At 58.9% G+C, this 115,343-nt stretch carries 105 protein-coding genes, 1 tRNA gene and 1 pseudogene (1 of these 107 running past the window's edge); 36 read left to right on the forward strand and 71 right to left on the reverse strand.

Annotated features, from left to right (window positions below; translation table 11 throughout):
* Positions 1-67: 67 nt before the first annotated feature.
* Genes KJA79_RS18700 through KJA79_RS18710 form a run of 3 tightly spaced genes read right to left on the reverse strand, consistent with a single transcriptional unit; the run spans position 68 to position 1,689 of the window.
* Positions 68-937 carry a hypothetical protein gene (locus tag KJA79_RS18700; protein ID WP_213043607.1) on the reverse strand — a complete coding sequence of 290 codons (870 nt, stop codon included), beginning with the start codon at positions 935-937 and terminating at the stop codon, positions 68-70.
* Positions 938-973: 36 nt separating this feature from the next.
* Entirely contained in the window at positions 974-1,405 is a 432-nt protein-coding gene (locus KJA79_RS18705) for a putative toxin-antitoxin system toxin component, PIN family (RefSeq protein WP_213043608.1), read from the reverse strand.
* Positions 1,402-1,689: a type II toxin-antitoxin system Phd/YefM family antitoxin gene (locus KJA79_RS18710; protein ID WP_213043609.1), complete on the reverse strand. Its 288-nt coding sequence runs from the start codon at positions 1,687-1,689 to the stop codon at positions 1,402-1,404. Before KJA79_RS18710 ends, KJA79_RS18705 begins: the two co-directional genes overlap by 4 nt.
* A gap of 293 nt (positions 1,690-1,982) precedes the next feature.
* Between KJA79_RS18710 and KJA79_RS18715 the strand changes: the two genes are divergently transcribed.
* From KJA79_RS18715 to KJA79_RS18780, 14 genes are all read left to right on the forward strand, one after another.
* Complete coding sequence (locus tag KJA79_RS18715; protein ID WP_213043610.1) at positions 1,983-4,235, forward strand: adenosylcobalamin-dependent ribonucleoside-diphosphate reductase; 2,253 nt, start codon at positions 1,983-1,985, stop codon at positions 4,233-4,235.
* Between the two features lie 30 nt (positions 4,236-4,265).
* A complete protein-coding gene (locus KJA79_RS18720; protein ID WP_213043611.1) occupies positions 4,266-4,871 on the forward strand; it encodes a hypothetical protein in 606 nt (201 codons plus the stop codon).
* Between the two features lie 48 nt (positions 4,872-4,919).
* Positions 4,920-6,446, forward strand: a complete 1,527-nt coding sequence (locus KJA79_RS18725; RefSeq protein WP_213043613.1) for an AAA family ATPase — start codon at positions 4,920-4,922, stop codon at positions 6,444-6,446.
* Positions 6,447-6,481: 35 nt separating this feature from the next.
* A complete protein-coding gene (locus KJA79_RS18730; protein WP_213043615.1) occupies positions 6,482-6,796 on the forward strand; it encodes a hypothetical protein in 315 nt (104 codons plus the stop codon).
* Positions 6,797-6,820: 24 nt separating this feature from the next.
* Positions 6,821-7,042 carry a hypothetical protein gene (locus tag KJA79_RS18735; RefSeq protein WP_213043616.1) on the forward strand — a complete coding sequence of 74 codons (222 nt, stop codon included), beginning with the start codon at positions 6,821-6,823 and terminating at the stop codon, positions 7,040-7,042.
* A gap of 8 nt (positions 7,043-7,050) precedes the next feature.
* On the forward strand, positions 7,051-7,956 hold the full coding sequence (locus KJA79_RS18740; protein ID WP_213043617.1) for a hypothetical protein: 906 nt from the start codon (positions 7,051-7,053) through the stop codon (positions 7,954-7,956).
* A gap of 100 nt (positions 7,957-8,056) precedes the next feature.
* Positions 8,057-9,079, forward strand: coding sequence for a CHC2 zinc finger domain-containing protein (locus tag KJA79_RS18745; protein ID WP_213043618.1), 1,023 nt, complete (start codon positions 8,057-8,059; stop codon positions 9,077-9,079).
* Between the two features lie 42 nt (positions 9,080-9,121).
* Positions 9,122-11,242, forward strand: coding sequence for a helicase-related protein (locus tag KJA79_RS18750; protein ID WP_213043619.1), 2,121 nt, complete (start codon positions 9,122-9,124; stop codon positions 11,240-11,242).
* 34 nt (positions 11,243-11,276) lie between these two features.
* Positions 11,277-11,870 (forward strand): hypothetical protein, encoded by a 594-nt coding sequence (locus KJA79_RS18755; protein WP_213043620.1) that lies wholly within the window; start codon positions 11,277-11,279, stop codon positions 11,868-11,870.
* Between the two features lie 49 nt (positions 11,871-11,919).
* Positions 11,920-13,008: a DUF6094 domain-containing protein gene (locus KJA79_RS18760; protein WP_213043621.1), complete on the forward strand. Its 1,089-nt coding sequence runs from the start codon at positions 11,920-11,922 to the stop codon at positions 13,006-13,008.
* A complete protein-coding gene (locus KJA79_RS18765; RefSeq protein ID WP_213043622.1) occupies positions 13,005-13,787 on the forward strand; it encodes a hypothetical protein in 783 nt (260 codons plus the stop codon). Before KJA79_RS18760 ends, KJA79_RS18765 begins: the two co-directional genes overlap by 4 nt.
* Before the next feature lie 69 nt (positions 13,788-13,856).
* Positions 13,857-14,990 (forward strand): DNA polymerase III subunit beta, encoded by a 1,134-nt coding sequence (dnaN, locus tag KJA79_RS18770; protein WP_213043623.1) that lies wholly within the window; start codon positions 13,857-13,859, stop codon positions 14,988-14,990.
* 644 nt (positions 14,991-15,634) lie between these two features.
* Positions 15,635-15,964, forward strand: coding sequence for a helix-turn-helix domain-containing protein (locus KJA79_RS18775; protein WP_213043624.1), 330 nt, complete (start codon positions 15,635-15,637; stop codon positions 15,962-15,964).
* 27 nt (positions 15,965-15,991) lie between these two features.
* A complete protein-coding gene (locus KJA79_RS18780; protein ID WP_213043625.1) occupies positions 15,992-17,170 on the forward strand; it encodes a tyrosine-type recombinase/integrase in 1,179 nt (392 codons plus the stop codon).
* Between the two features lie 721 nt (positions 17,171-17,891).
* Here KJA79_RS18780 and KJA79_RS23400 read toward each other — a convergent pair.
* The 22 genes and pseudogenes from KJA79_RS23400 to KJA79_RS18890 all read right to left on the reverse strand — a co-directional run bounded on the left by KJA79_RS23400 (position 17,892) and on the right by KJA79_RS18890 (position 37,187).
* Positions 17,892-18,242 carry an energy transducer TonB family protein gene (locus tag KJA79_RS23400; protein ID WP_425518125.1) on the reverse strand — a complete coding sequence of 117 codons (351 nt, stop codon included), beginning with the start codon at positions 18,240-18,242 and terminating at the stop codon, positions 17,892-17,894.
* On the reverse strand, positions 18,142-19,008 hold the full coding sequence (locus tag KJA79_RS18790; RefSeq protein ID WP_213043627.1) for a hypothetical protein: 867 nt from the start codon (positions 19,006-19,008) through the stop codon (positions 18,142-18,144). Before KJA79_RS18790 ends, KJA79_RS23400 begins: the two co-directional genes overlap by 101 nt.
* 22 nt (positions 19,009-19,030) lie before the next feature.
* Entirely contained in the window at positions 19,031-19,726 is a 696-nt protein-coding gene (locus tag KJA79_RS18795) for a HoxN/HupN/NixA family nickel/cobalt transporter (protein WP_213043628.1), read from the reverse strand.
* A complete protein-coding gene (gene hypB, locus KJA79_RS18800) occupies positions 19,720-20,550 on the reverse strand; it encodes a hydrogenase nickel incorporation protein HypB (RefSeq protein ID WP_213043629.1) in 831 nt (276 codons plus the stop codon). Before hypB ends, KJA79_RS18795 begins: the two co-directional genes overlap by 7 nt.
* Entirely contained in the window at positions 20,550-20,879 is a 330-nt protein-coding gene (gene hypA, locus KJA79_RS18805) for a hydrogenase maturation nickel metallochaperone HypA (RefSeq protein ID WP_213043630.1), read from the reverse strand. The genes hypB and hypA overlap by 1 nt, the downstream gene beginning before the upstream one ends.
* Entirely contained in the window at positions 20,867-21,433 is a 567-nt protein-coding gene (locus KJA79_RS18810; RefSeq protein WP_213043631.1) for a hypothetical protein, read from the reverse strand. The genes hypA and KJA79_RS18810 overlap by 13 nt, the downstream gene beginning before the upstream one ends.
* A 15-nt stretch (positions 21,434-21,448) precedes the next feature.
* Positions 21,449-22,474, reverse strand: a complete 1,026-nt coding sequence (gene hypE, locus KJA79_RS18815; protein WP_213043866.1) for a hydrogenase expression/formation protein HypE — start codon at positions 22,472-22,474, stop codon at positions 21,449-21,451.
* A gap of 100 nt (positions 22,475-22,574) precedes the next feature.
* Positions 22,575-23,720 carry a hydrogenase formation protein HypD gene (gene hypD, locus KJA79_RS18820; protein ID WP_213043632.1) on the reverse strand — a complete coding sequence of 382 codons (1,146 nt, stop codon included), beginning with the start codon at positions 23,718-23,720 and terminating at the stop codon, positions 22,575-22,577.
* The gene (locus KJA79_RS18825) at positions 23,717-24,406 is read right to left on the reverse strand and encodes a D-sedoheptulose-7-phosphate isomerase (protein ID WP_213043633.1); all 690 of its coding nucleotides are present in this window, start codon (positions 24,404-24,406) and stop codon (positions 23,717-23,719) included. The genes hypD and KJA79_RS18825 overlap by 4 nt, the downstream gene beginning before the upstream one ends.
* A 7-nt stretch (positions 24,407-24,413) precedes the next feature.
* The gene (locus tag KJA79_RS18830) at positions 24,414-24,695 is read right to left on the reverse strand and encodes a HypC/HybG/HupF family hydrogenase formation chaperone (protein WP_213043634.1); all 282 of its coding nucleotides are present in this window, start codon (positions 24,693-24,695) and stop codon (positions 24,414-24,416) included.
* 7 nt (positions 24,696-24,702) lie between these two features.
* Complete coding sequence (gene hypF, locus KJA79_RS18835) at positions 24,703-27,105, reverse strand: carbamoyltransferase HypF (RefSeq protein ID WP_213043635.1); 2,403 nt, start codon at positions 27,103-27,105, stop codon at positions 24,703-24,705.
* Complete coding sequence (locus KJA79_RS18840; RefSeq protein ID WP_213043636.1) at positions 27,102-28,316, reverse strand: NHL repeat-containing protein; 1,215 nt, start codon at positions 28,314-28,316, stop codon at positions 27,102-27,104. The genes hypF and KJA79_RS18840 overlap by 4 nt, the downstream gene beginning before the upstream one ends.
* 5 nt (positions 28,317-28,321) lie before the next feature.
* The gene (locus KJA79_RS18845) at positions 28,322-29,206 is read right to left on the reverse strand and encodes a NifU family protein (RefSeq protein ID WP_213043637.1); all 885 of its coding nucleotides are present in this window, start codon (positions 29,204-29,206) and stop codon (positions 28,322-28,324) included.
* A 5-nt stretch (positions 29,207-29,211) separates the two neighbouring features.
* Entirely contained in the window at positions 29,212-29,436 is a 225-nt protein-coding gene (locus KJA79_RS18850) for a hypothetical protein (protein WP_213043638.1), read from the reverse strand.
* Positions 29,437-29,448: 12 nt separating this feature from the next.
* A complete protein-coding gene (locus tag KJA79_RS18855) occupies positions 29,449-29,670 on the reverse strand; it encodes a hypothetical protein (RefSeq protein WP_213043639.1) in 222 nt (73 codons plus the stop codon).
* Between the two features lie 46 nt (positions 29,671-29,716).
* Positions 29,717-30,727: a tetratricopeptide repeat protein gene (locus KJA79_RS18860; protein ID WP_213043640.1), complete on the reverse strand. Its 1,011-nt coding sequence runs from the start codon at positions 30,725-30,727 to the stop codon at positions 29,717-29,719.
* A 639-nt stretch (positions 30,728-31,366) separates the two neighbouring features.
* Positions 31,367-31,819: pseudogene (locus KJA79_RS23215) on the reverse strand (hydrogenase maturation protease); the annotation flags it as partial.
* A 2-nt stretch (positions 31,820-31,821) separates the two neighbouring features.
* Positions 31,822-32,151: a hypothetical protein gene (locus KJA79_RS18870; protein WP_213043642.1), complete on the reverse strand. Its 330-nt coding sequence runs from the start codon at positions 32,149-32,151 to the stop codon at positions 31,822-31,824.
* 27 nt (positions 32,152-32,178) lie between these two features.
* Positions 32,179-32,493: a hypothetical protein gene (locus KJA79_RS18875; protein ID WP_213043643.1), complete on the reverse strand. Its 315-nt coding sequence runs from the start codon at positions 32,491-32,493 to the stop codon at positions 32,179-32,181.
* Positions 32,494-32,603: 110 nt separating this feature from the next.
* Positions 32,604-34,199 carry a nickel-dependent hydrogenase large subunit gene (locus KJA79_RS18880; protein WP_213043644.1) on the reverse strand — a complete coding sequence of 532 codons (1,596 nt, stop codon included), beginning with the start codon at positions 34,197-34,199 and terminating at the stop codon, positions 32,604-32,606.
* A gap of 43 nt (positions 34,200-34,242) precedes the next feature.
* Entirely contained in the window at positions 34,243-35,205 is a 963-nt protein-coding gene (locus KJA79_RS18885; protein ID WP_213043645.1) for an NADH-quinone oxidoreductase subunit B family protein, read from the reverse strand.
* A 494-nt stretch (positions 35,206-35,699) separates the two neighbouring features.
* Entirely contained in the window at positions 35,700-37,187 is a 1,488-nt protein-coding gene (locus KJA79_RS18890) for a sigma-54-dependent transcriptional regulator (RefSeq protein ID WP_213043646.1), read from the reverse strand.
* A 514-nt stretch (positions 37,188-37,701) separates the two neighbouring features.
* Here KJA79_RS18890 and KJA79_RS18895 point away from each other — a divergent pair.
* Positions 37,702-37,777, forward strand: a tRNA-Met gene (locus KJA79_RS18895).
* A gap of 246 nt (positions 37,778-38,023) precedes the next feature.
* On the opposite strand, the gene KJA79_RS18900 is transcribed toward KJA79_RS18895, so the two are convergent.
* The 4 genes from KJA79_RS18900 to KJA79_RS18915 form a co-directional block, all read right to left on the reverse strand.
* On the reverse strand, positions 38,024-38,275 hold the full coding sequence (locus KJA79_RS18900) for a hypothetical protein (protein WP_213043647.1): 252 nt from the start codon (positions 38,273-38,275) through the stop codon (positions 38,024-38,026).
* Positions 38,276-38,286: 11 nt separating this feature from the next.
* Positions 38,287-38,838, reverse strand: coding sequence for a transcriptional repressor LexA (gene lexA / locus KJA79_RS18905; protein WP_213043648.1), 552 nt, complete (start codon positions 38,836-38,838; stop codon positions 38,287-38,289).
* A 395-nt stretch (positions 38,839-39,233) separates the two neighbouring features.
* A complete protein-coding gene (locus KJA79_RS18910) occupies positions 39,234-40,385 on the reverse strand; it encodes a type III PLP-dependent enzyme (protein WP_213043649.1) in 1,152 nt (383 codons plus the stop codon).
* A gap of 80 nt (positions 40,386-40,465) precedes the next feature.
* Positions 40,466-41,926, reverse strand: a complete 1,461-nt coding sequence (locus tag KJA79_RS18915) for a saccharopine dehydrogenase C-terminal domain-containing protein (protein ID WP_213043650.1) — start codon at positions 41,924-41,926, stop codon at positions 40,466-40,468.
* A gap of 1,260 nt (positions 41,927-43,186) precedes the next feature.
* Between KJA79_RS18915 and KJA79_RS18920 the strand changes: the two genes are divergently transcribed.
* On the forward strand, positions 43,187-43,339 hold the full coding sequence (locus KJA79_RS18920; RefSeq protein WP_213043651.1) for a hypothetical protein: 153 nt from the start codon (positions 43,187-43,189) through the stop codon (positions 43,337-43,339).
* Here the strand turns inward: KJA79_RS18920 and KJA79_RS18925 are convergent.
* The 9 genes from KJA79_RS18925 to KJA79_RS18965 form a co-directional block, all read right to left on the reverse strand.
* Positions 43,336-44,430: an ABC transporter ATP-binding protein gene (locus KJA79_RS18925; protein WP_213043652.1), complete on the reverse strand. Its 1,095-nt coding sequence runs from the start codon at positions 44,428-44,430 to the stop codon at positions 43,336-43,338. The two genes, KJA79_RS18920 and KJA79_RS18925, sit on opposite strands and share 4 nt — an antisense overlap.
* Entirely contained in the window at positions 44,415-45,089 is a 675-nt protein-coding gene (modB, locus tag KJA79_RS18930) for a molybdate ABC transporter permease subunit (protein ID WP_213043653.1), read from the reverse strand. The genes KJA79_RS18925 and modB overlap by 16 nt, the downstream gene beginning before the upstream one ends.
* A gap of 83 nt (positions 45,090-45,172) precedes the next feature.
* Positions 45,173-45,376 (reverse strand): TOBE domain-containing protein, encoded by a 204-nt coding sequence (locus KJA79_RS18935; protein ID WP_213043654.1) that lies wholly within the window; start codon positions 45,374-45,376, stop codon positions 45,173-45,175.
* A 13-nt stretch (positions 45,377-45,389) separates the two neighbouring features.
* Complete coding sequence (locus tag KJA79_RS18940; protein WP_213043655.1) at positions 45,390-45,767, reverse strand: hypothetical protein; 378 nt, start codon at positions 45,765-45,767, stop codon at positions 45,390-45,392.
* Complete coding sequence (gene modA / locus KJA79_RS18945; protein WP_213043656.1) at positions 45,745-46,503, reverse strand: molybdate ABC transporter substrate-binding protein; 759 nt, start codon at positions 46,501-46,503, stop codon at positions 45,745-45,747. Before modA (KJA79_RS18945) ends, KJA79_RS18940 begins: the two co-directional genes overlap by 23 nt.
* 273 nt (positions 46,504-46,776) lie before the next feature.
* Positions 46,777-48,507 (reverse strand): porin, encoded by a 1,731-nt coding sequence (locus KJA79_RS18950; protein WP_213043657.1) that lies wholly within the window; start codon positions 48,505-48,507, stop codon positions 46,777-46,779.
* 61 nt (positions 48,508-48,568) lie between these two features.
* Positions 48,569-49,240 carry a hypothetical protein gene (locus tag KJA79_RS18955; protein WP_213043658.1) on the reverse strand — a complete coding sequence of 224 codons (672 nt, stop codon included), beginning with the start codon at positions 49,238-49,240 and terminating at the stop codon, positions 48,569-48,571.
* An 80-nt stretch (positions 49,241-49,320) separates the two neighbouring features.
* The gene (modA, locus tag KJA79_RS18960) at positions 49,321-50,175 is read right to left on the reverse strand and encodes a molybdate ABC transporter substrate-binding protein (protein WP_213043659.1); all 855 of its coding nucleotides are present in this window, start codon (positions 50,173-50,175) and stop codon (positions 49,321-49,323) included.
* Between the two features lie 29 nt (positions 50,176-50,204).
* On the reverse strand, positions 50,205-51,398 hold the full coding sequence (locus KJA79_RS18965) for a substrate-binding domain-containing protein (protein WP_213043660.1): 1,194 nt from the start codon (positions 51,396-51,398) through the stop codon (positions 50,205-50,207).
* A gap of 346 nt (positions 51,399-51,744) precedes the next feature.
* On the opposite strand from KJA79_RS18965, the gene KJA79_RS18970 reads away from it, so the two are divergent.
* The 8 genes from KJA79_RS18970 (at position 51,745) to KJA79_RS19005 (ending at position 60,140) form a co-directional block, all read left to right on the forward strand.
* Complete coding sequence (locus tag KJA79_RS18970; protein ID WP_213043661.1) at positions 51,745-53,382, forward strand: hypothetical protein; 1,638 nt, start codon at positions 51,745-51,747, stop codon at positions 53,380-53,382.
* A 39-nt stretch (positions 53,383-53,421) separates the two neighbouring features.
* Complete coding sequence (gene modA / locus KJA79_RS18975; protein WP_213043662.1) at positions 53,422-54,243, forward strand: molybdate ABC transporter substrate-binding protein; 822 nt, start codon at positions 53,422-53,424, stop codon at positions 54,241-54,243.
* Complete coding sequence (locus KJA79_RS18980; RefSeq protein WP_213043663.1) at positions 54,240-54,974, forward strand: hypothetical protein; 735 nt, start codon at positions 54,240-54,242, stop codon at positions 54,972-54,974. Before modA (KJA79_RS18975) ends, KJA79_RS18980 begins: the two co-directional genes overlap by 4 nt.
* A 26-nt stretch (positions 54,975-55,000) precedes the next feature.
* Positions 55,001-55,306: a DUF2325 domain-containing protein gene (locus KJA79_RS18985; protein ID WP_213043664.1), complete on the forward strand. Its 306-nt coding sequence runs from the start codon at positions 55,001-55,003 to the stop codon at positions 55,304-55,306.
* Between the two features lie 48 nt (positions 55,307-55,354).
* Positions 55,355-56,383 (forward strand): sulfate ABC transporter substrate-binding protein, encoded by a 1,029-nt coding sequence (locus KJA79_RS18990; protein WP_213043665.1) that lies wholly within the window; start codon positions 55,355-55,357, stop codon positions 56,381-56,383.
* A gap of 96 nt (positions 56,384-56,479) precedes the next feature.
* Positions 56,480-58,075, forward strand: a complete 1,596-nt coding sequence (locus KJA79_RS18995) for a sensor histidine kinase (RefSeq protein WP_213043666.1) — start codon at positions 56,480-56,482, stop codon at positions 58,073-58,075.
* Positions 58,076-58,079: 4 nt separating this feature from the next.
* Positions 58,080-59,438: a sigma-54-dependent transcriptional regulator gene (locus KJA79_RS19000; RefSeq protein WP_213043667.1), complete on the forward strand. Its 1,359-nt coding sequence runs from the start codon at positions 58,080-58,082 to the stop codon at positions 59,436-59,438.
* Between the two features lie 114 nt (positions 59,439-59,552).
* A complete protein-coding gene (locus KJA79_RS19005) occupies positions 59,553-60,140 on the forward strand; it encodes a pyridoxamine 5'-phosphate oxidase family protein (RefSeq protein WP_213043668.1) in 588 nt (195 codons plus the stop codon).
* Between the two features lie 40 nt (positions 60,141-60,180).
* Here the strand turns inward: KJA79_RS19005 and KJA79_RS19010 are convergent, their stop codons facing one another.
* The gene (locus KJA79_RS19010; protein WP_213043669.1) at positions 60,181-62,574 is read right to left on the reverse strand and encodes a Tex family protein; all 2,394 of its coding nucleotides are present in this window, start codon (positions 62,572-62,574) and stop codon (positions 60,181-60,183) included.
* 311 nt (positions 62,575-62,885) lie between these two features.
* On the opposite strand from KJA79_RS19010, the gene KJA79_RS19015 reads away from it, so the two are divergent.
* Entirely contained in the window at positions 62,886-64,769 is a 1,884-nt protein-coding gene (locus KJA79_RS19015) for a potassium transporter Kup (protein ID WP_213043670.1), read from the forward strand.
* A gap of 71 nt (positions 64,770-64,840) precedes the next feature.
* Here the strand turns inward: KJA79_RS19015 and trmL are convergent, their stop codons facing one another.
* The 5 genes from trmL to KJA79_RS19040 all read right to left on the reverse strand — a co-directional run bounded on the left by trmL (position 64,841) and on the right by KJA79_RS19040 (position 69,593).
* Positions 64,841-65,305 (reverse strand): tRNA (uridine(34)/cytosine(34)/5-carboxymethylaminomethyluridine(34)-2'-O)-methyltransferase TrmL, encoded by a 465-nt coding sequence (gene trmL, locus KJA79_RS19020; RefSeq protein ID WP_213043671.1) that lies wholly within the window; start codon positions 65,303-65,305, stop codon positions 64,841-64,843.
* A 98-nt stretch (positions 65,306-65,403) separates the two neighbouring features.
* Positions 65,404-65,859, reverse strand: a complete 456-nt coding sequence (locus KJA79_RS19025) for a ferritin-like domain-containing protein (protein ID WP_213043867.1) — start codon at positions 65,857-65,859, stop codon at positions 65,404-65,406.
* 216 nt (positions 65,860-66,075) lie between these two features.
* Positions 66,076-67,167 carry a redox-regulated ATPase YchF gene (gene ychF / locus KJA79_RS19030; protein WP_213043672.1) on the reverse strand — a complete coding sequence of 364 codons (1,092 nt, stop codon included), beginning with the start codon at positions 67,165-67,167 and terminating at the stop codon, positions 66,076-66,078.
* 353 nt (positions 67,168-67,520) lie between these two features.
* A complete protein-coding gene (locus tag KJA79_RS19035; RefSeq protein WP_213043673.1) occupies positions 67,521-68,582 on the reverse strand; it encodes a family 20 glycosylhydrolase in 1,062 nt (353 codons plus the stop codon).
* A 411-nt stretch (positions 68,583-68,993) separates the two neighbouring features.
* Entirely contained in the window at positions 68,994-69,593 is a 600-nt protein-coding gene (locus tag KJA79_RS19040) for a hypothetical protein (protein WP_213043674.1), read from the reverse strand.
* Between the two features lie 278 nt (positions 69,594-69,871).
* On the opposite strand from KJA79_RS19040, the gene KJA79_RS19045 reads away from it, so the two are divergent.
* Entirely contained in the window at positions 69,872-70,546 is a 675-nt protein-coding gene (locus KJA79_RS19045; RefSeq protein WP_213043675.1) for a hypothetical protein, read from the forward strand.
* Between the two features lie 28 nt (positions 70,547-70,574).
* Here KJA79_RS19045 and KJA79_RS19050 read toward each other — a convergent pair whose 3' ends face one another.
* Both KJA79_RS19050 and galE read right to left on the reverse strand, forming a co-directional pair.
* A complete protein-coding gene (locus KJA79_RS19050; protein ID WP_213043676.1) occupies positions 70,575-71,792 on the reverse strand; it encodes a V-type ATP synthase subunit E family protein in 1,218 nt (405 codons plus the stop codon).
* 77 nt (positions 71,793-71,869) lie between these two features.
* Entirely contained in the window at positions 71,870-72,889 is a 1,020-nt protein-coding gene (galE, locus tag KJA79_RS19055) for a UDP-glucose 4-epimerase GalE (protein ID WP_213043677.1), read from the reverse strand.
* Positions 72,890-73,054: 165 nt separating this feature from the next.
* On the opposite strand from galE, the gene KJA79_RS19060 reads away from it, so the two are divergent.
* The 3 genes from KJA79_RS19060 (at position 73,055) to KJA79_RS19070 (ending at position 77,615) form a co-directional block, all read left to right on the forward strand.
* Positions 73,055-73,915: a DnaJ domain-containing protein gene (locus KJA79_RS19060; protein ID WP_213043678.1), complete on the forward strand. Its 861-nt coding sequence runs from the start codon at positions 73,055-73,057 to the stop codon at positions 73,913-73,915.
* Positions 73,916-74,014: 99 nt separating this feature from the next.
* A complete protein-coding gene (locus tag KJA79_RS19065; protein WP_213043679.1) occupies positions 74,015-75,577 on the forward strand; it encodes an AAA family ATPase in 1,563 nt (520 codons plus the stop codon).
* A 253-nt stretch (positions 75,578-75,830) separates the two neighbouring features.
* Positions 75,831-77,615 carry a tetratricopeptide repeat protein gene (locus KJA79_RS19070; protein ID WP_213043680.1) on the forward strand — a complete coding sequence of 595 codons (1,785 nt, stop codon included), beginning with the start codon at positions 75,831-75,833 and terminating at the stop codon, positions 77,613-77,615.
* A gap of 221 nt (positions 77,616-77,836) precedes the next feature.
* On the opposite strand, the gene KJA79_RS19075 is transcribed toward KJA79_RS19070, so the two are convergent.
* Entirely contained in the window at positions 77,837-78,799 is a 963-nt protein-coding gene (locus tag KJA79_RS19075) for an aldose 1-epimerase (protein ID WP_213043681.1), read from the reverse strand.
* Between the two features lie 50 nt (positions 78,800-78,849).
* Positions 78,850-80,115: a diphosphate--fructose-6-phosphate 1-phosphotransferase gene (gene pfp / locus KJA79_RS19080; protein ID WP_213043682.1), complete on the reverse strand. Its 1,266-nt coding sequence runs from the start codon at positions 80,113-80,115 to the stop codon at positions 78,850-78,852.
* A gap of 228 nt (positions 80,116-80,343) precedes the next feature.
* Between pfp and KJA79_RS19085 the strand changes: the two genes are divergently transcribed.
* On the forward strand, positions 80,344-80,724 hold the full coding sequence (locus KJA79_RS19085) for a response regulator (protein WP_213043683.1): 381 nt from the start codon (positions 80,344-80,346) through the stop codon (positions 80,722-80,724).
* 60 nt (positions 80,725-80,784) lie between these two features.
* On the opposite strand, the gene KJA79_RS19090 is transcribed toward KJA79_RS19085, so the two are convergent.
* From KJA79_RS19090 to KJA79_RS19140, 11 genes are all read right to left on the reverse strand, one after another.
* A complete protein-coding gene (locus tag KJA79_RS19090; protein ID WP_213043684.1) occupies positions 80,785-83,973 on the reverse strand; it encodes a PAS domain S-box protein in 3,189 nt (1,062 codons plus the stop codon).
* 227 nt (positions 83,974-84,200) lie between these two features.
* Entirely contained in the window at positions 84,201-84,581 is a 381-nt protein-coding gene (locus tag KJA79_RS19095; RefSeq protein ID WP_213043685.1) for a PilZ domain-containing protein, read from the reverse strand.
* Positions 84,582-84,668: 87 nt separating this feature from the next.
* Entirely contained in the window at positions 84,669-86,837 is a 2,169-nt protein-coding gene (locus tag KJA79_RS19100; protein WP_213043686.1) for a hypothetical protein, read from the reverse strand.
* 72 nt (positions 86,838-86,909) lie between these two features.
* Positions 86,910-87,236: a hypothetical protein gene (locus tag KJA79_RS19105; protein WP_213043687.1), complete on the reverse strand. Its 327-nt coding sequence runs from the start codon at positions 87,234-87,236 to the stop codon at positions 86,910-86,912.
* Between the two features lie 112 nt (positions 87,237-87,348).
* Complete coding sequence (locus KJA79_RS19110; protein WP_213043688.1) at positions 87,349-88,311, reverse strand: dienelactone hydrolase family protein; 963 nt, start codon at positions 88,309-88,311, stop codon at positions 87,349-87,351.
* Between the two features lie 17 nt (positions 88,312-88,328).
* A complete protein-coding gene (locus KJA79_RS19115; protein WP_213043689.1) occupies positions 88,329-89,243 on the reverse strand; it encodes an alpha/beta hydrolase in 915 nt (304 codons plus the stop codon).
* The gene (locus KJA79_RS19120; protein WP_213043690.1) at positions 89,240-90,016 is read right to left on the reverse strand and encodes a hypothetical protein; all 777 of its coding nucleotides are present in this window, start codon (positions 90,014-90,016) and stop codon (positions 89,240-89,242) included. Before KJA79_RS19120 ends, KJA79_RS19115 begins: the two co-directional genes overlap by 4 nt.
* Before the next feature lie 45 nt (positions 90,017-90,061).
* Positions 90,062-94,129: a hypothetical protein gene (locus KJA79_RS19125; RefSeq protein WP_213043691.1), complete on the reverse strand. Its 4,068-nt coding sequence runs from the start codon at positions 94,127-94,129 to the stop codon at positions 90,062-90,064.
* Positions 94,126-94,779 carry a hypothetical protein gene (locus tag KJA79_RS19130; protein ID WP_213043692.1) on the reverse strand — a complete coding sequence of 218 codons (654 nt, stop codon included), beginning with the start codon at positions 94,777-94,779 and terminating at the stop codon, positions 94,126-94,128. The genes KJA79_RS19125 and KJA79_RS19130 overlap by 4 nt, the downstream gene beginning before the upstream one ends.
* A 483-nt stretch (positions 94,780-95,262) precedes the next feature.
* Positions 95,263-96,525, reverse strand: coding sequence for an MFS transporter (locus KJA79_RS19135; RefSeq protein ID WP_213043693.1), 1,263 nt, complete (start codon positions 96,523-96,525; stop codon positions 95,263-95,265).
* Positions 96,526-96,685: 160 nt separating this feature from the next.
* Entirely contained in the window at positions 96,686-97,948 is a 1,263-nt protein-coding gene (locus tag KJA79_RS19140) for an MFS transporter (protein WP_213043694.1), read from the reverse strand.
* A 229-nt stretch (positions 97,949-98,177) separates the two neighbouring features.
* On the opposite strand from KJA79_RS19140, the gene KJA79_RS19145 reads away from it, so the two are divergent.
* The 5 genes from KJA79_RS19145 to KJA79_RS19165 all read left to right on the forward strand — a co-directional run bounded on the left by KJA79_RS19145 (position 98,178) and on the right by KJA79_RS19165 (position 105,189).
* Positions 98,178-98,552, forward strand: coding sequence for a CZB domain-containing protein (locus KJA79_RS19145; RefSeq protein WP_213043695.1), 375 nt, complete (start codon positions 98,178-98,180; stop codon positions 98,550-98,552).
* A 214-nt stretch (positions 98,553-98,766) separates the two neighbouring features.
* On the forward strand, positions 98,767-99,192 hold the full coding sequence (locus KJA79_RS19150) for a response regulator (protein WP_213043696.1): 426 nt from the start codon (positions 98,767-98,769) through the stop codon (positions 99,190-99,192).
* Positions 99,186-102,455, forward strand: coding sequence for an efflux RND transporter permease subunit (locus tag KJA79_RS19155; RefSeq protein ID WP_213043697.1), 3,270 nt, complete (start codon positions 99,186-99,188; stop codon positions 102,453-102,455). The genes KJA79_RS19150 and KJA79_RS19155 overlap by 7 nt, the downstream gene beginning before the upstream one ends.
* Entirely contained in the window at positions 102,455-103,753 is a 1,299-nt protein-coding gene (locus KJA79_RS19160) for an efflux RND transporter periplasmic adaptor subunit (protein WP_213043698.1), read from the forward strand. The genes KJA79_RS19155 and KJA79_RS19160 overlap by 1 nt, the downstream gene beginning before the upstream one ends.
* Positions 103,750-105,189 (forward strand): TolC family protein, encoded by a 1,440-nt coding sequence (locus KJA79_RS19165; RefSeq protein WP_213043699.1) that lies wholly within the window; start codon positions 103,750-103,752, stop codon positions 105,187-105,189. Before KJA79_RS19160 ends, KJA79_RS19165 begins: the two co-directional genes overlap by 4 nt.
* A gap of 138 nt (positions 105,190-105,327) precedes the next feature.
* Here KJA79_RS19165 and KJA79_RS19170 read toward each other — a convergent pair whose 3' ends face one another.
* From KJA79_RS19170 to KJA79_RS19220, 11 genes are all read right to left on the reverse strand, one after another.
* Positions 105,328-106,017, reverse strand: a complete 690-nt coding sequence (locus KJA79_RS19170; RefSeq protein ID WP_213043700.1) for a hypothetical protein — start codon at positions 106,015-106,017, stop codon at positions 105,328-105,330.
* A gap of 48 nt (positions 106,018-106,065) precedes the next feature.
* Positions 106,066-106,575, reverse strand: coding sequence for a peptidylprolyl isomerase (locus KJA79_RS19175; protein ID WP_213043701.1), 510 nt, complete (start codon positions 106,573-106,575; stop codon positions 106,066-106,068).
* 18 nt (positions 106,576-106,593) lie between these two features.
* Positions 106,594-107,670: a ligand-binding sensor domain-containing protein gene (locus tag KJA79_RS19180; protein ID WP_213043702.1), complete on the reverse strand. Its 1,077-nt coding sequence runs from the start codon at positions 107,668-107,670 to the stop codon at positions 106,594-106,596.
* 34 nt (positions 107,671-107,704) lie between these two features.
* The gene (tatC, locus tag KJA79_RS19185) at positions 107,705-108,475 is read right to left on the reverse strand and encodes a twin-arginine translocase subunit TatC (RefSeq protein WP_213043703.1); all 771 of its coding nucleotides are present in this window, start codon (positions 108,473-108,475) and stop codon (positions 107,705-107,707) included.
* A gap of 99 nt (positions 108,476-108,574) precedes the next feature.
* Entirely contained in the window at positions 108,575-108,790 is a 216-nt protein-coding gene (locus tag KJA79_RS19190; protein WP_213043704.1) for an HP1242/YdcH family protein, read from the reverse strand.
* A gap of 72 nt (positions 108,791-108,862) precedes the next feature.
* Positions 108,863-109,363 carry a ribosomal protein S18-alanine N-acetyltransferase gene (rimI, locus tag KJA79_RS19195; protein ID WP_213043705.1) on the reverse strand — a complete coding sequence of 167 codons (501 nt, stop codon included), beginning with the start codon at positions 109,361-109,363 and terminating at the stop codon, positions 108,863-108,865.
* A gap of 27 nt (positions 109,364-109,390) precedes the next feature.
* The gene (tsaB, locus tag KJA79_RS19200; RefSeq protein ID WP_213043706.1) at positions 109,391-110,212 is read right to left on the reverse strand and encodes a tRNA (adenosine(37)-N6)-threonylcarbamoyltransferase complex dimerization subunit type 1 TsaB; all 822 of its coding nucleotides are present in this window, start codon (positions 110,210-110,212) and stop codon (positions 109,391-109,393) included.
* Positions 110,209-111,057, reverse strand: a complete 849-nt coding sequence (locus KJA79_RS19205; protein WP_213043707.1) for a LolA-like protein — start codon at positions 111,055-111,057, stop codon at positions 110,209-110,211. The genes tsaB and KJA79_RS19205 overlap by 4 nt, the downstream gene beginning before the upstream one ends.
* A 17-nt stretch (positions 111,058-111,074) precedes the next feature.
* Positions 111,075-112,436, reverse strand: a complete 1,362-nt coding sequence (gene radA, locus KJA79_RS19210; protein WP_213043708.1) for a DNA repair protein RadA — start codon at positions 112,434-112,436, stop codon at positions 111,075-111,077.
* Positions 112,437-112,588: 152 nt separating this feature from the next.
* The gene (locus KJA79_RS19215) at positions 112,589-113,407 is read right to left on the reverse strand and encodes a TrmH family RNA methyltransferase (RefSeq protein WP_213043709.1); all 819 of its coding nucleotides are present in this window, start codon (positions 113,405-113,407) and stop codon (positions 112,589-112,591) included.
* Positions 113,408-113,473: 66 nt separating this feature from the next.
* Positions 113,474-113,815 (reverse strand): hypothetical protein, encoded by a 342-nt coding sequence (locus KJA79_RS19220; RefSeq protein WP_213043710.1) that lies wholly within the window; start codon positions 113,813-113,815, stop codon positions 113,474-113,476.
* A gap of 176 nt (positions 113,816-113,991) precedes the next feature.
* On the opposite strand from KJA79_RS19220, the gene KJA79_RS19225 reads away from it, so the two are divergent.
* The gene (locus KJA79_RS19225) at positions 113,992-114,462 is read left to right on the forward strand and encodes a helix-turn-helix domain-containing protein (RefSeq protein ID WP_213043711.1); all 471 of its coding nucleotides are present in this window, start codon (positions 113,992-113,994) and stop codon (positions 114,460-114,462) included.
* Positions 114,463-114,497: 35 nt separating this feature from the next.
* On the opposite strand, the gene KJA79_RS19230 is transcribed toward KJA79_RS19225, so the two are convergent.
* A protein-coding gene (locus tag KJA79_RS19230) for an OPT family oligopeptide transporter (RefSeq protein ID WP_213043712.1) crosses the window boundary here: on the reverse strand, positions 114,498-115,343 show its end. Its footprint extends 1,158 nt past the window's final position; only the last 846 of its 2,004 coding nucleotides appear in the window; its start codon lies off the right edge, out of view; its stop codon occupies positions 114,498-114,500.

The raw sequence follows: 115,343 nt of genomic DNA on the forward strand, positions 1-115,343 counted from the left end.
GAATAAATCAGACCTTCCCTAGACAGGGTGCAGAAGATCAGCGGCGATGAGACCGCCATGTTTTCCTTCACTCGTATGGTGAAGCATTGTTCCCCATACACTTAAAGATGGCAGGAAAAACTTGGTACGCACAGCGCTCGGGCGTGTGCAGGAGGTAAACCTCCCGAAAGGTGGCAGACAGGTTTGGAAAATCTAGGCTCAGCCAATGTCCGGCAAGTTGAGCCATGTCTTCTAGTGTTGTATCACTATCCTGATAAGGAGAGTTATAGAGGATCGCTTCGTCGTAATGAAGCAGAAGCCGAGCATCGACGCCTTGTAATCCACCGTAGCGACCTGCCTTTTTCGCAACAATCTTGCGAAGAGCCTCAACCGCTGTGAGGGGGTTATACGCACCTCCCCATCCTTCCATTTCAATCCATCGTTGGTGAGGCCTATCTTGCGCCCCTCTGGGCATAAGCAGAAAACTGTGCAAGTATCTCTCCAGTCTCGGATACTTTGTAAAGTCTCTGCAGAGTTGCCCTTGAGGCGATTGCAGTAGGGGCTGTGCCGTCCAGTCCGAATCCGTTTTCTGAATGAGGTGCTGGAGTTCAGATTTAAGCGCGTCTGCCTCAGACTTTTGGAATCGCTCGGCGTCATCCCTTGGCAAGATCAGGCATAGTCTAAAGTTCACTGTTGTATTCGGAATTCTTGAGATGACCCTCCTGAGTTCTGTTTCAAGGCGTTCTTTCTTCCGCGCCACTCGCATCTGGTCTTCATCAAGCCATCCACCCAGTTGCCATTCGACAACGCTGTCATCACGCATTATTGTCTTAACGTCCGCGAAGCCATCCTTAGGATACTCCTCGTCTTTCATTTGTAGCGACAGCGAAAAATGCGCTTCGCGGAAAGCGGAAAATACGAACTTATGTTTTTCGATTTGCGGATCGATGTGATTCATGGGAGTCAGTAGGCGGCCGAGACGACTATGAGCCTCTCAACCTGGGCGAGGCTTCCCCCGAAGGCTCTTCCGGTAGAAGTCGAGAAACTCACGGGGAGTCAATATCTGAGAGCCTTGTCGGGCCCCAGGGGGGAAGTGCTTCACGTTTCCAGTAATCAGGCACCGGACACGGCCGGCCAGGGCGACTTCCAGGAAGGGTTCGTCATTCGGGTCCGGCAAGCGAGCCGGGAGTGGATCACCCGCCGCAACGGTTCCCGTCGCTTTCAATTGATCCAGGAACGCGTCGACATGCTCCCTGCCGAATGAAAACTTCGGGCGCCGGAGAACCTCCACGTACTCTGCCATGATTCGGGCGTCATAGGCTACGGTCAGGGTCCCAGAGGCAATCATGCGGACGATTTCACCAGGTGGGCCAAAGGGGGACAAGAGGCCGGCCACGAGCACATTCGTGTCGACGACGACGATCACCGCCGCCGGGTCTTCCGAGTCGACGCGATCTCAGCATTAATCTCTTCCAGAGACAGCTTGTCGGTTCCGGCGGCAATAGATTGAGACTGCATCACTTCAACCGCGGCGACGGCGCGGGCCCGCCGGAGCGCGACCAGCGAGCTTTCTAGTGTTTCCTCGGACACGGCTGAAAGGATCGCAATCGGTTTCCCGTTCGACGTGAGAACCAGATCCTTGTCACGTGAGAGTTTCGACCACACCTCGCTCGGCCGCCCTCGCAGTTCTCGCACGGTAATGAACTTCATGGCCTAACCTCCAATGTGAGTGACAAAATGGTACACAACTGAGGTCCAATTGTCAATCATCCTACCCTTTGCGATCGGATTTTCCAACCCGAATGGCAAGAGGCGCGACACCTCCTCCGTTCGGGCAAGCCGCTCCCCAATTGTTTTGTTTGACCCAGAAGGCGGCTCTGGCACCCGTCCTGACTCATGGTTTTTTGCAACATTCGCAGGCTCCCAAACCCGGGAAGTAATTCTCAATTGAGGCGTTGCACGTTTAAAGGTGCGACAACCTCCGACTCATTGAAGGTTGACTGATGACGAACAACCTGACCGATCCGATCCCACCCTCCACCATGGAGTACATTCCGCTATCGGACAACGCTCTCACCGTCCTCCGAGAACGGTACCTGGCCAAGGATGACCAGGGAAACATCGTCGAAACCGTGGACCAACTCTGGGCACGGGTCGCCCGTGAAATCGCCGTGGTCGAGACCCTGTACGAGGCGACACATGAAGAAGTGGCATCCATCGAGGAGCAGTTCCGCCGGATGCTCGCCTCTCGAACCTTCCTGCCCAATTCCCCCACCTTGATGAACGCCGGCCGGCCGGGCGCGCACAAGCAGTACTCCGCCTGTTTCGTGATCCCCATCGAGGATGACATGCAGTCGATCGGGGATGCCGTGACTGCGGCCTTGTTGATCCACAAAAGTGGCGGAGGCACCGGGTTTTCGTTCTCCAATTTGCGTCCGAAGGGCGATCGTGTGAGGAGCTCAGGCGGCGTGGCATCCGGCCCGGTCTCCTTCATGAAGATCATTGACGGCGCCACCGAACAGGTACGCCAGGGCGGAACCCGCAGGGGCGCGAACATGGGGATTCTCCATGTCCAGCACCCCGATATCCTGGACTTCGTGAGGTGCAAGACGCACGACGGCCAGATCCGGAACTTCAACATCAGCGTGGCCGCTACCGACGAGTTCATGACCGCGGTCAAGGAGGACAGGCTCTACGCCCTGATCAACCCCCGCACGATGCAGCCCATCAAACACATCTCCGCACGGCTGGTCTTCGATCGCATCGTCGAGGAAGCCTGGAAGACCGGCGATCCCGGGCTCTTCTTCATCGACCGCGCGAACCGGGCCTGTCCGATTCCAAACATGGGCGAAATCGTCTCGACCAATCCCTGCGGTGAGATCCCTCTGCATGGCTTCGATGCCTGCACGCTTGGCTCCATCGACTTAGCCAAGCATCTTCGGATCCTGCCCGGCCATGATCAGTACGAGCTCGACTGGGAGCGTCTCGACCAGACCATCCGGCTCGCGGTTCGATTCCTGGACAACATCATCGATGCCAACGACCATCCGCTCCCCCAGATCAACGCCATGACGCGGCAGACCCGCCGCATCGGCCTCGGGATCATGGGATATGCACGGCTGTTGATGATGTTGGGCCTTCCCTACGGCAGCGAAGAAGCCATACGCTTGACCGAGCGGCTCGCGCGCCAGATGAAGGCCATGGCGTGGCGCGCGTCAGAGCAGCTGGCCCACACCCGAGGCGTGTATCCCGCGTGGAAGGGAAGCAAGCATGAACAGGAAGGGAAAAAGGTGCGCCACAGCTACGTGACGACCGTGGCACCGACTGGATCGATCAGCATGATTGCCGACACCAGCGCCGGCTGTGAGCCCGAGTTCGCGCTGGTCTGGTTCAAGCAGGTCCTCGAAGGCAGGAAGCTCCCTTACCTGTGCGACCTCTTCGAAGCGACGGCCAGGCGTGAAGGCTGGTGGCATGACGATCTCATCGACAAGATCGTGGCCAATCATGGGTCTTGCCGGGGCCTCACGGACGTGCCCGCCCACTGGCAACAGGTCTTTACCGTAGCCCACGATCTCATCCCTGAGCAGCATGTCCGGGTCCAGGCTGCCTGGCAGCGGTTCAGCGACACGGCGGTCAGCAAGACCATCAACCTGCCCGCCACGGCAACCGTTGAAGACGTCCGCCACGCGTACTTGCTCGCCTGGGAACTCGATTGCAGCGGGATCACCGTCTACCGCGATGGGAGCCGCAACAGCCAGGTGCTCAATCTGGGCAAGGCGGACCGCAATGGGAGCCTTCCCATGAAAGGAACAAGGGCGGAAGACGCGGACCTCCCTATTGCCCACCCCTTCGAGCTGCCGGATGTCCTGGACGCGAAGCGGGTGCAGGTGAAGACGACGGATGGTCATGTGTACGTCACGATCTCGACTCTCAAGACCAGACCGCTCGAGGTCTTCATCCACACGCCCGTCGAAGCCAGCAACGCTGAAATCTACGAATCCTTCGCACGGGTCCTCTCCATCTCCTTGCGATCGGGTGTGCCTGTGGAGGCCTTGCTCGAACAACTGGAAAAGGCCAACCAACGGTACGGATCGGTTGCCAGTATCCCGGCCGCCATCATCCGAGCACTCCGCATGAGCCAGCTGATCAAAGAGAACGGCGAGGGACTCCCTCCCTGCCCACAATGCAGCCAGGGCACCATTCAGCAGGAGAATTGTTTGCTCTGCCGGCACTGCGGCTGGACGAAGTGCAGTTGACGGTCACAATCCTACGGAGAAGAATCGGCCATGCCTCCCCAGTCGCTTCCACCATCCGTCCCGCTCAACGCGGCTGCCGTGACCCCGAGGACGGATCAGAACGTCGGGCTTCAGGTCGGATGGACCGTGGTCTACCGCGATGCCAAAGACCGACTGCAGGACGGCAGGATCATCGAGATCCTCGACCCGAGCGCAGCCGGCCGCGTCAATCTGGATTCCGGGGTCACCCTCCCCATTGCCAAGATCACCGCCGTCAAGGCCGTCGATAAAGCCGGCCACTGCCTCGCCGCCTGGACCGTCAACCCGCACGGCTACGATGGCACCAGGTCCGCCACTCTCCCGGTGCTCACCGGTCCGGACCGGTGGCTCAAACGGTTCCGCCGCTTGGCCGAACTCACTTCCGGAATCACCGGCGACGATCCGCGCTTCTCTTCCATCATGCAACTCCTTAACCAATGCGACGAGGCCTATGTGCATGGCCAGGACGACGCGTTCATTCAGTCCGCGCGCCAGGTCGCCGCACTCGTCAACGCTCCCGTCTCCAGACAAACCGCTTCCACCGAATCCGGCTCGCCCGCTCCCTCCCAAAGAGCCGCACAGCGACCATCAGGTTCATCTGATCCTTCCCCTACGTAACCATCTCCTCTTTCATCCTCGCAACGAGCCATCACGAAGGAGAGTGCGATGCAGACTTCCATGCCTGATCTGGTGGCGCAGTTCGTGCGCGCCCGCAGGGTTTCGGTTCCGCTCCTCGCCATCACCACACCCGATCCTGCCGCCACGATCGGTCTGGTCCGGACCTACGGGTTGCGGAGTCCTGGATCCGATCAGGAAGACCCCGTCTTCTCCTGGGACGTCAGCCGCGGGCTCATGCCCGTCAACAGCGGAGCCGAGAAAGCCCAGGCGACGTTGCTGGACAGTGCGAAGTCCAACGTCACGATGAATCCCTCGGAAACCCTCAAGCTTCTCGCAAATGTGCCTCCGAAAAGCGTCGTCTTCTTTCACAACGCCCACCGCTTCATCCGCAATGAGTTCGTCTCCCAAGGCATCTGGAATTTGCGCGACCTCTTCAAGAGCAAACCGGCGACCCTCGTCTTGCTGGCTCCGGCGATCGACGTCCCCGCAGAACTTTTCCATGATCTGCTGGTCCTGGAAGAAACCCTGCCGGGGCGGGAGCAACTGGCCGCGATCATCAAGGACCAATGCGTACAGGCACAAATCGACACTCCTGCCGAGGACGCAATGGCTCAGGCCGTCTCCGCGCTGCAGGGGCTCGCGGCCTTTCCGGCCGAACAGGTCGTGGCCCTGTCGCTCAGCAAACGGACTGGCATCAACCTGGAACGCCTGTGGGAACGGAAACGGCAGATGATCAACGCCACCCCGGGGCTCTCCGTGTGGGGCGGGAACGAACGGTTCCACGACATCGGCGGCGTGCAAGCGGCCAAAGACTTCCTCGCGAAACTCTTCAAGGGCAATGATCCGCCGAAAGCCGTCGTCTTCCTTGATGAAATCGAGAAGATGTTCAGCGGCTCCCTGTCCTCCAATCAGGACTCGTCGGGCGTCACCGTTTCCATGCTGGGGACCTTGCTCACCTATATGCAGGATCACAAGGCGAGAGGCATCATCTTCGTCGGCCCGCCGGGGACGTGCAAATCCATGGTGGCCAAAGCCAGCGGCACGGAAGCCGGGGTGCCCGCGATTTGCTTCGACCTCGGCGCGATGAAAGCGTCGCTCGTCGGTCAATCGGAAGGCCAGCTGCGCCAGGCGCTCGGCGTCGTCAGCGCCGTGGCCGATGACAATGTCCTGTTCATCGCCACCAGCAACAACGTCAGCGCGCTCCCGCCGGAGCTGCTCCGCCGCTTCAAGTACGGCGTCATGTTCTTCGATCTGCCTTCGGCAGCCGAGCGCGAAGCCATCTGGGCCATCTATCGGAAACAGTTCCAGATCCCTCCAGAGATGGCTCAGCCGCCAGATCAAGGCTGGACCGGCGACGAGATCCGGACCTGTTGCGAGCTGAGTTGGCAACTCGGTTGCTCCCTGGAAGAAGCGAGCGCCTACATCATCCCCGTCTCCATCCGCGCCGCGGACCAGCTCAAAGAGCTGCGGTCGCAAGCCAACTACCGGTACCTCTCCGCCAGCTATCCCGGCCCCTATCTCATGGACAAGGCCGAGGCCGCTCAGGGACCGAGCCCCCGCATGTACGCGGCCTAGGTGACTCTCTTTCTATTTTTCTTAACGAGGCCTCCATGCCCTGCTGGATGACTGCCACCACCACGGTCGAACTCAAGGCTGCCGATCACACGCTCCTCAAGCAAGCCGCTGAACGCCTCGGCTGGACAGTGTTCCTTGAGGGAGAATCCCTTCGCATCCAGACACCCGACGGGATCACGCTTTTCGTGTCCGCCCGCTCAGTCGTGATTCCACGCGGCCAGGAAGAACTGGTCCAGACGCTGCAACGATCCTACGCCCACCAGATTCTCGCAACGGTGGCCTCCCAATTCGGCTGGACCGTCGAGTCCACCGACACGTCGGAATCCACCTTCGTCCTCAGCAAGTTTTAATCGCTCGATGGAAAGGAGCCGGTCATGCACAGGCCCGACGCCATTCGCGTGCACATCGCGCCGGACGGCACCCTGACAGTTACCACGGACGACATCAGCATGCCCAATCACCGAGAGGCTGACGAGTTACTCAACTTGTTGAACCAGCTCGCGGGCGGCCAGACCGAAGTCATCGAGCGGCCCGAACGGCTCCTCCACGGCCAGCACCAGGACCACTCGCATGTCCACCGTTCACATCACGCATGAGGTTCTCCATGGACACTCCACAAGCCACTCTCTCCGCACTCTGGAAGAACGCGGTCTGCCTCGTCCTCACCTTGCGGAAGCTCGGCATCAAGCGGACCGTCCGCCAGGATGTGCTCGCGGTCGAGACCGACCGCGCCCTGGTCAAGGTGACCAAGGCGATTCTGGCCTGTCCTGAATACAAGGAAATTACGAAACTGGATGCGCAGATCCGCAAGCGACTCTCCAGCTATACGCTGCCGTCCTCCCTCCGGCCGGGCATCTACCTCGTCCCCAATGCGCTCCTCGAAGACGTCGACGAGCTGATCACGAACTTCAAAGAGAAACGAGAGAGTTTGATCGACTATTTTGTCCAGGTCTACCCCCAGCGCAGAGAAGAAGCCCAGCTCAAGTTGGCCGAGCTCTACAATCCAGCCGATTACCCGGACGTCGACACGGTCAAGGCCGGCTTTCTCTTCGAATGCCAATACCTGACGTTCGACCTTCCCGGAACCCTGAGTGCTCTCAGCGAGCGGCTGCTGACGCGTGAGACCGACAACGTCTCGCAAAAAGTCAGGCAGATGCTTGAGGAAGCCAAGACCACCTTGCGCGAGGCGATGGCCGAGTTGGTCGATCACCTGATGGAGCGACTCACGCCCAGTGCCAACGGCAAGACCAAAACCTTCAAGGCCAGCACGGTGACCAACCTGATGGACTTCCTGAACCGGTTCGATGCGCGCAATCTCAGCCAGGATCTGGACCTGCAGAAGCTCGTCGATCAGGCCAAGGGCCTCCTCTCGGGGATGGAGCCGGCGCGCATCCGCACGGACGAATCCGTCGCCACGGTCGTTCGCGAAGGGATGCGAGCGATCAAGTCCCAGCTGGATGCGCTGATGGTCGAAAAGCCGTCGCGTGTCTACGCGCTGGAGGATGAATAGGAGAAAGGTGCCGAATCACACAATCCGACGGCGTCTTCGCAGTAATACCCTCCCTGCCGGCACCTCCATCACAGGATTACGCAAAGGATCACGACCCATCATGAAGCTCTCGCCTGACGATATCCGGCGGGCCCGTTCCGTCAATCTCATCGAGATCCTCATCGAACTGGGCCACAAGCCCGTGTCCCGCCGCCCGGATCATGCGCTCTTCCACTCTCCCTTGCGCGACGACCGCCACCCGTCGTTTTCCGTCTCCCGTGTCAACGGCGCCTGGGTCTGGTATGACTTTGGCCCGGGCACGCACGGCGATGGCATCGAGTTCATCCAACAGACATTCCAGCTCACGTTCCCCGAAGCGGTGTGCAAGCTGCTCGGTTATCCCATCTCCTTCGGCCCTACTCCCAGGCGAACCCGGAAGGATTCGAACCAAGATCAGCGGCAGCGGATCGAGCTGGCGCGGCAGGCCTACCACAGCGCCAAGGCCAGCATGACACCTGAGAAGGAAGCAGAGCTCCGGCAGTATTTTCTCTCTCGGCAGGTCCCGTACTATCCCCACGTCGGAGCGGTCTGGATGGCCCGCGGCGAGGCCAAGACCCCATACATCGGCATCCCGCTTCCCGGCCCCAATGTCCACTTCATGCATGGAGTGGAATGCCGGGCGCTCCATGACGTGCCGAACGAACTCCTGCGCGCCACGATCGGCATCAAGTCTCCCTGGATCATGAAGCGCGGGGACGCCGCAGTCCTCGTCACCGAAAGTATCCTCGACTGCTTGGCCGGTGATGCGCTGTTCGGCCCCACATTCACGCTCTGTGCCCTGAACGGGATCGCCAACGTCGGCAAACTTCCGGAGTACCTGACTCGCCTCAAGGCCAAGATCGTCTATCTCGCGCTGGACAATGACCCCGAGCCCGACAAGGGTCCGAAAGCCCAGCAAGAGGCGATCGTGTTACTCACGAGACTGGGAATGCATGTGGTGGAAGTCCGAGTCCACCATCAGGCAGGCGTCAAGGACCTCCACAAGCTCCTGCTTCACGCCCCGACCCGCATCTCGCTGTTCCGCCTCACCGAGAGCGGCATTCACCACCAGCCCACGTCAAGCGCTCCATCCCTCTGTTCGTAACAGCACAGGCATCGCTCAATCTTGATCTCGCAAGGAGACGCCATGGACACGCGCCAGGTTCCGATCACGACGTTTATCGAGACCTTCAGCGCCAGCCTGTGTGAATCGGCCGCCTCACAGCTCAGGCCCATCTTCAGACCCGAGCACCGGATCACGGCGCAGCCCATCCTGAATCAACTCAAGGAACCGCTCTGGCCTCCGCAAGCGGATGTCGCCGCGGCCGCGGCCCTGGTGCTGCAACAGCATCGCGGCGCGTTGATCGTCGGAGAGATGGCGACCGGCAAGACCCGCACTGCGGTTGGCGCCTGTCTCATCCACGGCTCCCGACGCGTGCTGGTGATGGCGCCGCCCCATCTTCTCCGCAAGTGGGAGAGAGAAATCACACGCATTCTGCCGGACGCCCCGGTCCACCAGCTGAAGTCGCTCAGCAGCATCGATCGCATCGCTCGGACCCCGCTGCCCAATCATCTCCCCCTCTTTGCGATCATCTCCCGTGAAAAGGCCAAGCTGTCGTACGCCACGAAACCAGCCCTGGTCCACCGACGCTGGAAGGGTGAGCACGGATCGGTTGACCTCTTTTGCTGTCCCCACTGTGGGGACCAGGTTCGGGACGCTGACGAGACACCCCTCACCCCGGAGACCTTGCCGGCGAAATCGAAATGCCGCGCCTGTGGCTCTCCCCTGTACGACTTTGATCCGAACGGGCCACGCCGGTACGCCTTGGCCGATTACATCTGCAAGCAGCACCCGACCTTGTTCGATACGTTCGTGGTTGATGAGATCCACGAGCTGAAGGGCAAGGCCACGGCGCAAGGTATCGCCTTTGCGAATCTCATGAACGTCACGGACCGGGTCATTGGATTGACGGGTACGCTTTCGAACGGACGCAGCACGTCGGTCTTCTACCTCCTCTGGCGCCTCATTCCCGGCCTCAAGTCGTCGTACAGTTTCCATGATGAATCCCGTTGGGTCGATGTCTACGGCATCCGCGAGACCCGCACCACGTGCATCGATGCCGACCAGGTGGTCGAGCACGGAACCCAGTCGAAACGGAAAGTCTACGTGACCGTCGTGGAACGGCCGGGGATCTCGCCCCGGCTGATCCCGCACCTGGTCGACAAGGCCTGCTTCCTCCGGATGGAAGACCTGGATCTCGCGCTCCCTCCCTATGAGGAACGTGTCGACACGTGCGAACTCGAAGGCCCACTCAAGGCCCAGTACGAGCAACTCTTCAAAGCGGCCAAACCGCTGATCCGGGAGGCCAGGAAATCCCGCGACGGGCACCTGCTGTCAACGGTCGTTCAGGCACTGGTGGCCTACCCGGACCGTTGTACAACGGAGGAACGAATCACCAACAAGTTTGGAGAGGTCAAGTTCACCCTTCCGCCGTTACCTGAGCCGATCCGATATCCGAAAGAACGCCTGCTCCTGCAACACATCGAAGACAACGTGAACCGGCATCGCCGGGTCCTCGTGTACTGCACCCATACGGGGACCCGCGACATCACGCTCCGCCTGCATCAGATTCTGAAGCAAGCAGGGTTTCGCACGGCCGTGCTCACGGCTTCGGTCCAAGCCGAACGCCGTGAGGAATGGATTGAGGACCGGGTGAAGGCCGGCCTTGATGTGCTGATCTGCAATCCTCGGCTGGTGCAGACCGGCCTCGATCTCCTGGATTTTCCCAGCCTGCGATTCTTCGAGTCAGACTACAACATCCTGACCGTCCGGCAAGCCGCGCGCCGTTCCTGGCGGCCGGGACAACAGCACCCGGTCGACGTGCGACCGCTCATCTATGCCGGCACGGCCCAGGAACAGGCCTGGTCCCTCATCGCCAGCGGGATCAAGGCCAGCCTCTACACCGAGGGAGACATTACCAGTCACGCGATGGCGGCCTTCAATCAAGAGGACGACATCACCATTGGCCTGATCAGATTCATTCTCGACCAGAATCCTCAGCTCCTGAGCGCGGAACAAGCCTTCCGCGACCTCGCGCGCGCCTACAAGGACCAGCGGGAAGTCATTGGCGAGTCGTCACCTCAGCCCCCAGTACATCTCCTGGCCGCCTCCGCGGCAGGAGACCAAGCTTTCACGATTCCGACAGCCGAGCCGGCTCCCGTGGTGCTCCCAGAGCTCTCGCAGCAACTCGGTCTCTTCGCCGTCTGACCCATCCTACCTTGCCATGCATCCGGAGGCCCGCATGACACACGACCGGTCACACCCGATGGATGATGACCCGAAGATGCTCCGCGTCAATGGCTTCGACGCCCTGATCGAATCCTATGCCTACGAGGACCAGCAGCCCGCCCTCTCCCTGCGAGTGCTCTCGCTCATCGCGCGAGAGTCGAGCATGCGAACGATCCGTGCCAACATGAGCCTCGGCCATCAGGTCAACATCGAGGGTGTCGGACTCCTCTCCTGGCCGACGCCCTCCGACCTGGAGATCCAGTCCTATCACCGGCGGCTCCCCTCAGGACTCATCTCCTCCCTCTGGATCCCCAAGACCGCCACGGCCTATGGGATCGAGCCCAACCAGCCCGCGTATCTGATCAGCCCTCACGGCACCGCCCCCACGACTCCGTCCGGCTTCATCCCGCTGCTCGACCGGCTGCTGCCATTCCCGGTTCTCGCTGCCTGGGCGGAGGCCCTCTGGGAATTCGGGCTGGAGGCCGAATGGATCATCCCCCTGATCGGGCACAGGCTGCATGTCTGGGAGGTCCATCCTCCGCGTCGCGTCGTGCAGGACTTCATCACGACCCAGCTGCAAGCCCGCGCGTTACCAGTTCCAGCCTGAGCCGAGCCGGGGGAGCCATCTTCCACCATTCACACGAGAGCCACGGACCATGAGAACGATCGCCAGAGCAAAAGCGGGATTCTATCCGACGCCGGAACCGGTCACCCGCGCCATCGCCGAGCTAATTCAGAACCCCTCCGGCCATTCCGGCCGGCTCTGTGATCCATGTTGCGGGCTCGGAGAACCAGCACGCGCCTTGGCCCAATCGCTGAGACTGGTCAGTTTCGGGATCGAGCTCGACAGAGACCGATTCCGGGAGTCGAAGACCATCCTCAACGAGACGCTCCGCTCCGACGCCTTCGCCACCACCATCCAGAAGCAGAGCATGTCCCTCGTGTTCCTCAATCCTCCGTATGATGATTTGGGAAAACGCCAGCGCAGCGAACCCGCGTGGCTCCGCCTGCTCACCCCCGCCTTGCAACCGGGAGGCATTCTCGTGTTCATCATCCCCGAGCCGCGGTTGACGAAGGAACTGCGCCGCTATCTCGCCACCCACTATCGACAGGTTGCGTTCTTCAGGTTCCCTCATCCGGAGTACCTCGCCTTCCGCCAGGTCGTCATCCTCGGGGTGAAAAGCACCTCGCCCTTGCGCGATCGCAGACGCATCGATGCTCTCGCGCAGGAGGAGATTGACTACCAATCCTTCGAGGGCCGCCTTACCCCGGTCTATGCCATCGCACCCCAACTGATTCCAGAATCGATCGAGTTTCGCAGCCACTGGGTCTCGCCCGAAGACCAGCTCGCCGAGGCCGCCGCACATGGAATCTGGCGAGATCCTCGCATCCACGATGCGCTCGACTTGCCCGTCACAGGGCCCTGTACTCCCCTCATGCCGCTCAGGAAAGGGCATCTCGCGAGAATGATCGCGGCAGGCATGTTGAACAACCAGACGATCGCGACCGGGTCCACTCGCTGGATCATTAAAGGCTTCACCGACAAGACCACGAAACAACTGCCGCCCGAGGAGGAATACTTCGACACGCCAAAGAGACACGAGACTCGGACGGTGACACGGGTCATCGAGATGTTCGTCCCCCAGATCCAGGCCTGGGACATCACGGAAGGCCCCACCTACGGCCAGCACGTCATCGTCAATTGCGTCGATCATCACGGAGAGGTCGCACCCGAGACACCATGACATCCAGTCACGAGCCATCCACCAGCCAAGATCTCCAGCCGCACACGCCGGCTCGCCGCAGGGCCAAGCGAGCCGAGAAATCAGAGCGATCCTGCAAGGACTGCCGCAAACCGTTCCTGGGCACGGCGGCGGCCCAGTACGGTCCGTGCTGTCGCTGGAAACAGCGAGGGCAGATCAGAAAGAAATACGAGTGGACAGCAGACCGAGATCAGCTGCTCCGTACTCGGTACGATGGCACCAGGAAAGGACGCGCGGCTGACATCGCCGCTATGCTTGGATGGCCCACATGGGTGATCAAGCGCCGCGCCGCCGAGCTCGGACTCACCTATCACAGGGATCCGAAGACTTGGACCAAGGAAGAGGAAGCATTTCTCCTCGAGCACGTGGGCAGCCGCCTCCTCCCCTGGCTTGCCAGGAAACTGCAACGATCCGTCACATCCGTGAAAATGAAATGCCGCCACATGCAGCTGAGCCTGCGGTACCGAGAAGGCTATACGCTGCGCGAGTTGGAGCTGTGTTTCGGCTGCGATCACCGAGTGATCGAAGGATGGGTGCGCGAGGAGAAGCTTCACATCCGACGACGGGGAACCGAGCGCGCCCACGACGCCTGGTACGTGACCGATTCGGATCTGCTCCGGTTCATCACCGAACATCCCCTCGCCTTCCCACTCCGCAAGGTGGACCAGTTCTGGTTCATGGATCTCGTGACCAGTGGCGGGCTTGTCCGAAAGGCCCTGCAGGCTGCCTCACAGGATGATGCTGATCAACCTGCCGCCTGACCTCTCGAGTTCTTTGGCTGGTCATTCCAGGACATCACTCACGTCTTCTCAGACTCTGTGGAGGTTGTTATGAAATTCACGTGCACCCGCAGCATCCTGCTGAGCGCCATCCGGAATCTGCTGAGCCTCACCTCGAACAGATCCACCCTCCCGATCCTCGCCAATGCCCTCCTGGAGGCCACGCCCACGGGCCTCACGGTCCTGGGCACTGACATCGAAACCGGGTTCCAAGGCTCCTATGACGTCACCGTGCAGAAACCCGGGCGCGTCACCGTCAACGCCCGTGCCCTCTGCGATGTGATCAAGGAACTCGGTCCCGAGCATCCCATCACCTGGCAGGCTGATGAGAAACACGTGATCAAGCTCGTGTCGGGAAACAGCCGCTTCACGCTCCATGGCATGTCCGCAGACGACTATCCACAGCTCCCTGCCTTTGACGAGCCTGCTCAGTTCAGCATCCCCAGCACCGCTCTCCTCACCTGTCTGCAACAAGTTCTCCCGGCTGTTCCCGATCAGGACCAGCGGTTCGTCCTGCAGTCCGTGCTCATCACCATCAGTACACAGCCTACGCAGGAATCACCCGCGATCGAACTCGTCGGAACGGACGGGCACCGCTTGGTCATCGCTGAATCAGATGCCGGCACCTGGACCACCTCGGCACCCCAGCCGCTCATCGCCCTTATTCCCAAGAAAGCTGCTCAGTTGCTGGCCGCATTGCTCGCTCAGGAAGATACGTTGGATGTTCCCATCGCTATTTCCAAGGAGCTCTTTTGCGTGACCGTCAAGAACGTCATCCTGACGAGCCGGCTCATCGAAGGGACTTATCCCAATTACCAGCAGGTCATCCCCGTCCTGAACGGCGCGCGTATGGAGATCGACCGTGAGATCTTCGAAGAGGCGCTCCATCGTGTGGCCGTGATTTCTCGCGACCAAACTCAAGCCGTGCGTCTGGCTCTGACACCTGACACGCTCACCATCCACGCCCAGAGTGCAGACGTGGGGGAAGGAACGGAAAGTATCCCGGCGGTCGTCGCCGGCAAGGAATTCAAAACCGGCTTCAACGCCCGCTACCTGCTGGATGCGCTCCGGACATGCCCAGGCAAGCGCCTTCAACTGCATATGAAGGAACCGGTCAGTCCCTGCCTCATCGTGAGCCCTGACAGCCATAATCGCTGGAAGCACGTGATCATGCCAGTCCGCTAATAACTATGGAGGCGATGATGCGCGGTCTGGCTCCGTCACCAAACACAGTCTCATGGGGGTGGACTTCATACCGGCGGGCCGGCTGGCTCAATCAGCAAGGCCAGCGGCTGTATGTCGTTCACTTTCAAAGCATCAAGGGTCAAAACGGCTACACCAGGATGACGCTTCACGTCTGGGCTCGCCGGCCGGTGTTGGCCCTCCGGGCTCTGTGCAAGGAGAAGAAAAGCGAGGAAGAACTTCTTCGGTACGACTGGGCCGCCATCGATTAGTCCTCCCGCAGCATGTCGCCCCAGGCCTCCTCTGATCGTCGTCGTGTCTGTCTTAAGTGGCGATCGGTATCAGTGAAGGCAACACCACTCCTCTCCAACACTGGCCCCACCCCATTCTGCCCATCCAGTAATACTCAAAGAAAGGTCCTGTCACATCGATAGGCGGGGGCTACCCCCTTCGCTGCCTGCGATACATCTGAAAAGGACCATTCTCTACCAGTAAAACTTGCATGGGGCCCCACGCTTGCTCGATGGTCCGGGACAAGGGCACCAGCTCCTGCGTGGGCTCTCTAGAGGTCTACTGTTACGGGCATAACGACTACCGGGGAGCTACTGACACACTCCGTTCCAGGCTCTCTAAAGGTTAGAGGTCATATGAAAATGCGATCACTTCGAGGGGAAGCACTCACCACGACCAGTGCGAATGCCCAGCAGGCCGCAGACCAGTACATGACCGTACAGCAACTGGCGCAACGCCTGCGGGTCACTCCGGACTACCTGTACAGCGACGTGCTCGGTCAACCCGACGGGATACCTGGAATCAGACTAGGGAAAGGGCGCCGTCCTCGGTGGCGCATCCATCCGAGCGATGTCGCGCAGTGGGAAGAGCGCCAGCGAAGGACCTATGATTCACCGCCGCCGTTAACGGCCAGCGCCAAGAAAGTACGTTCTGTTCCAAGACAAGTTGATTCCAAGGCTAGCTGATCGAGCTAAATCAGTTGAAGGGGATCCATGGGGAAAAGATCGGGAGGCGGCACGGTCACACGCATCGGGGAGAAGCGGTATCTTATTAAGTGGCACCAGGGCCGTGGCCGGCCCAATATCCGCAAGGTCATTCATGGCACGCGGGAGACAGCAGGCCGTGTGCTCCAGACATTGCACGAACGCTACTATGGGGGCCTCTTTGGCTGGCCGCAGCAAATGGAGACCAAGGTCAGAGAGCTGACCCAGCTCGTCGTTTCTGATTACAAGGCAAATAGCTACAAGTCCCTCAAGAATGCAGAACAGCTTCATGCCTTCTGGAGCGCTTTCGCGGGGAATATGCTCGCCGAGACAGTGAGCGCAACGGACCTTCGCAATTGGGCAACCGAGTGGCGCGAGAACGGATTGAGTCCGGCGCGTGTCAATAGACGGATGTCCTTCTTGCTTCGCGCGTACCGCTTGGGGCTTGCGGGGAAGCCGCCGCTCGTGACCTCGGTCCCACAGTGGACCAAATTGAAAGAGTCACCCCCGCGCTCTGGTTACCGCTCGTGGCAGGAATTTGTGAAGGTTAGAGCCTTGCTGCCGCCGCACGCTCGCATCCCGGTCACGATTGAGTATTGGCTGGGGACGCGCGAAGGTGAGACCATGAATCTCGAATGGCCTCAGGTATACTTCGATCATCAGAAGCGGAACGTCGAGATCCGGCTTGCGTCAGAGACTACGAAGACGGAAGAAGAACGAGTCGCTGTGATGGGCGGGGACCTTTACGATGTCCTCGCCGCATGGTATAAGCACACTTCGGACCTGTATCCGGATTGCCGGTGGGTCTGTCACCTTAGCGGGAAAAAACTGGCTTCCATCAAGAGTTCATGGCGAACCGCCTGCGTCAAAGCTGGACTCGGGCGATTTGAAAATCCTAAGGGGCGTTTTGTTGGAAACCGGCGCTATCGTGGGGCGTTAATCCACGACTTCCGTCGAACAGCAGTCAGTAACATGGAGGATGCCGGGGTGCCAAGAAAGGTCGCGATGGCAATCAGTGGTCACAAGACCGATTCCGTCTACCGTCGGTACCACATCGTGAAGAGATCTGACCTCATTGAAGCCGGGCGCAGGCTCCAGGAACACCACGACCGGAAGCACGGTCACGGTGAACAGTTGGTGAACAGTTCTGGGTCGGAGCGCTCGGCTGACAAGACCAAAGCCCCTTAGAAATCAATGACGTGGCGGTGTAGCTCAGTTGGTAGAGCAGCGGACTCATAAGAGGCCTCTCGCTTCTCCCCTTCACGTGCAAAATGCCACGTTCCTCAATAGTATCTCGCGGCGCCCAGTACGCTTCCCCGTCTAGCAACATCAGACCTTGTCCCGTCCAAACCGACCAGTTCCGGCCTCCTGGTGAACATCTGGTGAACACTTCGCAATGGCTCGGGAACTTCGCATGGGATTTGGTATGTGACCAGACCAGTCTTGGAGATTTGCCACCACTTTCAATCGGAAGTCAGGCAGAGGGCTCTAACGCTCAATCAGCTGGCTATACGAACAATGGATGACTGATAGGCAAGCAACTGGAACCAGGATCCTACGTTAGATCATGAATGATGGTGATCGTGGGCGCCATGGTCACCATGATGGTCATGGTCATGATCTTCCGCTTTTCCATGGGAATGGTCATGGGCATGCAGATGAACATGCTTGTGGGAGTGACTGAGTGATGACCCGTGGGTATGAGAGTGACTGTGCTCATGCTTATGTTGATGCGAACCCTTCATGGTATTTCCCCTTTCTTGTCAGGACCGAAACGATACGCCCACAACGGTTACCAAAATCTGGGAGTGACCAACTACTCTCTGGCTCACTATAGCACATTACAACTCGCGCAACCTCTCGCATCTTTATCTGTAGTCTCGCATCCACCAGGCGCCAATCGCTCATCTCAGTCCGACGAGAGGCTATAGCTGATAGGGATACGGACAACCACTTGGGGTCGACTCAAGGCGTAGTCTAACGGAATGGGAAAGGCCAGCTGCACCAGGCGCAGAGCCTCCTGATCGAGACGATCCTCTCCGGAACTTCGTTCTATTTTCAGCTCACCAAGATCACCGCCTTCAAGAATGACCACTCGCAGCAATACTTTCTTTCCTCCCGAAACATCCAGAAGGGGGCGCGACTGACGCTTAAGCTGTTCAAGTCTCTTGAACAGAGTGCTCTGCAACCACCCATAGTCGCGTGCGACCGGTCGAGCGGTGGGCGTTCCCGAAGATAGATCCTGGACCTGAGCAGGCAAAGAGGCCAGTTGGTTGGTTGGTTATGGCTCGTCCGGAAGCTATTTCAGCTCCAGCCGGCTCTTGCGGCTGATGACCATAATGTTGGATTGGTTCCGCACTTGTCGAGGATTCCCGAGGTGCTTGCTCCGTCATTTCCTCTCTGACCGGGGAGGGAGTAGCAGAAACGATCGGAGGTGATGACGATGCACTCACAAGCGTCGCCTGCTCGACGGCCTTAGGACGTTCCTCATTAGCCTGGCTTGCCGGCAGAGCAGGCTGCTCAGGAAGAGAATATGCGTTTTCCTCCCACTCCATCAACTGCTCCCTCCTCTGTAGCGGGAGAGCCTTTTCGGCCGTTACTGGGATAGGTTTGCTTTCTTGTGTTATGGACGGACTGGGGCCCGCGAGTTGCTCCTGTACGAGAATCGGTTGAATTCTTTCCGATGTTGCCGTCAGCTGTGATTGTGCTGACTTAGTCACCTCTGAAACTGTTACGTCCGGCATGCCTTGGTCCGTTGGAGTATGGGACAATGAATTCGAAGCAGAGAGGAGATCCGGCTGGCTTTCGGCTGCACTCGGACTATCCACCGGAATACTGTCGGTCGCTCTGGCAGAAAGGCTGACGAGCGCCACCTCCCAGTGAAACGGGTCGGCTACAGGAATGAGCGTGATGCGCCTGATGAACTCGGCAGAAGCACTGAGGACAGCGAGATGGAACAACAATGAGCAAAGCCAGGCGTAGGCGTGAATCCTCAGGTGAACATGGTCAGGCAGGAAGCTATCCATGAGATGGAATCCTTCGTCTCCATCAGCCTAGGAATTCCGACCCCTGGGTGTACAGCATGCTGGCTCCGAGAAATACGCTGATGCCTCCGATGGCAATCTGAATTCCGTCATACGCCCATGCGAAGGATTGCGCTGATCGACGGAGTGGAATCGCAATAGCCAGAGACAGCGTGGCCATGCCAAGAATCGAGCCGAGACCAAAAAGAATGATGTAGGTCCAGGCGAGCGCAATGGATGTGGCGGCATGGAGCGTGAGGAGAATAAGAGCCGCTGAGCCTGCCATCCCGTGCGTCACGCCGACGAGTAATGCACGGTACGGAATGTGATGCGCGCGCTGATGTTGGACACGATCCGATTCGTTCCGATGCGCGTGGATGTGTATATGGGACTTCCCTGCTTCATGTTCATGGATATGAATGTGGATCCGATCCCGCCTGATCCTCCGCCACACATCAAGACCCAATCCAATCAGCATCACACCGACGGCCATCTCCAATGCCAAGGCCACGCGCTCGGGAACCATGCTGTTCAGGGACAGCACGACTGAACAGAAGAGAAAGAGCGTCAGGGCATGCCCAATGCCCCAGGCGATCCCCTGTCTGACCGTTTCACCGACCGAATGACTGCGACTCGCCAAGGCTGCGACTGCCGCCGCATGATCCGCTTCGAACGCATGGCGCAACCCTAACAGAAAGCCGAGGCCCAAGAGCGTCAGCATGCAGGTGCCCCTTCCAGCGCTTGTACTTGCGCGCGAAGCCAGTCATACCAGCTCTGCATGCCCTCTCCTGAGATCGCGGATACCAGAAAGACTTCCAGATGGGGATTGACCGACTTCGCGTACTCGACGCAGCGCGTGATATCAAATGAGAGATGCGGCAGAAGATCGATCTTGTTCAACAGCATCACGTCTGCAGCCCGGAACATATGGGGATACTTCAGCGGCTTGTCCTCCCCTTCTGTCACAGAGAGCACGACCACCTTTGCCTGCTCCCCCAGATCGAAGAGTGCAGGACACACCAGGTTTCCGACGTTCTCGATCATCACGATGGAATACGGCGCCGGAGCCAACTGCTCTAATCCCCGGGCCACCATGTCCGCTTCGAGATGACAACCGGCCCCGGTGTTGATTTGCACGACTCGACAGCCGGTGCTCCGGATTCGTTCTGCATCGTTCACGGTCGCCTGATCGCCTTCGATGACCTGGATAGGCAGTTCGTGTCTCAACGCGCGGATCGTCTGCTCCAATAACGTCGTTTTCCCGGAACCGGGCGAACTGACCAGATTCAGTGCCACGACGTGCCGTCCCTGCAACCAGCCGCGGTTGCGTTCAGCCAGGCGATCGTTCTTCGCGAGCACCGCTTCCTGGAGCACGATGGTTTGTCCGTCCACGTGCACATGGTCTCCATGACGATCGTGATGATGGTCATGATCGTGGTCGTGTCCATGACTCCCTGCGTCAGATCGAAGCTTGATTGTCTGCCCCGTCATTACATCGGTCAGCCGCGGCGCGGCATCATCCGAACACCCGCATGTGGTACACATTAGGCTGTCACCATTTGTTTGATGTTTAGTTCTTCACCGGACAGTCGTACCAGATTTGAGGAACCGCAGGAGCAACGGGCTACCAGATGGCGCAGTTCCACGTCGCGTCCGCAATCGCGACATTGACCGTGCCCCGGCACCTCGATGACTTCGAGTTGCGCCCCTTCCAAGAGTGTTCCTTTGGCGACCACATCGAAACAAAATCGGATGGCATCGGGTATCACGGGGCTCAATTGTCCAATCTCCAGCGTGACTTGCGTGACTTTCGCCCCACGCGCCCGCTCATTGACGATCGCGACGATGTTCCGGGTAATGCTCAATTCGTGCATGCGAGAACGGTGGCTCCTGTCGGCTGCATCGTGTCAGTGACGCGGAAGAGCGTATCGAGTGGTTCCCGCCATACCTGATCCGTCAGCTGCGCTTTCATGTGCTCAAACTGGCCTCGATCGCTCGCGCGTTCCATTGAGGTATCGATCCGATCAACGAGGATAAAGAAGTCCTCCGGCACAAACCCTTCACGCAGCTGGACAGACACCGTTTTCAACCTTTTGGAGATCCACCAAGCGAACTGCATCCCGTTGTGGCATTGTCCAGCTTGTTCTGGTTGAGTCAGATAGTATCGACCACGACTGACACATCCGGTGACATACTCCACTGCGTCCCTCACGCCCGGGCCAGGGTGGGCACTGGTCACCGTCAGCTCTCGGCGCTCCCACAGTGTGGGGTGCGAAAAGTGTCGTCCAGCCCGTTGTAAGGCGCGAAACGCGACCGCGGCACCCCATGTCGCATCCCCTCGATGAAACCGAAGCAAGCCGTCGTAGTCCAGCCGTTGGAGTTGCCCGTCATCAAGGATGTCGAGCGATCGGACCTCACCAGTGAGCATGGGCGGTTTCCTTAGTTAGCAAATCCGCGGCAACTGATCGCCAATGAGCGTATCCACCACGCGCGTCCCGCCAAAGGCCGTCGCCATGACGACCGCGCCATTCGGGGTTTCTTTCACTTCTCCGATAATCGCGCTGTCCCGACCAGCCGGATGAGTGCGCATCGCTTCCACGATGGGATCGGCCTGTTCCCGCGGGACGATCGCGACCAACTTTCCCTCGTTGGCCAGATACAGAGGATCCAACCCAAGGATTTCGCAGGCGCCTCGCACCGTTTCGTGGACGGGGATCGCCGCCTCCGACAGATGAATGCCGACGTTAGACGACGCAGCGAATTCGTTCAGGACGGTTGCAATGCCGCCCCGCGTGGCGTCCCTCAGACAATGGATATCCGGGCAGACTCTCACCATCTCTTGCACCAGTTCGTGGAGGGGCTGCGTGTCGCTCTCCACCGATGACTCCAGGGCAAGCTCGTTCCGAGCCAAGAGAATGGCGATTCCATGATCGCCAATGTATCCGTTCGTAATTACCACGTCCCCTGGACGCGCGCGGGTTGCGGAGATGGCGACATCGTGTCTGATTACACCAATGCCGGCCGTGTTCACGAAGAGCTTATCGGCGGCTCCCCGTTCAACCACTTTCGTATCGCCCGTCACAATGACCACCCCGGCTTCACGCGCAGCGTGCTTCATTCGGCTCACCACTTCACCGAGCGTGTCGATCGAAAGCCCTTCTTCGAGAATCATCCCGCAGGAGAGAAACAAGGGGCGTGCCCCGCTCATCGCCAAATCGTTGATAGTGCCGTGCACGGCGAGTTCACCGATGCTGCCACCTGGGAAGAACAAGGGATTCACGACATAACTGTCCGTGGTGAACGCCAGCCTTGTTCCCTGCTGCTGCAATTCATCCAATGGGACGACCGCCTGATCTTCCAGCGCGGCCAACAACGGATTGTTGAACTCCGTCACAAACAGCTGCTCGACAAGTTCTCGCATGGCCTTGCCCCCGCTCCCATGGGCGAGGGTAATCCGCTTCTCGCGCATTCGAGCCAGCCAACCGTTCGCGGTTTGCGCGGTCGAAATGTCCGCGGATTGGCGATCCAACATCGGAGGCGTCATGGCCGCTGGCTCCTCCTTGTGAGCCTCATGCGGAGACCTTGGCTGGCTTGATACTCTCTCGATCAATCCACCCATAGTTGTAATAGGCGGCACAGGCTCCTTCGGTTGAGACCATCAAGGCGCCGAGCGGATTCTCCGGCGTACAGGACGTCCCGAAGACTTTGCATTGCGGCGGCTTGATGACTCCCTTTAATACTTCGCCGCATTGGCACGAGGTCGGATCGGCGATTTTGATATTCGGCATCTCGAACTTACGTTCCGCATCGTATCCGGCAAACGGCGCCTTCATTCGCACGCCGGAATAGTCGATCGAGCCCAAGCCGCGCCACTCAAAAAACTCCCGCAATTCGAACACGGTTTGAATCGCCTCAAGCGCCTGCGCGTTCCCCACATCGGGAACCACGCGGCGATATTGGTTTTCGACCTCGCACCGGCCGTCGGCCATCTGCTTGAGCACCATCCACACCGACTGGAGAATGTCCAACGGCTCAAAGCCGGCGATGACAATCGGTTTCCGATACCGCTCGGCAATGAAGCGGTATGGTTCCGTGCCAATGACCATGCTGACATGGCCGGGTCCCAGGAACGCATCGACTTGAAGATCGGGCGAATCGAGCACGGCTTTGATGGTGGGAATGATCGTAATGTGGTTACAGAACAGGGAGAAATTGGAGATGCCTTCCCGTTGTGCTTGCAGCACTGTAAACGCGGTGCTCGGCATCGTGGTCTCGAATCCCAGGGCCAGGAATACCACCTCGCGATCGGGATGGGCCTTGGCCAGCTTCAGCGCATCCAACGGCGAATACACCATCCGAACATCCGCGCCCTCTGCCTTGGCTTGCAGCAAACTCTTTTTCGATCCGGTCACCCGCATCGCGTCCCCAAAGGTGGTCATGATGACGTCTGGGCGTTGTGCCAGCGCCACACAGTCATCGACACGTCCCCGAGGCAGGACGCACACAGGACAGCCCGGCCCGTGAATGAATTCCACTTCGTCCGGCAGCATCTTGTTGACGCCGTAGCGGAAAATCGTGTGGGTATGCCCTCCGCACACTTCCATAATTCCTATGGGCCGTCTCTTGCAGAGTTCGATCTGTCCGACCAGGTCGCGAATTTCCCGAATCAACGATTGGGCCTTGAGGGGGTCGCGAAACTCATCAATAAATTTCATGATCCACTCCGCGGTTGCCCCATACCCCGGTCGTCAGCCAGAAGGGTGTGCACCAGATCCCACAGGATATGATAGATGGCGACATGACACTCCTGCACGCGGTGGATGCTGTCGGTTTCGACAACTAAACAGTGGTTGATGGCCGCTGACTGCGCCATGAGGCCTCCATTGCCTCCCGCTAACCCGATGGTCGTGAGTCCCAAATCTTTGGCCTTTTCAAACGCTCGCAGGAGATTCGACGAGTTGCCGCTGGTGCTGACCCCGATCAATCCATCGCCAGCCCGCGCCTGGGCGATTACTTGCCGGACAAAGACATGTTCGAACCCGACGTCGTTGCCAACAGCGGTCAACATGGCAACATCGGCATCTAGACTGATCGCTGGAAGAGCGGGCCGCCCGGCTGTGATGGGATGCTGGAACTCGACGGCAATGTGGCAGGCATCGCAGCTCGATCCACCGTTGCCCATCGTCAACAACCGCCCATTCCGGCGATAGACGTTCGCAATCGCATGGGCCGCCTCGATCACTTGGACTCCGTGTGCCGTGAAGAATGCCCGCTTCACCGCAAGACTGTCTTCGGCCTTCAGCCGGACTGACTCCAGCAATTCCGTGTCGAGGCGGGCGGACGACGGCGTTTGCTCTTGTAAGAATGGATAAAGGTTGTCCAGAACTCGTTTTGACGACATGGTTCCCTCAAGACTGTCCGGAGGCGCGCATGGCTTGAACCTCGGCCTGCACTTCTCCCAGCTGGCTCAAGAGTTCGATGGTCCGCTGAGCCTCCTCCGGATCAACCCGGCTCATCGCAAAGCCCACATGGACCAGGACCCAATCTCCGATGCAGGACTCTGGCGGATGTTGATCGTCCACGATACAGGCGATATTCACCGTTCGTCTGACGCCTCCGACATCGACCACTGCGAGTTTTTGCTGCTCGTTATTGATTTCAACAATCTGCCCGGGAATTCCGAGACACATGGCAACCTCACCGATTGTGTGATAACGCTCTCGCGGCGGCGATGGCAGCTTGGCCCAGCGACAGCCCTCCGTCGTTTGACGGAACGTGCCGATGTGCGAGCACCGCGAATCCCATCCCTTGCAATTTGGCTGTCACGAGTTCACACAGCGCCTGGTTCTGAAATACTCCGCCGGATAACACGACGTGGCGAATCGTCCGCTCCCCTTCGTCGACTCTGGTGACCTTGCCCACCACGGCGCAGATCGCCAACGCCAGTCCCTTATGAAACCGGGCAGCCATGACTGAACGCGGCGTGTGCAGGATCAAGTCGCCGAGCAGGGCTTGCCACATGGCCAGCGGTTCGATGTAGGGCAGCTTCGCCTCGTCGAGGTAGGGGATCGTGAACGGATAGGCCAGGGCGTCGTCTTCCTCTTCCAAAGTCGCCTGATTAACCACCTGTTCCAATTCAATGGCTGCCTGCCCTTCGTAACTCGCGTGGTCGCGGCACAATCCCATGGCCGCCGCCACCGCATCGAAGAGACGGCCACAGGAACTGGCCGCAGGGCTGTTGATTCCGCGAGCCAGCATGGAGTCCAGAACGCCACGCGGTTTCTTGGCCAAAAAGTGGTAGAGGTCTAGTTCGGCATAGTTCATGGCGAATCGAACCCACCCGAGTTCCGCCATGAGATGCGCATAGGTGTTTCGCCAGGGCTCCTTGACCGCTTGCTCTCCACCGAGCATTCGCACGGGCTTGAAGGTTCCAACCCGGACGGCCGTTCTATAGTCAGCCAGCATGAACTCGCCGCCCCAGAGCTGTCCCTCATCCCCATATCCCAAGCCATCCAGCGCAATTCCTAATACAGCTGGATGATCGATCGGAATTCCGTTCTCGACCATACAGGCAGCGACATGCGCATGATGATGTTGGACTTCGCAGACCGGCAACGATCGATCGGCAGCCAGGGCTTTCCCGACTTTGCTTGAGAGGTACTCAGGATGGCAATCGACTCCGATCAGATCCGGAGTGTGCGCGAACAAGTCTCCATACTGCCGCAGTGCTCTCCGATAATCGGCGAGCGTCAAAGCATCCTCGAGGTCTCCGATGTGGTGGGAGAGGATGGCACGATTGTCACTGAAGAGACAGAAGGTGTTCTTCAATTCGCCCCCCATCGCGAGGATGCGCGGGGCCTGATCAAATCCTTTTGGGAACAGAATCGGCGCCGGGGCATAGCCGCGGCTACGACGGAGGACACGGGGAACCCCCGCGATGACTTTGGTGACAGAGTCATCGACCCGTTGCGCGATGGGACGATCATGGAGGAGAAAATACTCCGCGATGGCGCCCAATTGTGCCTTGGCTAAATCATTGTCGATCCATTGAGGCTCATCGGCCCGATTCCCGCTCGTCAGGACGATCGGGCGATTCATTCTTCTCAGCAGAAGGTGATGCAATGGAGTATTGGGCAACATGAACCCCAACGTACGCACGCCCGGTGCCACGCTCGCCGCCACCTCGGCATCGGGCCGACATTTCAGGATCACGATCGGCGCCGCCGGGCTCTCGAGCAGCGCGCGCTCCTGTTCATCAATGCCCGCATATCGCGCGATAACCTGAAGATCGCGGGCCATCAGCGCAAAGGGTTTGCCTTCTCGACCTTTCAATCGACGAAGTCGAGACACGCTGTCTTCCTGGGTGGCGTCGCAGGCGAGCTGGATGCCGCCCAGTCCCTTGATCGCCACAAGGTGCCCCCGCTGAAGAAGCGTACAGGCCGCGTCAACCGCATCCATCATCGACAACGCGTCGACCGCGATGGGCTTCCCATCGGCCCGTTCCAACCAGGCCCTCGGCCCGCATGTGTGGCAGGCAATCGGCTGCGCGTGAAACCGGCGGTCGGCGGGATCCTCGTATTCCGCCGCACAGGCAGGGCACATCCGAAACCGATTCATGGTCGTGCCCGAGCGATCGTAGGGAATCTGTTCTTGAATCGTCAGTCGCGGCCCGCACTGCGTGCAGTTGGTAAAGGAATACCGATAGCGCCGGGCGAAGGGGTCGAGGATTTCCTGTGCGCAGTCAGGGCAGGTCGCGGCGTCCGGCACGACTCCGGTTGACACGTCTCCTGATCCGCTTTCCCGGATCGTGAAATCCGGGGGAATGTGCTCAATGGCAGCCGGTTCAGAGATGATCTCATCGATCCGGGCGAGGATTGGCGGCTGCTCCTTCAGCGTCGTCATGAAGTGCAGGATGCGGTCCGGTGGGCCAATCGCCACAATCCTGACGCCTTCTCCATCGTTCAGGACATAGCCTCGGATCTGATGCTGTCGTGCCAGTCGCCAGACCATCGGACGGAACCCGACCCCTTGAACAAGGCCGTGCACACGAATCGAGAATGCCACGTGGTCCGACGTATGGGAGGACACGACCGGACTCATTCCAACTCCTCAACGCACATCGGCCGGATCACCACTCGATTGTTGCCACTGTCAGCGATCGCCAACATCCCTTCGCAAACAGACACGCCGTAGGGCCAACAGATCGTATCGGGTGTAGGAAACCCCCACTGATTGTCACCTTTCATCTCGAACGAGCGCTGGCCTGCCAAAGCCCGCGCCCGCGCACCGGTTCCCAGATCACGGACATGCCAGCCGAGGAGCCGAGAGTTGGCGGTGTCGCTCACGACGAGCCAATCCCCTGCCGAGGCGATACCATAGGGCATGTTCAGGGAACCAGCATGCGGCCAGTACTGTCCACCGTTGTGATCGACCTGCGCGACATCGGTCTGTCCTAAAATCCAGTCGCTTTCAGCGCCGCAGGTTGAGGGCAACGTGTTCCAGATCATGACGCGATTATTGCCGGCGTCAGCCACGCACAGTTTGTTGCCCCAGCGAGCGATGCCATGCGGCCACCGCATGCTCCTTGCTGACGGCGCACCACCGGCGTTTTCATCTTTTCCGGCAAAGTCTGTTTGACCCAGCACGAGATCAGCAGCCTGACCGTTCTGGGTCGGTGGAGTGAACCAGATCAACACGCGGCGGTTCCCGGTATCCGCCACAATCAAACTGTCTCCCCAACAACACACGCCGTAAGGCCAATAGAGCGTCTCTGCCGATGGAGCGGCACAGCCACGATTGATCTCTACATCCTCGAAATTTTTCTGGCCCAGCACAAGGTCAGGAGGACAATGACTCGTTGTTGGAAGTTGTCGCCAGATCAGCACCCGGTGATTCCACGCATCCGCCACCGCTAATCCGGTTCCGTAGGCGACAATCCCGGTCGGCACATTCAAGGTTGTGGGGCCAGGGAGACGTTTTGCGTTGCGACCCTCTGAAAGGAAATCGGGTTGACCGATGACCCAGTCGGCTTCCGCGTCGTTCGCGGTTGGACAGGTCCGCCATCCCAGCAAACGGTGATGACCGGTGTCAGCCACCCACAGCGGACCATCCTTCGATACAAGACAGCACCCTCGTGGACCGAACAGGGTTTTTGGCGATGGGACGACCGGAAGAGGAAAACCTTGGTCATCTCGACTCTCCCCTAACACAATGATCGGGCCAACCGGTGCCCACAAGGGCGGAGGAATGATCGGTTCTCCGGCAGCAACAGGGCGCTGCCCGGACTGTGCGAGATGGACTGAGAGCGCCATCGCCTCTAGCCTTTCAGTTTCACTTCCACGGTCGATCCCACGACACGTACCGCTCGGGGAACCAGCTGCACTTCAGGAGCCGTCAGGCATTCTCCTGAGGACAAGTCATAGCGAAATCCGTGGTAGGGGCAGGTAATCACGCCTTGTTCAACTTCACCCATGTCGAGCGGCATTCCCATGTGCGCACAGGCGTTCTCAAAGCAAGTCACGCGATGATCCTGTCGACTGAACAGCAGTGATTGCCCATTCAGTTCCAGCACCTTGATGCCGGCGTCAGGAATCTCTTCCAGCGTTACGGCCGCGTGCCAGCCCGTGTCGCTTCTCAACGCAAACGGGCTGATGAACGACACCGCGGCTCCATGGCCATTGGAGGCGGGGAGGCTGCCTTTGACCTTCTTGATTGTGAGGATTTCCGGGCAATGCTCACGGATGGCTTTCTCAATTCCCTCCGTCAGCGTGAGCCCTGAGGAAGGACATCCGTCGCACGCGCCAACCAGTTGAATCTCGACGGTATCGGGGGGGGCTACCGAAACCAGCTCGACGTTTCCGCCGTGTCCTTGAAGCAGCGGACGAACAGAGCCCAGGGCTTGCTCAATTCGCTCATGGAGCGACGGTTTCACCAGTTCCAGATAGCGGAGGACGGCATAGACCACTTCATCGCTGGCGACCTGTTTCAACGCCTCCAGAGCAGCTGGCTCAGCCTTGATCCCGCGAATCACCCGCGCAAAGGCTTCCTTGTGCAGATCGTCGACAGCCTGCCGCAGGGCCTCAACGGTCAGCCGGTGTGACTCATCCCATCCTTGCACGATAGCCTCAAGACTCTCGATGCTCTTCAGCAAAGAGGCCAGCGTCGGCTGTTCTGTCGAGAGAATCGCGTTCGACTCCGCCATCGGACTCACCGATACTTCAGGTCACGAAAGAGCCTCGGCTGGAGCGCCCCTGCAGAGAGACCAGCGACGAGGACGGCTATCCATAACGCCACGCCCAACTTGGCTAACACGATCAGGATCACGGCGGCCACCGTCATGCCGACTCCAGCCAACATCATCACTTTAGGAAGGTCGTGGAACAATTTGCCCTTGAAGAACAACAGAACGGAATTCCAGAACATGTCAAACATGGTTTCATTCCTCTACATGAGCAACGCCAGGATGAGCAGCCCCACGAACACACCGGGTATCGATGCCACGGGCCCGAAGAATGCCCCCATCATCGCAGCCAGCTCGTTTCCCAACACTTTCCCCCCGACAAGAATCCCGCCTACGGCGCCACCGAGCGCTCCTGACAGCAGCGCCAAGCCCATCAGAATGGCTCCACTGAGGAGCGTTAAGTCACCTTGAGCCAAACCTGTCATTTCCGTCCCTCTCCTTCCTCGCTGCGGATAGAACGGCACGGACTATTCATGCGGCTCCGTCATTCGTAGAAGCCAGCATGTCAGCCTCAACGAGAGCTTCCAACTCCTGCCTGAGTTCGTTGAGGACCTCCCCGGTCACTCGCACCTTGCTCGTATCTCCGAAACGCTCGAACAACTCCTTTGCTTCTTCGAGATACCGAATGGCCTGCTCCAGATTTCGCCGATTCCCCTGCTCCGGCCGGGACGGCTCATCGGGCAAGTTGCGCAGGGCATTCGCCTTATTGGAGATGGTGTTCGCGTATTCGATCGGCGTATCCGCTGGGGTTCGAACCTTCAGCGCCTCATCATAGGCGACAATGGCGCGCAGATTATTCTCCACGCTGTGGCTGCTTGACGCATACTGCAACGCATTCCCAAGGTTGTTCTGCAGCATGGCGTATTCGACGGGCTGATCAACGAGCGTGACGACCGTGAGGGCTTCTTCGAAGGATTGCACCGCAAGCGCCTCACGCATCTTCCCGCTCGGTTCGGTCATGGGGAGAGACAGGTAGGCGGTGGCGAGGTTGTTGTGCAGAATGGCATACTCGGTCGGATGAGCCTCACGGGTAAAGGTCCGCAGCGCGCGCAAATAGGCTCCGATCGCATCGGCAATCCTGGCACGCCCGGCCGAGGCAAGTGTGTGCAACGCCAGACCCAGGTTCATCTCAGCTTCGGCAATTTCTTCCAGCAAGCCGCCATGCTGAAATCCTGCTAAGGCCGACTCAAAGAGTTGTCGCGCTTGTTCGACGAATTCTGCGCCCTCGTAGGGGATCGCGTTCAACGCCGTACCCTTGCGCGCCTGAATCCGCGCCGTGAGAAGGGCTTCTTCTTCCGCGGAGAGGGTCAACGCGCGATCATACAGCGAGACTGCGTGATGGAGGTCGTGAACGGAACGGGGCTTCCGCTGGAGTCCCATCGCGACCTCGATCAACAGATCAATCTTGTCCCGATTAGCAATCTCAGGAGATTCGACGGCCGCGAGCGCGGCTTTCACATGTTCATCCGAGAGAGAACTCATGATCTCGACTCCACAGGAGGGGAAATTCACTGCACGATCGAACGAGCGCACTCTACGAGGGACACCAAGAGATGTCAACTCGATTTTCTATGTGCAAACTTTGTTTTCACAATCAAGTTTCATGCCGATGGACTGCGTTGAGGCAGCGGTCTGTGGATATCCGAGCTGGGGGTGTCTGGTGGCGATCCGATAGAAGGGAGTGTCGGACGAAGGACCAGTCCGACCGGTGGTGGAACCCTGATCCGACCCTTATGAGGGCCAATCGGTTACGAGCGCGGCCATTCGGCTATCCCACTGCACGGGGACAACCTTTTCCTGCTGGTCCTCAATTCCGTGGCCCCGGAGAAACTCTTGGGCATGCACGACACGATCGCCTTGAGGATTTCGGACTTTCAGCAACAGGCCCCCAGCCGCGGCATGGCGGACCGGTAACAAGAGCAGCTTCTGGTCCTGTCGAAGGAGCACGATGCTCTCCAAACCACCCAGATATTTGGCATATACCTTCGCGTCGATGTAGATGCTCCCCTGCCTGATCGTCACCTGAGGATGATCTTCTGAACGCTCCGTGACTGGTTCATCGCTGCAAGGAGCACGCTGCCCGCTCCTTAACCGTGTCGATCGCTCACGGATGTCTTCCTTGATCTGGTCAATGACTCGCTCCAGAGCTTGAGCGACCGCAGGACTGAGTTCTAGTCCCAAGGAGACATCTGCCGCTTCGACGAGATAGACCGTGACATCGTGAGGAAACGTGTCACCAAAGATTTTTCGTCCCGCATAGAGCGCGTGATCCCATCGAAAATCATGCAGGCTATAACCAGGTTCGGGCCTGCTGGCCACTTCCTTTCCGGGAAGCTTGAAAATGGAGCCGGGTGTCGAGCCGCTGAGGCTGGCATCGACGAGAATCAAGGAGGAGGTCCCACGGGCTTGGAACATGACGTCCATTCCTCCGGTCCCTGCATCATAGACCTGGATGTTCTCCTGCGGTTCGGCGTTTAACCACTGCATCAGCCGCTGGGCGACGATCACGCCGAGCCCATCATCGCGGCGATTGAGATTGCCGCACCCGATCACGGCCAGCGCCTCGGTTGCCATGCTTAAATTCTCCACAGACGGCATGACCAGTCTTTCTCGACAGGCAGGTGTAGTTCTGGCAAGTCGCAGAACTGCCGGTGGATCACGAAGTACATACACGTTTCGCAGGATTGTTTCAGGTCATCGTCATCCTCGGGAGGAGCGTATGGGGTGAGTGTAACCCCGGCCGCAGTCAGCTTGTCAGCATAGTGATCCGGAGGGATGGCCTGGAGTCGACTGACGAGCTGAGTGACCATCTCACTCGTATAGGCTCTTGGCTCTACCTCGGTTTTCAGCCCGTCTTTCAATAGTTGCTGAAGCTTGCTTCGGAGGATGTCGTCCGCATCCTTCATGCAAATCACCAAGCATAGACGGAGACATCAGATTCGCCAGAGGCGGCACCACCAATCGGGTTCCACCGGCACAGCGAGTTCAGGCAGATCACACCATTTCCGGTGAACGAGGTAGTACATGCACTCCAGACACCGCATCTGATCCGGCCCGTAGGGTTTGTCGGTAAAGCCTCCGATGACCAGCTTGCCTTTCAAGTCATCGGGGGGAAGCGACCGAAGTTCATCCAGGATCTTGGCAAACTCAACGTGCGTTTCGGGAAACGGCTCCGTTTGAGTTTTGAGCCCACTGGCTAGGAGCTGGGCGATTTTCTCCCGCAGTTTTTCTTCTTCCTCGGGGCGCATTCAACGATCCCCTCTTCGCTCGAGGGCTACTTTAGCCCATTAGTTCCGTTGTTCGATGGGACCCAGGCCAAGAGGATTGCGACCCATAGGATCGCAATCCCTCTGGAGCGCTACCCGATTTTGAAGCGGGCTAATTCTTTCCCTGTCTTGGCATCGTGCGCGTGAACGGTACACACCAAACATGAGTCGAATGATCGGGCGACGTGACCGACTTCGACGGGATCGGTTGGATCGGCAATAGGCGCGCCGAGTAACGCCTCCTCGATCGGACCACGACGACCCATACCATCGCGAGGCCCCACATTCCACGTGGTCGGAGCAATAATCTGATAGTTCTTGATCTTCCCGCCCTTGACTTCAATCCAGTGACAGAGCGCTCCACGAATCGCTTCGGTCGCCCCCCAACCCCGGCCATCCTTCTCCTGGGGCTTGATGTACCAAGGCTCGTTGAGCCGGAACTCCTTCAGGCATCGCTCCGCTTGGCGATATAACTTGATAGTCTCATGCATCCTGGCGAGTTGACGCAGGTGGAGACTCGCGCCACCCATCTTTTTGTACACATCCAGGATGAAGCCATCGTAGTGCTGCCAGGATTCCCCGTGTTTTCCTCCTGCGACCATCTGGCGGGCAAAGGGTCCCGCTTCCAGCCGGCCGAAATCCGCATGGCTGACCGCGGTCGCCCAGGAGTAGGTCCCGTTGAAATCGGTCTTGTTATTCGACTTCGCCTTGGTCGTGCGATCATAGGGATGCGTATCCGCCGATCCCTCGTCATACCAGGAATGAGACGTATTCTCTCGCGCGAAGTCCTGGCTCATGAGCTTGTGCGTGTTTGTGGCCCCATCATAGACTCCGCCCTTCATGATCACGGCGCCATTGCGTCCTTCGATGGTAGGCTTCTGGTATTTATCTTCGTGGGGCAAATATCCCCAGCTGACATATTTCCCAAGCCCAGCTCCGTATTTGTGGAGTCCAGTATCTAGGCCCATGCGCCAATAGAATCCCAGATCCGAATTGGCATGGGCTGGATTCTCGTCCAACCACGCATTGAAGTCTTCGTAGGTTTTGATTTGCTCGTACCGCTCCAATGAGCAGCCAAGCCAGACCGGTTCGAGCCAATTGTTCTTGTAGTACTCCAGTAACGAGACGGATCTCGTAATGTCTGCCAGGGTCGGCGCACACATGACCCCGCCGGGGACCATATAACTAGAGTGAGGCCACTGGCCACCCAGAAGCGCATAGATCTCCACAGGCTTCCCGGAAATGGTGACGCCAATTTCATAGGATTTCCCGGTGAAGGGAGCAAAGCGCTTGCAGGCCTCCTCGTAGTATCGGCTACCACGATACTTCTTGTTGGTTAGGTCGATCGCATAGAGCCCATAGAAGTAGCGCGGCTGGCTTTGCAAGCTTTCAACGATCTGACCGAGATTTCTCGCAAGAATCGCGTTCCTCGGGACGGTGGTTTGCCACGCCGTATCCAAGGCCCACGCAGCGCAGGTTAAGTGGGAGGCTCCGCAGATGCCGCAGGCGCGTGGGGTCACAACCAGCCCGGCTTGCGGATCTTTGTCTCTCAGAATGATCTCGAATCCACGGAACAGCTCTGCCTGTGTCCAGGCGTTGGTGACAACACCGTTGTCGACCTCAACGCGCACGTCGAGGTCGCCTTCCACTCGGCCGACGGGAGAAATGTCTAATGTTTGAACAGCCATGGCCATCTCCTTTATGAACAGATGCGATTGCCGATCATTGTGTTTAGACGACAAACATGTCCTGCTCGGCCCACGCTGGCGCCGCATTCTTCGCCGCGCTCGTGAGCGCGATGTACCCTTTCTTGTCGACTCCCTGCGGCAGGTCCTTCGGGACGCCCATAACAGTTTGTGTCTTGAACACCGTGCCAGGGGCAAGGTCGAAGAAGGGGAATTCAGGCTCCGTGCAGCCCAGACAGGGCATGCCCGCGCGGGTTTTCGAGGACTGTCGATTCCACAGAATGCGATTGCAGGGCGAATGGGTCATTGGTCCACGACATCCGAGATCATAGTACAGGCAGCCTTTGCGCTGGCCGAATTCCGTGGCCGAGACTTTGTAGGCAAAATGCATGTTGCGGGTGCACCCTGTCTGGGTAAAACTCTGGAAGAAGGTTTTGGGCCGTTGGAGCTCATCGAGGGTGATGTCGCCTCCTCGGCCGGCTGCGACGGCTACCACAATCTGTGTGATCCAATCCGGGTGTGCGGGGCAGCCAGGAATATTTATTACGGGAAGACCGGCCTTTGAGCGGAAGTCCTTGCCTAGGAAGCCACCATGGTTCCGCTTGAGGAACTGCAGGCCTTGAGACTCGCTCGGATTCGGCGCTGTGGCTGGGATACCGCCCCACGTGGCACAGTCGCCGATCGCGACGACAAACTTAGCGATGCCGCAAAGATCTTTGACCCACAGTTTCATCGGCCGGCCAGCGAATCGATTCCATTCGCCAGTACCGTTCGGCGCATTGACCACCGTTCCTTCGAAGACGAAGATGTCGAGGGGAATTTCCCCCGAGACACAATCTTTGAGAATTCGCTGCAGACCATCGCCAAGTTCGACACCCAACGAGGGGTGCCAGAGCACATTGATCCCGAAATCAGTAACGAGATCACAGGCGCTCGGCTCTTCTGCGTTGAGGAATGACATGGTGTTGCCGGAACAAGCACCGCCCTGAAGCCAGAGTAGATTCGCCATGATGTAGTCCTCCGTTATGCCTTTTGAATCGAAGCGTGAATGCGCACCACCTCCTAGAGCAACAATTGAACCAGCGCCCTAATTTTAGGGCGACAGGATCTATGTCCTCTCTCTTTAGCTGAAAACACCGAGGGTTATGTGAGGACTTCGTTCGGACAGGACGAGATCATTCACCGGGATGCCTTGCAAAGTAACTTTACAAGGCACTGCTAGCTGTAAAGACAGTGTGCAGTTTTCTCTGCGCCTACCCCTTGCGATTGCCACAGACTGGACATTCGACCTCAAGCGTGTAGCCATACCAAATTCCTTGACAGCGGCTACACCAATGTCCATTCGTCTGCTCGTCAGCTAAGCCAAGTTGACGAGCGAGGGGTGTCGTGCCCAACTCTCGCAGGGGAGGCGGTAGAAAGGATGAATCAGGAACCTGAGAGGGGGTGGCCAGCAGAGAGAACAAGAATCGGTCTATTTCATCCCCATCCTTATGTTCTGCCCGTTTAGGATCGTCCGGGTTGGGCATGGGGCGGGTCTCCAGCGGAGGTGGTCGCCAGTTTGTATCGTCGAATCTTGTTCGCCAAGCCGACACGGGACAATCCTAACTCCTTGGCCACCTTACTTTGATTCCAACGGAATCGAAGCAGCGTTTGTGTCACAACCTGGGCCTCCAACCGCTCGACTTTTTGTTTGAGCGTCCCGCTGGAGTGGATCAAGTTCATCTCTTTCTGCCGCAGATCCTGCGGCACCACCTTGGCCAAATCGTCGGACAAATGCTCCGTGGACAAAAATTCGCCCTGACTGGCAAGAGACACCATGCGTCGGATCTCAGTTTCCAGCTCACGCACATTGCCAGGAAATGGGTAGGCCTGAAGCTGGCGCATCATCTGCACCGTGATCCCTGCGATACGACGATTCGAGAACTCAGCGTACTTCCTCGTGAAATGCTCGGCAAGCACTGCAATATCTTCAACACGGTTTCGCAAAGGAGGAATCGTGAGTTCGAATCCGCGGAGACGGTAATAGAGGTCTTTCCGAAACGCACCGGCCGCCACGAGTTCTTTGATCGGCCGATTCGACGCGGCAATAATCCTGACGCTTGTATGGCGGGTTTTTTCAGAACCCAGAGGCTTCACTTCGCCTTCCTGCAGAAACCGCAAGAGACTCACTTGAAAGGAAGGGGAGACTTCAGACACCTCATCCAAGAAGACAGTTCCTCCGTCGGCGGCTACAAACAATCCCAGCCGATCACTGACGGCGCCCGTAAAGGCCCCGCGTTTGTGTCCGAACAATTCCGACTGGAGCAACTCATCGGGCAAGGCCCCGCAATTCTGAGCGAGAAATGGGAACGCCTTCCGCTCGCTAAACCCATGAACCGCCCGGGCTAAGAGCTCCTTCCCCGTACCGGTTTCGCCTTCTATCAACACCGGCAAATCGGTGGTAGCCGCTTTCCTCGCCAGATTGCAGACTTCCAGCATCGCGTCGCTCGCAAACACGAGCTTATCGAATTCATAGCTTTCCCGTATCAGCTTCGTGAGATGGGCTTTGTGATTGTGAAAGGCGCCATCGGACAGCTTCAAATCACGGCTCAACATTCGATGGCGTCGCGAGAGCTCTCGACTTTCAAGCGCACGATCGATCAGAAGACGGAGATGCCACGGAGGACAGGGCGTGGGAATCACCTGATACACCGCCGCCTCTTTGATGATGTTCATGACCGCCGAATACTCGCGCGACTCCGTCAGGAGAATTCGGACGACATCGGGATAACGCACGCGGGCCTCGCGAAAAAACTCTACGCCCTTCACGTCAGCGACGCCATCGTCAAAGAGAATAAGATCGACCTTTTCTTTAGCCAACGTTGCCCACGCCTCGGCTCCCGTTTTGGCACCAAGGACACGATAGTCGGTCTTGAGATAGTTCGCGAGGCTTCTGCGAATGGTGGGATCGGCCTCGACGATCAGAAGGGTTTCTTCGTCGCGAGTAGACATGCAACTGACCTTACACTCTGATAATCACGTTTACAAGGTATCAGTTTTGGTTCGAGTGGATCAAGACCATTTTCTCTGAACTTAACGGTCAGAGATTTTGTCTGGAGCTCATCCAGTCGTTAGAAGACTATCTAGGACCAGGTGCTGGATAGTGGGTCAGTCTGAAAGCGCTACGAGAAATGCGAGAGACGATCATGGAGCAACGTGGCCTCCGGTTGCCCAAAGACCAGAGCCGCACTGTTGAGATCCGGATCGCGTGAGAGCATACGAAAACGGAAGAGGAGCGGGTGGCCGTGATGGGTGGGGACCTTTACGACGTCCTCGCTGCATGGTATAAGCACACGCTGAAGTTCCATCCGGATTGTTGCTGGGTCTATCACCTCAAAGGAAGGAAGCCGGGCCAGGCACTTGGAACACCACGAGCGAGAGCATGGTCGCGGTGAACACTTGGTGAACAGTTTGGGGTCGGAGCACTCGGCTGATAAGACCAAAGCCCCTTAGAAATCAATGACGTGGCGGTGTAGCTCAGTTGGCAGAGCAGCGGACTCATAAGCCGCGGGTCACCCGTTCAATCCGGGTCACCGCCACCAAATTTCGATCCATCCAGCGCTTCCTCCGCACCCCACGCGAACCGGCCCTCTGGTAGAAATCTGCCGGTTGTCGGACGCAAGCCTCACCCGCAACAGCCACTTTCGAACTGCCGGCGCTGGTAAGCGAAGACCAGACAACGGATGCAGACCGCTCGCACAGTCTTCGCCTGTTCGTCAGACAGGGGTGTTCGCCGCATCACCAGTTGCCCGCAGTCCGCACAACAACCGGTTGTTGCAGCCTGAATGTCAGAACAGACAGTGCTCATGGCGTTCGACCCTCCTGTTTTCCCGGACGGGATGAGCCGTGGGGACCACGGGTTTGCTGCCTCCCCAGATCGCTCGTAGCCGGGCAGCGCTCCCCCATCCCTGACCCGTCATCCCCTTGGTGAGGTTCAGCTCCCGCTGCAATTCACCGATCCGGCCATTCAAACGGACAATCATGCGCTCCAATTCATCGACCCGTTCGACCATCATCTGTTGCTGGCTGCTCATTGTCATGCCTCCTTGCATTACGAGTTGTCGCAGTGGCGAATCACACCGACAAGGATCCCTTCAATGGAAAATTCGTCTGCGGGAGTGATCACAAACGGACGCATCGCGGCATTGGCGGGATGGAGTTCAATGGAGTTCGCACGCTTGAAGTAGGTCTTGATCGTCGCCTCACGGTTGACCAGGGCCACAACGGTCTGCCCGTTCCGCGCGGTGGATTGCTTTCGAACCACCACCAGATCACCGGGCAGAATCCCATCCTCAATCATCGACTCCCCTTTGACGCGCAGGGCGAACGTCTCGCCGGGCCGCACCATACTGGGAGGAACCTCGACCCACTCCGACTGGGCGACCGGCTCGATGGGCAACCCCGCAGCCACGACCCCCTCCATGGGGATCTCGGTTCGTTTCAACAACTGAGTCAACGCCACCTGAACCGCGCCACTGATCCGACGCATGCCGGATTCGTAACGGGCCACCGACACCCGCGTCGTATGGAGCGCTTCGGCCAGTTGCTCCTGGGTAAATCCAAGCTGTTCCCGACATCGTTTGAATTCGCTCGCCGTCATCATGTAACCAATGGTTACATAACGGTGCTCGCCCTGTCAAGCATCAGGTGCACCCCTGTCGACCTGCTACCTATTTCCTCGGGACAGACCAGGCTCCTGCGTTCACATGGCGCGGCCACCTCGATGTTTCCATGAAGGAGCGCCGACGTAACAGATGACCGCCAGAATTGCTCAAAGCTGTGGGCCCATGGATGTAGAGAAACCAAGGAGCTTCGGCCACACCGGAGGTCGTCACTCTTGGAGCAATGACAGGGTGTTTCAGGCAGGCCGTCGTCCGCTCAATGAAACGAACGAAACCACGGGCCGGGGATTCTCTCGAGTCCGATTCGGTTGGATACTGCTGACGGTGCCCCTAAGATCAACTCAGGTGGCTTGATCTCAGGGGCCCACGTCATGACCTATCCGTCCGACGAGGGATCACGATTCACGTGCACGACCTTGGCCGGCGGGAAGCCGTTGAAGTACGTACTGCTGGCGGCGCAGTAGGCGCCCATGTTCTCGGAATAGACCAATTCGCCCAGATCCATGTCGGGCAACTGCTCAGCCAAGCTGATGGTGTCGAGGGCATCACAGGTTGGCCCAAACACGGCGCAGAGCTGCGTGGGGTCTTTCCTGAAGCTTTTCAGATGGTACTGACAGTGGTCGAAGATCACGCCGCTGTACGTGTGATAGACGCCGTCGTCGAGATAGTAGCAGAGCTTGCCGCCACGGACCGTCTTGCCGACGACCTGTGAGACGGCGGTGGCGGCGGAAGCGACCAGGAAGCGCCCCGGCTCGGCGAGGATCTCAATCGGCTCAGGAAACAGGCGATCGAGTTCGGCGTTGATGGTGTCGGCCAGGCTCTTGAAGGCAGGAACCGAGTCGTCGTAATGGGCAGGAAAGCCGCCACCGATGTCGAGCAACTTGAGGTTGAAGCCACGCGTCTTGGCCTCGGAGAAAATGCCGGCTGTCAGGTGCAGCGCCTGGACATAGTTTTGTACGTTCATACACTGGCTACCGACGTGGAAACTGAGCCCCTCAACCTCAAGCTTGTTGTTATGCGCGAAGGCGATGAGGTCTACGGCTTCGCCCGGTAAGGCACCGAACTTACTCGACAGTTCTACGATCGACCCGGTGTTGGGCACGGCCACCCGCAGCACGAGACCCGAGTGAGGGGCGTGGCGGGCGATCTTGAGCACCTCCTCATGGTTATCGTAGGTGATCAACGGCTTGTATTGATCCAACTGCTTGAGCGTCTCGATGGCCTTGATCGGGTTGGCGTAGATGATGCGATCCCAAATGTAATCCTGCTGCTCCTGCGCCGACAGGTGCTTGATCTTCTCATGTACGATCAAAAACTCGGCCATGCTGGCGACGTCGAAGCTGGCCCCCTCGTCGTAGAAGGTCTGTACGATGGCCGGATCGCTGTTTGCCTTGACCGCATAATAGACCTGCACACGCGGCAGGTGTTTACGAAACTGCTGGTAGTTCTCCCGCAGCACCTTGTGGTCCACCACGACCAGCGGGGTGCGATGAATTTTGGCCAGTTGAAGCAGCGTCTCTTCGTCCATGGTATCTCCCTTTGATTGCACTGCCCTCCGATATCGGCTCCATAACCAGCCTCAGCTGCATGACGTTCGCCTGGAGTGAATTAGTCTCCTTCCATAATGAGAAAATTGGTGAATTGCCATGGATCGGACAGGTCGAGTTGGGGCTGATTGTATCCGCGGAAGACGTTGGAGTAGTGCTTCAGCGGGTTCCAGTCCGACGGGTCTGAAATGAATTTCCCCAGGTACGGCTTGCTGACGGCGAGTACAAACTCGTGCGGCAGGTTGTCGGGCAGGCACACCCCTCGGGATGGGTTCTCAAGCATCCACAGACAAGCCGCCACGACGGAGATGGCCACTTGCACGGTAGTGGCATTGTTGTGCGGTGCCAGGCGACGCGACTCCTCGATGTCGAGATGGGAGCCGCACCACCACGACTGGTACGGGTGCCCCATCACCAGGACACCAAGGATGTCTGCCCCGCCGATGATCTCGTCGGTCATGATACGAACACGAGGCTGCAGCCTGTAGTCTGAACCGCGTAGCTCATGGAGGGAGGCGATTGCGGAATCGCACGGGCAATAGGCGTAGTGGACCGTGGGCCGGTAGACCGCCTTGTCGCCCTCCCACACGGTCAGTTTTTCGGTAATGCTGAAGGCTTCGCCGTGGCGGACGACCATACCTACAATGTTATGGTCGGGCGGCACCCAGCTCGCCACGAAGGTGTTCATGCCCATCCGCGCGAGACAAATCTGGCTCTTGGGCCCGTCCGGGTGCTCGTAGGCGAAGGGTGGTAGCCGTTTTTCATGTGTTCCCCAACCCATTTCAGCCGTCGTCGTGCCTTCTTCGCGGAACCCCTCGACGCTCCAGGTGTTGACGAATTCGTTCACCTGTTTAGGCTGATTCGTGATCTGCGTATCGCGTTCGCTGCAGTGAATGACCCGGACTCCGAGCTGGTGAGCCAGGTGATTGAACTCCTGCGCCTGCGCGTGGTGCGCAATCTTTTCCGCCTGTGCGTCGCTGAACTTCTTATCTGCCAGAGCCTGCCGTGCAATGTCCAACAGCGCATGCTTGGTGAAATGGCTGATGAGACCCGGGTTCGCTCCATGTTCAAGCACCGCCGTCGGCCCCGGCTCGCTCCACAGGGCGGTCATCTTCCGCAAATTCATGTGCCTCCAGTAGAGCGTCCGCTCGGTCGGGTGCCTGTCGTCGACTCCGCTGTAGGGGTCCCAGAGCTCCACCGATGTGTTGACGTACAACACGCCCCGGTCATGGCACCACTGGACGATTTCACAGCAATCGATGTTCCAGGCCAGGTCGATGAGGAGGTCTCCCGCCGACACGTGGCGGCCCAGGAGCGTGCCCAGATTCTCCGGCGTCACGCGATCCTTGACGAAGGTCACGCCCTGCTCGATCCAAGGCCGTAGCGCCGCATCGTTCGGCTCAAAATCTACGATGGTGATGCGTGTAGGATTGACACGAAGGTGCTTCAACAAAATCGGCAGCGTACATCGCGCCACAGCCCCAAACCCCACGAACAAGATGCGATTCCGAAACTCCAGCATCTAGTACCCTCCCACTCTTCAAACCGGTGAACATCGAGCACGTCATCGGATGGTCGGTGATCGTCACGCCGATGACCGTATCCGCATTTTTCAGAGAATTGCGCACTGTAGTGTCATGACGCAACGTTTCTCTTTCGAGAATGTTAAGAAATGGAAAACTTACTCGTGATCTTCCCCCCTTGGCGGAGTCCGGCACCCCCGGCAGGGTCGAGCCGGTACGATGGCCCTACGTCGCAGTGCGTCACAAACTCAAACAGAGTCTCGCAAAGCATCATGACGCTCAAGTGCCCCTGAGCAATGGTCAGCCGTTACCCAAGCCTGTCGGAGTTTGCGCAACCCCGCTCCATTCAATGCGATCACACCCAGCCCAAGACACAAGAGTGCAGGGTGGAGCCCCGGTGGTACACACACCATCCTCTTCTGCTCAGAACTGGCTAAACTGCGTATCGATCCAGCGTGATCCTGCTTTGCATCGCCACAACACCCATGTCCGTCCGATGCGGCCCTCTCGGCTGACAGCCGGTACCAGGAAGAAGTTTGGTTGTTCCGACAGTCAACGTGAGGCGGCGCTGCTCCATTTGGCGTTCAATCGGCCCTGGCGACTCGACTTCCATGACGAACCCCTCGATGGCTCAAGCCCTGGACGGAGAAGTGGTCTCATTTGTAAGGGGAAACAGGAGAAAAATCCCGAAATTTTCCGCAATCGCTCGATTCTTCTGTGCATAAGTCAAGGGCCATTTGGGGAAGGCCGAAAAATAAAATTGAATTCACAGGCGAATGTCGGAATTCACGAGGCAGTGTACAAATATGAATGCTAATACATACACACAACTTACAACCCACAATGTATAGTGGTCGAAAGCCAACCTGTCTCTATGCTCAACAAATAGGCAAATTGGTGCGTGGCATGGATTACAGGCGTTATTCGCGCTCAGTGGAAAGACTATCAACAGAGATATCCACAGATTTTGGGGAGAGGATTTTTTTCGCGCAATCACCATTTTCTTGATTGAAACCTCCACCCCATTCCCCTAGAATCGCGCCGCGCATTCCTCCCACCAATAATCCGAGTTCCTAGGCTTGACTCTGTCGGCAACCGGCTCCCCTTCTTCGATCATCTTCGGTGCCCTCTGATCGTTCATGGGTATCAGATGGGGGCAGGTTCCCTCGACCGCAGCCTACGTGGCGCAAACGAGCATTGCCCACGGTAACCGGACAGAGAGGGGACTTGTCGGTCGAGAATCTGGTGCCTTCGGGGGTATGGAGAGAAAGATTCGTTACCTCAATGCGGCAGACAAGCTTACGGACCAAGGAAGCCACGCCCATCGTGCGGTAGATATTCGAACCGTTGCGATTATGTGCCAGCGTGAAGAAGAGGGGCATCCTGTCGTCCGCAGTCAGGTCGCCGGCTAGGCTTCTTGTCGCGAGACCAAATGGACGGCTCCGGCCTTGATCGCGGCGGTGATCACCAGCCCGGGGGCAAGCTTGAACTCCTCCACCGTTGATCTCGTCACCATTGCGACGAGGGGAAAACCACAGTCCAGGGTCACCCGCGCCAACGCACCCAACATGGTCACTGACTGAACCGTACCCGTCAGGTGATTGCGCGCGCTGCTTACCGAGGCTCGCCCCTGTTCCAGCACCACATCTTCCGCCCTGATACAGGCAAACACGTCAGGGCCGATCGATTCCGCTTCGAGCGCAAGGAGTGCCGTCCCGTCCACGCTCACGCGCAACATGCCGCCGGTGGCCTCGACCACCCGCCCTTTCACCACGGTTTCAACACCGACTACGCGCGCAACATCCGCGTTCTGTGGACGGCTGAACACGTCGATCGGCGCCCCGACCTGTAAGACCTCTCCTGCACGGATGACCGCCATAACATCGCCCAATGTCAGGGCTTCCGCCCAGTCGTGCGTCACAATGATCGACGGCAGCGCCAGCTGTTTCAGGAGCACCCGGAGTTCGTCGCGCAAATGCAGTCGAGTCGGCGCATCCAAGGCCGACAGCGGCTCATCCAGCAACAAGAGGAGCGGCCGAGGCGCCACGGCTCGCGCCAGCGCCACACGCTGTTGCTGCCCTCCGGACAGTTCTCTGGGCTTCGCCTGCTCCAACCCGCGCAGTTGAAACAGCTCCATCACTTCATCGACCCGTTTCTTGCGTTCCGCGGAAGGAAGATGGCTCAGGCCATAGGCGATATTCCCCGTTACGGTGTAGGTCGGAAACAATGCGTAATCCTGCGACATGTACCCGACATGACGCTCTTGAGGCGGGACTCGAATCCCTGACGCGGTCTCCAGCCACACCCGTGACACGAAACGGATGGTGCCTTCCTCCGGCCATTCAAGCCCGGCCACGGATCGCAGAATGGTTGTCTTCCCCGATCCCGACGGGCCGAACAGAATCAGGACCGTCGCACCTTCCACCGGGTAACGGATCCGCGCGCGAATCGGCGGCCGACCGGGAAACGTCTTGACGAGGTGGATGGTTATTTCTGCGGCCATGCTGCCCACACGTTTCGATTCACCGCATACACCACCAGCAACACGGCGTAGGACACCACGAGAAGAAACAACGCCGTCTTGGCCGCGCCGGCATAATTCAGCGCCTGGACCTCATCATAAATATCGATAGAGACCGTGCGGGTGGAGCCTTCGAGATTGCCGCCGATCATCAATACCACGCCGAATTCTCCCATCGTATGGGCAAAACTCAACACCGCGCCGGTCACCAAACCGGCTGTGGATAGCGGGACGATCAGTCTAAAAAACGTCTGCAGTTTCGACACCCCCAACGTCCAGGAGGCTTCAATCAACCGCCGGTCGACCTGATCGAACGCCGCCACAAACGGCTGCACCGCGAACGGGAGACTATAGAGGATCGACGCGAGGAGTAATCCTTCAAACGTGAAGGGCAGCGGATGGCCGACCAAATCAGTATACAGACGCCCGAACGGGCTGTGGGGACCGATGGCGATGAGAATATAAAAACCCAGGACGGTCGGAGGGAGTACCAGCGGCAACGCGACCACGGATTCGACTAAAAATTTCCACCGCCAGCGAGAGAAACTCAGCCAATAGGCGATGGGGAGGCCGACGAACAGCAGCGCCAACGCCGTGAGCCCGGCTAACTTACACGTCACCCAAATTGCGATCCAGTTCACGCGCGCGCCTCAGCCACGACCTGACGTTCCCGACCGGCGCCATCCTAGGAACACCGGTCCGGAAGATCAACTGCCTCCACATGTTATTTTCCGATCATGACCTCGGTGGCCTTCACCGCCACGGTGACCTGATCGTTGACCGTGAGTCCCATGTTCTTGACAGACCCTTCGGTAATAGCGGCAACGAACTCCAGCGTGCCCACTTTCACCACCACCTCAGCCATCGCCTGCCCTTCATTGATACGGACCACGGTGCCTTGAAATTGATTCCGTGCGCTCAGCTTCATTTCCTGCTCCTTTCTATTTGCGCTGAAGTGATTCAGCTGGTTTGTCGCCCAGCTCACTCCCCTTACACTCAAACCGGATACCCCACCGTCTCCCGCGTTCTTCGTCTTCGGTCCCTTCGATCGTGCCCATGCCCGCGCTGGTGTAGCCACGGACTTCCCCCTCTCTCACCAGGCGCGACCCGCCCGCGCATTTGGCCTGCATCAGATCCAACGCTTGCTTGCGATAGGGCGAACCCATCGGCCCACCCCGATCCTGCTTATAGCTGTAAGTAACCACGCCGCCCTGCGCGGACTCCTGTTCCATCAGCACCGCCTGTGAACAGCCGGCAGTCAGGAATAGAGCGCCGCACCACACCAACCGCCAGTGCTTACTTCGGTAATGTGAATCCATACCGGATCATGATCTCCTGGCCCTGAGACCCTTGCAGAAAACTTAAAAAGTTACGAGCGAGTTCCTGATGCTTTGACTGCTTCAAGATGGCCGCCCCTTGTTCCAACGGCGGATGCGCTTCCGCCGGGATTTCCCAATAGCTGCCGGCACTCTTCATGGCCGGCGCCAGCGCCAGCGAGAGGGCAATGATCCCCACATCGCAGGCGCCCGACTCGATGAACTGTGCCGCCTGGGAAATGTTTTCACCCAAGACCAAGCGGTCTTTGACATCGGCATAGACCTGAGCATGCTCCATCGCCGCCACCGCTGCACGCCCATAGGGCGCGTGCTTGGGATTGGCAATGGCGATCTTCTTGATCGTCGGTTCCCGCAAGACCGTCAAGCCCTTGGCCAGATCCAACGAAGAGGTCTTCGGCGCCCACAGCACCACCCGTCCCACCGCATACCGATACAACGAGCCCGGGACGGTCAGGCCCGCCTCCTCCAGTTTTTTCGGATACCCGATATCCGCTGAGAAATACAGATCGAAAGGCGCACCCTGCTGGAGTTGCGCGTAAAAGTTGCCGGATGAACCCAGCGATAACTTCACGCGATGACCGGTCTGCTTCTCAAATTCCCCAATCACCTCTTTGATGGCAAAGTTGAGATCGGAGGCGGCCGCTACGGCGATCTCCTCGGCACTGACAGGGCTTACCGCACACAAGATGAACAGAATGATGGCGAAGAACCTTCTCATAATCGGTACTCCTTAGAAAGTCGCCCAAAAATGGCTTGATGCGTCTGCACACTATGTACATGCCGTCTCACGTCAACCTTCACCGCAGGATGCGAAAAATGGCCGTCCAGCAAGGCCGCAGCGAACGAGGAGGCGAATCGTACTCTGGGGTACGGTGAGCCTTGGAGGTTCACGACGCGCGGAATAACGCGCGTCACGCTTGTGAACGCCGCCGAGCCGGTGAGGCGGCCGTGTCTCGCGAGAACGCCACTGGCGGACGTTTTCCGCATCCTGCTAGAAGAAGATTTGATATTGAACACGTATGGCATTTTCAATCAAGGTTCCCCCCACCGCATCCAGTGGTACCGTTCCCGACCCTGGCGGCAGCGGTGCGCTTCGGCCGATGGTATATCCGCCGGTACCAAACTGGGTATTGCTATAGGTCACCATGATTTGGTGGTCATAGGTTCCGTTCAGAAACCAGTTCAATGACACATCGGCCTGCCGGATCAGGTCGTTCGCGGAGTTGGTATCGGGATCCCAATAGGCATACCGGGCCGCCAGTTCCACCGTGCGCGGAATCAGGTAATAGCCGCTTTGCACATACCAACCCATGGCATTGCCGAAATTATTCGGCGCCGTTGCCGTGCAGGTGGTGTTCATGCAAGGCAGTCCCTTGTCGTGGCGGATGACGTTCTTGAAATAAAACTCGCCCTGCAGCGAGAAGCCGCGGTATTTGAACACCCCATCGGCCGCCCAGGTGGAATAGTCCACAATACCGAGACCAAGCTGTCGGCCGTTGCCGAAGGCCGCCAACTGGCGCCTGATGTTGAGGTTGGCGAGATCGAGGCCGACGAAGGCGTTGTCGGAACTGGTATTCACCCCGGGATTATAGGAGTATCCGCCGCCGACGGCGAGTTGAGGTGTTTCAGAATAGGCGAGGTCGCCCTCTCCGTATCCGGGACGGCCGAGAATATTCCAGTTCAGTCTGGCCACATACATCAGTCGATCTACATCGATACGCGTATTGGCATTCAGATTGCGCTGATTGGCAGGACAGCCGGCCGGAGATGGGAATGGATTGCCGCTCGTCTGGCCGCCGGGACAACCAACCGTGGCTTCTTCAGACGTGAACGAGCCCAGGCGGTTGAAGCTCGGACCGGCGCCGTTAAACACGCCCAAGTAATAGTTCACAGGGAACAACTCTTCGTCGTTCATGATCGTGATGCCGATATCACGACGATCGAGACCGCTCGCGGTAAAGGCATCCTGCACAAGGGCCCGTTCGGCGAATTGCATCGATGCCGTCGAATTAATTTGCGACCGGTTGAAGTACACCTTGTACTGCCCGAACTGCACGTTGGCCCAGGGCAGTTTCGTGTAGGTGAAATTGACGTCAAAAAGGGAGAGCGAACCTGGCGATTGAGCATTCTCTGCCGTCTCCGCCCGCATCTGGATGTAATATTTGAAGTCCGGGTCGAACAGATGGCCCATGAAGTAGAACCGCAGTCGACGAACATTGAACGAGGAGGAACTGTTCTCCGACCGATTGGCTCGATAGTCACCGAACACGCCCAGGAGCTCGGGAAAGTTCTTGGCTTCACCGGGATTTCTCCAGGCATCGTTGCGGAATCGTTGCGTATAACGGAGCTGGGATCGGAATCGGATCTTGAGAAAAAAGGCATTGTCGTTCATCGAGAGATTAAATCCGCGGTCATACCACCCGCGGAAAGACGGCGAGAGCAATTGGGTCCGCTCTTCGGAATCTTTGACCACCTGATCGTACTCCTCCTGCGTAATCATGCCGCTTTTGACCGACCGTTCGAGCAGGAGCTTGAGCGAGGGGTCCATGCTTTCGACAAAGACATACTTGCCGTCTTTTTCGACCAGCTTTCCGGTATCGGCCGCCTCACTCGCCCCCGCAGAGGCCAGCCAAGCCGCCAGTACTATCAACACGCCTACAAGCAGGCGATGAGCACACCGTTGATGACGAAAAATATACAGGCCTTCCCTAAGTCGCTTCATACCAGTCTCCATCTGTCCCCAGGTTCGTGGCACGATCGGAGGGGCACCGGTCCTTCGACCGTCAGCGAGGCGCCGCAGCACCAGCTTCTCCCGATTTCAAGAATTGCCGGAATTCAACTGCCGGCACACGCTTCTCATCGGTCGCGTAAAACCGCCCCGGTTCGAAGTACAGAATGTATTGCTTCGGCGTCGGAGGAGGGAGTGGATAGTTGGAGTCGTAATCATCTGACTTCCGGACCGGAATCTGCGTGTGGAAATATTCGATCGTCAGATACAAGTAAGGATCGCGCACGGCCATCCACCCGGCAATCGTGTCCCGGCCGTACACCGGATTGAACCCAGGGTTGCGGACTTCGAAGTGCACTCGGTCGTTGGGGCCGACTTGCTGAAATCCCTGCGCGACATATGGCGCGAGCGCGTGCAGGTCGTCTTCGCGAAACAGCGGCTTCGGTGGTTGTTCTTCGGCAAACCAGCGCAACGGCAAGCGTTGTTGTTCACGGATCGAAAACCCTCGTAACAGACTGGTGAGTTCAGCACTCGTCAATTGCACGGGATGCGAATACGTTTGGGGCTGCACGTCGCGCTGAACCGCCACCACGACACGCTGATCCTCATGAATTGTTCTAGTGGTATAGGGCAATCTGGCACAGCCGGCGAGAGCCAGGGCCCATACGAGCACGAGGGCGAGGCCCCATACCCCACGCCTGTCGCTTCTCATGAATGTATTCCGCATCACGCCTCCCTCACACCAGGCAGATAGTGTCATGAATACAACAACTAAATATATGTATACTTACACTGAAGGCAAAATTTTTACCGCCCACTCGCAGGCGGCACCGCATACCCCGCTTGCCGCACCAACTTCTGCGCTTCCGCACTCTGGATATAGTCCAGGAACTCCTCGCAGAGTCGTCGATTGGGGCAGTACCGTTCCATCGCCATGGAGTGCACCGTCGGCTTGTAGCCCTTGTTGATGACGCCCACAACCCGTAACCGCTGTTGCTGATCAACGGCCTGATCCCCCCAAATGATGCCCACGTCTGCTTGCCCGCTCAGCACATGGTCGATGACTCCGCGCCCATCGGTCGCCACATCCAATCGTCCCTTCAACACCTCTTCCATGCCTGAGGCACGTAACATATCGGCTGTCTGTGCCCCCAACCTCGTTCGCGTCCGCTCCGCAATGGCGAGACGTGCGCGTCCCTGAGCGAGCGCCTCGAACGACCCTGGAGCCTCCACTAGAGACTCGGGCACCACCAGCACCAACTGATCCACGGCATATGAGCGTGTGGTGCCGGGTAACACATAGTATTTCACCTGCAACCTCGTGATCACCTCATCACCACCGGGCGCCACGAGATTGATCGGACCAGTGCCGATGAAGTACTGGCCAACCATGCTGTTTTCCATCCCTGCGATGGTTTGGCGTAACTGGAGTCCCGAGTCGAAATACAGCTTCACCCGCACATTAGGATGCGTGTGTTCAAAACCGCTGCCTAATCGCTCCAGTAATCCTTTGAGGCTCGGTGAAGCTGCGATGACAAATGACTCGGCCGCGCCAGCTTGTCCGATTCCAAACCAAGAGGGCACCGCCAGGAACAGCGCCACAGACAGGAAGGCCCGAACGACGTGCGTGATGTACCCCTGCCCTTTGCTGTCTTTCTCCATTTCATCCCCCAACCGGATGTAGCCCTACGCTATCCCACTCGCAAACTGCGCACCTTGCCGGTCTCCGTCATGTCATAGCCGCCCAATGCTTCGACCTCGGTTCGGAACTGGCGGCTGGCAATGGCATCGAGGAGATGCGAGAGGCCCGGATGGCTCGAGAGATATCGCTTCGGCAGGACCAGGTCATAACGAGCTTGTTGCAAGGGCACGAAGTCGAGACCGAAGATCTGCGCCGCGGACCGCACGCCGATCCCCACATCACCATGCCCCTCGGCAATATGACGCGCGACCTCGAAGTGCGAGCTTACGGTCACTCCATACCCCTTCACATGAGTACGGTCGGCACCTAACGCTTCCAGCCGCTGATCCAGCAACATTCTGGCGGCAGCGCCCTCTTCACGATTGACCAACACCACGTTCGGGCGGAGAAGATCGTCGACCGCACGAATTCGCTTGGGATTGCCTGCCCGCACCAGAAGCCCCTCCTCCCACGCCGCAAACGTCACGACGATATAATCATCACCCTGCAAGTGACGGCGAAGGTACGGCAGATTCGATTCTCCCGTTTTCGCATCGAGAATGTGCAATCCCGCCATATGCACTTCCCTGCGCTTGAGCGCCTCCAATGCGGCCGCGCTGCCCATCGACCAACCGACGACCGTGTAGGTGTCTTTGTGCCGGTGAAGATATTCGCTCGCCAGGTTGATGGCCGGATCACAACCGGCCACCGCAATTTCTCGTTCAACGATCTGTCGCTCACGCAACAAGCGGACGAGCACGCGGCGGTCGGATTTTGCCGAACGTGGACCTGATCCCACCTTACCGATGATGAGACCGTCCGCAGGAACGGTGTAATTCAAAATCTCGCCCAACGCCGCCACTGGACGGACAACGAACCGGTCCTCGACCTTGGCAACCTTGACTCTGGTTCGGGGCTGAACGGCGGAAACAGGCAGCCCGCCCCAGACCCAATCGCCTTCGATCAACTCACCCGTCGTCTTGAGGCTGAAGATGTCTTCCACGTGGCAGCCCAGCACGCTGGCGAGTCGCAATGCCACGGCAGTGGTGGGGAGATATTGATCGGCTTCGATTGCGCACACGGCCTGACGAGTAATCAAGGCCCCATCGGCAAGCTGTCCCTGGGAGAGACCTTTGGCCATCCGTAATGCCCGCAGTGAATTCACAACATTGGAAGCCGGTTCCGCTTTACTTTTTTCACTCATGATGGCGGACATGTATCACGATAGATAAATTTGTGTCAACTATCATTGACGCCCATGAACCGATAGCAGCGTGGATATCACAGACGAATGAGGTGAACTCTGACAACTTTTCGAACGGATGTAGCTGCTTCGCTGAGGTCGATCCTCCTCAGATGAGTCGCTTTTTGATGAGCCATGGACGAAAGAAGCATTGAATGGTTTTATTGTTGACAAACTTATTAAAGATAATGTATTTCATACCTCATCGGAGTACAGTACTTTAATAACGCATTGATCGTATGGTGATTGCTCACATTTCGTCACCATTCACTAAATGGTTACAAACATTCACATGGGAGCGAACGCGATGAGACGATCAGCATTTGCCTTCGGGGCAAGCCTGGCCATCCTCTGGGGCGGTCTGACACTGCCTGCGGCAGCGGTCGAGGAAGGCCAGTTCATCAAGAAGGACGGGAAATGGGAATATTATTCGGGCGAAGACCCAGGTCTGAAATATCTCCTGCTCAAGGGCATCATCACGCAGGACGAATATGACCGGGGCCTCAAAGTCATCGAGAAGCGCGAACAGGTGTCCAAACCCAACTACAACATCGACGTGAACAATGGCCTGAACTTCCGCGTCGGGGACAAATTTTTCCTGAAACTGCGACTCCTGACTCAGGTTCGCTACACCCACAGCGCCTACAATAACGCCTGGGGGACGATCGGAGATTCGCGTAATCCTGAAATCCTCGGTGGACAGGTCGAATACCGGGCGATCCGCAAGCAGAGCGACTCCAATCAATTCAGCGTACCCCGCGCCCGACTCCAATTCCTGGGTTATGCCTTCGATCCAGATTTTCGCTACAACATTTCCTGGGCGTTTGACCAAACCACCTGGAACCAGGAAGGTGGCAGCGGCAGAGCCGGCCTCCTCGATGCCTACGTCTCCTCATGGCACATCCCCTGGCTGACGGTGCAGGCCGGTCAACAACGTGTCTGGTTCAACCGCGCCACCATCAGTTCCATCGCCACCTCGACCTTCGCAGACAACCTGATCGTGCAAAACGCCTTTGCGGCCAACCAGCAAAACGCACGCGATATCGGTCTGAGCATTTCCAGCGACGAGGACCAATATAAGTTCAACTATGCCATCGGTATTTGGGGAGGCGTCGGAGCCAATCTGGCGAGGGAAGGCACCTCGGTCAGCCAAAATGTGTTGCCGCAAACCGGCACGCCTGGCGCCCCCGGAGCGGCAACCACGCGCACCTATAACTACGACACGCGTTTTATGACCGGCGAAATGATGTACACGGTGCGATTGCTGTACAAAATCGCGGGGAACCCCGGCTATGGACAGGGAGACATTCTCAATTCGCGCACGCTCCAGTCCGCCATCGCCTTCGGCTATGCCTACAACCCCGCACAGAATTACTTAAGTTCCATTCGCTCGGACATTGTCGATCGCGCCTATCGCCAGGCCGTCACCAAGGCCTATAACGGGCGCCTCCTGGCCGGCGGCATCTATGATTTCCAGACCTATGAAACCGACTTCATCGCCAAGTACCAGGGATGGTCACTGCAGGCGGAAGGCTATTACCGGCACCAGCGCGTGCGAAACGCCAATAGCGGGACCAGCGCGTTTGATTTGAATACGATTCCATCAGCCCAATTCCTCGGGCCACCGGTCAATCTTGGACAGGCTTACGGCTGGTACGTACAAGTGGGAAAATACATCATTCCGCGCAAACTGGAACTGGCAGTGCGGTATGGATTCATGGATCCGTCTACCCAGCAGGTGAACGATCTGGTGAAAGAATTCGGCGCCGCGATCAATTACAGTTTCGACGGCACCTACAACAACCGGCTCGTGATCGATTACTCCAATATCACCATGGGAAGCGGCGGACGAGCGCCGGACCGGTTTCCCTTTGAAAGCCAGCCGGGATTCGGCAGTGACCTCGTGGAGAACCGGATCAATGTGCAGTACCAGTTCTACTTCTAGACGTATATGGCAGACCACTACAGGTTCTTGGAGGACATCATGAGAGCATTGCGTGTCAAAGGAGTTATCGCCATCGTCGGCCTGTTGATCGGCCTGGGACTGCTCGCCCAGCCGGTGCAGGCGCAGCCGGAAACTATCACCATCGCCGCTGCCAACAGTTTGAAGGATGCCCTTCGCAAAATCCTCCCGCTGTTCGAGACGGAACACCGGAACATCAACGTGCGGGTGATTTACGGCCCGTCTCAAACACTCCGCAGTCAGATCGAACAGGGCGCGCCGGTGGACATCTATCTGCCGTCTTTGTTTGAAGAAATCGATCAGCTCGAAGCAAAGGGGTTGATCATTCAAGGGACCAAACGGGCCTTTGCAGCGACCTCGCTGGTCTTGATTACGGGAACGGCCCTCCCCGCCCCCATCAGCACGATTCAGGATTTGCAAACGATCCCGGTACGCCGCATTGCCGTCGGCGACCCGAAGACGTCGTCGGTGGGGAAAGTCTCCGCGCAGTTTTTGAAGTACAGCAAACTCGAGCCAAAGCTGAAGTCACAGTATGTTCTCGGTGAACATTCTCGAGCCGTTCTCGATCTGGTAGCCAAAGGCGAGGCCGAAATCGGCGTCGTCTATCGCACCGATGCCATCTCGAACCCGGGCGTGCGCATCCTCGACACCGCACCGGTCGGCTCTCACACCCCGGTCCGCTACGGCGTCGCCGCGGCCTGGACGGCGCAGAACATCACCGCAGCCGGCGACTTCATTGAATTTCTCCTAAGCCCCGCCATCCAGACCCACTTGCAGGAATTCGGATTCGACCGCGTATCTCCCGAAGTCGGATTCGCTCAACGAGAAGAGGTGAAACCATGAACGGCATCGAACATCCACAGCAGCACCCGTTATCCCGTCACGCCCATCTCATCTTCGCCTTCATCGGCGTGATGGTGGCGGCCGGTTGCGCAGCACAAACCCCGACGCCGCCCAAGACCGTCTATCAGTCGGGATTGAATCAGGTGCGAATCGAGAAAGACCCGGCGTCAACGATCAATGTCCATCCGGCCTCGTTGAGCGCCACGGAAGTCGGCACCCTATTACGAGGCGTTCGAATCTGGGAACGACGCAACGCGCTGCATCGCCTGTTCGTCGGACAGGCGGACAAAACCAGGGCCTTCCGCGACGGGGAAATTGCCATCCTGGCTCCGGCCCTGGCCAAAGCGCTGTCGCAAGCCTCGCCCTCTGAACGCGTGTACTACCATCTCAGCCATGCGACCGAACATGGCGAAGAGGAAACCAGCACGGGGTGGCTGTCGATACAAGACACGACGCTGCATCTGGCGTTGCGCGAAGCCCACGACCGGCACGGGCCGGGGCCCGATATCAGTAAGTATGACCGGCAGATGCCGAACGTCCCGGAACGGTCTCCGGCCTTCGACGCCACCTTTGAGCCGGAAGAATACCTGGTGAAGGTGCGGTCAGGTGGAAGTCTCTTCGCACCGGACCAACAGGAAGAACTGCTCATCCGATACCGGGAAGCGCTGGCCGCCATGCCCGCGCAACCTGGCCTAGAACGAGAGAGCAAACCGGCCACGGAACAGCACTGAGCGGCCGAGAAAAGAAGGGAGTAACCATGTCAATCCTGGTCGTCGGCGGTGATTCGGTCGATGGAATCAAAGAACGGGCACAAGCCGGCGGCCACGGATGCGTCGAGCATTGGAGCGGACGTAAGACGCGTGACCTGGTGAAGGCCATTCCCAAGAAGACCACAGTCGTCGTGGTGGTGCTCGATCGAGTCAACCATACGCTGGCCCGGAAGGTGCGCACCGAAGCCACCAGGCGCGGCCTTCCCGTGTTTTTCCGAAAGCGGGGAAACCATGTGCAGTCCACGGCGAAGCGGCCGCTAGATCTGACGCATTGGCTCAACAAGGCACAATAACCAATTGATCAACGCCCGACCACACAGCTTATCGGAGTTCACACGATCATGACGTTCAGTAACTTGGTTCGACTCACCGCACTCGTGCTTTTGCTTTTTCCCTTATCCACGCCAGCTGGAGCGGAAACACGAGAAGTCCTCCTGGCGGCCTATAGCGTTCCTAAAGAAGCGTACGAGAAGCGCATTATCCCCGCCTTCATACACCATTGGAAACAACGAACAGGAGAAACCATCCAGTTCCGAAGTTCATTCGCCGCATCGGGTGCCCAGGCCCGTGCCATTGTGGAAGGTCTCGATGCGGACATCGCCGCACTGTCATTGGAGAGTGATCTGCAGCAGTTAGTCCAAGCCGGTCTCGTGGCCCACGACTGGAAACAAGGACCACAGCAGGGCATCATCACCACCTCAGTCGTCGCGCTTGGCGTCCGCAAAGGAAATCCGAAATCAATACAAGGCTGGGAAGACCTGACGCGACCCGGCGTTGAGGTGCTCTATCCGAGTCCGAAAACGTCCGGTGGCGCCATGTGGGATATCGTTGCAATCTATGGAGCCGGGCTTCAGCTCGGTGCCCGGAAAGGATTAACGGAGCCTGCGTCTCGCGACTATGCCGCTGACCTCATCAATCGGATCCAACGTAACGTCAAGGTCATGGATAAGAGCGGCCGGGAATCAGTGACGACATTCGAGCGCGGTGTCGGCGATGTGATCGTCACGTACGAAAACGAATTACTCCCGCGAATCGCCCAGGGCCGCCCATACGAGCTCGTGTATCCCCCGGAAACCGTCGTGGTGGAAAATCCCATCGCATTGGTGGACCGCCATGCCGACCGTCACCAGGTGCGAGACATCGCTGAAACCTTCATCGCCTTCCTGCACGGGCCCGAGGCGCAACAAGCCTTTGCCGAATTCGGATTCAGACCGACCAATGCAGCGATTGCCACCTCTACGGCGGCCGCCTTCGCCCATCCGCCCCATATATTTACGATAGCCTCGCTTGGCGGATGGGATCATGTCTTCGCGGCACTGTTCAGTCCTCGTGGGGCCTGGACCAGAGCTGTGGAGGCACGCGACAGATGACCCATCGAGACACACAATGAACGCGCATCACCGACACCTCGCCGACTGGCACCGGACCTGTCACTGTGGTACCGTAGGCGCTCACACGAGGCCTGCATGCGCTGGCTCCATGACCGTTCGATCGGACAGAAATTTTTCCTCTCCTTCGGAGTCATTCTCAGCCTCCTGGCGTTGAGCCTCACGGCGCTTCTCGTCTATCTGAGCCGCATTAACAGCTATGTCGACCGCCACAAACGGATTACCGTGCCGGCCATCGTGACCGCGGCGACAATGCAGCGCTCCGCCTATGAGATGAATCTTACGTTGCACCTCTTTCTCGAGCAGGTGACGAAGACCGGCACAGATGAGGTCCTCGCTCGTTTGACTACGCATGCCGATGCGATTCGCCACTCTCTGCAACTTTATCGTTCCACGCATGCCGCACGCACGCACCCGATTCTCCTGGGAATGCTGACCGACCACCAGCGTCTGGATCTGGCCGATCAGGAAGACCAGGCCATTACCGAGATCGATCAGGCCCTCCAGGAGTTGAACGGCTTATGGAGCACAGTCCTCACACAACCGCAGGCCCCCGGTGCCACACAGGCAGCGACCACCAAAGCCGATACCCTTATTGCAAGACTCACCTACAACCTCGATCAGCTGGTCGCCGCCCACCGTGACATCGACGTGGAAATGAAGATCGAGGGGGACCTCCTGCTGCAACAGGCCCGCATGATCGCACTGGGGCTGGTCGCCATCCTTGGACTGGTCATCGGTGTGATCTATGTCTCGGTCAACCGCCGGATCGCGAAACCGCTCCAACGCCTGTCGATTACCGCTGATCGGGTGGCTCATCACGATCTGACGGCGCAGTTCGAATCCTGGCCGGCTCGTGATGAAGTCGGCACCTTGGCGGCCTCGCTGTCTTCGATGGTCACGAGCCTGCGCGAACAAACCGCCGCCACCGCCAGAAAAACCAAGGAACTGGAGGCCTTTACCTATTCCGTCGCGCACGACCTCAAGGGCCCATTGCGGGAGATCGAAGGGTTCTCCTCGTTACTCGAAAAACGATTTCTTGAGGGCGGCGATGCCGAAACCCGCCATCACATTGATGTCATCCGCCGCTCGTCGCTGCGCCTCACCCATATGATCGATGCGCTGCTCAAGTATTCCCGATTGGAACAACAGGATCTGCCTCGGCAACGCTTCAATGTGCTGGAGATGATCACAACCTTGATCACCGACCGCTTCAGTGGACTCCAGGGACCGAAGCCAAAAATACACGTCGCTCTCCCCTTCGCCGACCTGTACGGCGAGCCGGTGAGTATCCGTCAAGCGATCGCCAACCTGCTCGATAACGCGGCAAAGTTTTCCCGCCGCACGGCGGCGCCGACCATCACCATCGGCGGCAGCAGGACCGACCACGAACGGATTCTCTGGATTCAGGACAATGGGATCGGCTTTGACCCCGCACAGACCGACAAGATCTTTGGCCTCTTCGAACGGCTGCACAATCCGCAGGACTATGAAGGCACAGGAGTGGGTCTGGCGATCGTCAAACTCGTGATGGATAAACACGATGGACGCGTCTGGGCCGAATCCGCACCGGGCGCAGGCAGCAAGTTTTTGCTGGCATTTCCCGAACGGACCGAGATCGTCGTCGATCGTGCATCAACCTCATCCCACTCCTCCGCCCTGCCGCCGGCCTGACACCATGAGGAGAGAACGCATCCGCACCCTCATCATCGATGACGAAGAATTTGTCCGCCTGGTCGTCGAGCAGGCGCTCCGCGAGGAAGGATGCGACACGCGGACCGCCGGTGGCGGACAGGAGGGTCTCGATCTGCTTCGCACCGGCGACTTCGACTGTGTCATCACCGATCTGCGAATGCCCGGCGTCGATGGACGCGCGGTGCTGCGCTGGGTGAAGGACCACCAAGCGGATGTGGATGTCATCGTCTTGACCGGTCATGGTGACGTCAGGGACGCCGTGGCGGCCATCAAGGACGGGGCCTGGGATTTCCTGATCAAAGACACACCGTTCGATGGCACGGCCGTGAAGGCGGCACTGGCCAAACTGCGCACCGTACGCGAACTTCGCCGTGAAAATCTGGCGGCGCGGCATGGCGGTTATCGCCAAGAGTCCGTGGTCAAGGGAATCAGCCGGGCCTGGCACACGCTGGAGACCCAGATTGCGCAGGTGGCGCCCTCGCAAGCGCCGGTTCTTATCCAGGGCGAAACCGGTTCAGGAAAAGAAGTGGTCGCGCGCCTCTTGCACGCGCAGAGCCGCCGGGCTGCTGGCCCCTGTATCGCCATTAATTGCGGGGCCGTCAGCCGCGAGTTGCTGGAAAGTGAATTGTTCGGCTACGAAAAGGGCGCGTTCACCGGCGCCACCACGGCCAAGCCAGGCCTCATCGCCGCTGCCGAGGGTGGTTCGTTGTTTCTGGATGAAGTGGGAGAAATGCCGGGCCCCATGCAGGTAGGCCTGCTGCGCTTTCTGGATCGGAACGAATACCGTCCTGTCGGCAGTACACGCACACTTCGGGCCGATGTTCGTATCATCTGCGCCACCAACAGAGACCTTCAGGAATTGGTATTCCAGGGCCGGTTTCGCGATGACCTGCTCTATCGCATCAATACCGTCACGCTGCGTGTGCCGCCGCTGCGGGAACGGCCGGAGGACATCCGCCTGCTGGCCGCCCATATCCTGGAGACGCTTCGCCTCCCCGGCGCCACGACCAGAACCCTCACGACCGAAAGCCTGAGGGCCCTGACCGCCTATCCCTGGCCTGGAAACATTCGCGAATTGCGCAACGTCGTCGAGCGGGTCGTGCTCATGAGTCCGAACCGTGGGCCGATCACCGGCGAAGAAGTCCTGCAGGTACTGCCTCATTCGTCGGCCAAGTCTCCTGCCGATGACCAGCCTCTCGTCCCGCTCGATGAGGTGGAACGCCTACATATCGAGCACGTCATGAAGGCGAGCGACGGCAACAAGAGCAAGGCCGCGCAGATCCTCCGGATCGATTACAAAACCCTCCTCACCAAACTGAAGAAATACGACGCGGACCGGTAGCGCCGGAGTCTTCCGGCGATCTCGCCCAGCACATCGACAGCGCCCCCCTCACTGACGGACAATAGCCCGACCGGCATCCTCCGTCGACACTCTGATGGGAAAGGAGCGACATCTATGACAGGTCCTGGCTCCTCTGGCGAACAACAGGCTCAGGCACGATTCGGGACATCCGTCCGCGCTGCGGCGTTTTACGAGCATCAAGTCTTGGCCTATCTGAATCAGTCCATGCGGGAATTCATCGCCCGCATGGAGATGGTCTATATCGCGACTGCGGATGCGCGTGGTAACTGCGACTGTTCATTTCGCGCCGGCACGCCGGGATTCGTGCATGTGTTGGATGACAGGACGCTGGCGTATCCGGAGTACCGGGGCAACGGCGTGTTGGCGAGCGTGGGGAATTTACTGGAGAACCCGCATATCGGGATGGTGTTTCTGGATTACTTTCAGACGACGGTGGGGCTGCATGTGAACGGCAGCGCGAGGGTCCTGGATCCTCAGGACATGGCGGCCGTTCCCCAACTGACGCTCGATCCTCATGACGCGGGACCAACGCCGAAGGCCTGGATTCTGATCCAGGTGGAAGAGGCCTACATCCATTGCTCCAAACACGTGCCGCTCCTCGCGAGACGTGAGAAACACATCGTGTGGGGCACCGACGACGAACGCCTCAAAGGGGGCAACTTCTTCAAGAGCAAACCCTAGACGACACGACCGACTCCACAGCCTGCGCACCGGCAGGCGATCATGTTTTTTTCTGTTGGGCGCGCGCCATCGCCAGGGCAAACGCATTGACCGGTTGAGAATTTTTGGCCGCCGCCCGTGAGGAATCCGCGGGACGGCGGTCGCGGGGACCACCGGTACGGGAATCAGGCTGCGGGGATGTCGCCGCCCCATCATCCATCCGCATGGTCAACGAAATCCGCTGCCGCGGCACATCGACGGACAATACTTTCACTTTCACGATCTGGCCCGGTTTCACGACCTCGTGTGGATCCTTCACGAACTTGTTCGCCAATGCCGACACATGCACGAGCCCATCTTGATGCACGCCGATATCAACGAAGGCTCCGAACGCCGCGACATTGGTCACCACGCCTTCGAGCACCATTCCGGGCTGCAAATCTGCCAATGACTCCACTCCGTCCCGAAAGGTCGCCGTCTTAAATTCCGGACGAGGATCACGGCCGGGCTTTTCCAATTCCGACAGGATATCGCGAACCGTAGGCAAGCCGAATGTCTCGTTGGTGAAGTCCGCCGGCGAGAGATCTTTCAACACGGTCGGCTTCCCCATGACTTCGGCGATGCTTTTATTCAAACGCGCCAACATGCGCTCGACCACGGGATAGGCCTCGGGATGGACGGCGGAACGATCCAAGGGATTGTCGCCGTTATTGATTCGCAAAAATCCGGCCGCCTGCTCAAAGGTCTTCTCGCCCAAACGCGGAACCTTTCGAATCGTCATTCGATTCGGGAACGGACCGTGTGCATCTCGATACTCGACGATATTCTGCGCCAGCACTCGATTCAGGCCGGACACTCTCGCCAACAGCGGAGCCGACGCGGTATTCACATCCACGCCGACGGCATTGACGCAATCTTCGACGGTCGCGTCGAGTGATCGCGCCAGCGCCCGCTGGTTGACGTCGTGTTGATACTGCCCGACCCCGATAGACTTGGGATCGATCTTCACCAGTTCGGCCAATGGGTCCTGCAACCGCCTGGCGATCGAGACGGCTCCGCGCAGACTGACATCCAGCGTGGGAAACTCCGCCGCGGCAAAGGCCGAGGCGGAATAGACGGAGGCTCCCGCTTCGCTCACCACGATTTTGGCGACCTTCTGCTCCGGATTCCGTTCGGCCACCATCTTGATCACCTCAACAGCCAGCTTGTCCGTCTCACGACTGGCGGTACCGTTGCCGATCGAAATCAGTTCCACCCCATGCCTGATCACCAAGTCGACGAGGATTGCCAGCGCCCCCTGCCAGTCATTGCGAGGCTGATGCGGATAGATCGTGGTGGTCTCGAGGAGTTTTCCGGTGGCATCCACTACCGCAACTTTGCACCCGGTGCGGATACCGGGGTCGAGCCCGAGTACAGCCTTGGGACCTGCCGGTGCGGCAAGCAGGAGCTCATGGAGATTGCGGCCAAAGATCTTGATCGCCTCCGCTTCCGCTGCCTCACGCACCTGGAGCAATAACTCGGTGCTGAGATGGAGATGCACCTTCACCCGCCAGGCCCAGTAACAAACATCGTTGAGCCATTTGTCGGCGCGCCGCCCGCGGTTCTCAATGCCAAAATGAGACGCAATGAGCGCTGCGCAGGGATGCGGCACTTGAGCATCGAGGGTTTCGCCCAGGCCAAGGTCTAGTTTCAGCACCCCCAGCGTCCGGCCCCGGAACATCGCCAGGGCTCGATGTGACGGAATCGTGCGAATGGTTTCGGAATAGGCGTAATAATCACGGAATTTTTCTTCTTCCGCTGTTTCTTTGCCTGGAAGGACTGTCGATGTGACAATCCCTTCATTCCACAATTTCATGCGCAGGATGGCGAGGAGGTCGGCGGTTTCAGCGAATCGTTCGACCAGAATGTCGCGCGCGCCTTCCAATGCAGCCTTCGCATCGGGCACGTTGACCGCCTCGACACCTTCCGCTGCGGCCATGACCTTCACATACTTCACCGCTTCCTGTTCAGGATCCAGCGTAGGATCGGCCAACAGCGCGTTTGCCAACGGCTCCAGCCCGGCCTCCCGCGCAATCTGCGCCTTGGTTCGGCGTTTGGGCTTAAACGGCAGATAAATGTCTTCAACCGCCTGTTTCGTCGCTGTCTGTTCGATTGCGCGACGTAGCTCATCGGTCAGCTTGCCCTGTTCTTCAATCGACGCCAGGATCGCCTGCCGCCGCTCTTCCAATTCGCGCAGATACAGAAGCCGTTCTTCCAATGTACGGAGATGCGTGTCATCCAGATTATTGGTGGCTTCTTTGCGATACCGCGCAATGAAGGGCACTGTCGCGCCACCATCCAGCAGGGTGACCGCGGCCGATACTTGCGGTGAGGTGACGCCGAGTTCTTTGGCGAGCAGATCGACGATACGTTGCTGGGCTTCGGCTGAAATAGTCGGCGTTGTGGAGGCAGTCATAGGCGTCTAACAGGCTTTCCGAAAGCGAGGCGTGGCCGGATCACATCCAACCGGGCTCAGAGGCTTTCTCATCAGATGAAGTGGACGAGTTCGGGCGGCGCGATGGCGATGCCCTTGTGATGACGGGTCGGAATTTAGCAGAAGCTTCGAGGAACTTCCAGGCCGGAACGTACCTCGTGCCTGTCGCGAGAAGGCCGCCATTCTCGCTGCGCGCTGGCTGCACCGGCATTCATCGTTGGGACATGGTATAGTCGCCTTCGCCACCGGGCAGCCGCTTCAATGACCGACCCTTGGCACCCGGCGTCCCACGTATGCAGAAACACCTGCAGCCTTCATCCGCTTCCGCATCCCTCACCATAGCCGCCATGGGGGTAGTCTATGGAGACATCGGCACCAGCCCGCTCTATGCCCTGCGTGAGTGCTTTCATGAATCGCACGGACTCGCGGTCACGCCGGACAACGTACTGGGTATCCTCTCCTTGATCGTGTGGTCGCTCGTGCTTGTCGTCACGGTGAAGTATCTGCTCTTTGTCATGAAGGCCGATAACGACGGAGAAGGGGGCATGCTGGCGCTCATGGCGCTCAGCCAACGGTCACATCCGGTCAACCTCCGTAAGGGATTGAGCCTGGTCGTGTCTCTGGGGCTGGTCGGCGTGGCCTTTCTGTACAGCGATGGCATCATCACGCCGGCGATTTCCGTTCTCAGCGCGGTGGAAGGGCTGACGCTGGCCACCGATGTGTTCACTCCCTATGTGCTTCCCATTACCGTCGGCCTCGTTGCCCTGCTCTTCACTCTCCAGCGCCGCGGTTCCGGAGCGTTGGGAAGCGTCTTCGGCCCCATCATGCTGGTCTGGTTCGCCGCCTTGGCCTTGCTCGGGCTGCACAGTCTGATCCAAACGCCGGCGGTGCTGTTCGCCGCCAATCCGCTCTATGCCGCCACGTTTCTTATCCACCATGCCGGCATCGGCTTCCTCGTACTAGGTAGTGTCTTTCTGGTGCTCACAGGAGCCGAGGCCCTGTACGCAGACATGGGACATTTCGGCCGTCATCCGATACAACTGGGCTGGTTCGCGGTCGCGTTGCCGGCTCTGCTGCTCCAGTATTTCGGCCAGGGTGCGCTCTTGATGCGCGACCCGGCGGCGCTCGCCAACCCCTTTTATCACCTGGCTCCGGACTGGATGCTCTATCCGCTGATTGCGCTGGCGACCATGGCGACGATCATCGCATCGCAGGCAATGTTGTCCGGGGCCTTCTCACTGACCTTGCAAGCCGTGCAACTCGGCTATCTTCCGCCGCTCAGAATTACGCACACCTCCGCGGAGCAGCATGGTCAAATCTATTTCGCCCTCCTGAACTGGCTGATGTTCGTCGGCACCGTCGCGCTGATCCTCTCGTTCGGATCGTCTAGCAATCTGGCCGCGGCCTATGGCATCGCTGTCTCGGGATCCATGATCATCACCACGTTACTGATGTACCGCGTCACTCGCAGTCATTTGGGATGGAGCGCGACGCCCGCGGTCATGGCGGTAGGAGCATTTCTCTGTATCGACCTCGCGTTTTTCCTCGCGAATGCGCAGAAGATTCCTCATGGCGGATGGTTTCCACTGCTCCTCGGGGCAGCGATTTTTACGGTGATGAGCACCTGGGCGCGAGGGCGTGCGATCGTCGCCGAACACCTCCGTGTCCAGTTTCCCCCGTTGCGGGAGTTCGTCGGCGAAGTCCTGCCGAAGGTAGAATACCGAACCGCGGGGCAAGCCGTATTCCTCTCGCAACATCCCGACATTACGCCGCCGGCCCTGTTGCAGAATGTCCGGCATAACAAAACCTTGCACAAGCGCGTGTATGTGCTCACCGTTCGCACGGAACATGTGCCGTTTGTTCCGGCAGGGGCGCCGCTGGAGATCACCATCGTCCCAGAGGGTCTTTTTCAAGTGATCGCCCGTTGCGGGTTCATGGAAACCCCGGACATTCCGCGCGTGCTCACGCAGCTTGCCGTGCATGGTCATGTGCTGCCGATACAGGACACGACCTTCTTCCTGAGCAGGATTACGTTTTTAGCGACCCCGAAGCCGGGTATGGCGATCTGGCGGGAAAAACTCTTTGTGTTGTTGTCGCGCAATACCCAGCGCGCCAGTTCCTACTTCCATCTGCCGTCGGAACAGGTCGTTGAGATCGGATTGGTACTGGAGATTTGACTGTCCGACACACCCTGTCCTGAAACAATCCATCTGGCCTTCGAGGAGGGCAAGAGGCAGGTTTGAGAACATCACTGGCACTGTCCGAACTCAGCCTGCCTCCAGGCCTCATACAGCACCACCGCCACCGAATTGGAGAGGTTCAGGCTGCGGCTGCCTGGCACCATCGGCACACGGATGCGTTGCTGATCGGACACACCGCCGAGAATCTCCGCCGGTAGTCCTCGACTTTCCGGCCCGAATACAAACACATCACCCTCTGCATAGCGAACCAGATCATACCGTTGCCTCCCCTTGGTCGAGACGGCGAACAGTCGGCGATCCGCGAACTGTTTCAGACAGATCTCCCAGTTCTCATGCACCGTGATCGTGGCGAATTCATGGTAGTCGAGTCCGGCCCGCAGCAGCTGCTTGTCTTCCAACGTAAAACCCAGCGGTTTGACGAGATGCAGTCTCGCGCCGGTATTGGCGCAGAGCCGGATGATGTTGCCGGTGTTCGGAGGAATTTCCGGCTGATACAGAATGACATCAAACATGGAGACTGAGGAATGGATGAAGTGTGATCGTCAGCCGCGAGCGGAGGGGAGAGCCGGCCGGTCGCCCGGACAACCCACACCCTCCCGTCACTCAGTGGTCAGGAACGAAAGGCTTGCACATCGCCCGATTTGCGCAGCATCTTATTCACTTCATCGAGATGGAGCTCTTCACCCACGATCATTTCCCGGGCGTATTCTTCCAGCAAGACCGACTTGCCCTCCGCCAGCTTCAGCAGCTCGTAGTAAGACGCGACGGCGGCCTTCTCATGCTCCAGGCTCTCCCGCAAAATATCCCCGATATCGTGCTTTTCAGTTTCGAGCAGGGTCCCGATTTTCAGCGACGGATGCCCGCCCAGTAGCGTCACCAGTTCGCCGGCCTTGTGCGCATGGGCCAGGCTCTCATCCGCATTGCCCTTTAGCCACGACACGATCGGAATCCGGTTGTACCCGTAAATCATGAGCGCATAATGCGTGTACCGGACCACACCGGCCAGCTCAAGTTCCATGATCCGATTAAGAATGCCTACCGCGCGCGTTGTGTCTTGTTCGTTCATCATCGATCTCCAATCAGACAAGCATTTACTGTCTCATAACATGGTCATAACACTCAGCTAGCAGGCCGTTGACAAAGGCCGCCAGCGGCGTTCTCGCGTCGCTCAGAGGCCTTGCTGGACGACCGTTCTCAACAGCCTGCAGGGCATCCAGATCCGGTCCGTCACCGTGCGCACCAATCCGTTCCTGGTGGCGGCGTAGGGTTTGTCACCACCCCGCTAGACGTTGAAGCGGAAGTGCATCACGTCTCCGTCGCGCACGACGTACTCCTTCCCTTCCAGCCGCATCTTGCCTTTTTCCTTCGCGCCCGCTTCCCCCTTACAGGCGATGTAGTCGTCGTACCCGATCACTTCCGCCCGGATGAACCCCTTTTCGAAGTCACCGTGAATGACGCCTGCGGCCTGCGGCGCAGTGTCGCCGATATGAATGGTCCAGGCGCGAACTTCTTTCACGCCCGCCGTAAAGTACGTCTGAAGCCCGAGCAGTTGATAGGCCGCACGGATAAGACGATTCAATCCCGGCTCCTTCATCCCGATATCGGCCAGGAATTCCTGCTTCTCCTCGTCGGACAGCACGGCGATTTCCGACTCCAAAGCTGCGCAAATGGCCACCACCGGCGCGCCTTCCTGTGCCGCATACTCTTCCACACGGGTCAGCAGCGGATTGTTGGTAAAACCCTTTTCCGACACATTGGCTACATACATCACCGGTTTCATCGTCAGCAAGCACAGGGGTTTGAGCAGGGCCCGCTGCGCTGGATCGAGTTTCAACGTCCGGGCCGGCTTCCCCTCGTTCAGACAAGCCGCCACCTGTACGAGCAACTCGCCCAGCTTGGCGGCATCTTTGTCACCCGAGCGAATGAGTTTCACGTTCCGTTCCTGCGCCTTTTCGACCGTCGTCAAGTCAGCCAACGCAAGCTCGGTCACGATGGTGGCAATATCGGAAATCGGATCGACCTTGCCTGCCACATGCACCACATTGTCGTCTTCGAAGCAGCGCACGACGTTCACGATCCCATCGGTTTCTCGAATGTTGGCGAGGAACTGGTTCCCCAACCCTTCGCCCTTGGAAGCCCCTGCCACCAACCCCGCAATGTCCACAAACTCGGTCGTGGCATACTGCATGCGTTGCGGCTTCACGATATCGGCCAGCGCCTGCATCCGCGCATCCGGCACTTCGACAATCCCGATATTCGGCTCGATCGTGCAAAACGGATAGTTCTCCGCCGCAATCCCTGATTTGGTGAGCGCATTAAAGAGGGTGGACTTGCCTACGTTCGGCAGCCCGACGATTCCGCATTTCACACTCATGACGATCCCTTCCTGGTCAGTAGACGATTGGTTCAAAACCGCGTAGCTCCGCCCGGCGCAGTCACCCAGAGGAGGACAGTGCGGAGGCGCATTCTACGTGTTCCAGGCCGGTGTGGTCCACTCCCGTATCTTTACCGCACCCGGCGCCTCGGTTCGTGTCGATAGCGGCCAACACGTGTAGGTGGGGGATTACAGCAACGTCCAGGCCGGCATGGTCATCAACGGCTTGGAGACATTCGAAGAGGACCACGAACTACCGGAGAATGGCGTGTGGTCGGGAAAGTTCACGACGGGATCGATATCGGGACACGCATCTCGTTGGCCCGTCAGAGACAGGTGCGGGGGCCGGTCTCCTACCCGCGTCCGTCTGGCGCGCCGACGGAGGCGGGCATAGGCGGCACGACCGCATCAGGATTGCGGAAAAGCGCTCCAGATGCCTGGATAATCCACCTGACTAACTCAATGTCGTTCTGCTGCAGATGGAACCAGGTCGTCGCCATCAAGCCATAGGCATGCCTGGACAAGGCATACCGGCTGAAACTGCGCATGGCCTCCTCCCTTTTCCAGGTCGCGCCGATCACACGAAATCCCTCCCCCTGCATCGCAGCCATTGATGGAAACTGCGCCAGCGTCTCGCCATAGTGCCATTCACACATCACAATGTCCCGTGGAATCTGGTCGCGGAGCGGTTTGCCGTAGCCGTCTGCCACCCCGTGAAGATGTCGCGTCGGGAGGCCGGGAAACTCTGCCGGACTTAAGAGCATGTCGGCCCACATCCACGTCGCGATGCCCTTCGCCGTCAGATACGCATGAACCCGCCGCACATCACCTAGGAAGAGGTCCGCGGGAATCATGACTTCCCCGAATTTCAGCCATTTCGACACCTGCCCGACGGTCCATCCAAACGCCTCCTCATGTCCGATATGGATCGCTTTAGGATGCAGGGTCTCGATCACCTCATCAAGAAACGCAAATACCACCGTATAGGTCGCATCTTTCCGTGGATCATAGGACACGGAATTAAACATCAGGTTGGGATAGCGCTTTTGAAAGAACTGCTCCTGGTGGGTCAGCAGTTTGACCTCCGGAATCACGTCCAATCCGTGAGCGCGGGCATAAGCGGCCCAGGAGAGAAATTCCGCTTTGGTCCATGCGCCCTTCGCCGGCTTCCAGGGCGCATGGTTGAACTGCACCCCATCCGTCAACACGACCTGAATCGCCGTGAATCCCGCCGCCTGTGCCTCATTGACCAACCCACGCGCGCGCTCCAGCGGCACAGCCCCGGCCAGGGCGACATGCATGATTCGCATCGTCCCTTCACCGGATCCTGGCGAGGACTCTGCCGCCGCACCTCCCGATCCGAATCTGGCCCAGAGGGCCACCAGCACACACAAGAGTCCGACAACACGGCTCATTTATCCCTCCCAATCGACACGGAGTGGCCGCTGATAGTTAGCAGAGATCGCCACACCCCGGCGAGTAGAGACCTGCCCCTACTCACTCCCTCAACTCGATCGTGAAAACAACGCAAGAATACGTATCACGAGAAAAATTAGGCCGCGAAAATACACGCAGACATAGGTGAGGTCAAGACGAGAGGGACAGGAAAACAGCGATCGAGGCGATTTACCTACACTTGTAGAACAACGTAGGACACCGCAATGGAGTCCGACTACAGAAGGTGCACGACTCCGCTCAGAGTTGCCTCACCCGACCGGCAGCGACGACCGGAGGCTCGGCGACTTGCCGATGTGAGAAGGCATGGCACGGAGGGGGGCGGCAAGGAAGGACGTGTGGCGACGGCAGCGGGATTCCCAACGGCGCCGCTAGTCGAGCAGGATTCGGTACTCCACCACCAGACCTTCGGGACCAAACCGCAGAGCCAGCACCTCCTCGTCCATCCGGAACGCTCCTCGCTGGGGCCCCAGCCAATAGACCGCGTTCCACCCGTTCGAGAGAGGGCCCCTGTCACCAGGTCCGAGCAGTTCTACAACACGCTCCTGTGACAGACCGACGAATGTGACTCTTGCGAGCAGATCATCGACCATGCAAAGACGATCAGGCCAGAGCGGATCGGCCGCCTGATTCGCCTTCCAGGCAGCAGAATCAAATCCGCGCCGATGCCAGTGATCGTCCAGGGTCGGCAGAAGAACCAGGCATCCCAGCGCGAGGAGATACGGCGCCACGATCCCTGAACCGAAGGCCGTCGCCCCGTAAGCAGGACCCCGCCAGCGCCTGAGCAGCACGATCAGTCCCAACGACAGCCAGGGCAGCAGAGACACAGTCGTCATCGCGGACACCAGCCACCAGGGTCTGGTGTCGTATGTGATCCGCAAGCCCAGCCAGTCGTTGACGATGGTGAACCAGGACGACAGACACCAGAAGCACAGGGTGGACAGGGCCGCACCGGCACAAAACCAGTTCACAGCGGGACGAGGTCGGGGGAGTGGCGACATGATCGATACGTACGGGCCTGAGCGTAGGAAGAGACCACTTGCCTCCACCAGTGTACCGGCAACGGTTGCGCCGCCAAAACCTTTTCCCATTCCACAACCGGTTGATACACCCCGCGGCCTGCTCGAGGGTGGTTCCCTACGTAACATTCCGCGCCGAATGACGCAGGAATGAGCAATTCGCTTGGGAGGCGCTTCGGTTCGACCTACACTGACCCTACGTACCGACACTTTCGCACGAAGGAGCAACCATGACCACGCGACACACCGCGACCACCCACCGGAAGAGCTTCTCGTACTCGGCACTCAGTCTCTGCATGGCATGGCTTGTGGGAGCGATCGGCATGCCGCCGGCCTTTGCAGAGTCGGACGTGCGCCACATGGCTATGGTGGAGTCGATGAGCAGTGTTGAGCTGGCCATCGAGTTTCAGGGATTCCGGATCGAACGGGATCAGATCAAGCCGGACGGGCGGCGCTACATCACCGTCTCACATCCGGCTACCGGCTTGAACCTCTCGATTGCGATGGAGCCGATACAGGGCAAGGCCTCCGCTGCCGGGTGCGTCGATAGATTGCGTCAGCTGCGTCGGGGTCCGGCCGTCAGCCGGGGCCATGACATCGTGCTGACCACCGCGCCCGCTGTGCAAACGCTTGAATATACCTTGCATCGTGTTCACGGGGTGCATCTGGACCAAAAGAGCGTCTATGCCTGCATGGCGGAGGGGCATGTCTACGCCAACCTGCATCTCTCGAAAATACGCCACAACAGCGACGACGACGCGCTGTTTGCGCGCGTGATCCAGAGCATCCGCTTGCGGCCGAGCCACCTGCAAGGCGTGTCGATACCTCCCATCGAATCCCCATCGTTTCAGGTGGAAAGTGTCAGCTACACGAAGGACGGCTCAGTCCAAGCCATCGCGCCCTAGACCGCGGACACCTCCGTAGTCCCGCGGCTCACTTGGGAGTCGTGAGTGCATCCTGGGCGGTGTGGCCGCTCAGAGACTTTTCTTGAATATTCTGCTGAATCTCCAGCGCAATCACGCGGGCCAGCTGATCGGTGGACAACGCGCCCATCGGTAGCCCTTGTGTGTCCGCATAAAAAGGATCGTCCGGCGCGGCCATGCGATGGACATTCACCAGAACGGCGGCCGGCTGCACCCGTTGGTTTCGCACGCCGACCACCACCGCCTTCTCCTCCGGCAGGACTCTCGTGCGAGTCGCCCAATCGCGCTGATCAATCTTCACAAAGGCCACCGTCCACACCCTTCCATTGAGCAAGTGTATGACCGCCTTCGGCGTATGCTTTTGGAAGTACGGCTCCCGTACGATGTGCTGTAGCGCGTCCCGAACCCGAATCTCGTACAGTTTGGTCGTCGAATCCTGCTGTGTCGGCGGAACCGGAGTCTTCGCGCCGACTTCATAATAGGGTTGGCCGTCGAGACTTTTGAGATCGTCGACCGTTTTTAGGTAGGTCTCAAAGAGGGCCTGAAGCAACTGCGTCCGTTCCTCCCCGGAGAGTTCTGCGATCTCCTGGTCCGTCCGGATGGGCGCTGTCTTCAGATCACGTTCCGCCGCAAGCATCTTGGCCTTGGGCGCAGTATCGGCTTTACTGACGACCCATTGAAACTCTCTCGCCAGTACCGGGGCCAGGCTGTCCGGATGATGGAGGTATCCCTTCTCTTTGAGCGAGGCGGCGTTGATCAACAGGATGACCTGCCCCGGTTCTTTGGTGCGAGTGACGAGAAAGGGAAAGGTCTTCCCCTCGTCATTGACCACGAGGGGTTCGATCACTACCTGCTTGAGCGCCGCTTTCGTGAGACTTTCATCAAAGCGCGGATAGTCGACTCTATGCTGCAACATGAGGGCAAAGGCATCCACCACGGTCTGCATGGCTGCGGCCTGATCATCGGCCGTCAATCCACTCGCTTCAAGCGTTTCCTTGCCCGTGCCCCAAAAGACGCGAAAGGCAGCACCGGGAATGGCCCGCCCCTCTCCTGTGACCACGTGCCCCCGCGAGTCGGCATGGGGCGCATGCTCTCGATGATCTGCCTGCGCGCGAACTACGAGCAGGAGCCCGGCAACCGTCACCCCGATGCCGATTACCCAGAGCGGTCGATGAACCGGTGCGTGGACGCCATGTCTCCGTTGGGAATCGCCTGATACTCGTTTCATGGTGTCCTTCTACGCCCCCATCGATAGCGCAACGCAGACACGAGCAGGCACACTGTCTCACACCCAAGCCTGGGCGCTCAGCCCGCGTAGCCGTTGGGATTGGTGCGCTGCCAGCGCCAGGCATCGGCACACATCTCGTCCAACCCGCGAGCGGCCCGCCACTCCAACGATTTGAGTGCATACCCCGGATCGGCATAACAGGAGGCCACATCGCCAGGTCGCCTGGGCGCAACCTTGTAAGGTACCGGCTTCCCGCTGGCCTTCTCAAAGGCACGGACGATGTCCAGCACGCTGTATCCGTTCCCGGTGCCCAGATTCACCGTCAAACATTCACCAGGGCGCTCCCATCGACCCAGCGCATCCAAGGCCTTCAGATGCCCGAGCGCCAGGTCTACCACGTGAATGTAGTCGCGAACTCCGGTGCCGTCCGGGGTGGCATAATCATTTCCCCATACGTTCAGATGTTCGCGCCGACCGACCGCCACCTGCGCCACAAACGGCAGCAGGTTGTTCGGCATGCCCTGGGGGTCTTCGCCGATCAAGCCGCTGGTATGGGCCCCGACTGGGTTGAAGTAGCGCAGGATACAGATCCGCCACGATGCGTCGCTCCGCTGCACGTCGCGCAACATCTCTTCCACCACCAACTTCGTCCGGCCATAGGGATTAGTCGCGGACAGGGGGTGGTCCTCGGTCAATGGCAAGCGCTGCGGCTCGCCATACACGGTCGCGGAAGAACTGAAAACGAGTTTGGTCACTCCGCACTCTTTCATCGCTTCCAACAGACGCAGGGAGCCCGCCACGTTGTTGTCGTAATAGGACAGCGGCTGTTCAACCGATTCACCCACTGCCTTCAACCCGGCAAAATGGATGACTGACGTGGCCCCACTCTCCCGAAGAGCCGCGACCAGGGCCGCCCGATCCCGAAGGTCGCCACGCACCACGCGAAGAGATTTCCCGGTGATCCGTTGCACGCGCGCCAAGGCCTCAGGATGGCTGTTGGAAAAGTTATCGAACACCGTCACCGCCGAGCCGGCATTGAGCAGTTCCACACAGGTATGCGAACCGATATAGCCGGCACCCCCCGTCACCAAGATCATGCGCCTCGCCTCCGCTGAGATGAAAAGAAAACCTGACCTCTTCCGACCTACGATACACCGCCTCGAAAGCTCACACAATGGCAGATCGCAACGCCACGCCCAGCATCATGCGGGCTAGCTGTTTTCCATCGCACTCCGCTACACTTCGATCGGACAGGGACACCAATGCAGCACAGACGCACCACCGACTACTACGCGATCCTGGAACTTGCTTCCGACGCGACGGAGACTGAGATTAAGCGCGCCTGGCATGAACAGATGCAGGTGTGGCATCCCGATCGCTTTGTGCATTCGCCCACGCTGCACCGAAAAGCCGAAACCCGCACCCAATTGATCAATCAAGCCTATCAAACGCTCAGCGACTCGTCCTCCCGCGCCCGCTATGATGCCGAGAGACACCATCCGTCTGCCGCGCCTCCCCCTCCGCGTCCTTCTCCGGCGGCTCGTCCGCAACCGGCCGCACGCCCACGCCAGGAGTTGCGAGGACCACAAACGATGCTGAACGTGACCCGGTTCAGTCATCCGAAAATCATGGTCCCCGCCATCCATCTTCTCGTCGATGTACACGAAACGCTGCCCTATGCATTCAAGGGACTCATCCGGATCGCCGGAACGCGGACACAAGCCCTGCCCGCCGGGGACTACGCCATCGCGGAAGCGCCTGATATCTTCCGCGTCGAACGCCGGCGCGCGGAAGAGTTCAATACCATTTTTTCGAATCCGTCCGACAACCGTCCGCAATTTCTCCGCGAACTCGAACCGCTCCGCGCGATCCCCCACCGGTTTCTCGTCATCGAAGGCGCCATTCAGTACAACCGCGGTGGCGGACGACTGGGGCAGTATCATCGCAATGGCTTGATAGATTTTCTCGATTCCATCACGGCCCGATTCGGGATACAGATTGTCCATGCAGAGAGTCGCGAAGACGCCGAGGAACGGGTGGCGAATCTTGCGGCGATCCATTACGCATACCACCTCGCCGAACAACAGGGCCTCGGTCGGTGCCTCACGGAAAACGATGCCTGACAGAATGCCGAACACATCCTCCTGCGAATCCCATCACTCTAGCCCGCAATCACCCCTTTGCTTGGTGAGGTGTCGACCTCGTGATAGCATGTCGCATCTATGCCAGCCTCCACCAGCGTGCACGATCTCCGTACTCTGATTCGCTCCGCCCATCCGCTCATCGTGATCGAAACAGTGGAGGAAGAGCGCGTGTTCGCCCTCGTCCAATCCGTGGCGGCGCAAGAACGGATGCCGCTGTTCGAATGGTCGATCACCCGCGGCCTGACGCGGTGCGACGACTCCCAGACCATCAACAAGCTCACCGCCGCTCCGTCGGCGCTCCTCCAGCATCTCAACGGATTAACTGTCGAAGCGATCTTCTGGCTCAAAGATTTGACGCCGCACCTCCAGGACGCCGCCGCGGCTCGCCAGCTGCGCGAGGTGGCCGCCGCCTATGGCCGCTCCCGAGCCACGTGTCTGTTGACCGGCCATCCTATTACCCTGCCTCCCGATCTGGAACACATCGCCGTCCGGCTTGACCTGCACCTGCCGGGTCGTGATGAACTGCAGGCGATGCTCCAGACTGTCCTCCAGTCGTTGGGCACCAGAACGGCCGCTCGTCGCCCACCCTCGACAACCGTCGTACAGAGCCTGCTCAATTCCATGAGCACATCCAAGGCAGCGGACAGCGGGCCCTCCGCACAGGAACGAGACGCGATCCTCCGCGCACTACAGGGATTGACTCTCCATCAGGCCCGTCAGGTCATCACCCAATGCATCGTCGAAGACGGGACCCTCTCCGCGGACGACGTGCACACCATCGTGAAACGAAAGGTCCAGGCGATTAAGGATGGGGGCCTGCTTGAATATTATCCGCTGGAAGACAATCGCTTCGAGTTGGGCGGGTTCGTCAATTTGAAATCCTGGTTGGAACGGGCGAAAGTGGGCTTCACGGCGGAAGCAAAAGCCCTCAACCTGAGCCCACCGCGTGGCATCATGTTGGTGGGGGTCCCCGGCTGCGGCAAATCGCTGGCAGCCAAAGCGATTGCACGTGAATGGCAGCTACCGCTGCTGAAACTCGACGCAGGTCGATTGTTCGACAAATATGTCGGCGAGTCGGAGAAGAACTTTCGCAAGGCAATCGACCTGGCTGAGTCGCTCTCGCCGATCGTGCTCTGGATCGATGAGATTGAAAAAGCCATGGTGGCTGGTGGTGGAAGCGGTGACGCAGACGCGGGCCTGAGCCGGCGCCTCTTCGGGGCGTTTCTGACCTGGCTTCAAGAGAAGCGCCAGGATGTCTTTGTCGTCGCCACGGCCAACAACCTCACGTTGCTGCCGCCGGAACTGCTGCGCAAAGGCCGGTTCGACGAGATCTTCTTCGTAGACCTGCCGGACGCCACAGAACGCACGGCCATTTGGACCATTCACCTGGGCCTCCGCAAGCAGGACCGTACCCGATTCGATCTGAGCCAGATCGTCGAGGCCAGTACAGGCTTCAGCGGATCGGAGATCGAACAGGCCGTGGTCGCCGCCCTCTATCGCGCCTTGCACCGCAAGCAACCGCTGACCACCGACCTCTTGCTGGAGGAACTGACTCAGACCGTCCCGCTCTCCGTCACCAGGAGCGAGGAGATCAATCACCTCCGGGCCATGGCCCAGGGCCGATTCGTCAACGTTCGCTGAGCCATGCCGCCAGCTCTGCACGCGGCTGACCATCGCCGTCCTGACGCGCATCGGGAGCTCATCCCCTGCCCCGGCCAGTCGCCTTCAATGCCGCGCGATCCCATAGGGCCATCTCGCAGCCACCGTCCTTCATACAGTAAGATGGATCGTTACGGGCGGGGGCCCGATCGAGCACGAATCCTTCCGGCCGACGGTGCCTCTAATGGTTGAAGATGCGGAAATACTCGGTTCACCTTTACCAGAGATACACCTCATGAACACATACACAACGTTCGAGACAGTCTTTCCCCGAACGAATCGCAAGACGAATGCGGCGGCACATCTTCATCTTTTGAGATTGTTCTCACTGCTGCTCCTCCTCTCCTGTGCGATCGGTGCGGCGACTCCGGCGCTTGCGACCGAGCCCCCGCAGTCGGAAGGGCAAATCGCTCAGCATGCCAAGGCAGCCTGGGAACAGGGCACGCTCGATCTCGCGCTCGATATTCTCAATCAGGGTCTTCAGGACCACCCCAACGCCCTCGCGCTGCATCAACTCCGTGGAGACATGTTGGCCACCTCACGGCACACAGAAGCGGCGCTTCAATCCTATGACGCGGTCCTCGCAAGTCTTCCCGCCGCCTTGAACGTCCGTTGGGCCAAATGGAGCGTGCTGGTGCGGTCGGGACATGTCGAGGAAGCCATCACCGAACTCCAGCACATTGCCGAGATCGACCCGCACAACCCGCTCATGTATTTACGACTCGCGCGGGAACTCCGGAAACTGGACCGGCTGGAAGAAGCCTTCGAGGCCGTGAAGAAAGCGGTGGAACTCGGACCGGACATGCTCAACTGGCGCTTGGCGCTGGCCCGGGCACGGTTCGACATTCTGGATTACGAGGGCGCGGAGCGGGACGTGCAATTCGTGCTCGAACGGGTGACACCCGGCTCCCCGCTGGAGCTGTCCGCCAAGAATCTGCTCACGGTATTCTTTGGCTCCACGGAACGGGGCCGACGGTTTGCCCCGGTGATGACGCCGGATGCGAACCCGAAGCAACTGCGGGACTGGTCGATGATTCGCGCCGAGGGGTACCGGCTCTTCGAAGCCGGACGATTTCAAGAAGCCGAACCGGTGTATCGAGAACTCTTGCGCCTCAATCCAATGGATCCGCTTGCCAACCAGCACTTGAGCTTAATCCTGATGGGGCTTGGTCGGTGTAAAGAGGCCGTCGCCTTTGCTCCGCCCGCGGTCGAATTCGATGCGACCGACGAGGAACATACGACGACGGCTTTTCGCATGGGCCAGTGCCTGGTAGAACTTGGCCGCTGGGAAGAAGCCTACATGCAATTCAAGACCCTCTATAACGCGACCGTCGAATTTGAGAAATCCACAAGGGAAGTCCAGCTGCCTTCCGGCACCCGCGTCTTGAACAAAGCCATGCTGACGCGTTGGTTGGACAAGATTCGACCGCATGTTCCGGAGTTTGCCAAAGAGGTCGAGGCCGAAGCTGAGGCGGCAGCAGCGGCGGCGCAGGCGGCGGCTGCCACCGTATCAACCCCACCGGAGGCCGAACTGGCGGCGAAGGCGAGGGAGCACTTGCAACCACAAAACACGCTGGACGCGGCGGCCTCACTGGTCGGTCGCGACGCGGACTTTGCCTGGTTCCGATTTGTCATCCCGGCCCAGAGGGTCATGCGCGATGATTCCCCGACCGGCGCCCATGATTTTATTCCGCTGGACCCTGGAATCAGCTTCTCCGCCAGTCAGCCCGACATCTATCTCGTTTTTGGATTGGTGACCGCGTCGTATGACGAGGTTCCCCTTGCCGCGCGTTGCTTCAAGGAGAAAGCCGAATTAACCGGTGCGCAACCCGCTGTGGCGCAAGACCGCCTGATCATGTCGACCAACGACCAGTCCGGTTATTTCCTGCTCCAGCGCCCGGCCACGGGATGGACACCGGGCCTCTATCGATGCGGGTTATTCGCGGGAGAAGAGACGTCGGCCTATACGCAGGTCGATGAAGTACGATTCCGCATCATTGAACCAAGCAGGCCGTCCTAGCCCGCATTATTCATGAATACTTCTGCTGCACTCACCAATCCGCTGTTCTGACAAGCCTGCGGCCGGCGGGCTCGCCCCTCGGCCCCTCGACGTACTGCACGAATATGCCTCGGGACCTCACGGCTCCGCGCGCCGGTCTCACGACGCGGCTTGGCGAGTTCGCGACGAACCGTTATGAATAATGCGGGCTACTGGCCCAGGCACAACAACGGTAACCGGTTCTACTTGCGTGAGCCCAGGCTCGCAGTCATCCGGTATCGGCCGGTGAACGTCTCGCCGGGGAGTAGTCGTGTCAGCCCCCACTCGGGGTGGTTAAAGGCGTCGGTCGCGCAGGTCATCGGCTCGATCGCCAGGGCTCGCCGTGGCGCGTCGGCGATCGCGTCACCGGTATAGACGACAATCGCAGAGAAGGCCTGGTCCATCACGACGTCGATCGTGACTCCGGTCGCCGGGTGGCGCAGTGAGGCCGTGGCCAGGCCGTCCGGGCCTCGCTCCAAGCCCAGGTAACAATGGTTGAACCGGCGTGAACCGACTGCTCGATACTGGCGGAAGTCCCACTCGGTTCCACGTGCATCCAGCACCCTGCCCGTCGGCAGGAGCCTCTCGTTAAATTCCAGATAACCGGTCGCCGGAATCTTCGCCTCCGCCAGATCGACCTGCGGCGTTCCCACGGTGAAATAGGGATGGAACCCCACTCCGACCGGTGCCGTCGACCGTCCGACATTCTGCACCGAAAAAGCGCAGGTCAGGCCCTGAGCATCAAGGCGATACGACACTCCGATCAGCAGCGAAAAGGGATACCCCCGGGGGCCGTAGGTCGCCGCATCCAAGCGAACTTCACACGTCACCTCACTCGGTCCGGCCTGCTGCACCGCCCACGGCAGGGCACGCACGAATCCATGGATCGCGTTCGGACCTTCCTTATCGTTCCGTTCGAGTTGCAGGGTCTGCCCGTCGAAACTATAACGCCCCTCGGCCACGCGGCCTGGAAAGGGAATGAGCACATCCCCCTGCCCGCCTTTCTTGTTCGCGCCACTGGAATAGCCCCAGACGAGGTCGGTTTCACTGCCGTCGGCATTCACCACGGCGTAGCGCCGCAATGATGCGCCCCAGGGGGACAGCCAGGCCCGCTGTCGCTCGAAGGTGAGTTGAATTTCCGTATCAGGACTGAGGCTTGTCGCCATCACACCTCCGGAGATGCCTCGGCCTTCTCACATTGTCGGCGCGGCCGGTCTTACACATCCTTGTCCATCAGATACTGGAACCGTTTGCGGAAATCGTCTTCAGCCATGCCCGCCGCTGTCGCCAAACGTACCACGTCCTGCGGGTGGCTCAGGTCTTCCTGGGAGAGGCGAATCATATAGCGTCGAGCGATGACGTACGACTCCGACTCGACGTCCACCATGCGCACTCTGGTGCGGCCGGTCGCCGGATCCAAAATGTCACTGAATGGTATCGGGATAAACCGTCCGTTTTGAATCGACACCATTGCGGCGTTGCCGCCCTCCAGCAGAAACTGCGCCGCGCAATAGCCAAGATCCCTGGTATATTCCATGTCGAACGAAATCGGGTCCGCGCACCGCAGCTCATAGCCGATGTTTTTCTCGACGATGGTGGTCTTCACGCCGAAGGTCCGCAGTTCCCCTTCCACCGCGCGTTTCAGCACGACGCCGAAATTGACCTCGGCCAGGCGCACATGCCCATGCTGGTCACGCTCGACATCTTCCAGCCCGTTCAAGTCTTGTTGATCGAGAAATTCGACCAGCCCTTCCGCCAGCACCGCCACTCCGTCCGAACGACCGGCCGCCAGTCGCTTGATAAAGGCCGCCACCAGGATATCCACCAGAGTTTTCAGGCGAATGGGCTTCCGGCGAAACTCTTCCGGAATGATCGTCAACGTCGCACCGGCGGCCTTGCCGATGCCTAAGGCCAGATGGCCGGCCTTGCGGCCCATGGTCACCACGAAATACCAGCGAGAGGTCGTCTCCGCATCGACCATCAAGCTTTTGACCAACTCCACACCGATGTGCCGGGCCGTCTGAAATCCGAACGTCGGGATCCCGTGCGGCAGATCGAGGTCGTTGTCGATTGTTTTCGGCACATGCACGACCTGCAGGCGTCCTTGCGCTCGTTGCTCCAGCTTAAGCGCGGAGAACGCCGTATCGTCCCCGCCGATCGTGATCAGCCTCGTCACGCCCAACGCGTCGAGGCTGTCCAGGCAAGCATCGAGGGATTCCGGCTTTTGCGTCGGATTGGCGCGCGCAGTGCCCAGGCAGGAACCGCCGCTGAAATGGATGCGGCTGATATCCTCGATAGACAGGCGCTTCACCTTGTCCTTCTTGCCCGTCATGATCCACTTGAAGCCGTCTTGAATCCCGATCACGTCGCACCCGCCAAGAATACTGCGGATCGTCGCGGCGCCTATGACGCTGTTAATCCCGGGGGCCGGCCCGCCACCGACTAAGATTGCCACAACCGGTCGTCGCTCACCTGTTCCCATATGTACTCCTGCTCCTCTCTCATCCGCCGACTTCTGCCAATGCCGCTGTCCCGGCGCCACGCGTGGCGCCGGTCGTGCTGCTGTCCGACCCGGGGAAACCTGACGGGACCCTACACTGCGCCGGGAGGCCCGTCAAGAACGGCGACTTCCACAATATCGTTCGTGTCCTGTCGGACTTGTGTTAGCCTACCTATGACAGTCCTTCTCTCCACCCGACTGAGGCGCTTCATGATCGACATCCTCGTCGTCGACGACAACCTGCAACTGCGAGACACCTTGCGGACCATCTTGAACAAACGGCCGGGGTTTCAGGTCATCGGCGAAGCGGCCGACGGCATCGCTGCCTCACAACTGGCTCAGACCCTTCGCCCTGCGGTGGTACTGATGGACGTAGGCATGGCACGCATGGATGGTGTCGAAGCCACACGACGCATCCGAGCGCTCCTCCCGAATACCGTCGTGATCGGGATGTCCTGCCACACCAGTCGGGAAGTCGAGGCGGCCTTGCGGGCCGTCGGGGCCAATGCATTCCTGCCGAAGGAACTGGTGCCGGAGAAGATTTTCGACGTGCTGGCCGAACAACTGCCCCCCCCGGTAGCCGCAACGTGACGCACCACAACACCGACGGCTTCCCCTCCGGCGGATGCCGACGGCAAGAGCCAATGCCGGCTAGCGCGTACTGACCGTCGCTTCAACGATTGCCTTGCACAACTGTCCCCCTGCGCTCTCCTTGGTCAGATACCCACAGGCGCCGGCCTGCTTCATACGCTCAAACATGTCCGCCGAATTGTGCATGGACAAGGCCAGAATCTGGATCTCCGGAGATTCCTCCTTGATCCGCCTGGTCGCCTGCACCCCGTCGCACCGGGGCATGTTGACGTCCATCACCACCACGCTGGGCTTCAGCGTACGCACCAACTCGATGGCCTCCAACCCGTCCCCTGCCTCTCCGACCACCTCGAGTTGCGGATGCCCGTTGACGATAGCCCGGAGACCCTGGCGCAACATCTGATGATCGTCCACCAGCAACACCCGAATCTTCGGACGCACGAGCGAGGCCACGTGGTCCGATTGCTGGACTCCGGGCGTCCCTGCTTCGTGAGACCACGCTTCAGTGAGGGCCGCCCTCGCAGCCGCCTCGTCTACACGTTCTGCGGTGGGTAGAGTTTGACGATCCAAGGGCAAGGTCATGACGGCGATCGTGCCTTCACCCGGCACCGACTGCACGTCAAACGACCCCCCCAGGGCCTTCATCCGCTCGCGAATGCTGAACAACCCAAACCCTGTCTCGAGTCCTGTTTCGGCCGCCACCAGATCGCAACCGGCGCCGCGGTCGGACACCGTGATAGACAGGGATGCTCCAGACTGGGCCACCGTGATCCGGGCTTCATTCGTCCCCGCATGCTTCACGATATTCATTAAGAGTTCGCGGACGGACTGAAACAGCAGCACCGCTTGTTCCTCGGACAACGGAAGACTCTCCGTCGTCGTCTCCGACTCCAGCACCACTGTCAGCTCACGCTGCATCCGATCCGCCAGCCACCGCAGCGCCATCAGCAGACCGAATTCATTCAGAATCGGAGGGCTGAGCTGCGCCACCAACGTCCTCGTATAGGCCAACGCCTGATCCATCACCTCTTGCACTTCCGTCATCGCCTGAGCCGCCGCCGGCGTCACCTCTTCTAATTTGGCCTGCCCCAACTTGATACGGCTCAGGACCAGCAACTGCGCGAGATAGTCATGCAAATCGGTGGCGAGCTGCTTGCGGATCCGATGCTCGGCAAGATTCAAGTCGGTCGTCAGGGCACGCAGCCTGTCCTGCGAATCGGCCAATTCGCGCGTTCGTTCCTCGACACGCCGCTCCAAGTCATCTGCGAGCTGCAGCAATTGCGACTGGGCTTCCTTCCGGCTTTGGATATCCTGCACGATCGAAATGAAATGTTGGGGACAGCCCTGCGCATCACGCAGCAAGGACACGGTCAAATGCACCCAGATCAGCGAGCCGTCTTTCCGGATGTAGCGCTTTTCCATGGAGAAGGTCTCGATCTCACCGGCGAGCAACCGGCGCACTGCGGCCCAGTCCGGCTCAAGGTCCTCCGGGTATGTGATGTCGGCAAAGGTTTTACCCAGCAGTTCTGCTCGTGAATAACCGGTCAGTGCGCAGACGGCATCGTTGCAACGCAGCCAGCGTCCATCCAGCCCCACATGCGCGATGCCGACCGCCGCATTGTCGAAGGTGGCTCGATGCTGGGCTTCGCTTTCGCGCAGCGCCTGCTCCGCCATTCTTCCGTCGGTGATATCTTCGGCAAAAATAATGATGCCGCCGATGCCGCCTGATTTGTCCCGCCAGGGGTGAATCTCCCATCGAATCCAAAAGACCGTCCCGTCTGAACGCTCGAACCGGTCTTCCTCGGCACGCATGACCACTCCAGCCAAGCCTTGCTGATGCGCCCTCCGCCATGCGTCCGGAACATCCGGAAAGACGTCATAGTGACTGCGTCCCAACACCTCCCCTTCGAGGCCATAGTCCGCCAGCCACCGCCGGCTCACCGCCACATATCGCATCTGCCGGTCGAACATCGCGATCGCCGCAGGCGCATGTTCGATGAAGAGACGGAGCCGTTCTTCACTTTCCCGCAACGCGGCCTCAGCCTGCTTGCGTTCGGTAATGTCGTGGGCGACTTTCGACACTCCCACGATCCGACCCTCATCATTGCGAATGGCCGACACCGTCAGGGCAATATGGATCCGCGTGCCGTCTTTTCTCCGGCGCTCGGTTTCGTATTGCTGAACCGCCTCGCCCCGACCGATTCGTTCGAGAATCGGCACCTCGTGATCGAGCCGGTCCTCCGGCACCAGCATGGTCACCGGCCGCCCGACCGCTTCCTCCTGACTGTATCCGTATAGTCGCTCAGCGCCTCGATTCCAGCTGGTGATGATCCCATTCAAATCCTTGCTGACGATGGCATCTTCCGACGACTCCACAATGGCCGCCAGCATCGCACGCGCCTCTTCCGCTCGTTTTCGCTCGGTAATATCGACGATCGCCGCGATACATCCCGTGACGGTTCCCCGCTCGTCGCATTCCGGCGCATAGGTCACTTGCAAGAGCCGGTTGCCGGAGGTGGTGCCCGGGAACTGTTGATCGAATCGCACCTGCCGCCCGGCGAGGGCTTCCGCCATGTATGGCGCCGACTGCTGGTAGACCTCCGCCGCCAGGACCTCGCTCGGATGCCGACCGATGAGTTGCTCCGGAGTTCGCCCCAGTAACTCCGCGTACTGCCGGTTAACGAACCGGTACCGGTAGTCTGTGCCGCATTGCGCAATGAGTACCGGAGCATGATCGGTGACAAATTGCATCTGGCGCTGGCTCGCGCGCACCCGTTCTTCCGCCTTAGCCCGAGCCTCGATTTCCAGCCTCAATTGCTGTTCCTCAGCCCGCACCTGCGTGGTCTCGGCCTGCGCGCGAAGGCGCGCCCGTGTGATCGCTTCGGAAAGGGACACGATGATGAGATTCGCGGCGATGAAGATGGCCAGGGCCGCTTGCTGTTCACGGGCCGATCCCTGAACATCCAGAAAAAACCAGGCGGACAGGGCCGCCGACACCAGCGTGGCACCGGTACCATGGCGCCACCCACAGGCCACCGCCACGAACATAATCGTAGGATAGTACGTAATGAAGGTGTACCCCGATCCCCAGAGCGGGGTGAGGGCCATCCGTAGCCCGGTCGCGATGCCGAGCACGACCGCCGTCAAAAGAGTGGGATTCCATGTGGCAAGGTAGGACCACCAGGAGCTCGGGCCTTGGCGGGAATCGTCGAACGTCTTCGCGAGTGGAGAGATCGGTTCTGAAGCCATGGGCTCCATCGGCGAGCGATGCATCGACGCTGTGCAAGACGGCGCTGCCGGCGTTCAAGCGACGCAGCAAAGCCGTATCTGCCGCTACGGTCCACAGTGTACAGGATTCGAACGACGGACTCCACGCTTTCAAGTGAATCCAACGGAGGCATGCTCGTATCTGGGCTCCGTGGACCAGTACAGGGCATGTCTTGTGGAACGAAGAACGAGTCGTGGGAGGCAGGATGTTAATGCTTTTGACTGGCCGAGCCGGATGACGAACTAGGACGATGCCGTTTCTCCAGCCATTCGATCAGTTCCAGCCGCAGCAGTCGATTCAGCCGTTGCTGGGCATCCACCGGTACGCGCTGAAACTCCACGCCGAACTGATTCCCTTTGACCCATTTGATGGTGCCGAGTTCAACCGGCAAGGCCGGCGGTTCGTTCTTGAGCAACATGCTCACGCGCACCTCGCTTCCGCACAGGGCTTCCCGATCGCACGTCACCGAACAACCTTTCAAGGAGAGGTTGGTTAAACGCCCTTCGCCGACAAACGGCGCTCCCCCGAAGATCACAGGGTACTGCAGCGGAAACCGGTAGTAGGTTCGCACATACCGACGAGGTGCCATGTCAGCCTCCTTGTAGGCGGATCCTATCGAGAGCCGGCGGCTGAGCGGTATCCTACCTTGGAAGGGGCCGAGAGCGGATCGACCCGATCAGGTAACCTGGGAAGCTGGCAAAGTCGAGGGAGAGTCTGACATACCCGCTGGGGCCATGGTTTTCTTCATCTTTTTAAAGATATATCCAACATACGTCATGCAACAGAGATACACCATCGTCACGGTCAGCAGAACCAACGTGGCGACATACCAGACTGGCGGTCCGGCAACATTGTCGACCGAAGCAGACAAATGCCTTCCTCCGCCCCAAATCCACGCCGAGGCCAAAAGAAGTACGACAATACCGCCGAGAATCCTTCGGCGAAACACTCTGTTAAAATTGCCTGCGGTTTTCAATGACAGTCGTACGTTTCTATTTTTCGCATCGTTTGCGTCGAAGGCCTGGTGCGGATGAGCATTCAGCAAAATGAGAATACGGCGCCAGGCGACCGATCCGGCCACGACATTGGCGAAGATCCCGCGGCGGGGCTGCCAAGGTAGCACTCGCCTCATCAACCCATTTTGTCCCGCAATATATTCGGTTTTCGCCTCACGACGATAGGCATCGAACGGCCTGGGACAGGTCCAGAGCAAGATTCCCGTAAGCAGTGCAAAGGCCGAGGATGGTGAAAAGCCCCAGTACCACCATCCGATCCAACCGTAACTCAGCAACAACCCTGTGATGACCGATGCAATGAGGGGAATCCTTGCGTAGGCCCAGATCAACGCCATGTCGTAGACCCCGGCGACTTCGATGAAGTCCTTGGAGATGAATTGCCCCACATGGGTTTCGTCATGATCGCCTGGAAACGCCGGAGACTCGTCAATAACCTCACTGATCACGCGATCGAAGAGCGCTTGATCCTTCCAATATTGAACGTGCGCCATCCCTGGCACCGAATACCGACGAAATACCACGTCTCGGCAAGCGACTGGAATGCTGGTATTAAAAACCTTGCTGTAACTTGGGCATTCTAGGGTGGTGTCCAGGTGATGGCCGACGGGATCCTGTTCATCGCAGAGGTTGTAATGGGTAATGCGGTGCCGAAGGCTGTCGTCAAGCCAGTTATCACTCCACGCAGGAGAAAAAGAATGGTGACTTAAGCCCATATGACGATAGTTGTGATGCCAGAGCGTATGAAATTTGTCGATCGGCGACCCGAGGGTGATGAAATTCTTTACGTGATTGCGCCATAGGAGGAGAGGGATCTCCTGGTAAATCGGTGACCCGTTCATATTCGGCATATTCGCACCATGGCACTGTCCGAACTGCGAATAACACTGACTAAAGTCGGCCCAGTTTTTGGCGGCGCGTGGAAGGTCTGAACGTCGAGGGTCCCTCATTAACTCGGCCAGCAGCCCCAGCCAGGCGTCTTGGTCGGAATCCTCCCGTTCCGTGTAACCAGGAAAAGGAAGACAGCCGCTCTCATGCCGATCAGTCCCGTCTCTGATGCTTTCTTTCGCAAAGGCATACACCAACGCGTCATAACTCAAGACCGACCCCAGACTGTGCGCAATGATCGTATACAAGGGCGGAACATAGTCCTCAGCGGCACTGGTCCGTTCAAAGCGGCACCACTGGACATAGTCACGCAGATGGATCTCATCCATCACCGTATGAAATCGGCGGACAGCCTGCCCCCTGGTACGGGCATAGTCACCGTACAAATGGATATCGCCGATCACATCCTGGAAAACGGTTTTCTCGATCTCGTCTGAGTACCTCTTCAGCAAACCTTGAATGGGCAGCAAGGTTTGCTTGATCTCCCATAGAAGGGGGAGGACCCATGGGGTCGACCATTTGGGGGGAGTGAACGGCGGCTGAAGACGAGCCAACAACGATCCCGTCCACTGCTTTGTCGATGAGCTGAACACCCTATGGTGCTCCTGCAAAATGTCCGCCCACCGCATATCCACGAAGCGAAAATTCTTCCCTGCTGTGATGGTCGCGCGAGTGCCGTCAAAGGCTGCTGAAACGCTCCGTGGTTCAACGGGAATTCCTTCGAACTCCGACCAGCCCTGCCCCCCACCCTTGCGGCGCATGGAAAGCGAGGACAGAGTCCCGGGCAACAGCGCCGCATAAGGAAATTCCGGTGTTGGCTTGGCTCGTGCCGTGGCAAACCGATTCACCACCTCCACCGTGGTTTCGTTGTGCCGCTGCTCGCCGATGCCATGCACGACAATGATGTAGTGACGAGGATGCGGCGTTTCACTCTCGTTGGACATGACAGAAACCCCTTCCCAGCTTGATGAGAGCCCGAGTGCAGGCCCCTCGCTCACCGCTCCGCACATCAATGCTTACTTTAGGGCAATTCCGATTCCAATGAGACCTGCAACTTTATAGATTTCCATGACGGCTTGCCAAAAGTTCTTGGCCATCCCCACGTGAAGCTGGTAATGGGCTCGCTCAACCTTCCGCTGAGGCTCCGGTAACTTCCTCACCCACCGCTCAAACACCATGGTTTCAACCCATGCCCAAGTCGGGTATCCCAGCGCGGCGACCCCAACCCACAACAGGATCAGCCAGAGGCGATCTTTAGGCCACGACGAGATTTGTAGCCCGCCAACAAGGCCAAATAGTAATGGCGCTAAACAGATCGCCACATGAATGATTGAAGCGGTCACATGCAGGTGCATGCTTCCAAAGCGCCAGCCGTGTTGCCTGTACCACTGCGGAGTTGGCTCTACGAGCGAATCCGGCGTTGGATCGTCATTCATAGTGTCTAGTAAGAGTCTGCTATCGTTCACTCGTTGACTCGAACGTCACTGGGTCCAGGAGAAATCGTCGGACTTCCTCGTGGGCATCAGTCGTCGCCTTGCCGGACTCGCCGACGCGCCATTCCCCGATCAAGGTGCTATGAGCATGTTCAACCGGATGCTTCTCGTACGGAATCACCCACTTGTGCACGCGATCAGGAAATTTTCCTCGCTCCGTAAAGAGATCCCACACCTTCCACCGCTTTTCAGGTTTCGCGATGCAATCTTGTTCAAACCGCAGGTAAAAGATCCTCGCGGAACTCTGTTTCGCCTGTGCAATCTCATTTTTCGAAATGCCCAGTGAGCTTCTGGCCTCGCTGCTGTTGTCGAATATATTCAACGGCAGCGTGGGTTGGGCCAGGACGACGGCATGGATTTTCTGATTGCCGAGCAAGGCCAATGGCAGCGAGCCCGTCAAACAGTTGCCGATCACGCCGATGCGTTGCTGCGGATGCACTCGCTCAATCTCCGCCACGACCGCGCGCAGCCACGGCACAACGTCGCTCGTTCCACTCTCCAACCCCCGCCACTCACCGTTGAGTCCAAAGGTGATCACGAGACCATGCCAGTTCGACTGGCTATTCGGTTTGCCAAACAAAAGCGGCACATAGACCGTAAAGTCCTGGGACAGCTTGCGCGCATACTCCAACGTCTTCCCAGACAAACCAGGCAGTTCATGGAGCAACAGCACCGGCGGCTTACTTCGATCGCCAGGGAAACAATACACAGGATGCTTAATCGAACCCGCTTCAAAGTCATCGTCGCCGGCCGTGTCCTTCTTGTCGCTTTTCAAGCATGATTCTAACTTGTTTTTCTCGACATCGAACGGGACATCCTCGCCGTGAGGCAGGCAGCGGATGGACTCCACCATCGCACAGGACGACAACGACAGAGCGAGACCAAGTGCGAGAATGTCCTTTGTGAAAAGACGTATCGGACACATCGACACCATCCTCATCGTTACGGTCTTTCTGCCGGCCAGTCAGGATTCGGGCGGCGACTCAAAAACTCGAATACGAACTGTTCGCTCTTGGCCCTGGTGTGATGCAGTGGTGCCGCCGGTGGAGGGTACTGCGGCAAATAGTCACTGTGACCGATACCTCGATCAGGATTTGCCATATGTGATTCGATCTTAGCTGACACCTCGGGAGAACCACCTTCCGGACCATACCGGCCCAGTGCCCGTACCGAACGCTCTCCTGAGAACGGCCACCAGGACTGGACCGAATCGCCCGCCCGATACGCCACCTGCAGGACCCTGTCCTCTTGTGAGGCCAGAACCGCAATCCGGTCGGCCTGCTTTGCGGCGTCGCGATAAGAGGTTGGCTCGACTCTACCCAACGAATCGCTGTCGATTGCCGCCGCCATCAAACAGATGCGATCCAAGATCGGCTTCTTGACCGTCACATCTCGTACCATGCGTTGCGCCGCGCGCATGACGACGCGGCAACCGAGGCTGTGGCCGACGAACGCCACACGGGCGCTCTCATGCACATGGAGCACAAGCCACGTGAGCAGGTTATCGGCACTGTCGTCAGCATCGCGACTTTCCGCGGGATAGCTCAACGCGCCGGCCCAGCTGCCAAGCGCGTTGGCCCAGGAGTCGCCGGGCCAAAGAACCGCGAGCATCAGATCCGTTGAGCCCTGCTGTTCCAGACACCCGATAAACCGCACCAGCTTGTCACGCCCCTCCTCAAGGCCGTTGTTATAGCCGTGCAGGAGCAACGTGAGACGCTGTCCACGAGTCAGCAGGGTAAAATCCGGCAATCGATCATTCCACCACACATCCCAATACGGCAGAGCCTTATAGAGCACGCCTGAGGTGACAGCTCCCCCAAATTTTTGGTCACGCAAGCTGAGGATAAAGGCGTTCATCGCGCTTTCATCGCCTTCGTGGCTTCTTGCAAGGCGGTGGAGAGATCCTTCGCGACTGGCGTCAGGGGAACGGCAGCAAGACCGACGAGGAGACACCACCCCCACTCATCCGGGACCATTCCCAAGCTCCCACCAACCGCGAATGAAATGGCCAACGAAACGAATGTAGCTAGGAACTTGGTCTGGCTGACATATTGTGTGTCGGCCAAGGCCAAGGCGGCATCGATACGGGCATCGATCATGGTCTCCAGACGGGCCAACGCGGATCGCTGTTCATCGCTCATAGCCGGCTCCTGAGGAGGCATGGGCACGTTTTGAGACGGGGGCTGCTCCGCGTGGGAACGCTGTCGGCGCGCGCTGTCAATCGCTTGCGCTGCCAGAGTTGCCATGTCCGCCGAGACGCCTAACTCAGTCGCCACCAACGCGATGGTCGGCACCTCCATCATCCCGAACCCGATCCGCACCCCCTGCCGTAGCGTTCGAGGCAGGTCGCCGCCTGCACGGCCTGCTCGATATTGAGCACGGAGTAACTCCATGACGTCACTCCCATAGGCAATTCTCAAAGCGGGCAACAGTGGATCGAGGGTAGCCTTGTGCGTCGGAAAGAACCGCCGTCCTCCCTCCTTGCCTCCCACCGCAAACACCCGCTCAAACCCGGCCGAATCAAACCACGTAAATGCCTTGAAGAGCCCGTCAACGATGCCCTGTGCCGCTCCTCCCAACGCGCCGATCGCGAGCGCCGCCGTGCCTAACGTTGTTGATTCAATGTCCATAATTTCTTCAGGCTGTTCGCCTCTCCTCTGCCGCTCGCGACTGGTTCACTTCTCCTGCTCCTGCTTCGGATCTTTCGGATTGGCGGCGTCGCCGATAAAGAGAACCGCCTGCTCATATCGATCCAACGCCTGCTTGTGACCCTCCAACAGACCGATCAGGATACGACCCACAACCTTGTGGACTTCCTTGGCTGCTTTGGTCTTCAACGCCTCCTGTTTATCGAGCTTTTGTATCCGCGCCGACAACTGCTTTTCAAATTTGGCAAGCGCTCGGAGATCCTTCCTAATAGCAAGGCCCCGATCCTGATCTGAAGCCTCCTTCAACGGACCGAGGGTCGTATCCCACTGCGCAACTTCTTCTTCCAGTGCTACTGTGAGCGCCTTCATGGGATCTGCGTCCGTCGAGGACTCAGCGTCACCCTTCCATGCGGCCAAGATTTGTGCATACAGGGTCTTTTCATTGTCCCTTCCATGCAATGCAACAAGTTGCGTTGCTGTGTCAGCGATGTACGCCTGATACGCAGCCTTATGTTTGCCGAATACCTGCCGCAACGGCGGCAGTTCCGCTTCTTTCTCTGCCTCCGTCTTCTTGGACCCCTCCTTCGTAACGAACGCCTTCCGCAGCTCATCAGAAAGATCGATGGGCAGCTTGGTTCCCAAACTGTAGAGGGCCACATGCTTGGCCGATTTGACGATTTTTTCCGTGTCGCCGAAGTACTGTTTCACATACCAATTGCCCACATCGTCTTTCACGAGTGCCTGGTTGGTAAATCCTGCTCCCGAAACGCGCACACGGTTGATGTTTTGCCAATATTGCTTATCTAGCTCGGCCGTCAGTATTCGATCCCGCTCCACCGAGGGATCCAGGATATCCCGCAGCTGCGAGGAGAAAGGCAGGTTCCTGATACCCTGTTTGAGCAACATGTTGTCCCAGGCCAAGTTGGGATCGTCCTGCAATGAGGTAGAAGGAAAACTGGTCCGCAGGTAGGCCGACGACGGTCGGATATAGACCATCCCGGCTCGATGCTGATAGGCATTCTCCAAGGCTTCAGTCGCTTTCTTGTCTTCGTCAGAGCCTTTCCCAAACCGCTCTACCGCCATCATCTGCCGATGGCGCAGCAGTGCGATCACATCGTCCATAACGGCGAGAGGGCTCTTGTAGTCTGTGGGATTCGGCGGAGGCAGCCCAGGCGGCGGGGTACGACGCGACAAGACATCTAGAGCGACTTGATATGGTTGCTTCTTGCTCACATCAGATTCGGCGTCCTCTTTCCGCTTCACATGCGTGGCCAGTAGGAGATACATGGCGTCGGGCGACACGAACCGGTCATGCTGCGCGGCTTCATCCAGCACCTCAGCCCTTAGAGCTTCGATAACCGTCGCCGCTGTGATCAGTTGAATTTTAGTATTCGGAAGCGCTGCGATGACGGTCGCCAGCCGCACCGACTCCGCCTCCATCTTCGCGATCTTCTCCTGCACATCAACGACCGCCTGCGCCTTCTCCCTGATGCTTTTCTCGTACTGCGTCACGCGCGCCGCCCGTGCGGCTTCCAATTCACGTAGATGCGCGGCAAACGCGTCCAACAACTCAGCTTGTGCGAACGACGTATGTCCGTTGATCGTGCGGTAGGCTTCAAATGCCGCCTTTGCTTCGGGAGACTTCACATACTTGACGCCTTCATCAAAATTGTGAGTTTCTACAGGAGTGGGAATACCATCCAGCGCCTGTCGGACGGTGGTCAGTTCCTGTTCGATTCCGTGCGAACCGGTCATAAACGCCGTAACATCGGCGGCCGCGCCTGTTCCCGACGACTTCCATTGAGCCTTGATCTTCGCAATCACCTCCTGCGTCAGCACATCATGAATGGCTTTCTGCTGACCCTGCTTGGTCACATAATTCGCAAGATCTTGCTCGGCCTTGTTCCGTTCATTGAGCGCCGTGTCCTCAGCCAGCCGCAAACCGGATTTTGGATTATTCGAGCTCCCGATTTGTCCGTCAATTGCTGCCTTCTGAGCTGTGGCCTCACCTAGCTGATTCTGAGCAATGACTTGTTCTCTTCGGAGCTCATGTAGGAGATCGCTAAGGATCTTCACCGGATCCGGCGAATACGCCGCCCTCACGGCAGCGACCTCTGCTTGAACCTTGCCTTTACTTTGATCTCGGTACCGCTCCCGTTCCCTCAGCTCATTCGCCGAAAACAAAATGGAATTGCCAACTGCCTGCAAGACTCGGACGTATTGTTGTTTGCGATTTTCAGCCAAACCTGAGCCGAAGATGCCGTATAACCCCGCGTCTGTGAGGGAGTCTCCGAATAACCCGCGATTAATTTTCTCGGCCCCTCCCAGGATGAGGCCAGACGTTCCTGGTGGGGATGACAAGCCTTCATGGTTCGCAAGGAACAGCAGTTTTTGCGCAAACTCCACCAACGCATCGAGGAGTTTCTCTTCTTCGTGCGAATCTCCCGCGTGTGTATTGCCGTTATGTGATTTCAAAAACGCTTCTGTAAGCGTGTGCAATCCATCCGGCAGGCGGCCTCGCTCAAAACCCTGAGCCACCTTTCGACTTACATCGTCTACGAAGTCGAAGAGTTCCGGCGAGCCTTCCAACTTGCGATCCTCAATGAAACTGCGATTCAGCCCTAGTCTCACCAGGCGTTGAGGGTTCACCTTGTTAGCTGCTTCAACCAATACATTGCCGATGCTGTTCTTCTGGGGAGCAGTGCTTTCTAGGCTGTCGAGATATAGAAGGAAATGGGCCGTATCTGCCGGTGAACTGGAAAGATTGCGTCGCAACACCTCCTCAAAATAGCCAAGCTGCTTTCTCACATTGTTTTCGCTCCAGATCGGCTGACTATCCTTGCCAACCTCACAAAACAAGCCGAGACTCAGTGGATTCCTCAGCAGCGAACACTGTCCCTCACGGTCGAGACGATCCAACGCCGATGCGATGTGCCGCACATTAGTCACCTCAACAACCAGCCGGATCACTTTGTTCTTCAGATCGTCATACACTTTTGTGTTGTCGCGCCGTAAACGCTCGATATCAATCAACAAACCAAGGCTCTCCAGCCAAATGTCCCGGACGGCCCGTCTCGACTTCCAGTACTCATCGGCAAGCGCTTGTGTGCGCTTCAAGAGCGCGCCGCAGGCGCTGTCGCCCTCTCGACCTTGTGGACATAATTCCCGAGTCACTTCAGCAAGAAACGTATCGGTCACTCCTTCGCCAAGAAACTTCCACACAGCTCTGAATGGTAGACGCCGATCGAAGATTTCGTTTCTGATCAGGTAAGTGTCCGTCCTTTCCCATTTGGATAATAAGTCGGCTTCTATTTCCTTTGGTTTCTTCTCTGGCACCTGTTTCTTTATGGCTTTGGGGTTGCTCCATAGCTCCTTAAGGGCGTCCATCAGTGGTCCGACCTTGCGACTGACTTCGCTCCCGGAGGAGGAGACCAGCAATTCTCGGTAGCCTTGTTTCAGATTCAACAACCCCTCTCGGGTGAGAGCGGTATCCGGCTTGAACCCTGAGGCAAGCTCAACATAGATGGCCTGATCTTTTTCAGGATCAGACGTGGCTGTCCGCAATTGCTCTACCGCTTGCCTCAGTTTACGAGCATGGGGACCGAGATCGGAATCGGCAAGGTCGTCGTAAAGACTCAAAACATTATTCACGGCACGCGCATAAGGATTCTTAAAATGTGGCCGACACAGAGGGTTTCTGAACCCCTCTTGCAAAGTATCCCAAAATGCCCTCCACCAAGGCTTCGGTGCTTCCGATACCCAACCTTCGGGCGCTTTCACATGTCCCATCTCGTACCAGCTGCCCGTCCATTGTTTTCTCTCACAGTCTCCGGAATAGTTGCCGGGATAGGTAGTAGCTCCTTTCGGTGGTTTGCCCTCCGTCTCTGGCCACTCAAGGTTGTCTCGAAGATGCACCAGCATCGGCTGGGCCGCGGTGGTGAGCGCCACCAGCTGGTGCAGCTGCACATGCTCTTCGTTGACCAGCGCCCCCTTATAGACATCCACATCAACGGTTAAAACAGCACATCCGCTGAGAGCGCACAGAGCCAATGTCGCCGCTACGGCCTGCCGTCGGATGGTGGCCGATGCCTTCATAAGCCACTCCTTTCGCTCGAGGCAAACTGCTCTTTCGCGGCCTCCAACTGCGCCTCGACCACCTGTTTCTCCGCCTTCACGGTGGTCATGGCTTCAAACAGCATCCGGTTCAGTGCACCACTGTCTTGATCCACCTTGGCTTGACTCACCGCCCCCAGAGCTTCGTCCATGGCGGCAAAAAACTTCTCCGGGTCGGACCCCATGACGATGACCAGGCGATGTTCCTTGGGCACCTCACGAAATCCTTCCGGACCGAATTGCATCAGACGGCGGCCAATCGCCAGCTTCGCCAGACTCTTGCTGTTCTCATGTGTGAAGTGGATCTTGCCGTCCGCCTTGTTGATCTCGACTGAACTTCCCAAGGAATCGATCAACTCAGCGGGCACCCAGCCGGAACCGAACCGCATCCAGCTGATGATGCTGGCCTGCCCACGCACACGCACGCGATAGAGCGCAGGCGGCACCTGCTCTTGAGGATCGAACGACCCCAGGTAATAGACTTGCTCGATGTCATGGCCGGGGATCACAGCTCCGACCGCCGTCGTGATCGCGGCACCCAAGGCGATGTTCTGAGGAAGGGAGTTGCAACCGGTGGTGCTCACCGCGAGGAGCACGATTAAGGATGCAAACAGTGGGATGTGCGTGAGCATTGTGCCTCCTCCCCATCTGAAGCCTTCTATGCAAACGTGTGTCGCGGAGTTCTTGACAGGAGGCACGTTGTAATCTCACTGACTACGTATGCGCAATAGATCCAAATGGCCCTACCAGCCATTGAAATACCACCATTTAGCAATCACATTCCGTAGGGCTGCTTATCGAATGTATACGGGCAGGCGTAGGGGCATGTGGCGAAACAAGATTGGCTTCAGCTGGGCAGCATCACGGAAATTACAGAGCATCCAAAGGGCGAGAAACTGTTTTTACTTATCGATACCCGTCCCGCTGCGAAGCACCATGTGCACGGCAGCCTGAACAGAAGGCCTAATGGCCGCAGAGGCACGACCTGACGGGGCCAAGAGTTCGACTTTTTGCTGGATTGAACGGGGCGGGCAGAATCATTCTTTGCGGAGAACTCCTGTCCGATTCAGCCTAACCAACGATGACGAGAATCAAGAGAGATCAGAGTATGCGCACTACCGATGAGTGTATTCCGGTGTTTTTCTCCAAACCCCAGCCCCACCCATCCGCCCCCTGAACCATACCGTGCCACCCGCGAGCACACCCATCACCACACCAATCCCGATGACACTGGGGACGGAGCCGAACGATTCCGCGACCCAACCGAACAGGGTCATGCCAAGCATGGAGGTGGCCGTGGCCACCGCCGTGTACACCGCCATGACTCGCCCAACCATTCTCGGCGGGGCCACTTCTTGAATGATGCCCCAGGCGATGGGAGTCCAGCTGCCGAAGCCGATCCCGATGCAGACGACGAGCAGCGAGGCTGTCCACACATCCTGCGTCCAGGTCAGCCCAATCAGGGCTAACCCCGCGAGTGCGCAGGAGAGCATAATCACCACAAGCCGTCGCGGAAGGTCCCAGGCGCTCACCCGGATCAAACCGAACGATGAGAGGAGCAACCCGGCCCCGAGCCATGACCAGAGATAGCCGATCTCCACCGGTCCGAGCCCGAGCAAGTGGCGGCCGAAGACGGGGAACAGCGTGCTGAACGCGCCGCTGCCGAGAGTATAGATCGACGCCAGAATGATCAGCGCAAGCATCGTCCGATGGCTCAGAAACGCCCACCGGAGACCATCGAGCACCTGTCCGAGGAATCGTCCTTCTCCAAGGCCGGCCGTGGGCTTCCCGTCCGCCCCGTGCAACTGAATGGGCAACAGACAGGCCGCTGATGCAACATAGGTCAGGGCATTCACGCACAGGACATCTTGTGATCCCGAAAAGGCGATGCCGAGTCCGCCGGCAGCGGGACCGAGGATGATGCCGATGCTGGTGGTACTTTGAAGCAGGGCATTCGCGGCCGTAAACCGCGGGCGACCGACCATAAAGGGAACGACGGAGGACAGCGTGGGCACGAACAAGGCCGTCGCGACGCCATAGAGAAAGGTCAGCAGGTAGAGCGAGGCGACCGTGAAATGCTCCACGGATACCAGGCAAGGAATCACGCCGATCAGCACCCCCCTCGCCAGATCGCTGCCGATCAAAATCGCTTTCTTCGGGAGCCGGTCGACGACGACGCCGATGAACGGGCCGAACAAAATCGGCGGCAGCGTCAGCAACAGGCCGATGACGGTCGTCTTGAGCGGCGAGCCGGTCACCGCGTAGACAAACCAGAGCAAGGCCAGCTTGCTGACGCCTTCAGCAACCTGGGACAGCACCTGACTCCACCACATGAGGCGAAAGTCGCGCGTGAGCAGCCACCGGGAGACTTCGGCCATGTCGCCAGTATAAACGTTTGCGTGAGGAGAGGGATCACCAGGCAGTGATGTCGATACGCTTGGTCCCACGCAGCATCCTTCCATCCGCCATGGCCGGTGTGCCCTGCCTCGCACATGCAGGACGCGCGAAATGGTGCCCACCCACGAGTTTAGAGTCCTCTCACGCCCGCACGGTAGGAACGGCACAGGCATTGCGAGCACAAGGGACCGCCACGGCCGCGGTAAGTAGGAGCACCAGCCCCAACCCGACCAGGCTCGCAGCGGGGCCGATTGCGTCGGCCATCCACCCAAATCCCGTCATCCCGGCCATGGCCGACGCCATGGACCCCACGCTAAACGTCGTGAGGACGCGGCCGATCAGGTGTTCAGGCGTCACCTCCTGCAACAGCGCCCAGACGATCGGATTGAGCACGGCCGTGCTGCCGCCGACAATCACGACGATGCCTGCGGCAACCAGCGGAGTCTCCAAGAGACTCAGGCTACAGACGGCAAGCCCGCCGATGGTCATGCTACGGACGACGATACGCAGTCGCCCTTGCATGTCGCTCTGTTTCCTCCAGGTCAGCCAGGTAGACGCAGCCAACATGCCCACGCCCAACGCAGACCACAACCAGCCCAATTGAACGGGGCCAACCCGAAGAAACTCTTTGGCGTACACCGGCAAAATAAAGACGAAGGCACTCACACCCAGATTGTAGAGGGAAGAAATGATGACCAGCGTGAGGACCATGGACCGCTGCGCAAACACGAAACGAAATCCGGCACGAAGTTCCTCCCAGACGGAGGAGGTCCCCTGCACCGCTCTCACGCGAGAGACGGCGAATCGAATCGGCGTCAGACAGAGCGCGGAGATGAGGAATGTGGCCGAATTGACGAACAACACGTTTTCCGCGTTGATCAGCGCAATCATGATCCCGCTGATGGCCGGCCCCAGTAACATTCCGATGTTGTTGGTACCTTGAATCAGCGCATTCGCTGACATCAGCTCCGCGGGCCGCACAAGGAGAGGCACGGCCGACACCAGGGCAGGACCAAAGACTGTGGACACGACCGACGTCAGGAAAATCAGCCCATAGAGTCCCTCGATCGATAACGTGTCCATGGCAGAGAGTACGGGAATGAGCAACGTGAGCAGCGCACGAACCAGATCGACCCAGACCATCACAGCCTTCTTGGGCAGCCGGTCCAGATAGACACCGATCAGCGGACCGAACACCAGCGGAGGAATGGTCTGCAGCAGGCCCACCATCGTCATCTTCATAGCCGAGCCGGTCAACTCATAGACAAACCAGAGGAGCGCGACCTTGTTGAGGCCCTCGCCGATTTGCGCAGTCGCTTGGCCCCACCACAAGAGGCCGAAATCCCTGGTGTTGATCAGACGCCATCCGCGACTCACCTGTGACGACCCATGGTCTCTAGACATGGTGGCACTCCTTCTCCAGCGACCACCGTGTTCCCGTCTACCGTCGAATTCTCTGCATGTATCGTACTGATTCAGACTCGGCCGGCGTCCTGGGGAAGTCTCTGGCTCAACCTCGGCACAGGCCCGGTTCTCCCAGGTATTCCTCAGCTCATCACCCTCGCCTTCTCAAGATTCCGCCTCTTCCTTCCGAGACAGGAGACAGAGTCACTAATTTTCGTAAGGAGGCGGCATGTCCAACATCGTGGAACAGATCGACAAGGCAATCGGTGCGCATGGAGCGTGGAAGGTGAAATTACGCCAAAACATCGACGGGACATTGGCGCTCGTTCCAGCCGAGGTCGGTGTGGACAACCGCTGTGAGTTCGGCAAGTGGCTCTACAGCTTGGGGGGCACTCCGGTCGCCAACGATGCGCGGTACAAAGAGATCCTCGAGCTGCACAAGGCGTTTCACAAGGTCGCGGCAACCGTCGTCACCAAAGTACAAGCGGGTGATAAGGCCGGGGCGGAAGCGTCGATCGGCTTCAAAGGCGACTACACAGCCGCCTCGTCCACATTGACGGCTAAGATGATGGAGTGGAAGAAGACTGCGGCGAAGGCTGCTTAGGTCCACCTCCCCAGGCTCTGGAGAAATTCCCCAGAGACTGAGGAGTTTCTCCAGAATTCCCTCGCCTATACTGCCGACTACCCCGCGCAACCAATTTGAGCTGTCTGACGTAACCGGTTGGTGCTACAGGCGTTGCCGGTCCCGAGCATACTGCACTCACGCCAGGAACGATCTCTGCAGAGGAGTGGGCTCGATTTTACTGTGCAGGAGCACCATGGCCGCATCCATTCTCCTCATCGACGACAGCCCCGGCGAATGCGAGTTATTGCGCCAGGCCCTGGCCCAGTCTGGGTACAAGGGGCGCTTGGACATCACCGATAGCAGCCGTGCGGCGATGACCTATCTCAACGATCACGTGCCCGGTGACGAACCGGCCTTGATCCTGCTCGACCTCAAATTACAGGGAGAACGCGGAGTGGATGTGTTGAAACGCCTGAAGCAGGAGGCGCGATTTGCGCAGATTCCGGTGGTGATTCTCACCAGTTCCGATGATGCCCTCGATGTGCATGCCTGCTACCAGGCCGGCGCCAACGGCTACCTGGTCAAACCGGGACAATTCGATGATCTGGTGAGCCTCTCCCTGCACCTCTGGAAATTCTGGCTCGAACACAACTGCACGGGACGGATGGCCGCATGCTGACGCGCGCCGCCCTCAAAAATCCCTATGCGGTCTTTGCGATTTGCATGATCGCGCTGATTCTGGGCGCCGTCTCCTATCAGAAGATGCGCGTGGACATCTTCCCCGAGATCAAGCTGCCCTCGATTCTCGTCACCACCTTTTATCGCGGGCTGAGTCCCAGCGAGATGGAAGGGGCCATCACGCTCAAGATGGAGCAACGCTTCGTCGAGGCGAGCTACGTCGAACACATCGAATCCCAATCACTCTCCGGCATGAGCTATATCAAAGTCTTCTTCCAGCCGGAGTACGGCATCGACTCTGCCCAATCAGAGCTGACCAGCCTGGCCTACAGCATCATCCGCCTGCTGCCGCCCGGCGTGTACCCGCCCTCCGTCTACAAGTTCGGCGTGTCCAGTCTGCCTGTAGGCTACCTCTCCATCTCCAGCGACACACTCGGTCCCAAAGAAATCCGTGACCTGGCCTACTTCAATGTGCGCAACCAGATCGCGACCATCCCCGGCATCTCCTTCGGTCCTCCATTGGGCGGCAAGGTCCGGCAGATCACGGTGTTTCTCGACCAGCAACGGCTGCTCGCGCGCGGCATTTCTCCCTCGGATGTGGTGAACGCGCTCAACCAGCAAAGTGCCATCATTCCAGCCGGCAACATCAAGATCGGCGATCTCGACTATTACGTCTACTCGAATAGCCTCGTGGACGTCGTGGACAAGATCAACGACATCCCCATCAAGATCGTCAACGGCACGCCGGTGCTGATCCGCGACATCGGCACCGCCGCCGACAGCGCCGCCGTGCAGACGTCGATCGTACGGGTAAACGGCCGTGAAGCGACGTATCTGCCCATCACCCGGCAGGAAGGCGCCAACACGCTGGAAGTCACCGACGGCATTCGCGCCAAGCTCTCGAAACTCACAGAAATTCCAGCAGGCACCACCGTTAAATTTCTCTACGACCAGTCACTCTACATCCGCCAGGCCATCGCCAATCTGCAGAAAGAAGGCCTCCTCGGCGCCGGACTGGCCGGCCTGATGATTTTCATTTTCCTGGCGAGTGTCAAAGCGGCGCTCGTGGTCGGGCTGGCCATTCCCCTCTCGTTGACCGCCGCGCTGGTCGCACTCTACCTGACCGGCCAGAGCGTGAACCTGATGACGCTGGGCGGGTTGGCCCTGGTCATCGGCACCCTGCTGGACAACAACATCGTCGTACAGGAAAACCTGCACCGACACTTGGAGATGGGAAAAGACGGGCGTTCGGCGGCGGAAGACAGCGCCATGGAACTGACGCTTCCGATCCTGGTCGCGACGATCTGCATTCTCATTGTCTACCTGCCGATCATGTTTTTCACCGGCATCGTGAAGTATCTCTTCGTGCCCCTGGCCATGACGGTCGCCTTCGCCATGTTGGCCGACTATGTCGTCTCCATGTCGGTGACGCCGGTCGTGCTGGCCTGGCTGTACCAAGCCGGACATACCAAGTCTTCAGACCACGAGGCATCGGCCGACGAGGGATGGTTCCGGTATGTTCTCGCGATGTACGAACCGCTGTTGAGTGCCGGTGTGCGGTTCAAACCGGTTGTCATCGGCCTGGCTGCGCTCACTCTGGTTGCCACTGTGGTCTTTCTGCTGCCACGTCTCCACACCGAGTTCTTCCCCAAGGTGGACGCGGGCAATTTCACCATGTTGGTGATGGCGCCGGAGGGATCACGAATCGAAAAGACCACGGCCATCGTCGGTCACATCGAACAACTTGTGCACGACACCATCCCGAAGGACGATCTGGAAGAGGTCATTTCGAACACCGGACTCTACTACGGCGATGCAGCGCGGTTCGCCCCGAACACCGGCAACCATACCGCCTTTGTGCTGGTAAACCTGGTCACCGGCCACAAGGGGCACACAGAAGACTACATCGCGGACCTGCGCAAGCGGTTCAAGGGGTCATTGCCGGGCGTCGAGATCGCCTTTCAAACAGGCGGCATCATCAGCGATGTCTTGAACTTCGGCCTCAGAGCTCCCATCGACATTCAGGTCAAGGGTCCGAACCTCGATATCATCAGGCCGGTGGCGGAGCAGATCCAGCAGCGGGTCGCGCAGGTGCCCAACACGGTCGATGTGCGGATCAAGCAAGGCAAAAGTTATCCCGAATTGCACATCGATGTGGATCGGACAAAAGCCGCCTACTACGGCATCAATCAAAATCGCGTCGTGGTCGATGTCATCACCGGCATCAGCTCCAACCTGGCCCTCTCGCCGAACTATTGGCTGGATCCCAAAACCGCCAACGGGTATTTCCTGCTGGCGCAGTATCCCGAACAATCGCTCACGACCACGGAAGACCTGCTCAACATTCCGATCATCGGCGCGCGCACGCCGCTCCTGCCGACGGCCAGCCTCACGGGCGGCGGCATCCAGGGTTCGACGCTTGCGCTTCAGAACACGCCGTTTGCCGGGCGGCAAATGGAACTCACCAGCGGCTACTACGCGTCCGGCGACGACCGACGAGGCCCCCCGGTGATGCTGCGCGATGTGGCCTCGCTGAAATTTAAAACCGGTCCCGATTCGGTGGACCACTACGACTTATCCCGCCTGATCAACGTGCTGGTGACGCCGGTGGGGAACGATCTCGGTCGCGTGGCGAAGGATATCGAACAGGCGATGGCCGGCGTGCCTCTGCCGAAAGACGTCACGGTGCAACTGCGCGGCGAAGTGGCCAACATGCGCGGCGCGATTCAGAACTTCGCCCTGGCCCTCCCCCTCGCCGTGGTGCTGATCTACCTCGTGATGGTGGCGTTGTTCCGCTCATTCATTGACCCGCTCATCATCCTCGTGGCGGTCCCACTCGGCTGGATCGGCACTGTACTGACCCTGCACCTCACCAACACCTCGGTGAACGTCGAATCGATGATCGGCACGTTGATGATGATGGGCATCGTGGTGTCGAATAGTATTCTGCTCGTCGATTTTGCCAATCGTATGGTCCGCCATGGAGCGACCGCCGAGCATGCCGTCCTGGAAGCGGGGCGGCGGCGTATTCGCCCGATCCTCATGACGGCGCTGGCGACGATTCTCGGCCTGCTGCCGCTGGCTCTCGGCTTCGGCGAGGGCAATGAAACGATGGTGCCCCTGGCTCGTGCGGTCGTCGGCGGGTTGGCAGTCAGTACAATCATGACGCTGTTGGTGGTTCCCATCATGCACTCACTCGTGCTGATTCGCCGGGAACGTCCCCCGATGTCTTCGACCCCGCCCGCGACTCTGGAGGAAATTTAATGACCGAACAGGTAGTCCCGCCGCCCTTGGTGAAGCGCTCCAACCGTACACCGCTCTGGATCGCGACGGGTGTGCTTCTCATCGTGGCGATCGCCGGTTATCTTTTTTGGCAGGGAAATGAACCGGCGACCACCTCGTCTGTGGTGAAACCGGCTGGGACAGCGCAATCGGAAACACCGGCCGGCCCGACTCCCTCGGACGTGGATTCCACGCCGGTCGATGTCCAGGTGCTCAAACCCACGCGCCGCGACCTGGTGTATACCGTCAAGCTTCCCGCCAACGTCTCGCCGCTCTACCAGACGACGCTGTACGCGAAGGTCTCGGGTTATCTCAAATGGATCGGTCCGGACAAAGGCGACGCCGTCAAAAAAGACCAGGTCGTCGCCGTCATCGATGCCCCTGAGGTGGAGGAGCAGTACCAGCAGGCCGTGTCGGACTATAAGATCAAGAAGTTGACCTACGAGCGGCTCGCCAAGGTGTGGAACGAATCACCCGACGTGATTGCCAAACAGGACGTGGATGTGGCCGAAGCCTCCTACCAGGGGGCCAAACATCTCATGGAACAGCGTGCCGTGATGCGCGACTATACCAAGGTCCGCGCGCCCTATGACGGCATCGTCACCGCACGATTTGCCGATCCCGGCGCCCTCATTCAAATCGCCACGTCGTCGGCCACCACTGCTATTCCGCTGTTTACGATCATGGACCTCAACACGGTACGGGTCTACGCCAATGTTCCGCAGGACGATAGTCCCTGGATCGTCCCTGGCAAGACGGCAGCCACAGTAAAGGTCACTGAACTCCCCGGCCGCTCGTTTACGGGCACCGTCACCCGATCCACGCTGGCACTCGATCCGTCCACCCGCAGCCTGCTGGTGGAGGTAGATCTCCCCAACCCGGACCATGCACTCAGGCCCGGCACCTTTGCTGAGGTCTCACTGGGACTGCGCGAGATTCCTCAAGCCCTGGTCGTGCCGCCACAGGCCGTGATCAGCACGCCGAAAGGCAAATCCCTCTTCATCGTGGAAGAGGGCAAGGCCAAATCGGTCACCGTCCAGACCGGGATCACCGACGGCCGTTGGATGGAAATCACCTCCGGGTTGCGTGGAGATGAAGATGTCGTCGCGGTCGGAAAGCGACGCCTGCTGGAGGGCATGCCGGTGCAGGCCTCCCCCTTCAACTTGCCGGATGCCAAGCCGTCCCAACAGAAGTTTGAACGACGCGCACCGGGAGGCACGCCGCCTCCGCCGGGCAACCCCGTGAACGGAAGTACGTCGAAACAAGGAGACCACCCATGAACCACACCTGGCGTCGCACCACGTTCATCATGCTGGCGCTCTTGTCGTCGACAGCGGCCATGGCCTCCGCTGCCACTGCCGCAGAGACGGATCAGCCGGTGAGCTTGTCGCGCGGCAGTTTTCTCGGCGTGCAGCAGGCCGTCGACATCGCCGTCAAAAACCATCCCATGCTGATTGAGGGCACTGCTAATCTGAAAGCGTCCGAAGCGCGCACCGAACAGGCGCGCTCCCTGTACTATCCGCAGGTCTATGCCAACGCTAACACGGTCGCCGGAGCGGGCGTCACCAACCCACGGTTCTTGATCGGCGGCGGACTCCTTCGGGAAAACCAAAGCACCTTTACCGGCGGCGTGATCGCCAATCAACGGATCTATGACTTCGGTTACACCAGTAATCTCGTCGAATCAAACAAACTCGCTGAACGAGCCCAGGGGCAGGATGTCAGCGCCCGTCGCGCCCTCGTGCTGCTCTATGTGCAACGCGCCTACTTGAACAGTCTTAAGCGGAAGCGGCTGGTCCAGATCGCCGAAGAAACCGTCCGGGAACGCGGCGTCATCGCCGGGCAAATCGAAACGCTCTATCGCCAGCAACTGAAGTCCAAGTTCGACTTCGATCTCGCGCATGTGGAGCTGGTCAATGCGCAATCGCTCCTGGTGCGCAGCCGCAACGATTTGAAAGCCAGTTTTGCCGATTTGAATCGAACCATGGGTATCGTCGGAGCCGACGACTACGTCCTCGAAGACATTTCCGTCGACGTGCGGCCGCAGAAAACGCTGGAAAGCTTGATCAACGAAAGCCTGTCGCATCCGGAAGTGAAACGCGCCAAGGAGCAGACCGCCTCGGCCGACGCCAGGCTGACGGCGACCAAACGCCAATACCTGCCGACGGTGTCGGCGATTGCCAGCGGAGGCACGTTTGATCCCTTCGATCCCCGCCAGAATCAACAGACCGGCGGGTGGTGGATGGCCGGTGCCATGGTTTCCATGCCGCTCTTCACCGGCTTCCTCATCGAAAATCAGGTGGTCGAGGCCAACGCCAATCGTCAGGCCGCCTCTGCCGCCACCACGAACATCGAGCAAGCGTTGACGCAGCAGGTCACCAACGCCTATCTCGATACCCTCACCTTCGCGCAGCAGATCACACTGGCGGAAGAACAGGTCAAGACGGCGCAGGAAGCGTTACAACTCTCGAAACAGCGCTACAAACTCGGCTTGGGAACGGTGGTGGAGGTCACGCAGTCGGAAGTGGCGCTCACTGCGGCACAAACGAGGCTGGCGGACACGCAGTACGACTACAAGATTGCGGAGGTCACCCTCGCGTACACCTCACAGGGGGATGATACCGGTCGAATTCTGCTGATGAGCCGCGCCGCCAATCCCCCTCGCGCGCCGGAGGTGCAGGACCGTTTGGAAGGCCCGCCCGCCGCAACCAACTGATCAACTCAGGCCTGCGCTCGTCACCGCTGCGGGTCTTGTCTCGCCCCCCGTTCGTTCTAAGCACAGACTCAGGAGCCCAGCGGGTCAGACATGCCCCGCCTTGCCCAGTGAGCGCCTCCACGTCGCGCGATAGAAATGTCAGACGGTTTGGCCGGGAAACACGATCGCGAGATCGATCACCAGCTCGTCCTTGGTGTTGGCGAGGAGCGAATCCCAGATGCTGGTGGTCTGCTGCACCCTGGCTTGATCCAGGTCGAAGAAAAGGTCGAAGCCTTTGGAGATGATCGGGTTCATCGGATAGCGCCGATCGTAGATCATGCCGTAGGCCGGGATACCGTAGAGGGTCTGCCAGTTGCCTAGAATGAAGTGGAGTTCGGTCCCCCGGACATACAGTCCGCCTGAGGTGATGATGCGCTTGATCGATGTCTGCGGCTGGCTCAGATAATACGTGACTCGCTCGTTTTCCTTGGCCAGCCGCAACGCCTCGACCAGTTGCGGCACCAGAATGGTGATCTCTGCATCACGAAACATGGGCAACCGCCGCGACTCGCCCCCGAGCCAGCGTTGCAGCGCCGTCCGGTGCTCCTGCACGGTGAGGCCCATCAACACACGCCGGATTTGTTCAGGAGAAAACTGAGCCGGATGCGTAAAATGCCCCGGAGGCCATTCCGGCAGCACATTCGCATCCAATTCCAGTCTGACGAAATTGACGGGATCTTCGTAGACGGTCCTCGATGGAACCTGAGGAATCGCACAGCCGGCGGCAAGCACGCACAGGAGCACCACCCATGACGCGTGAAACGTGAAACGCAAGAATCCCCTGGGCATACTCGCCGAAACTATGGTCTTCTCACGCTTCACGAATGACGCTTGAGGCTACTCGGTGATCGTCACCGTCATTTCGACACGCTCCAGCGGATTGTCGCGCCCATCGCGTTTGGCTGACACGACCTTGTCGACCACCTCAAGCCCGCTCTGCACCTCGCCGAACACCGTGTACTGCCAATCCAGAAAGTTCGCGTCGTTGACGCAGATGAAAAACTGCGATCCGGCGCTGTTCGGATCATTGGCGCGGGCCATGGAGAGGGTGCCACGCTTGTGCGGCTTACTGTTGAACTCCGCATTGACATTGTGGCCGGGGCCCCCCATGCCGTGCGTCGCGCGGTCCGGGTTCTTGCTGTTAGGATCGCCGCCCTGAATCATGAACCCCGGAATGACCCGATGGAACGTCGTGCCGTTGTAGAACCCCTTTTTCGCCAGGTCGACGAAATTCTTCACATGATTCGGCGCCACGTCGGGGAAAAAGCGTAGGACAATCTGGCCCCACGGCTCGTTCTTCGACGTCACGGTAATGGTGGCTTGTGGTGAACTGGTTTGTGCCGACATCTCGTATCCTTTCCTCGCTCAGTTAAACTTGAAGGGCGCGATGCTCTCCCCTTCCAATCCTTGACTCACGGCGGTCCAGGTGAGGCCGTCATCGTCGCTGCGATAGACACCGGAGCTGGTACCGGCATAGAAGCCGCCTTGTTCGCCCTCAATCAAGACCTGCACCGACAGATTGCTCAGGCCCTTGTTCAACGGCACCCATTGCCGTCCCTTATCGACGGTCTTGAAAATGCCCCGACCTGTCGCGACATAGACCCCGCGCTCGTTGCTGATCAAACCGCGGATCGAATCGTTCGGAAGGGCGCGGCTGATCGGCAACCAGGTTTTGCCGCCGTCACCGCTCCGAAACACCCCGCCGTCGAACGTACCCGCATACACACCCTGTTCCTTGTCGACGGCGAGCACGCGGATAAAATTCTCCACGAGGCCTTCATGGTCCTTCAGGCCCTGCCGGAGACGCGTCCATCCCGAACCCCGCTCTTTGTAGCTGTGCACACCCTTCCCGGACGTGCCGGCATAAAGCGTCCCATCGTCGGTCCGCGCCAAGGCATGCACGAGAATTTCGTCCAATCCGGCACTCACCGTCTTCCATTGATCCTGTGCGGCATTCAAGAGATAGACCCCGTCTCCGGTCCCGGCATACAGTCCCTTGGCGTCCATCATCAGGGCTTTGATTTCGAGGCGCTTCAGCCCTTTGTTGATCGCCTGCCAGGTTTTCCCTGCGTCGCGGGAGCGGAAGACGCCGCCCCGAAACGTGCCCGCATAGATGGCCCCGTCTTTTCCGGTGGTGAGACACAGCACGAAGGGATCCGTGAGGCCGTCGTTGGCGGATGCCCAAGAAGCGCCCCGGTCTCCGCTGCGGAAAATGCCCATCCCGAACGATCCGGCGTAGATGACGCCGCCGGCGCCGGCGGCCAACGCTTGAATGCTCGTATTGCCGATGTCGGCGGACCCTGCCGGCTCCTGGCCCGGATGCGCCTGCTCCAATTTCAAGGACCCACCGCTCTCATTGCCGCCAGAAAAGGACACGGCCTGCGCAACCCCCTGCAGACTGCCGACTGAGAGCGCCGTCAACACGATGATGTGACGCAGCATAATGAGCCACCCTTTTCAAATTGTGAACGCCGGATCAGCGGACGCGATGACCGGCGGTGCCAATGGGTATATCAGGGTCGAGCGGCAAATTCATGTCGGGCGCCGGGCCTGTCGCCCGCCCGAAGATCTTGGCGCCGATGATCCCGATCTCATAGAGTACCATGAGCGGGACCGCCATCAGCAACATCGTGAACAACGTGGCATCCGGCGTCACGACGGCTGAGATGATCAGCGCCGCCATGATGGCATGTTTACGATAGTGGGCCAACGCCCCCGCCGAAACCACCCCGACCCGCGACAGCAGCGTCAAAACCAGCGGCAATTCGAAGGCGCAGCCGAAGATCAGCAGAAACTTGACGTTGAAGTCGATGTAGGTCCCCACCCCCAACGCCGGGGTAATGTCTCGATCCATACCGAAGCTGACGAAGAAGTCGATGACCAGCGGCAGGATGACAAGGTTGCAGAAGACGAGGCCCAGCGCAAAGAGCAAGGCCGCCAGCAGGAACAGGGGAATGGCCCAGCGTTGCTCCTTAGGGAGCAACGCCGGTTCGATAAATTTCCAACACTGGTAGAAGACGACCGGCAGGCTCAAGATGATGCCGGCGAGGAACGAGACCTTGATGGAAGCGAAGAGCGCCTCCGTCGGTCCGTAGAACACCAACTGATTGGGGAACGGCCGGTTCAGCCAGGCGACCATGTCCGCGGAGTACGCAAACGCCGTCGCAAACGCGACCCCCAAGGTCACCGCGATGATCAGCAGCCGCTTCTTCAGCGACTGAATATGGGCGGCCAGTGGTGCGAGCATTGCCTGTCTGAACGAACGCCCAGTCTCTCCGACCCGTCGCTTCCGGCTCTGCCCGCGCGGAGCGGCACGACGAGTTCGGCACGGGATCCCCGCCCCGCGTTACCGCGAGGCCCGAATGAGCTCGGCGATCTTGTCTTTGGTGGCCAACTTCTCTTTTTGCAGTTGTTTTTTCAGTACTTCTTCTGCCGGCGTGAGCACGTGCCGCCGCTGAAGATCGGCCAGCTCCGCATCAAGGCGATGGTGAGATTCTTCAAGCGCCCGGAACTCTGTGTTGGACCGCCGTAACCGCTCAGTGATCGCCGTCTCCGTCTGCATGTCGCACCTCCTGGTTGACTACATACGTTCGTGGATGACCGTCGTGTTACCCGCCGCCCGGAGAATCAGCTCTCAGGGCTGCCCGCACAAAGCACTCACCTCCAGCGGCGCCAACTCCATCAGCACCGCGTCTTCTTCAGGTTTCACATAATACCGCGTCCGCGTCGCCGTCTGGCGAAACCCCAACCGCTCATAGAGGGCACGAGCCTCCTGATTGGACGCCCGCACCTCCAACATTGCCCGATTTGCCCCGCGCTCCAGGCCAGCCCGAATCGCCGTGCACACGAGTTTGCTCGCCACCCCTCCTCGGCGGAACGGGGCCAGCACCGCCAGGTTCATCAACCGCAGTTCCTCGAAGACAATCCAGTAACAGAAATACCCGGAAATCACGAGTGCCCCTGAATGCGGATCGAGACATTTCGCGATCAGAAAATGCGCAAACTGATTGCCGGACAATTCCGCCGCCAACATTTTGCGCGTCCAGGGGGCCGAGAAGCAAGCCTGTTCGATGGCCAAGACTTCATCCAGCACGTCGACCGTTGCCGGCTCGATGATGACCGAATCTGCCGCCATATTCAGCGCCCGGTTTCCCTTCTCTGTCTATGACTTGGCTCGCGAATCACGACCTGTGCGGCCACCCGTTTTCCTTTGGGCCAGCTTCTTCGCCACGCGTTCACGCCGCCGCTCGAGGGCTGACACGCCCTGCAGTTCGTCGAACTTGACCTCCGCTTCCGTACGTTGCACGTACCGCGGAACCAACGCCTCTTCTCCAACCTGACCAGTCGCCAGGCGCAGTCGCGCCGCCAGGCCAACACTGACCGCCGAAGGACGCTGACAGTCCGCATCGACTTCCCGCACTGTCACACCCATCGCCTCCGCGGCCTGACGGATTTCCTGTCCATAGGCTTGCCAGCCATCGCCAAACAGCGTGACGCCCGTCACACCCTTGCATGCCCGGGCGACGGAAGACGGCGATCCGACCTGTTCGGCTAGATGTGTCCGCAATCCTTGTCCAGGTTGCCATTCATAGGCAGCCCAATAGACCTCGTTGTGACGGCTCTTGATCACCGGGATCAGCAGCCCCTCGACATCACGCAGGTTCCACGCCATCGCTTCCAGCGTCGGCACCGGGATGATAGACGTTCCCAACACCGCCCGAAACCCCAACATGGTCGCGAGACCGACACGGAGTCCGGTAAACGAGCCGGGACCAATCGACACGGCTAATCCCTGGAGATCCGTCAACCGGAGGCCCGTCTCGCCCAAGACACGATCAATGGCACCCATCAGCGAACGGGCGTGAGAGCCGGCAGCGTCCTGTTCGGCCAAGGCCGAAACCTGCTCGCCGCGCAACAGGGCGACGCTTTGCCAGGCCGTCGCGGTATCAACCGCCAACAGATGTTCCGCCGATGGCGCCGTCATACCCGACCCAGTTCGCCCGGCTTGATCGGCTCATTCGGCACCAACTCGTGAAACGTGACCTGGAGACTGCCTGAACCTTGGCCATCGGTCATTCGAATGGCAAACGGGCGCATGATGCGCTTCTCGCCGGCAGGGGACTGCCCGTTCGATGTCGGCGTCAACTCCGGCGCAGCCCCGACCGCGCGATAGTCATCAAATTGCATTGTGGCTTCGATTTCGCCGGTCGGCGTCAGCCGTTCTTCCTGCACCACCAGCAAGTTGCGGCGATCGAACCAGATGCGCCGGCTGACAAACGGTGCCGCACCGTTCGGCCCCGCTGCCGTCAACACATCGAGTCGATAGCGGGTGCCGTCTTCCGACACACGAACCTGTTCCTGTGGCCCCACAGCCTGCGTACCGGTAATGCCGCTCATGGCCCAGACACTCAACTGAAACGGGCGCGTAAGCTTCCCGAGTTGATCGGCCTCGGACGGACGCCCAGTTACTTCCCGCCCCATGGTGGGGAGGCGAAGCTTGAACTGATCCTCGATTTGCACGAATTCGAAAATTTCACTCCCCACCGCCGAAAACCCCCGCAACCGGATGGCATTCGGGCGCTGATAAAACACGGTACCTTGGACTCTCTGGCCGATGGGGAGAATGCCGCCGGTGATTTTAGCGCTGAAAAGTCCCTTGATCGTGCGCACCTCTCCGGCCTGCTCCTGCAGCAGCGCGGTGAGTTGTTCGGCCGTGGCTTGCTTGAGAACGACCGTCTCACTCGGGCCAAACAGCGCACAACCGGAAACCGTGAGACTGCACAGTAGGAGAGCACAGACGAAGTCACGCGCCCGTTTCACGTATTCCATGTTACTTGTCACGTCCCTCACGCCAGGACCACATCCAACGCATCCCCCACTTCCCTGATGCCGACCAATTCAATGCCCTCGACCGGGTCCAGCTTCGCCACATTCCGTTCCGGCAGGAGACACCGTTTGAAGCCCATCTTCGCCGCCTCGCGGATACGCAATTCCGCCTGGCTGATGGCCCGCACCTCGCCGCCGAGGCCCACTTCCCCCATCACCAACGTCGTAAAATCGATCGGGCACTCGCGCAGACTCGAGGTCACGGCGGCGACGATCCCCAAATCAATCGCCGGTTCATCGATGTGTATGCCGCCGACGACGTTCACATAGACATCCTGTCCGGAGAGATGCATGCCCAGCCGCTTTTCCATCACCGCCAACAGCAGCGACAGACGGTTGGCTTCGACCCCATTGGCCATCCGCTTGGGCATGGGATAATTCGTGCTCGACACCAGTGCTTGTAGTTCGACGAGAATCGGCCTCGTTCCCTCCAGGCTGGACACCACCACAGAGCCGGTGCTGCGCTGAGGCCGCTCGGCCAAAAACAGTTCGGACGGATTGCTGACTTCCTCCAACCCGCCGTCCTTCATTTCGAACACCCCGATCTCGTTCGTGGACCCGAACCGGTTTTTCACCGCGCGCAAAATGCGGAAGCTATGACTTTTGTCGCCCTCGAAGTACAGGACCGTATCGACGATGTGCTCCAGCAAACGCGGGCCGGCGATGGCGCCCTCCTTTGTGACATGCCCGATGATAAACACCGGCACGTTATTTCGCTTGGCAAACCACATCAACTGACCGGCCACTTCCTGCACCTGGCTGATGCTTCCGGGGGCCGAGGTGAGTTGCTCGGTATAGACCGTCTGAATCGAATCCACGACAACGGCCGCCGGCTTCACCTCTTGAATGGCTTTCAGAATTTGTTCGAGCGAGGTTTCCCCGAGGATCAGCAGATGCTTGCCGTCGATGCCGAGACGCTGCCCTCGCATCTTGATCTGCCGGGGGGACTCTTCGCCGGATACGTACAAGACTTGCTCACCCGCCTCTGCCAGCAGCGGCAGCGCCTGGAGCAATAACGTCGTCTTGCCGATACCGGGGTCGCCGCCGATCAACATGACGGAGCCGGGCACCACCCCGCCGCCCAAGACGCGGTCGAATTCTCCCAGGCCGGTGCTCCGCCTGGGCTCACCCACGATTTCAATGTCGGAAATGGGGGTTGCGACGGCCACGGCCGCTTTCACCAGGCTTTGACGGCCTTTCGGAGCCGAGGCCACCCGTTCTTCTTTGAAGCTGTTCCAGCCCCCGCAGTCGGGACAGCGACCGAGCCAACGCGGCGCCTGATGGCCGCAGGCCTGACAATGAAACGTGGTTTTTTCTTTCATCCGCCCGGGTCGTCCTTCTCCAGAAATCTCAGCCCATCGTAAAGGAAACCAGACAGAAAAAGGAAGGAGGACAGAGGCTTACGGGCGCTGCACTCCATGAGAATGACACCTGGCCTGTTGGGACCGAATGGTCAGGCAGGAGAACCGAGATTTCAGGAGTGCGGAGGCGCGCTTGGCAGGCCCGAAAAGTAGAAGAGTGCAATGGCGGCGGCGGTCGCAGCATTGAGGGACTCGACCTCGGGCCGCAGCGGAATCGTAAAGCGGACTGTCGCAGCCTGAAGTACCGCCTCTGATAGTCCCCGACTCTCGCTCCCGATTGCCACGATGGTTCGTGCCGGTAACGTTCGGATCGATCGAATGGGGACCGTCCCTTCACCGGCCTCAACGTCGGCTGCCATGATCGTACATCCGAGCTGGAGCAACTGCTCCACGGGGGTGTGAGAAAAAATCGGAAGCTGAAAGAGCGTACCGGCGGTCCCGCGCACAACTTTCGGATTAAAGACATCAACCGAATGGGGCGCCATCCAGAGGGCACTCACATTGAACCCCGCCGCCGTACGAATGATCGTTCCAATGTTCGCCGGATCTTGCAGCATATCGCCGTACAAGCCAAAAATCCTGGGCTGCGCCACAATGGCGGCCTGGTCCCACGTCGGTTGATGGACGATTGCCAAGGCACCGTTGGACGTGTCAACCTGCGACAACTGAGCCAGCGTGTCCTCCGGACAGCCATAGAGCGTCACCCGGCTTTCCAGGAAGAGATTCTTAATGTCCTCTGATTGGCGCTCGAGAAACCCAGGCACCACAATCACACAGACGAATCGATTGGGAGACGCGCGCAGTAATTCCACGATCGGCTTCGTGCCTTCGAGTACAAAGACTCGTTCGCGGTCGCGGGTCCGCTTGGTCTTGATGACGTCCCGGATGTGCGAGAGAAAGTTACGTGAAACGATACGAAGTAAGGAGGTCAAAGTTACCCAGGTAGGAGCCGAACCGGCAGGGAGCCCGGCCCGTCCGGCCGAGCCCCTGCCATCGCGCTATTTGCGTTTCTTGCCGGACGCGGCTTCCGCAGCACGGATGCGTTGCGCGCGTACCTTCGCCCGCTTGAGAGCCGACAGTTTGCCGCGCGTACGATCCCGTTCGGCCTTCAGCCGCTCCAATTGCGCACGAAGGTGCACACGTTCTTCCTTATAGATACTGGCGCATTCCGCCGGGGACAGGTTCGTCCAGTCTCCCGTTCCACGTGCCCGCTTAATCCGCGCCTCCAAGGATTCCCGCAGGAGCTTTTCACGCATCGACATCAAAGACTGCAAGGCTTCCTGCCGCCGCTGGACTTCTTCCTCTTCGGCCATGATGCCGCGAATGTCGGTTCCTAACATCGGCTGATCCTCCTCGCTGAGAATATCAATACCAACGGGCCATTCTACCCGATTTCATCGTCTTTGTTCTACCTAGGAGAATGGGACGTAAAGTATTGATGTTGCAGACAAGTGCGGAACGGCTTAAAGAATCAATGGGTTGCAGGGCAGAAACGCGATGCAGTAAGATCGCGGCCATGCCACACATTGGATCCCTGATTCGTGCCTGGAGGCTGTCTCACAAATGTTCCGAACAGGCCTTCGCCCACCGAGCTGGCATTGATGCAAGCCTTCTGGAGTCGCTGGAGACGGAACAAGCCGATCCGAACGCCTCGACGCTCGAAGCGCTGGCCAGAGCCCTGAACATTCCGCTCCCCTGGCTGTTTATCCACCCCAGCGAGTTGGATCTCCTGTGTAAGGACGATGAAGAGGAAGGGCTGTCCCTCTCTACCTTGACCGGGGCCGATCCGGTGTTGGACAGACTGCTACTGGCCGCGGGCCACGAGCGTACCCTGTATGTGCTCCTCACCGCGCTGATTCAAAGTGGAGAGCCGAAACTCCTCCGCGCCGCGGAAGTGAGTCTGCGCAGTCTGGTCAAACAGTCCAAACAGGCCACGGTTCCATGGCAATCCCGCCCGCCTGGACATTTCGAGCCGCCCAGCGACTGACGTCGCCGAGCCATCCTCCGGATCACACCTTTCCGTCAGCCGGCCGCTGTCGGATTCTTCCCGGTCCCATGGTTCGATTGAGCGGATCGCAGGAGGACCAGGCCGACCAGGGCCAGGGCCACGAGCCCGGGCCAGCCTCCCCATGGCGGGGCCGCAAAGAGCTGAAAGGGATCGCCCGACAGTGAGGGCCAGACCGAACTCAGCGCAATCGGCAGGGCTAACAGAATCCCGACCAGTGCTTCGCCGGTGACCAATCCGGCGGCGCACAGCAGGCCCCGATCCTCCGTCGACATCCCTGCTCCCGATCGTCTCCTTCGAACCCACTCCGCCAGACAGCCTCCGAGCAGGATGGTGGCCGATAATTTCAGCGGCAGATACATGCCCAGTGCCACGGCCAATACGGGGAACCGGAGTTCAGCCTGCCGCCGGGCCTGCCGGGTGTCCAACAGAATGACCGCCACCCCCAGCAGCATCCCGAACACGAGCAGATGCCAGGGCAACGAGCCCCCAAACACACCGCTGGCCAGCTTCGCCATGAGCGTGGCTTGAGGAGCCGTGAGCGGATGAGGATGCGCCTCCGTGACCTCCCCGATCCCGTACTTCGCCTGCAGCAACGACAGGACCGGCACGATGACGACCGCACCGGTTGCCACGCCGATGACTTGCATCACCTGCTGTTTCCAAGGAGTCGCGCCGACCAGGTGGCCGGTCTTCAGATCCTGCATATTGTCGCCGCCCATGGCAGCAGCACAGCAGACGACCGCTCCGACCAGCAACGCCGCAGCCGGACCGGCCGGATTGCCCTGCCCCATGATGCCCAGCAACAGCAGTGAGGCGAGCATGATCGTCGCGATGGTCACGCCGGATACCGGATTGCTCGA

Origin of the sequence: Nitrospira defluvii, from assembly GCF_905220995.1 — a bacterium.
GTDB classification, from domain to species: Bacteria; Nitrospirota; Nitrospiria; order Nitrospirales; family Nitrospiraceae; genus Nitrospira_A; species Nitrospira_A defluvii_C.

Bases quoted from the DNA above. Each gene is read 5' to 3' on its own strand.
- KJA79_RS19095 (WP_213043685.1), bottom strand. From the start codon at position 84,581: ATGGCACCTCGTCGGTATGTGCGAACCTACTACCGGTTTCCGCTGCAG.
- KJA79_RS18700 (WP_213043607.1), bottom strand. From the start codon at position 937: ATGAATCACATCGATCCGCAAATCGAAAAACATAAGTTCGTATTTTCC.
- KJA79_RS18790 (WP_213043627.1), bottom strand. From the start codon at position 19,008: ATGGATAGCTTCCTGCCTGACCATGTTCACCTGAGGATTCACGCCTAC.
- KJA79_RS19190 (WP_213043704.1), bottom strand. From the start codon at position 108,790: ATGCAGACGGAGACGGCGATCACTGAGCGGTTACGGCGGTCCAACACA.
- pfp (WP_213043682.1), bottom strand. From the start codon at position 80,115: ATGGGAACAGGTGAGCGACGACCGGTTGTGGCAATCTTAGTCGGTGGC.
- KJA79_RS18990 (WP_213043665.1), top strand. From the start codon at position 55,355: ATGACGTTCAGTAACTTGGTTCGACTCACCGCACTCGTGCTTTTGCTT.
- hypD (WP_213043632.1), bottom strand. From the start codon at position 23,720: ATGAAATTTATTGATGAGTTTCGCGACCCCCTCAAGGCCCAATCGTTG.
- KJA79_RS18980 (WP_213043663.1), top strand. From the start codon at position 54,240: ATGAACGGCATCGAACATCCACAGCAGCACCCGTTATCCCGTCACGCC.
- KJA79_RS18715 (WP_213043610.1), top strand. From the start codon at position 1,983: ATGACGAACAACCTGACCGATCCGATCCCACCCTCCACCATGGAGTAC.
- hypB (WP_213043629.1), bottom strand. From the start codon at position 20,550: ATGTGTACCACATGCGGGTGTTCGGATGATGCCGCGCCGCGGCTGACC.
- hypF (WP_213043635.1), bottom strand. From the start codon at position 27,105: ATGAGTCCGGTCGTGTCCTCCCATACGTCGGACCACGTGGCATTCTCG.
- KJA79_RS18915 (WP_213043650.1), bottom strand. From the start codon at position 41,926: ATGCTGGAGTTTCGGAATCGCATCTTGTTCGTGGGGTTTGGGGCTGTG.
- KJA79_RS18965 (WP_213043660.1), bottom strand. From the start codon at position 51,398: ATGAGTGAAAAAAGTAAAGCGGAACCGGCTTCCAATGTTGTGAATTCA.
- KJA79_RS18730 (WP_213043615.1), top strand. From the start codon at position 6,482: ATGCCCTGCTGGATGACTGCCACCACCACGGTCGAACTCAAGGCTGCC.
- galE (WP_213043677.1), bottom strand. From the start codon at position 72,889: ATGATCTTGGTGACGGGGGGTGCCGGCTATATCGGTTCGCATACCTGT.
- KJA79_RS18760 (WP_213043621.1), top strand. From the start codon at position 11,920: ATGAGAACGATCGCCAGAGCAAAAGCGGGATTCTATCCGACGCCGGAA.
- KJA79_RS19060 (WP_213043678.1), top strand. From the start codon at position 73,055: ATGCAGCACAGACGCACCACCGACTACTACGCGATCCTGGAACTTGCT.
- KJA79_RS18910 (WP_213043649.1), bottom strand. From the start codon at position 40,385: ATGGACGAAGAGACGCTGCTTCAACTGGCCAAAATTCATCGCACCCCG.
- KJA79_RS19220 (WP_213043710.1), bottom strand. From the start codon at position 113,815: ATGTTAGGAACCGACATTCGCGGCATCATGGCCGAAGAGGAAGAAGTC.
- KJA79_RS19165 (WP_213043699.1), top strand. From the start codon at position 103,750: ATGAACCACACCTGGCGTCGCACCACGTTCATCATGCTGGCGCTCTTG.
- KJA79_RS18925 (WP_213043652.1), bottom strand. From the start codon at position 44,430: ATGGCCGCAGAAATAACCATCCACCTCGTCAAGACGTTTCCCGGTCGG.
- KJA79_RS18795 (WP_213043628.1), bottom strand. From the start codon at position 19,726: ATGCTGACGCTCTTGGGCCTCGGCTTTCTGTTAGGGTTGCGCCATGCG.
- KJA79_RS18970 (WP_213043661.1), top strand. From the start codon at position 51,745: ATGAGACGATCAGCATTTGCCTTCGGGGCAAGCCTGGCCATCCTCTGG.
- KJA79_RS19010 (WP_213043669.1), bottom strand. From the start codon at position 62,574: ATGACTGCCTCCACAACGCCGACTATTTCAGCCGAAGCCCAGCAACGT.
- KJA79_RS18830 (WP_213043634.1), bottom strand. From the start codon at position 24,695: ATGTGTCTCGGAATTCCCGGGCAGATTGTTGAAATCAATAACGAGCAG.
- KJA79_RS19085 (WP_213043683.1), top strand. From the start codon at position 80,344: ATGATCGACATCCTCGTCGTCGACGACAACCTGCAACTGCGAGACACC.
- KJA79_RS18955 (WP_213043658.1), bottom strand. From the start codon at position 49,240: ATGCGGAATACATTCATGAGAAGCGACAGGCGTGGGGTATGGGGCCTC.
- KJA79_RS18940 (WP_213043655.1), bottom strand. From the start codon at position 45,767: ATGGATTCACATTACCGAAGTAAGCACTGGCGGTTGGTGTGGTGCGGC.
- KJA79_RS19225 (WP_213043711.1), top strand. From the start codon at position 113,992: ATGCCACACATTGGATCCCTGATTCGTGCCTGGAGGCTGTCTCACAAA.
- KJA79_RS19180 (WP_213043702.1), bottom strand. From the start codon at position 107,670: ATGCTGCGTCACATCATCGTGTTGACGGCGCTCTCAGTCGGCAGTCTG.
- KJA79_RS19140 (WP_213043694.1), bottom strand. From the start codon at position 97,948: ATGTCTAGAGACCATGGGTCGTCACAGGTGAGTCGCGGATGGCGTCTG.
- trmL (WP_213043671.1), bottom strand. From the start codon at position 65,305: ATGTTTGATGTCATTCTGTATCAGCCGGAAATTCCTCCGAACACCGGC.
- tatC (WP_213043703.1), bottom strand. From the start codon at position 108,475: ATGCTCGCACCACTGGCCGCCCATATTCAGTCGCTGAAGAAGCGGCTG.
- KJA79_RS19120 (WP_213043690.1), bottom strand. From the start codon at position 90,016: ATGGACATTGAATCAACAACGTTAGGCACGGCGGCGCTCGCGATCGGC.
- KJA79_RS18745 (WP_213043618.1), top strand. From the start codon at position 8,057: ATGAAGCTCTCGCCTGACGATATCCGGCGGGCCCGTTCCGTCAATCTC.
- KJA79_RS18735 (WP_213043616.1), top strand. From the start codon at position 6,821: ATGCACAGGCCCGACGCCATTCGCGTGCACATCGCGCCGGACGGCACC.
- KJA79_RS19100 (WP_213043686.1), bottom strand. From the start codon at position 86,837: ATGTCCAACGAGAGTGAAACGCCGCATCCTCGTCACTACATCATTGTC.
- KJA79_RS19115 (WP_213043689.1), bottom strand. From the start codon at position 89,243: ATGAACGCCTTTATCCTCAGCTTGCGTGACCAAAAATTTGGGGGAGCT.
- KJA79_RS19150 (WP_213043696.1), top strand. From the start codon at position 98,767: ATGGCCGCATCCATTCTCCTCATCGACGACAGCCCCGGCGAATGCGAG.
- radA (WP_213043708.1), bottom strand. From the start codon at position 112,436: ATGAAAGAAAAAACCACGTTTCATTGTCAGGCCTGCGGCCATCAGGCG.
- KJA79_RS19065 (WP_213043679.1), top strand. From the start codon at position 74,015: ATGCCAGCCTCCACCAGCGTGCACGATCTCCGTACTCTGATTCGCTCC.
- KJA79_RS19145 (WP_213043695.1), top strand. From the start codon at position 98,178: ATGTCCAACATCGTGGAACAGATCGACAAGGCAATCGGTGCGCATGGA.
- KJA79_RS18740 (WP_213043617.1), top strand. From the start codon at position 7,051: ATGGACACTCCACAAGCCACTCTCTCCGCACTCTGGAAGAACGCGGTC.
- KJA79_RS19205 (WP_213043707.1), bottom strand. From the start codon at position 111,057: ATGGAATACGTGAAACGGGCGCGTGACTTCGTCTGTGCTCTCCTACTG.
- KJA79_RS18845 (WP_213043637.1), bottom strand. From the start codon at position 29,206: ATGGCGGAGTCGAACGCGATTCTCTCGACAGAACAGCCGACGCTGGCC.
- KJA79_RS18885 (WP_213043645.1), bottom strand. From the start codon at position 35,205: ATGGCGAATCTACTCTGGCTTCAGGGCGGTGCTTGTTCCGGCAACACC.
- rimI (WP_213043705.1), bottom strand. From the start codon at position 109,363: ATGGCGGCAGATTCGGTCATCATCGAGCCGGCAACGGTCGACGTGCTG.
- dnaN (WP_213043623.1), top strand. From the start codon at position 13,857: ATGAAATTCACGTGCACCCGCAGCATCCTGCTGAGCGCCATCCGGAAT.
- hypE (WP_213043866.1), bottom strand. From the start codon at position 22,474: ATGCGCGAGAAGCGGATTACCCTCGCCCATGGGAGCGGGGGCAAGGCC.
- lexA (WP_213043648.1), bottom strand. From the start codon at position 38,838: ATGATGACGGCGAGCGAATTCAAACGATGTCGGGAACAGCTTGGATTT.
- KJA79_RS18780 (WP_213043625.1), top strand. From the start codon at position 15,992: ATGGGGAAAAGATCGGGAGGCGGCACGGTCACACGCATCGGGGAGAAG.
- KJA79_RS19130 (WP_213043692.1), bottom strand. From the start codon at position 94,779: ATGCTCACGCACATCCCACTGTTTGCATCCTTAATCGTGCTCCTCGCG.
- KJA79_RS19015 (WP_213043670.1), top strand. From the start codon at position 62,886: ATGCAGAAACACCTGCAGCCTTCATCCGCTTCCGCATCCCTCACCATA.
- KJA79_RS19070 (WP_213043680.1), top strand. From the start codon at position 75,831: ATGAACACATACACAACGTTCGAGACAGTCTTTCCCCGAACGAATCGC.
- KJA79_RS19170 (WP_213043700.1), bottom strand. From the start codon at position 106,017: ATGCCCAGGGGATTCTTGCGTTTCACGTTTCACGCGTCATGGGTGGTG.
- ychF (WP_213043672.1), bottom strand. From the start codon at position 67,167: ATGAGTGTGAAATGCGGAATCGTCGGGCTGCCGAACGTAGGCAAGTCC.
- KJA79_RS18875 (WP_213043643.1), bottom strand. From the start codon at position 32,493: ATGCGCCCCGAGGAAGAAGAAAAACTGCGGGAGAAAATCGCCCAGCTC.
- KJA79_RS18850 (WP_213043638.1), bottom strand. From the start codon at position 29,436: ATGTTTGACATGTTCTGGAATTCCGTTCTGTTGTTCTTCAAGGGCAAA.
- KJA79_RS18870 (WP_213043642.1), bottom strand. From the start codon at position 32,151: ATGAAGGATGCGGACGACATCCTCCGAAGCAAGCTTCAGCAACTATTG.
- KJA79_RS19045 (WP_213043675.1), top strand. From the start codon at position 69,872: ATGACCACGCGACACACCGCGACCACCCACCGGAAGAGCTTCTCGTAC.
- KJA79_RS18710 (WP_213043609.1), bottom strand. From the start codon at position 1,689: ATGAAGTTCATTACCGTGCGAGAACTGCGAGGGCGGCCGAGCGAGGTG.
- KJA79_RS18775 (WP_213043624.1), top strand. From the start codon at position 15,635: ATGAAAATGCGATCACTTCGAGGGGAAGCACTCACCACGACCAGTGCG.
- KJA79_RS19035 (WP_213043673.1), bottom strand. From the start codon at position 68,582: ATGAGCCGTGTTGTCGGACTCTTGTGTGTGCTGGTGGCCCTCTGGGCC.
- KJA79_RS18750 (WP_213043619.1), top strand. From the start codon at position 9,122: ATGGACACGCGCCAGGTTCCGATCACGACGTTTATCGAGACCTTCAGC.
- KJA79_RS19075 (WP_213043681.1), bottom strand. From the start codon at position 78,799: ATGGCGACAAGCCTCAGTCCTGATACGGAAATTCAACTCACCTTCGAG.
- KJA79_RS18985 (WP_213043664.1), top strand. From the start codon at position 55,001: ATGTCAATCCTGGTCGTCGGCGGTGATTCGGTCGATGGAATCAAAGAA.
- modA (WP_213043662.1), top strand. From the start codon at position 53,422: ATGAGAGCATTGCGTGTCAAAGGAGTTATCGCCATCGTCGGCCTGTTG.
- KJA79_RS18935 (WP_213043654.1), bottom strand. From the start codon at position 45,376: ATGAAGCTGAGCGCACGGAATCAATTTCAAGGCACCGTGGTCCGTATC.
- KJA79_RS18890 (WP_213043646.1), bottom strand. From the start codon at position 37,187: ATGTCTACTCGCGACGAAGAAACCCTTCTGATCGTCGAGGCCGATCCC.
- modA (WP_213043659.1), bottom strand. From the start codon at position 50,175: ATGGAGAAAGACAGCAAAGGGCAGGGGTACATCACGCACGTCGTTCGG.
- KJA79_RS18755 (WP_213043620.1), top strand. From the start codon at position 11,277: ATGACACACGACCGGTCACACCCGATGGATGATGACCCGAAGATGCTC.
- KJA79_RS18855 (WP_213043639.1), bottom strand. From the start codon at position 29,670: ATGACAGGTTTGGCTCAAGGTGACTTAACGCTCCTCAGTGGAGCCATT.
- KJA79_RS19000 (WP_213043667.1), top strand. From the start codon at position 58,080: ATGAGGAGAGAACGCATCCGCACCCTCATCATCGATGACGAAGAATTT.
- KJA79_RS18810 (WP_213043631.1), bottom strand. From the start codon at position 21,433: ATGCTCACTGGTGAGGTCCGATCGCTCGACATCCTTGATGACGGGCAA.
- KJA79_RS18825 (WP_213043633.1), bottom strand. From the start codon at position 24,406: ATGTCGTCAAAACGAGTTCTGGACAACCTTTATCCATTCTTACAAGAG.
- KJA79_RS18950 (WP_213043657.1), bottom strand. From the start codon at position 48,507: ATGAAGCGACTTAGGGAAGGCCTGTATATTTTTCGTCATCAACGGTGT.
- KJA79_RS18720 (WP_213043611.1), top strand. From the start codon at position 4,266: ATGCCTCCCCAGTCGCTTCCACCATCCGTCCCGCTCAACGCGGCTGCC.
- KJA79_RS19110 (WP_213043688.1), bottom strand. From the start codon at position 88,311: ATGTGTCCGATACGTCTTTTCACAAAGGACATTCTCGCACTTGGTCTC.
- KJA79_RS19155 (WP_213043697.1), top strand. From the start codon at position 99,186: ATGCTGACGCGCGCCGCCCTCAAAAATCCCTATGCGGTCTTTGCGATT.
- KJA79_RS18725 (WP_213043613.1), top strand. From the start codon at position 4,920: ATGCAGACTTCCATGCCTGATCTGGTGGCGCAGTTCGTGCGCGCCCGC.
- KJA79_RS19160 (WP_213043698.1), top strand. From the start codon at position 102,455: ATGACCGAACAGGTAGTCCCGCCGCCCTTGGTGAAGCGCTCCAACCGT.
- KJA79_RS19125 (WP_213043691.1), bottom strand. From the start codon at position 94,129: ATGAAGGCATCGGCCACCATCCGACGGCAGGCCGTAGCGGCGACATTG.
- modA (WP_213043656.1), bottom strand. From the start codon at position 46,503: ATGAGAAGGTTCTTCGCCATCATTCTGTTCATCTTGTGTGCGGTAAGC.
- KJA79_RS18900 (WP_213043647.1), bottom strand. From the start codon at position 38,275: ATGACAATGAGCAGCCAGCAACAGATGATGGTCGAACGGGTCGATGAA.
- KJA79_RS18860 (WP_213043640.1), bottom strand. From the start codon at position 30,727: ATGAGTTCTCTCTCGGATGAACATGTGAAAGCCGCGCTCGCGGCCGTC.
- KJA79_RS19025 (WP_213043867.1), bottom strand. From the start codon at position 65,859: ATGAACGAACAAGACACAACGCGCGCGGTAGGCATTCTTAATCGGATC.
- KJA79_RS18880 (WP_213043644.1), bottom strand. From the start codon at position 34,199: ATGGCTGTTCAAACATTAGACATTTCTCCCGTCGGCCGAGTGGAAGGC.
- KJA79_RS18920 (WP_213043651.1), top strand. From the start codon at position 43,187: ATGGAGAGAAAGATTCGTTACCTCAATGCGGCAGACAAGCTTACGGAC.
- hypA (WP_213043630.1), bottom strand. From the start codon at position 20,879: ATGCACGAATTGAGCATTACCCGGAACATCGTCGCGATCGTCAATGAG.
- KJA79_RS18840 (WP_213043636.1), bottom strand. From the start codon at position 28,316: ATGGCGCTCTCAGTCCATCTCGCACAGTCCGGGCAGCGCCCTGTTGCT.
- KJA79_RS19005 (WP_213043668.1), top strand. From the start codon at position 59,553: ATGACAGGTCCTGGCTCCTCTGGCGAACAACAGGCTCAGGCACGATTC.
- KJA79_RS19135 (WP_213043693.1), bottom strand. From the start codon at position 96,525: ATGGCCGAAGTCTCCCGGTGGCTGCTCACGCGCGACTTTCGCCTCATG.
- KJA79_RS18765 (WP_213043622.1), top strand. From the start codon at position 13,005: ATGACATCCAGTCACGAGCCATCCACCAGCCAAGATCTCCAGCCGCAC.
- KJA79_RS18995 (WP_213043666.1), top strand. From the start codon at position 56,480: ATGCGCTGGCTCCATGACCGTTCGATCGGACAGAAATTTTTCCTCTCC.
- tsaB (WP_213043706.1), bottom strand. From the start codon at position 110,212: ATGACGGCGCCATCGGCGGAACATCTGTTGGCGGTTGATACCGCGACG.
- KJA79_RS19175 (WP_213043701.1), bottom strand. From the start codon at position 106,575: ATGTCGGCACAAACCAGTTCACCACAAGCCACCATTACCGTGACGTCG.
- KJA79_RS19050 (WP_213043676.1), bottom strand. From the start codon at position 71,792: ATGAAACGAGTATCAGGCGATTCCCAACGGAGACATGGCGTCCACGCA.
- KJA79_RS19090 (WP_213043684.1), bottom strand. From the start codon at position 83,973: ATGGCTTCAGAACCGATCTCTCCACTCGCGAAGACGTTCGACGATTCC.